Here is a 114125-nt window from a genome sequence, read left to right as displayed (position 1 = left end):
CGGAGCGTGCCGGACTGGCCGGGGTGCCATGCGTCGCCGGCCTCTCCCATGACTTGCAGGTTATCGACCGGCGCGCCCGAGGCCGCGAGAAGCGCCAGCGCTTCGGCCTTCGCGTCATACGCGTCGAAGGTCGCCGCTTTCCCATCGCGCCAGCCGCGGGGGCGGCGGTCGCCGGCGAGGACTACGCCTAGCGTCGCTCGCTCGGCTTCGGCCAAGTAGCGGCGGCCGATCTCGAACAGGCGGACGCTCTGCTGGCCGCGCTTGAGGTTGCGGCCGGTCGCTGCGAGCAGGCCGGGGAGCAGCGAGGGGCGCATGACTCTTAGGTCTTCGCTGATCGGGTTGGCGAGCGTCCACGCGCCGCCACCGAAAGGCGCGGCTTCGGCGTCGGAGAGGAAGCTCCAGGTTACCGCTTCGTCGAGCCCTCGTGCCGCCGCCGCGCGACGCGCCCTACGTTCGAGCTTCTGCTCGGGCGTGGCGGTCGGCTTGGCGACGCCGGGCATGCGCGGGAGCGGCGTCGAGGGGATATTGTCGATGCCCTCGATGCGGACGACCTCCTCGACGAGGTCGGCGGGGCCGTCGACGTCGCGGCGCCAGGTCGGGACCGTGACCGGCCATTTGCCCTCGATCGTCGAGAACAGCGCGTCGCTGAACGCGTCGGCGGACGTGATCGCGCCAATTGTGAAGCCAAGCGACAGCAAGGTCCGCGCCTGGCGTTCGGGGGCGACGTGGAGGCCACCGAGGTCTGCGCTCAAGCGCGGGTCGTAGTGGATCACGCGGGGCTCGAGCGGGGGCTCGCCGGAGCGGGTGACGTCGCTGGCCGTGCCGCCGCAGATGTGGAGGACGAGCGCGGTGGCGATCGCCAGGCCGTCTTCGAGGAACGCCGGGTCGACGCCGCGTTCGAAGCGGCTGCGCGCGTCGGAGGTAAGCGTCAGCTTCTGGCCGGTGCGCGCGATGTGGTCGGGATCGAAATACGCGCATTCGATCAGCACGTCGGTGGTGTCGGCCGAGACGCCCGAATGCTCGCCGCCCATGATGCCGCCGATGTCGTGCACAGCGGTGTCGTCGGCGATGACGGTCATGGTCGCGTCGAGCGTGTAGGTCTTGCCGTTGAGCGCAACGACCTGCTCGCCGTCCTTGGCCTTCCGCGCAACGAGTCCGCCGGAGAGCTTCGCGCGGTCGTAGACGTGCAGCGGGCGGCCGAGGTCGATCATCAGATAGTTGGTGATGTCGACGAGCGCGGAGATGGGCTTCTGGCCGATCGCGATGAGGCTGCGGCGCATCCACTCGGGGGATTCGCCGTTGGTTACGCCGGTGACGGTCTGGGCGAAGAAGGCGGGGCAGCCTTCCGGGTCCAGGGTCGCGACATCGGGTCCGGCCCCAGTCCTTGCTCCGTTATTGCCGCTACGGCGGGGATCGAGTTCGCCGTCTGCCCCTGCCGCACCTTGGGTCCCGGCGTCCGCCGGGATGACGGGGGCGGTGGGGATGGTCAGTGGGGTGAGCGTGCCGAGGCCGGCGGCGGCGAGGTCTCGGGCGATGCCGCGGACGCCCATGCAGTCCTGGCGGTTGGGGGTGATCGCGACGTCGATGACCGGATCGGTGAGGCCCGCATAGTCCGGGTAGGTGGTGCCGATCGGGGCGTCTTCGGGCAGTTCGATGATGCCGTCGTGGTCCTCGCCGAGTTCCAGCTCACGCGTCGAACACATCATGCCGTTCGATTCGACGCCGCGGATGCTCGCGAGCTTGAGCGTGACGTCGAGACCGGGGACGTACGCACCGGGTGCGCCGAACACGCCGACCAGGCCGGCGCGTGCGTTGGGGGCGCCGCAGACGACCTGGAGCGGGCCGTTACCGGCGTCGACCGACAGGATCTGGAGCTTGTCGGCTTGCGGATGGCGTTCTGCGCTGAGCACCTTGGCGATCTTGAACGCGGCCAGCTTCTCGCCGGGGTTCTCGACGCCTTCGACCTCGAGGCCGATGCGGGTCAGCGCCTCGACGATCTGGTCGAGCGTGGCGGTGGTTTCGAGGTGCTGCTTGAGCCAGCTGAGGGTGAACTTCATGCGCCGACTCCGCCGGACAAGGTGGGGACGTCGAGGCTCGAAAAGCCGTAGTGCTTGAGCCAGCGGATATCGCCGTCGAAGAACGGGCGGAGGTCGTCCATGCCGTATTTGAGCATGGCGAGGCGGTCGATCCCGCAGCCGAACGCGAAGCCCTGCCATTCGTCGGGGTCGAGCCCGCAGGCTTCGATCACCTTGCGGTGGACCATGCCCGAGCCGAGGATCTCGAGCCAGCCATCGGGCTCGGCGCCGCCGACGACGCGCTTGCCCTTCACCAGCGTGTAGCCGACGTCGATCTCCACCGACGGCTCGGTGAACGGGAAGTAGCTGGGGCGCAGGCGGAGCACGATGTCGTCGCGCTCGAAGAACGCCTTCACGAACGTCTCGAGCGTCCATTTGAGATGGCCGAGCGTGATGCCCTTGTCGATCACGAGGCCCTCGACCTGGTGGAACATCGGCGTGTGCGTCGCGTCGGAATCCGAACGGTAGGTGCGGCCGGGGGCGATGATGCGGATCGGGGGTTTCTGCGACAACATCGTGCGGATCTGGACCGGCGAGGTGTGCGTGCGGAGGAGCGAGAAGGTCGTCTTCTCGTCGGCGGCGCCGGCGGCCTTCGCGTCGATCCCCTGCTGGAGATAAAAGGTGTCGTGCATCGCGCGCGCGGGGTGCGTCTCGGGGATGTTGAGCGCAGTGAAATTATGCCAGTCGGTCTCGATCTCGGGACCGGTCGCGACCGCGAAGCCGAGGTCGGCGAAGATCTCGGCGAGTTCGTCCATGACCTGGCTGACCGGGTGGATCGTGCCGGCGGGCGTCGCGTCGGCGGGGAGCGTCATGTCGAGCGTTTCGCTGGCGAGGCGCGCGTCGAGTGCGGCGCGTTCGAGCGTCGCCTTGCGCTCGGCGATGCCGTTGGCCACGGCCTCACGCAGGCCCTGGATCAGCGGGCCTTGGACGAGGCGTTCTTCCGGAGTCATCTTGCCGAGCGTCTTCAGCAGCGCGGTGATCGTGCCCTGCTTGCCGAGCGCCTCGACCCGGCACGCGTCGAGCGCGTCGAGGCCGGATGCGGCGGCGATCGCCGTCAGCATGTGGTCGCGCATCTGGTTCAGGTCTTGCGTCACGTCATACTCCCAGGGCGGGTTCGGTCGGTAGTTCGGGCAGGCGGGGCAGCCCGAGGCCGATACCCAGATCGTCCCAATTTTCGTTGCGCGCTTCGATCAGATCGATCTTCCACGCTCTTCGCCACTCCTTCAGCCGCTTCTCGCGAACGATCGCGGCCTCCATCGTGTCGAACATCTCGTAATAGGCGAGACGCTTGATGCCGTACCGGCGAGTGAAGCCGGGGATCAACCCCTCTCGGTGCTGAACGAGGCGTGCGAGCAAGTTTGAGGTGACGCCGATGTAGAGCGTGCCGTGGCGGCGGGAGTGAAGGATGTAGACGCACGGCTGGAAGGTTTCGCGCATTTCGTGCTCCCCTGATCACCGCTCGATCGCTCTACAGCTCAGCGCTCTAGAGCTCCGTCATCAAAAGCCCCGTCATCCCGGCGGACGCCGGGACCCACGGTAGCGGGCGGGTGATGGTAGCACGTTATCGCCGGGTCCGCCGTAACCATGGGTCCCGGCGTTCGCCGGGATGACGGAGGAGGGGCGAGAGGTGATCATAGTTGGAGATCGGTATCGAAGCTTGAGCCTGAGAAACTACGCGTTCCTTCCAGCGCCCCCCGCCAGAACGCAGAAAGGGCGCCGGTGGTCTCCCACCGACGCCCTCCCGAAACTCACCTCAGTCGCGAATTACGCGGCCTGGGGAAGAGCCGCCTTCACCTGGGCGACGATGGCGCTGAATGCAGCGCCCTCGTGCATGGCGATGTCGGCCAGGACCTTCCGGTCGAGTTCGATCCCTGCCAGTTTCACGCCGTGCATGAACTGCGAATACGTCAGACCCTCGGCGCGGACGCCGGCGTTGATGCGCTGGATCCACAGACCACGGAACGTGCGCTTCTTAACCTTGCGGTCGCGATATGCGTACTGTCCGGCCTTCTCGACGGCCTGACGGGCGATGCGGATGGTGTTCTTGCGACGGCCATAATAGCCCTTCGCCTGAACCAAAATACGCTTGTGCTTGGCGCGGGTGGTAACACCCCGTTTTACGCGTGCCATTGTCTAATTCCTTCTCAGCTCAACGCAGGCCGTAAGGCGCCCAGGCCTTCACTGCTGCGGTATCGGCCTTCGACAGCAGCTTGGTGCCGCGGTTCTGACGGATGTACTTGCCGTTGTGATGCGCCAGACGGTGACGCTTGCCGGCGACGCCGTGCTTGAGCAGGCCGGTGGCGGTGAGCTTGAAGCGTTTCTTGACGCCGCTCTTGGTCTTCAGCTTGGGCATTTTTATCCTTTCGGTTACGAAGGAGGACGCTGAAATCGCCGCGGCAGCCCACACTGGCCGGGCGATTCGTCGAACGCGTTCCCTTCGAGGAAGCGGGCCGCATAGACGCATTGATCGGGCATATCAACCGTTGTGGAACTGGCGCGCGCGTCGTGCGATAGGCCAGGCATGGACGACAGCCCGACGCAGCCGATCGACGCCCCCTCCCCAACCCCGGAGGCAGCGTCCGCGCGGAAACGTCGCAAGCGGCGGATACTGCGCAACATCCTGCTCGGGATCGTCGCGGTCGTCGTCGCGATCTGGCTGGTGCTGTACATCACCAAGGGGCGCTTCCTGAAGCATCCGTTCGAGCGCGTCGTCGGCTCGTTGACGCACCGAACGCTGACCGTACGCGGCGATTTCCAGCTCTATTTCGCGCCGTTCCGCATCAAGCTGTACGCGGAGAATTTCACGCTCTCGAACCCCGATTGGGCGAGCAGGCCGAACCTGTTCCAGGCGGACAAGCTGGACACGCGGATCGCGCCGCTGTCGCTGCTGTTCGGCAAGCGGCGGCTGTACTGGCTCGATCTCGTCAACGGCGCGGTCGATCTCGAGTGGAACGCAGCGCACTCGGCGAACACCTGGACGTTCTCGAACAAGAAGGGTGGCAAGCCGCTCGAGTTCCCGCGGATCGACGTCGCCACGGTGACGGGCACGACGGTGCGCTATCTCGATCCGCGGATGCGGGTGCTGGCGGACCTCAAGGTCGCCGACATCCGCTCGGTCGACGCGACGATCGGCCGCGCGGTCGGGCTGACCGGCAAGGGGCGGTTGCGCGAGACGCCGTTCACCGTGACCGCGCAGTTGCTGTCGCCGGATGCGACCGCCAATCGCGGGCAGAACAAGCTGGTCGCGCGGGCGCGGGCGGCGGGGAACGTGATCGACGTCGCGGGCACGCTGCCGAGCATCGCCGATGTCGAGAACGTGCCGCTCGCCGTTACCGCGCGCGGCGCAAACCTGTCGACGCTACTGGGCGTGATCGACGTCGCGATCCCGAACACGCGGACCTACAAACTGCGTGCTCAGCTGATCAAGCAGGGCGACGAATACGCCTTCACGCACTTGCGCGGTTTCGCGGGCCGGACCGATCTCGCGGGCAAGCTGACGATCGTCAACGGCGAGCGCATCCATCTCGATTCGATGCTCACGACCAAAAGCCTCGACATCATCGATGCGGCACCGTTCATCGGCTTCAATCCCGACATCGTCGAATCGAAGGGCGCGGTGGCCGCCGCCGCCGCGACAGGCGCTGCACCGCAACGCCTGTTGCCCGACGGGAACCTGCCGGTCGCGACGATGCAGATCTTCGATGCCGACCTGAAATGGACGATCGGGGTGGTGAAGTCGCGCAACCTGCCGATCTCCAACGTCGACCTGACACTCGATCTTGAGCGCGGTCGGCTGGCACTGTCGCCGCTGACCTTCTCGATGGCGCGCGGCAACGTGGCCTCGGACGTGATCTTCGATACGCGCGCACGGCCGAGTGCGGTCTCGTACGATATCCGCCTCGCACCGACGCCGTTGGGGCGCCTGCTCAACGGGTATGGCCTGACCGAGGCGGGAACGACCGGCACGATCAAGGGGCGGATCAAACTCGACGGGCGCGGCGATTCGATCCACGACTCTCTCGCCTCGTCGCGGGGGCGAATCGCGTTCGTGCTGCCGTCGGGCGCGCTGTCGGTCCGCAACGTGCAGCTCGCCGAGCTCGACATCGGCACGTTTGCGCAGCGGATGTTCCAGGGCCAGCTGAACGAGCCGGTGCAGATGAATTGCGGACTGATCGGCTTCACCGTGCGCGGCGGCGTTGCGGCGGCGGACCCGATCCTGATCGACACGCGCAAGAACGTGATCGTCGGGCGGGGCGGGTTCAGCTTCCGCAACGAGGCGGTCGATCTCGCATTTCGTGCGGACTCGAAGAAGTTCAGCCTGTTCGCGGGGCAGTCGCCGATCGGGGTCGGCGGCATGTTCGCCGCGCCGAAGCTGAACGTGATCTCGAAGGACCTGCTCGCGCGGGTCGGCAGTGGGCTCGGGCTGGCGCTGGTGGCGACGCCGGTCGCGGGGATCCTGGCGTTCGTCGATGTCGGCGATGCGAAGTCGACGGCGTGCGGTCCTGTGCTGGCCGGGGCGACGGCGGCGGCGCAGCGGACGACGAAGGGCCAGCCGCGCGATGACGTGGGGCATGGGACGACGGCCAAGGCCGAGGACGGGAAGACGTCTGCTGCGGAGAAGAAGGGGCAGCGGAAGAAGTTTTTGGGGATTTTCTGAGGGGCGCGCGAAACTAGCGACCCTCTCCTACCTTGCTCGGCCCGGGATCAGGCGGACATCCGGGTCGATGGTTGGACCTGCTCCGATGGCTGGCGTTCCGTATCCATGGGTCCCGGCGTCCGCCGGGATGACGGATAGGGGAGCGAGTGTGGCCTGACGGGGTAAGCGTGAAGGCCGATTACAGGCCGCCCTTTTGAATAGCGCGCGGTGCTCGGGTTGGGTCGCGATCACCGCAAGACCATCGTCTTCTCACCACACCCGCCCCGTCACCCCGGCGGACGCCGGGGCCCATGGTAGGTCAGCTCAGACGGCTAACGTGCCGTGTCCGTGGGTCCCGGCGTCCGCCGGGATGACGGATGGGGGTGGTGATGTGGGGGCGTTGCGCTTTGCGATGCCGCCCCGCCCCAATCCCTCCCGCAGGCGGGAGAGGAATCCTTATCCGTGGTCGTGACCGGCGTGATCGTGCCCGTCATCGCGCACCCGGTGCATCGCTTCCAGCACGTCGTCCATCCGCGCCGGGTCGCCGATCGCCAGTACATGGCCTTCGCTCGCCGCGGTCAGGGGGTCGCCGTTCCAGTCGCACATCATGCCGCCTGCCCCTTCGACCACCGGCACCAGCGCGGCGAAGTCGTAGATCTTGAGCCCCGACTCGCACACGACATCGAGATGCCCGCTCGCGAGCAGGCCGTAATTGTAGCAGTCGCCGCCATAGACAGGCCCCTGCCGCGGGTTGCCGCCCGAGATCGCGGCGACGAGCGCGAGGTAATGCGGGACGTCGACCTCGTCGAACAGATGCGGGCTGGTGGTGGCGATCGTCGCGCCTGCCAGTTCGCGGCAGGTGCGCGTGCGGACCGGTACGCCGTTGAGCGTCGTTGGACGCCCCGCGACACCGACCCAGCGCTCGCGCTGGACCGGCTGGTCGATGATCCCGAGCACCGGCCAGCCATCCTCGACCAGCGCGATCAGCGTGCCGAAGATCGCGCGGCCGACGGTGAAGCTGCGCGTGCCGTCGATCGGGTCGAGCACCCATTTGCGATTGGTGACACCCGTCTTCTCGCCATACTCCTCGCCGACGATGCCGTCGCCCGAGCGCTCGGCGTCGAGCAACCGGCGCATCGCCGATTCGGCCTCGCGGTCGGCGCGCGTGACGGGGGATTGGTCGTCCTTGATCTCTACACCGTGCTCATGGCGGAAATAGGGTCGGATGACGTTGCCCGCCGCATCCGCGAGGCGGTGCGCGAGATCGATATCGGCTTGGGTGACTGGCATGGCCCCTGCCTATCGGCCGCAGCCGTCGCGAGCAATGGACGGATCATCCGCGTGCGCGTAGGTCGTTGCAATCCAACCGGAGTATCGTCCATGCGCCTCGTCTCGACTCTCGCCGCCGCCCTGCTCGTCGCAACGCCGGCGTTCGCCGCGCTCGTGCCAGGTGCCAAGGCGCCCGACTTCACGACTCGCGGGGCGATCGCGGGCAAGGTGTTCACCGTGCATCTCGCCGAGCAGCTGAAGAAGGGCCCGGTCGTGCTGTACTTCTTCCCCGCCGCCTACACCGGCGGCTGCAACGCCGAGGCGCACGCGTTCGCCGAAGCGATCCCCGCCTTCACCAAGGCCGGCGCGACCGTGATCGGCATGTCCGCCGACAACGTCGAGACGCTGAGCAAGTTCTCGGCCGAGAAGTGCGCGGGCAAGTTCGCGGTCGCGAGCGCAGGACCCAACGTGGTCAAGGGCTACGACGTCGCACTCGGCAAGCAGGTGCTGGGCCGCACCGTGACCAAGCGTACCAGCTACGTCATCGCCAAGGACGGTCGGGTCGCCTTCGTCCATGACGACATGAACCCTGCCGAGCACGTCGCGACGACGTTGGCGGCAGTGGAAAAGCTGACCGGCAAATAGCTGCCGTTCTGGTGACAATATGCTAACGCTTTCGGGTCTATGCCTTTGGTGGGGATGCGGAGGAAGTCATGGGGGACGCGCAAGCGGCCAAGCCGGTATCGGGGGCAGACCCAAGAAACTCGCTGTACGAGCGTATCGGCAGGTTCCTTGACGAGCATCGCCTGAGCCCCGATCCCGCGCATTACCACTTCGCGCATGCCGTTCTGTCGGCGCCCGACCAGCCGCTGGCGATCGCGGTCGCCCGCCTCACCGATGGCGGGGTTCGCCTGAGCTGCAACGATATCGAGCGACTCGGCGGTCAGGTCGTCGCCGGTGCCCCGGCGGCGCACCGTCCCGCCTCCGGCCAGGCGTCGGAAGTCGCCGCGGAAACCGGCGTCGACAGCGCGATTTCGCTGGTCGTCGAAACGCAGCACCACGTCGAAGACTTCACGCAGATCATGCGGACGATGCAGGACGAAACGCGGGGCTTCGGCCGCGATCTGGCCAAGAGCGCCGCCGCGATCAAGCAGATCGCCGAGATCGACGAGATCACGCAGATCACCACCATGATGATCGGTCGGATCCACGACAGCGAAGTGCGACTCGCCGCCGCCACCGCCGAAGCCGATATCCTGCGCACCAAGCTGGTCGAGGCGCACGACATCGCCCGGCGCGATATGCTGACCGGCCTGCCCAACCGCCGCGCGTTCGAGGAGGCGTTCGCCGAGCGCGACCTCGATGCGGGCCCCTATTGCCTGGCGGTGTGCGACATCGACCGGTTCAAGGGCGTCAACGATCTCCACGGGCACGGCGTCGGCGACCGCGTGCTCATCGCGATCGGACAGGCGTTGTCTAGCGAATGCGCACCGCATCTGGTGGTCCGCCACGGTGGCGAGGAGTTCGCGCTGCTGATCAAGGGCAAAACGCTGTCGGATGCGGCCAAGTTGCTCGATCGTGTTCGCGCGACGGTGGCGGCAAAGCGATACCGCAACCGTGAGACCGACGCCCCGCTGGGAAGCATCACCTTTTCGGCGGGCATCACCGCGATCCATATCGAAGAAACGTCGGGAATCGCGTTCTCGCGGGCCGACCGCCTGCTTTACACGGCGAAAGAACAGGGCCGCGATCGGATCTGCGCCGCCTGATCCCGTAAAATGGCGTGTTTTGCGCATGCGATCTGGTGCGATTTCCCAATGGCGCAGCGCGGTCGAAAGAAACCCTAGCCAGCGCAATGACTTAAGAAACTGGCATGGTGCGTGCAAAGCTTTCGGTATCGGAGGCCGGATGGTCCTGCTCCCCGAACAACCGAAGGAAATCCCCATGTCGCTCCGTTTCGAAACCGCTCAGCGTATCGCCATCTCGTTCGTCGGCGCACTGTTCTTCGCCGCCGTCGCCATCACCACCGCCGCACCGATCATCCCGATCGCCTGATCGCGATTACGTCTATTCCTCGACAGCGAGACGCGTGCGCAGAACGAGACGTCGTTCACGCCACCGCGCCCTCCCCGATCGGTCCGACCGGCGCCGCCTGATCGCGCGAATAGGTCCCGATCAACACCCCCGCCGCCAGTACATGGCCGGTGATGGCCTCGATCACCGCAGATCGTCCCGGAGTCGCTCCGGGATCACCCGCACCTGCCCCGACCGCGAAAAGCTGGAAGACGTAGCGATGCTCTCCGTGCCCGCTCGGCGGATCGGGCGGCAGCCAGCCTTCGCGGAGATAGGAATTGCGGCCCACATCGCGTCCCGCCGGGCCGCCCGCGCCATCGGCGACGATTGCGCCTTCCGCGAGACGGCCAGCATCCGCATCGAGACCCCACACGATAGCGTGGACCAAAGGTTGCGGTGCCGGCGCGTCGGGATCCTCGACGATCAGCACCATCGTTGCCGTTCCGACCGGCGGGTCGCTCCAGACGAGCGGTGGCGACACGCCCTCGCCGTCGAGCGTGAAGCGCGGCGGCAGGCGACTTTCATGCGCGAACGCCGGGCTGGAAAGGTCGATCGACGCCGGCGTGTCGCCGGGATCGCCGCAGACCTGCGAGACGGCCAGCTTATCCTCGCCGGCGCGCAGACCGCTCATCGCCTGACCCAGCCATGCAGGGATGTGTTCGAGCATCGGTTCAGCCCTCCGAAGGACAGGTGTCGTCGCGACGCTCGGGGGCGCCGCCTGCGTACCATTCGCTTTTCGCGCCCATCTTGTCGGCGTCGTGATAGCAGACCTGGGTCTTGCCGCCCTTGGGGTCTACCAGCACGGTCCAGTTGCGATCGCTGCAATTATGCTCCTCGCACCCCCAGGCGGCGATCCGTGTCCCGTCGCCGGTGGTGCCGGCGCGCTTGATCGTGAAGATCGGCGTCTCGGGACCCGTCCGGCCGCGGATCGTCTCGCGCAGCTTGGCATCGCCGACCGCTTCGACCAGCCCGGTCGCAACTTCAGTCCGGTCGAAGAACCCGACGCCGTTGACCGCGTCGTGCGGATACTTGCCGACATAGGCGGTGATCGGCGTGGTCTGCGCCTGCCCCGGAATCGGCGTCGGTGCGCGCGTCTCGGGTGGCGTGAAACCACTCGGCGCGGGCGCGTTCGCCGCTTCGTCGTTCTTGCCGCACGCCCCCAGCAGGAGCGGCGTCGCGAAAAGTGCGACCGCGATCACCGTCTTCATGGCCGCCGTCTTCATGACTACCGTCTTCATGGGCATCGTCGTCATCGGCATCGTCCTTGTTCGTTACGCATCCAACGCGCTTGCGGGCGTGCCGGTTGCAGCCGGGGTCGCAGCCGGGGTTGCAGCCGAAGCGACCGACGACCACCATGCTCCACATGGTACAGAATCTCGAACGGTTCGTCGTGGCGCAAGCCGGCATCTACCCACAGGCGCTCGCCGAACTGCGCGCAGGTGCGAAACGCAGCCACTGGATGTGGTTCGTCTTTCCCCAGATCGCCGGGCTCGGCCACAGCGCGATGGCGCGGACCTATGCGATCGCCTCGGCGGCCGAGGCACGCGGCTATCTTGCGCATCCCGTGCTCGGGCCTCGCCTGATCGAAGCGACCGAGACGGTGACGCTCGCGCATGGTTCGGCGGAGACGATCCTCGGCGGCATCGATGCCGTGAAGCTGCGCTCGTCGATGACCCTGTTCGCGCGCGTCGCCGACGATCCGGCGCCGTTTCGCGCCGCGCTCGACCGGTTCTTCGGCGGGGACGAGGATCCGGCGACGATTGCGCTGCTCGACCAGGACCAGGCGCGATAAGACGGGCGCGATAAGACGGGCGCATGACGAAGTAACCGTGTAACATGACGGCGGGGCTTTCCGCTCCCTGAGGTGTCGTCATGGCGAAAAGCCAGAAGAAGTCGAACAAGGAAGTCCGCAAGCCCAAGGCCGAAAAGGCGCCGAAAGCCAACGCGTCGAACCCGACGAGCAAGGGCAAGGCCGTGGAGATGACCACCCTCAACTAGATGATGGCGCTCACCTAAACGACGGTGCTCGACTACCCTGCGGCGTACGGCGCTAGTCCAGCGCCGCACGAATGGCGGCGGCGGCGATGAACGGCGAGCCTGCGACCAGCACGAGGCTGACCGCAGCGAGCAGTTTCATCGCGCCGGCCCCGCCCGCGGGATCGAGCGCGCCCGCCCCGAAGATCAACAGCGGGACGGCGAGCGGCAGCATCGCCAGCCCGACCACTGCGCCGCTGCCGCGCACCCCTGCGACCAGCGCGCTTGTCGCGACGGCGAGCGCTGCCAAGCCGGGCGTCCCGATCAGCAACCCGATCTCGACGCGGATCAGCGTATCGAGCGACAGGTCGAACAAACCCGTGGCGATCACCGCGGCGAGCATCAGCGGCGGACCGAAGCTCAGCCAGTGCGCGATCGTCTTGGCGGTCGCGACCGCGGCCATCGACAGCCCGCGCACGGCAAGCTGATCGAACACGCCCGCGTCGAGATCCGGCGCGATCAGCCGCTCGACCGGCAGCAACGCCGCCAGCAGCGCCGCGGTCCAGATCACGCCGCCACCGATCCGCGCCAGCAGCGCACCGTCCGGGCCGATCGCGAGCGGGAACAGGATCGCCACCAGCAGGAAGAACGCGACCACCAGGACGGCGCCACCACTCGCCACGCTGCGGCGCAGATCACGGCGGATCAGCGTGATCACAACGCCACCTCGGTCGCATGCGGCAGGTCGAGCGCGACGTGCGTGGCGATCAGCGCGATGCCGCCTTGCGCGCGGTGCTCGGCGAGCAAAGCCCGCAGCCGTGCGATCGACTCGGCATCGAGCCCGTTGGCGGGTTCGTCGAGCAACCACACCGGCGCGCCGCTGGCCGCGACGCGTGCCAGCGCGGCACGACGGCGCTGGCCCGTCGACAGGAGGCGTACCGGAATGTCCGACAGCGCAGTCAGGTCGAGCGCTTCGATCGCTCGCGCAACGCGGCCGGCGGGATCGGGCGTCTGGTCGAGAATCGCCCAGAACCGCAGCGCCGCGCTCAATGTCTGGTCGACGTCGAGCGCGCTTGCCTCGGTCAGCAGCGCGATCCCGGCGTCGCATGACACGCGTCCCTCGGACGGCGCGAGCAGGCCCGCGGCGATGCGGATCAGGCTAGACTTGCCGATCCCGTTGGGCCCGGTGACGACCGCCGCATCGCCCGGTGCGAGCGCGAACGACACGTCGGCGAACAGCGGCCGCCCGCCGCGCACGCACGCCACCGCGTCGAAGACGAGCGTCATGCCGCCCGCCCGGTCGCGCTCATGAACCGCTATCGTCGGGCACGGAGTCTTCCAGCGCGTGCATGTCGTCGTCGCTGAGACCGAAATGATGGCCGATCTCGTGAATCGTCACATGCGCCACGAGGTCATCGAGGCGAACGCCGGTCTCGATCCATTCCTCGAGGATCGCGCGGCGGTACAGGACGATGCGGTCGGGCATGGCGCCTGAGTCCATCGACGATTTCTCGCCGAGGGGGCGGCCGTGATAGAGCCCGGACAGGTCGAGCGGATGCTCGAGCCCGAGCTCGGCCAGCGTCTCGTCGTCGGCGAACTCCTCGACCACGAAGACGATATTGCCGAGATGCACGGCGAACTGCTCGGGCAGCCTGGCGATCGTCGCGCGGCCGATCGCCTCGATCGCGTCGGCACCCGGTGCCTGGCCGGAGAATGTCGCTTGCCCGCTCATGCGAGCAGCCATACGCGGTGGGCAACGATAGCGGCAAGGGATACGCGGATGGTCGAAGCGCTGAACGAAACAGAACGCGCGGAAGCGCTCGATGGGCTGGACGAGTGGGACTACGACGATGCGCGCGATGCGATCACGCGGACGATCGTGTTCGCCGATTTCGTCGAGGCGTTCGGGTTCATGACGCAGGTCGCGCTGATCGCCGAGCGCGCGAACCATCATCCGGAATGGAAGAACGTGTGGAACCGGGTGGAAATCCTGCTGACCACGCATGACGCGGGGGGCTTGAGCCCGCGGGATATCGAGATGGCCGAAGCGATCGACGCGATCGTCGGCGACGCCTGATCTTCTACATTGCCCCTTAGCGCACAAACCCGGGGCGGTTCCGGGGCGGTGCGACGATCGAGCTTCTTCTGCGCCCCTCCCTGGAAGGGAGGGGTTGGGGGTGGGTCGGCCGGTTGGTGGGCGTGACGTCTCGATAACGGGCCGACCCACCCCCTGCCCCTCCCTTCCAGGGAGGGGAGACCGTCGGCCTTGTTGCAACGGGCAGTCCGTTACCGCTCCAGCCGCCGGCCACCGCGCATCCGCTTGCGGAGTGCGCCCGGCATCCACCGTGCCGCGAACGCCATGCGGTGCGCGGTCTTGCCGACATAGGTGTGGACCTTGTCGCCGTGGACCGCCTCCCACGCGGCGTCGGCGACCTTGTCGACCCCGGTCAGTTCGAGCCCGGCGCCCGTCACCGTCTCGCGGATCGAGTGATTGCTGTTCCCCGCGGCCGAATCGAGCAACGGCGTGTCGATGAAGCTCGGCACGATCGACCGCACCTTGATGCCGTCCGCCGCCCATTCGCCGTCGAGCGCCTCGGTGATTGCGCGGATGCCGAACTTGGTCGCCGAGTACGGCGCGAGCCCCGACGAGCCGTAGATCGCCGACGCCGACGCGGTGTTGAGCAGGCATGAGCCCGGCGTCCGCTTGAGATACGCATAGCCGATCCGCGCGCCGTTCAACGCGCCGACCAGGTTGATCGCGATCACCCGGTCGATCTCGGCGAAATCGGTCTCCGCCAGCGGTCCGCCCGAGCCCACCCCGGCATTGTTGAACAGCACGTCGAGCCGGCCGCCGGTGGTCGCGACGAACGCGTCGAGCGAGGCGGTCCACGCATCACGGTCGCGCACGTCCATGCGGTAGGTGCTCACCATGCCGTCGGGCAGCGATGCCGCGGTCTCGGCAAGCCCCGCGACGTTGACGTCGGCGAGCCCGACCCGCCAGCCCTTCCGCGCGAACAGCATCGCGGTCGCACGGCCGATCCCCGATCCGCCGCCGGTGATGAAAATGCTCTGCTGCGTCATGACATCTCTCCCCTTATTGTTTTTGGTCATTTGATTTTACGGTATGTTTCCCGCATCCTGCGCGCAGATGCCAGACAATTTGCCAGCGCTCGCTTTCGAACACGTCACCAAGCGGTACGGGTCGACGGTCGCCGTCGATCATGTCTCGCTTGAGATCGCTCCCCGCGCCTTCGTCGCGCTGGTCGGGACGTCGGGATCGGGCAAGTCGACGTTGCTCAAGACGATCAACCGGCTGGTCGAGCCGAGCGAAGGCCGCGTCACGATCGACGGTGCCGACGTCGCGGGCGAGCCTGCGCCGGAGCTGCGCCGGCGGATCGGCTATGTGTTCCAGAATATCGGCCTGTTCCCGCACATGACGATCGCCGAGAATATCGCGATCGGGCTGCGGATTGCGGGACGACGCGACGAGGCCAAGGTCGGCGAGCTGCTCGATCTGGTCGACCTGCCGCGCGATATCGCCGGGCGGATGCCCGACGCGCTGTCGGGCGGGCAGCGCCAACGCGTCGGGATCGCCCGCGCGCTCGCGCCGGGGGCGAAGCTGCTGTTGCTCGACGAGGCGTTCGGCGCGCTCGATCCGGTGACGCGCGATGCGCTGGGGACGCGGATCCGCGAGTTGCATGATCGGCTCGGGCTGACGACGATCCTGGTGACTCACGACATGGCGGAGGCGCTGTTGCTCGCGGACCGCGTGTTGGTGATGAAGGCCGGGCGGATCGTCGCCGACGCGACCCCGCGCGACCTGGTGTCGGGCAAGGGTGGCGACGACGCGCAGGCGCTGGTGCAGGTGCCGCGCGCGCAGGCCGAACGCTTGCAGGCGCTGGTTTCGTGAGCGCGTTTCTCGACGCGCTCGGCCGCGTGCCGCCGCTGCTCGCCGCGCATGTCCTGCTGTCGGCGTCGGCGCTGCTGCTGGGGATCGCGATCAGCCTGCCGCTGGGGATCTGGTCGGCGCGCAACGCCAATGTCGCGCGCGTGTCGCTCGGGTTTGCGAGCCTCGTCCAGACCATCCCGAGCCTCGCCCTGCTCGCGCTGTTCTATCCGCTGTTGCTGAGCCTGTCCGCGCTCGTCGGCGGCGGCATTCCCGCGCTCGGCTTCCTGCCGTCGCTGATCGCGCTGACGCTGTATGCGTTGCTGCCGATCCTGCGTAACGCGGTGGCGGGGCTGCACGGGCTCGATCCGGCGGTGATCCAGGCGGCGGATGCGGTCGGGATGACGCCCGCGCAGAAACTGCGGCTGGTCGAGGCGCCGCTGGTCGCACCGGTGCTGATCGCCGGAATCCGCACTGCGGCGGTGTGGACGATCGGTGCCGCGACGCTGTCGACGACGGTCGGCCAGCCGAGCCTGGGCGACATGATCTTCGCGGGGTTGCAGACGCAGAACTGGGCGCTGGTGCTGGCCGGCTGCGTGTCGGCGGCGGCGCTGGCGCTGGCCGTCGATGCGCTGATCGGCGGGATCGAATACGGCATCCGCGCGCGGCGGCGCTGGCTGTGGATCGCGTGCACCGCGATGCTGGTGGCGGGGACCGCCGTGGCGACCGCGCCGCTATGGCCCAAGAGCGGCGGGGACCGGACGGTGGTGGTCGGGGCGAAGAACTTCTCCGAGCAATATATCCTCGCGCGACTGATCGGCGATCGGCTGGAGCATGCGGGATATACCGTGCAGTATCGCGACGGGCTGGGCTCGGCTGTGGTGTTCGGGGCGCTCTCGACCGGGGATATCGATGTGTATGTCGATTACGCCGGGACGATCTGGGCGAACGAGATGAAGCGGCACGACGTGCCCGAGCGCCAGCCGATGGTCGCGGCGATCGGGGCCTGGGCCAAGCGCGAGCATGGGGTCGGCCTGGTCGGCTCGCTCGGGTTCGAGAATGCCTATGCGTTCGCAATGAAGTCGGATGCGGCGAAGGCGAAGGGGATCGCCAGCCTCGACGATCTGGTCAGGGCGGCGCCGACGATGACACTGGGCAGCGACCTGGAGTTTCTCGAGCGGCCCGAATGGGCGGCGGTGAAGCGCGCCTATCCGCTGCGGTTCGCCAGGACGACGCCGTACAGCCCGACCTTCATGTACCGCGCGCTGGAAAGCGGGAATGTCGATGTGATCTCGGCGTTCTCGTCCGATGGGCGGATCGCGGCGGATCAGCTGACCGTGCTGAGCGATCCGCGGCATGCCATCCCCGGGTACGACGCGATCCTGATGGTGGCACCGAAGCGGGCGGGGGATGCGAAGTTCCTCGCCGCGCTGACGCCGCTGGTCGGGCGGATTCCGGTCGAAGCGATGCGGACGGCGAATTATCAGGTCGACCGCGATGCGGACAAGCAGACGCCCGAGGCCGCGGCGCGGTGGCTCGCGGCGAAGGTCGGGCTCTGATCTCCCTCGCCCCTCCGGGGAGAGGGAAGGAGGAGCGTTTGCGACGGGAGGGTGAGGGGCGGTTGGGACTCGCGTCCCGAGCCTCACGCCCCTCTCCCTCCCACGCGCAAACGCACGCGGGCCCCTCCCTCTCCCCGTAGGGGCGAGGGAAGCTTAGAAGAACAGCTTGCGGATGCTGAGCCTGACCGTGCGGCCTAGCGGATCGAGATAATCCGGCTGATAGCTGTTCGGCGTCGCGCCGGTCGCGTCGGTGACGCGCTGGCGGGTGTTGAGGATATTGGTGACCGCAAGGCTCACGCGCATGCCGCGCAGCCACGGATGCACCTTTACCCATTCGAGGCGCTGCCCGAGATCCGCGAAAAGCCGCGCGTTGGCGGTCGCGAGCCCGCCGAAGTTGAGCGTCTCGGGTGCGGCCAGCGTGCCGCCGTTGACGCGCGTGCCGCTCGCATATTGCGCCGACAGCCGGACGCCGACGCCGTTGTTGCTATAGCCGGCCTGCGCCTCGAGTTCGTGCCGCGACTGGCCGCCGCTGCTGCCGATCGCATCGCCGTTGAGCAGGTTCAGGCTCGGTCCGCCATCAGCGACCAGCACCCGGTCGGTGAAATGCCAGGTGTGGTAGAACGCGAATTGCAGCCGTCCGCCCGCCTGCCCGCGCCCGCCGCCGCCGAAACGGCCGCCACCACCACCAGGACCGCCACCGCCAGGCCCGCCACCACCGGGGCCGCCGCCACGGCCACCTTCGCGGGGTCCGGCGCCACGCGTGCCATCGCCGCCCGCGCCATCGGGTCGACGAAAGCCGCCGGGGGGTTGCAGACCCTCGAACGGATTGGGGCCGGTGCCGGCACGGTACGCCTCCAGCTCCCTCTGGATCTTCGATTTGAGCGGCGCGGAGAAATTGATCCCCCAGCGCAATTCGGAGCGTTCGCTGCGGGCGAAATTGATCGGGCGACTATCGACCTGGAGCAGATTGCCGCTCGCATCGCGGGTAAAGCGATCGGGGAACGCCGCCTCGATCGATGCGGTCGCGCTCGGGAACGCGGCGATCGGATTGTCGACTCGGCTCGAGACGTAGTTCGCGGTGAAGCTCAGATCCTTCTTGCTCCACGGCTTGAGCGTCAGGCCGAGCTTGCGGACGTGATTATTGTCCGAGACCAGCGCCGGATTGCCGCCGCTGATCGTCGTAACCGTCGCGGTGGTGCCGCGGACGTAATCGAAGATGCGGACGTTGGGCGTCGTGATCGACGGATTGCCGAGCTGCTGCGCGGTCGGTGCCTCGTCGGTATCGGTGACCGAGGCGATCAGCCGCACGCCATCGATCGGCGACCAGTTCGCGCCATAGCCGAGCGTCGTCAGCGTGCCGAGGTCCGACAGATGGTCCTCCGCCAGATTGAAGTTCGCCGACAACGTCCCGAGGAACGGCAGCACATCCTTGCCGCGGCTCGAGATCGGCACGTCGATATTGACCTGGCCGTCGACGGTATCGCGCGACACCTGCCCGCGCTGCGCCAGGCCGGCGCGGTAGGAGCGGCTGTCGAAGTCCGCGGTCTGGCCGCCGAGCTTGATCGTCGTCGAGACGGCCCCCGCGGGCAGGTTGAACACCGTGCCGTTGAGCACCGCGTCGATCTCGCCGGTGTTCTGCGTCGCATAGGCACGATTGCCGGGCGCGGCGCCGATATCGCTCGCCGACAGCCGCGCGAACGGGTTGGCGGTAGGATCGCCCGCGTTTAGTCGCGCCTGGAATGCGCTCGAATCGACGCCCGTATCGGTGAAGGTCTGCGTATCGCTGCGATCGTAATTGCCCGTGACGTTCCAGCGCCACGTACCGAGATCGCCGTTGAGCGTGGTGCCGAGATGCGCCGAGATCGACGAGACGCGTTGCGCGAGCGGTAGAAAACCCTCGTCGTCGAGCGCACGGTTGACGGTCGTGCCGTCGGCGAGCGTGAGCCTGGCGATGGGCAGCCCGTTGAGGCCGCGGCTGTCGGTCGATTCGAGCCGGGCGTTGATCGTCGCACCGACATTGCCGAAGATGTTGCGCGCATAGACGCTGTTCGCGGTGAAGGTGTTCGTCGCGGCTTGCAGCGTGCGATACGGGGTTGGGTCGACGACCGTGCCGTTGGCGCCGACCGCGGTGCTGCCGGTGCCGGTCGACGTCGGGACAATGTCGCGCTCGGCTTCGGTCAGTGCCGACGACGAGGTGTATTCGGCGTGCAGGTTGACCCGGCGATCGCGCGCGATGCTGAGCAGGTCGAGCTTGCCGTCGGGCGAATTGCTGCCTCCCTCGGTCGGCATCGTGTCGACGCCCTCGACGGTCACCGCGCGGAAGCGGCGGCGCAGGACGAAGTTCACGACCTTCTGATCGGCGCGATAGCCGTATTTGAGCGCGACTTCCTCGGGCAGGATCTCGACGCGCTGGATCGCCTCGGTCGGGATGTCGCGGATCTCGGAAAAGCTCGAGATGCGACGGCCGTTGAGCAGCACCACCGGCGCGCCGCCGCTGCCGCGTCCACTGGTCGTCTGTGGGCTGAGTTCGCTCAACAGGTCGGAGATCGAACTGACGCCGTAGGAGCGGATCTCGGACTGGCCGATCGTCTGGTCGGGCGGGATATCGCCGATCACCGACCCGCGTGGCTTGCGCGATCCGGTGACGACGATCTCTTCCGAATCGGCCGCCTCGTCCTGCTCGGCGGCCTGCGCCTCGGCAGCAGCATGCGCCGGCGCTGGCGCTGGCGCAACAGATTGGGGCGCAACAGATTGTGGCGGAGCAGACTGTGCGGCGGTCGGCGCCGCAGCCGTTGACGTCGATGCGGGCGCGTCAGGCGCAGGCACCTGTTGCGCCATCGCCAGCGTGGGCATGCTCGTCGCCAGCATCAGACCCAGAATACGCATACCCGTCACACCCCTTCGGCCACCAACTGGCCGCGTGTCGTGCCTAGCCGCCAATTGTCGCAGGATTGTGCCGGGTCAGCGCGCCATGTGCGCGTCCATGTCTTCGAGCGCTACGCCCTTGGTTTCGGGAAAATACAGCAGCACCGTGACGAACTGCACCGCCATCATCGCCGCGAACACCAGGAACGGTACGCCCGCCGACCACGCCGCGGCGATCGGGAAGGCCTGCGCGATCACCGCGTTCCAGCCCCAATGACTCGACGACCCGATGCTCGACCCGCGCGCACGGACGTTCTGCGGGAACACCTCGGAGATATACACCCAGATCACCGCGCCGGAGCCGGGCGCGAAGAACATGATGAACACGATCAGCGACGGCAACAGCAGCCAACTCGGCAGCACGCCGAGCAACGCCAGCCCGCCGACCGTCAACGCCGCGGTCATGCCGGCCGAGCCCCAGAGCAGCAGGGTTCGCCGGCCGATCCGGTCGATCAGCAGCATCCCGAGCAGCGTGAACACCATGTTGGCGACCCCGATCATCACCGCCTGGAGGTCGGGCGACAGGCTGCCACCCGACGCCTTGAAGATGTCGTTGAGGTAATAGAGGAACGCGTTGATGCCGCTGAACTGGTTGAACATCGCCACCAGGAAGGCGAGCGTGATCGGCTTGCGGTGGCGTGTCCACGACAGGCGCCCATCGCCCTTGGGTGCATCGAGTTCGGCCTTTGCGACATCCGGGCTCATGCCTATCGTCGCGAGCACGTCCCTCGCCTCCGCATCGCGCCCCTTGGTCAGCAGCCAGCGCGGCGAATTGGGGATGCGGAACAGCAACGCGAAGAACACCAGCGACGGCAGCGCGACAATCCCGAGCTTCCAGCGCCATTCGCTATCACCGAGATCGAGCGCGCCGATCACCGCGTTCGAGACATAGGCGAGCAGGATGCCGAGGATCACCGCGAACTGGAACCCGCCGACCATCTTTCCGCGCTGCGCAGGCGGTGCGAGTTCGGCGATATAGGCGGGCGCGAGCACCGACGAGCCGCCGATCGCGATGCCGATGATAAAGCGGAAGCCGATGAAGCTGTACCAGTCCCATGCCAGCGCACATCCGAGCGCGGTGATGATGTAGAGGAAAGCCAGCATCCGCAGCACGTTGCGACTGCCGTAGCGATCGCCGAGCGTGCCGACGAACATCGCGCCGATCAGCGTTCCCCACAGCGCCGACGACACGGTGAAGCCCAGCCACGCTTCGCTCAGCGCGAACTTGGCTTTCAGCGCGCCAGTGACGCCGGCGATGACCGCAGTGTCGAACCCGAACAACAGCCCGGCGAGCGCGGCGGTGGCGACGCTGGCGATCAGGACGGTATGCGGCGAGGATGGGGTGGCGGCGCTCGTGTGCGGCGGTCGGGTCGTTGGCGTCATGATCCCCGTGTCGAACACTTCGCCGATCGCGGCAAGGCCGATGCATGCCGTTTCGGCACGCGAAAACACCCGTTTCAGGTTCTTCAAAACGCATTAACGAATCTCGGCCTAGCCCGGTCGCGTAACTAGCGGAAAGGGCGCGACATTGAGGACCGGGTTCACCAGATTGCTGATCGCCACGGCGGCGTTCGCGATGCCGTCGTCGGCATGGGCAGCCTGCGCGGTCGCCGATCCCGCCTCGACCGCGCTCGGCACCTTTTCGCCCAATGCGCTGCTCGGCGGCGCGCCGCCCTATGTACCGGTGCTGGCGGGGTTCGACTGCCCCGCCACGACGATCTCGGTGCTGTCCGGCAATTTCCTGCGCGCGACCGTCACGAGCGCGGACGGCTTCAAGCTGACCTCGACCAACCCCCTGAATACGGTCACCGCGAAATACGTCATCGCCGCGGACGGCGCGGGGGCGAACCCGTTCGCCGCGGGAACCCCGTTCGTCTACATGAACGGTACGCTGGTCAATCTGCTCGGGCTGCTCGGCGGATCGGCGCGCAACGTGAAGGTCTATGTCCGCCCATCGTCCGCCGCCGCGGTCGCGCCGGGCACCTACAAGGGCAATTTCAAGATCGCCTGGGAATGGCGGTTCTGCGATCTGCTCGGCGCGCTGGGACTCTGTGTCGGCACTCTCGACGCCAATCCCACGACGATTCCCGTCGCCAACGTGGCGGTGACGATGATCGTCACCGCCAAGCCGTTCACCGTGTCGATCGTCACGCACACGACATGGGATCCCCAATCCACGACCGGCAACCCGCGCGCGATCCCAGGCAGCAAACAGCGTACGACGATCACGCTCACCAACCCCGACATCATCGCGATCGACGCCAATTCGCTCAATATCGTCCTGCCGACGCCGAACCGCGGCGCCGTGGCCCTCGACGGCGACGGCACCGCGTCGCCCACTTTCGTCAAGACGGCCGAGGGATCGCCCGCCTCGTCGCTCGCAGTCACCTATAGCACGCCTGCGAGCACCACCGACGATGTCGATTTCTCGGAGAACGGCGGCACCAGTTGGACCTACGATCCGACCACGACGCCGAAGGCGGTCACCAACGTCCGCGTTCGCCCGCGCGGGACGATGGCGGCGGGATCAAGCTTCAGCGTGTCGCTGCCCTACGTCCTGTTCTGATCCCCTGCCTGATCCGCCGTCTGATCGGGTTGCGGCGCCGCCGGATCCGTCCCGACGATCGACGGCAGCGATCCGACCAGTTCCATCTTGGTCGCGGTCGTCCCGACCTCGATCCCCGCTTCGCGGAACTGGCGGAGCAGCGTGAACAACAGCTCGCTACGGATCGGATAGGCATCGCGCGGGCTCGCCACATAGGCGAAGCAGTTGAACTTGGCGCGCCCTGCATCGATCGAATCGATGAAGACCTTGGCTTCGGGATCGTCGAGCACCTCGTGCTTCTCGGCGAAGGCCGCGAACAGCATTGCCCGTACCGCATCGAGATCCTCCTCGAGCGGTACCGAGAATTGCAGCTGGATCCGGCCGATCGGCGCGGCCAGCGTCATGTTCTGGATCGTCTTGGTGATCAGTTCCGAATTCGGCACGATCAGCGTCGAACGGTCGGCGACCTGGATCTCGGTCGAGCGCACGTTGATGCGCTTCACGTCGCCTTCCATGTTGCCGATCCGGACGAGATCGCCGATCTTCACCGGACGCTCGGCGAGCAGGATCAGCCCCGACACGAAGTTCTGCGTGATCGCCTGGAGGCCGAAGCCGATCCCGACCGACAGCGCGCCGAGCACGACGGCCAGCTTCTCCATGCCGATCCCGAGCGCGCCGAGCGACCACAGCACCGCGGCGATGATCCCGGCATAACGCGCGACCATCGTCACCGAATTCTGCGCGCCGGCGTCCATCGCGGTGGTCGGCAGATAGCTGTTGACCAGCCAGTGCTGGAGCCCGCGCATGATCGCCAGCGCGACGAACAGCACGACCAGCGAGCGGAGCACCGCGCCCGGCGAAATCGTGACTTGGCCGACAGTGATACCGTTCGCGACCGTCCCGAACAGCTCGAACGCCGAGCCGACGCCCGCCCCGAACGGCGCCATCACCGCGCCGACCGCAAGCAGGATCAGCAACAGCCGCAGCACCGCCGACAGCAGCACGCCGATCTGGTCGACGGTCTTGTTGTCGACCCCGAACCCGCTGTTCGCCGAGCGCCCGAGCCGGTTGCCGCTCGACAGCAATGTCCGGCACGCGTCGTCGGTGAAGGTCATCATCAGGTACAGCGTCGCACCGACGATCGCCCCCCACAGCAGCCACGTCGCGACCTTGAACGCGAAGTTCACATAGCCGATCAGGCCGGCGATCAGCGTCACGAGCAGGACCAGCCAGACCAGCGTCGCGACGATCGCGAGCAGCGTGTTGCGCGCGGGCTTGGTCGGATCGGGCAACGCCGCGGCGCGCAACCGGCCGAGCGTCACCAGGATCGCGCCGAGCACCATGATATGGAGCAGCGCAACGACCGCGTTGGCCGCGCTCGATGCGGGCGCGCTGATGCCGATCAGCAGGTTGGTCGCGATCAGCAACTGACCGAAGAAGATCAGCCCCGCCGCCATCCAGCTATACGGCCGAAGCGCCTGCGCCGCGCCGTCGCCGATCGGCAGCAACCGCCACGTCGACTGACCGCGCAACAGCAGCGCGCCGCCGAGCGACGACACGAACGCGCAGAACCACGCCAAACCGACGAAGATCGCGCCGAACCGGCTCCAGGCGGGCGACACCAGCCCGCCCCAGCGTAGCGACGCGACGATCGCCCAGGCGGCAAGACCGGGCAGCGCGGTGCCGATCACCACTAGCCACAGCGCATAGGCCGAGCGTCGCAGGCGACCGCCGGGCGCATGGTTGGTCGCGTAGCGGCGGCCGACACGGTGCAGCCAGCCCCGCAGCGGCACGACCAGCACCAAAGCGGTGAGGATCCCGATCAGCAGGCCGGTCCCGGCGTGCATGCCGAACCGCGAAGAGAACTGACGCGCCTCGGTATTGACGAACCGCATCAGCCGCGCGGAATCACGCGGCAGGTGATCGACGATCGCGGCCCATAAGGTCGGCGACAGCGGCGAGCCGGTGTTTTCGGACAATTGCTGGCCGAGTTCCTCCGCCTCGGCCGCACCGATATCGTCGATCTGCTGCTTGGCTTCGATCCCGATGAGGCGCGCGCGCTTGATCGCCGAGTCGATCGCCGACTGGCTCTGCGCGAGGAGCTTGCGTTGCTGGCGGATCTCGGGCGCCTCGACGACGCCGGGGGTAGCGGCACCGAGTTCGGTCACGCGCGCCTGGACCAGCGCCATCTCCGGGGTGAGCGTGCGGACCGCGTCGGCGGCGGTCGCCTGCACCGCCTGCGCGCGATCCCGCAACGCCTGCCGCGCCTTGTCGTCACGTGCCGCGGGCGTGGCGTCGTCGATCGCCTGGAGCTCGGCCGAGGCCTGAGTGAGGCTGGCAGCGACGGTCGCGACCTTGGGCTCGTCCTGCGCGATCGCGGGGAGCGCGGTTATCAGGAGGAGGAGCGCGGCGAGGTAACGAAGGAGGGTCATTCGGGGTGCTGTACAGCGATGGGGGCGGAAACGGGAGGGGTGCGGAGATCGGGTTGGGACGCAGCACGGCCGCCGCTATTTTCGGGAGTGACCCAGGATGAGCGCTAGCCCATCACACGCCCTACTCAACCAAGAGATATACCACCCCGGCGAAGGCCGGGGTCCAGTTGGAAAGGTCGCTGTAACGGAGCGTCGGCCTTGATCATCTGCCGCTCCCAACTGGGCCCCGGCCTTCGCCGGGGTGGAGTTAGTGAAACGCAAGCGCGCGCATACGATCGTCACCCGTACACCCTTGTTCTCCCGCGAAGGCGGGAGCCCAGACTGGGTCCCCGCCTTCGCGGGGAAACCACGGCGCCGTCCATGGCCACGTGGTCACGATCAGGAACGCGCCCTCCACCCTAGTCCGTCACCCCGGCGGAGGCCGGGGCCCACCGACCCGCATACTCAGTTTTATCGGTTACGCGGAACGGTGGATGCCGGAACGAGTCCGGCATGACGGGGTGGGAGGGGTACTAGCTGGAGCAGAACTGGACGGCGCCTCGCTCAGTCCAGCTCGAGAATCACCTGATCCACCGCGAGACTATCCCCCGTCTTCGCCGCAACCGACTTGACCGTCCCCGTCTTCTCGGCGCGAAGGATGTTCTCCATCTTCATCGCCTCGACCACCGCGAGCGCCTGCCCCGCCTCGACCTTGTCGCCCGCCGCGACGTCGAGCCGCACCAGCAGCCCCGGCATCGGGCAGATCAGGAACTTAGACAGATCGGGCGCCACCTTCTCGATCAGGTGCGCGGTGTAGGGCGCGACGCGAGCGGGGAGCACGCGGGCGACATGGCTCGCCCCTCGCGCGGTAAGCTTGAAGCCGGCGCGGGCCTTGGCGATGCGGATCGTGAGGTGTTCGTCGCCATCCGCCCCATGACCGTCGGCGACCACCATGCGATCGCCGGGCGTGTACTCGAGCGACAAATCGAGATCTTCGCCATCGACCGCAATGCCGTCGGTCGAGACCGTCACCGCATGGTCGATCTTGTCGATCGTCACCACCCAGTCAGCGGGCGGACGGAGGCGCTTGCCGAGTTGGCCGTCGATGCGGCGCGCACGATCAGCCTCGGCCGTGGCGGCGAAGGCGGCAACCGCGGCGAGCGTCTTCAGCAGTTCGGCGTCGGCGGGCGCGCCGTGGAAGCCGTCGGGATATTCCTCGGCGATGAAGCCCGTCGTCAGCGCGCCCGACTGGAAGCGAGGATGCTGCATGATCGCCGAGAGGAAATCGATATTGTTGCCCGGCCCCTCCAGCTCGAACGCGTCGAGCGCGGCGATCTGCGCGGCGATGGCGCCGTCGCGGGTAGGCGCCCAGGTGATGAGCTTGGCGATCATCGGGTCGTAGAACATGCTGACCTCGCCGCCCTCGCGGACGCCGTCGTCGACGCGGACTCGGGGTTCGTCGGACTCCGCCACCCCTTCCCCGTTCGTGCTGAGCGAAGTCGAAGCACCTTCGCTCGGGGCATGCACCTCGACTTCGCTCAGGGCGAACGGGAGGGGCGGATTATACCGCACCAGCCGACCAATGCTCGGAAGGAACCCGCGATACGGGTCCTCCGCATACACGCGGTTCTCAATCGACCAGCCGTTGAGCTTCACGTCATTTTGCGTGAACCCGAGCGGTTCCCCGGCAGCAACGCGGATCATCAGTTCGACCAGGTCCAGCCCGGTGATCTCCTCAGTCACGGGATGCTCGACCTGGAGCCGGGTGTTCATCTCGAGGAAGTAGAACCCCTCACCCGTCGTGTCCGCGCCCGACACGATCAGCTCGACCGTACCCGCCGAATAATACCCCACCGCCTGCGCCAACGCGACCGCCTGCTCCCCCATCGCCTTGCGCATGGCAGGCGTGACGAACGGCGATGGCGCCTCCTCGACAACCTTCTGATGCCGCCGCTGGATCGAGCATTCGCGCTCGTTGAGATAGACGATGTTGCCGTGCTGGTCGCCGATCAGCTGGATTTCGATATGGCGCGGCGATTCGATGAACTTCTCGATGAACACGCGGTCGTCGCCGAAGCTCGCCAGCCCCTCGCGCTTGGTCGCCTCGAAGCCTTCGCGGACGTCTTGTTCGCTGTAGGCGAGGCGCATGCCCTTGCCGCCGCCGCCGGCCGACGCCTTCATCATCACCGGATAGCCGATGCCGCCGGCGATCTCGACCGCGTGATCGGTGCTGTCGATCTCGCCGAGATAGCCCGGCACGACGTTGACGCCCGCGGCCTTGGCGAGCTTCTTCGATTCGATCTTGTCGCCCATCGCGGCGATCGCGTTCGGTGGCGGCCCGACGAAGGCGATCCCGGCCTCGGCGCACGCCAGCGCGAAGCTCTCACGTTCGGAGAGGAAGCCGTAGCCCGGATGGATGCAGTCCGCGCCGGTTTCCTTCGCCGCGAGCAGGATCAGCTCGGCCTTGAGATAGCTCTCCGCGGCGGGTGCCGGCCCGAGCCGGACGGACTCGTCGGCCATCAGCACATGCGGCGCGCGCGCGTCGGCGTCGGAATAGACCGCGACGGTCTTGATGCCCATCGCCTTGGCGGTCCGCATGACCCGACACGCGATCTCGCCCCGATTGGCGACCAGGATTTTCTTGAACATCACTCGCCCTAATCTGTGCCGTCTTGCCGGACGCGGTCCGGGTGCGGACTGGTTATTGGTACCAAATCATCGTCTTGAGCTGCTTCGTGCGGGCCTGCGTCAGGCCGGTCCGACATCCGGCAATCGTCCTGCCCTGCGCCGAACCGCCGGCATATTGCCCGCCTTCGATCACGCACTGCGTATCGCGGAACTTGAGCCATGCGCGCTGGCTCTCCAACAGCGCGGCCGCATAGCCAAACCCGCCGCCGCGCGACCCGTCCTGCGCGTCGCGCCGCTTCATATAGGCGTACGTCCGGTTCCACTGCGCGGTCATCGTGGCATCGGCCTGGGCATAACTCGTACCGGCGGAACGGTTCATCGTCGCCTGCGACTGCATCGGCGCGGCGGCCATCAAAAGTGCGATCAGCAGCATGTCTTGGCCTCTCTCATCGGCTCCGCGCCGACCATCGGTTTCATCCCGAGCTTCGCCAGCAGCGTCGCATCCGCGCTGTCGCCGGCGTTGCCGGTGGTCAGCAGCTTGTCGCCGGTGAAGATCGAGTTCGCGCCCGCCATGAAGCAGAGCGCCTGGGTAGCCTCGGACATGCTCTCGCGACCCGCAGACAATCGCACCATGCTCAGCGGCATCGTGATCCGCGCGACGGCGACCGTCCGGACGAACTCGATGTCGTCGATCTGCGCCATCGGCGTGCCGGCGAGCATGTCGCCGAGCGGCGTGCCCTTGACCGGGACCAGCGCGTTGACGGGGACGCTCTCGGGGTGGCGCGGCAGCGTGGCGAGCGCGTGGACGAAGCCGACGCGGTCGCTGCGCGTCTCGCCCATCCCGACGATCCCGCCGCAGCAGACCGAGATCCCTGCGTCACGCACGTTCGCCAGCGTCTCGAGCCGGTCACCGAAGGTGCGCGTGGTGATGACGTTGCCGTAATTCTCCGGCGAGGTGTCGATGTTGTGGTTGTAGTAATCGAGGCCGGCGTCGGCGAGCTGCTTCGCCTGGTCCGCGTCGAGCATGCCGAGCGTCATGCACGTCTCCAGCCCCATCGCGCGGACGCCTTCGACCATCGCGACGACCTTCGGCATGTCGCGCGGCTTGGGGTTGCGCCACGCGGCGCCCATGCAGAAACGCTGCGAGCCGGCGGCCTTGGCCTGCGCCGCATCGGCGAGGACCGCGTCGACGTCCATCAGCTTTTCCGCCTTCAGGCCGGAGTCGGACGACGCGGACTGCGAGCAATAGCCGCAATCCTCGGGGCAACCGCCGGTCTTGATCGACAACAACGTGCAGAGCTGCACCTCGCCGATCGCATGGTGCGCGCGGTGTACCGTCTGCGCGCGGAACATGAGTTCGTCGAACGGCAGGTCGAACAACGCGGAGATCTCGGGGCGGGTCCAGTCGATGCGGACGCTCGGCGCGGCAGTCGCAACGGCGGGGTCTGCGACGGGGGGACGGAGGAGGGTTTCGATCATCATGCGGCCTTTGGTCTCTGGTCGTTTCGCGTCGTCGCATAGCGCGTGCGCGCGGCAGCGTAACTGGCGGGTAGCGTCACTTTGCCGCCATCGCGCGCTTCACGCGCGCTTCGAGCTCGGGCCCGCCGCCGTCGCCGAAGCCGTAGGCGGTGTGGATTTGCCGCCCCTTGGCATCGAACAGATAGACGCGCGGAATGCCGACCTTGCCGTCGGGGATATCCTTGATGTCCTTGCCGATGACCTGGCGGTACGCATCGACGTCAGCGACGACGTAATCGATGTCGCTCATGCCGGCGCGTTGCAGGAACTGCGCGATCGCGGCGGGCGGTTGGGTGCGATCGGGACTGCCCTCGCTGCGGTTGATGTAAAGGAAGTTGTAGCCGCTGCCGAATTCCTTGCGCATCTTGTTCAGATACGGGGCTTCGGCGATGCACGGCGGGCACCAGCTCGCCCAGATCGATACGAGGGTGGGTTTACCTGGCTTGATGCGCGATCCGAGTGGGATCGGCTTGCCGTCGCGCGTCTTCACCATGACCTGCGCGATCATAGAGATCGAGCGGCCGGTGGTCGGCGCGGTTTCCTGCGCCACAGCTGGCGCGATACTGAAAGCGGTCAGCGCGATCGCCAACACCGTGGTGCGCATGTTCATACCCGTTCCTCTTGCGGGGCCATGTTGTGGCCGAGGAGTTTCAACACGTCCTCGGCGGCCTGGATCAGGTTGGTGCCGGGGCCGAAGATCGCCTGGACCCCCGCATCGCGCAGCGCCTGATAGTCCTGGGCGGGGATAACGCCACCCGCGATCACCTTGATATCCGCGCGGCCCGCCTCGCGGAGATAGCCAATCAGTTCGGGGATCAGCGTCTTGTGGCCGGCGGCGAGCGAAGAGGCGCCGACGATATCGACGTCGTTTTCGAGCGCGAGTGCGGCGGCTTCGGCGGGGGTCTGGAACAGCGGGCCGGGGACGATCTCGAAGCCCAGGTCGCCGAACATCGACGAGACGAGGTTGGCGCCGCGGTCGTGGCCGTCCTGGCCCATCTTCGCGACGAGCATGCGGGGTTTGCGCCCCATGCGGCGCTCGGTGGCCTCGACGCCGTCGGTGAGACGGGTCCAGCGCGCGTCGTCCTCGTACGCGCCACCGTAGATGCCGGAGACGGGTGTGGGCTGCGTGCCGTAGCGGCCGAACACGTCCTCCATCGCGGAGGAGATTTCGCCGAGTGTGGCCCTGGCTCGGGCGCATTCGACGGCAAGCGCGAGGAGGTTGTTCTCAAATCCTCCCCGTTCCGGGGAGGTGTCGGCCGCAGGCTGACGGAGGGGGGCTTCCTCAGGCGTACCCGCTTGTGGCACGCCCCCTCCACCAGCCGTTGGCTGGTCCCCCTCCCCGTTCCGGGGAGGAATGCGCGCGCCTTCCCGCAATGCGTCGAGCGCGGCTTGGCACGCAGCTTCGTCGCGCGTAGCCTTAACCCGCTCGATCCGTTCGATCTGGCCGGCGCGCACCGCGACATTGTCCACGTCGAGGATCTCGATCGCGTCCTGTTCGGCGAGCTTGTACTTGTTGACGCCGACGATGACGTCCTCGCCGCGATCGACGCGTGCCTGGCGGCCGGCGGCGGCTTCCTCGATCATCGCCTTGGGCCAGCCCGCCGCGACCGCCTTCGCCATGCCGCCCTCGGACTGGATCCGCTCGATCAGGCCCCACGCACCGTCGACCAGCGACTGTGTCAGGCTTTCGATATAATAACTGCCGCCGAGCGGATCGACGACCTTGGTCATCCCCGTCTCTTCCTGGATCACGATCTGTGTGTTGCGGGCGATCCGTGCGGAGAAGTCGGTCGGCAGCGCGATCGCCTCGTCGAGTGCGTTGGTGTGGAGCGACTGCGTGCCACCCAGCATCGCCGCCATCGCCTCGATCGTCGTGCGCATGACGTTGTTGTACGGGTCCTGCTCGGTGAGCGAGACGCCCGACGTCTGGCAGTGCGTACGCAGCATCTTCGAACGCTCGTCCTGTGCGCCGAGCTGCGTCATCGCACGGTGCCAGAGGACGCGGGCGGCGCGGAGCTTGGCGATCTCCATGAAGAAGTTCATGCCGATCGCGAAGAAGAACGACAGCCGCCCGGCGAATTTGTCGATGTCGAGGCCGCTCGCGACGCCGTATTTCACATATTCCATGCCGTCGGCGATCGTGAAGGCGAGCTCGTGGAGCTGCGTCGCCCCCGCCTCCTGCATGTGATAGCCGCTGATCGAGATGCTGTTGAACTTGGGCATCTCGCGACTCGTGTAGCCGAAGATGTCCGAGATGATCCGCATGCTCGGCTCGGGCGGGTAGATGTAGGTGTTGCGGACCATGAACTCCTTGAGGATGTCGTTCTGGATGGTCCCGTCGAGCAGTTTCCGGTCGACGCCCTGCTCCTCGCCCGCGACGATGAAGAAGGCGAGAATCGGGATCACCGCGCCGTTCATCGTCATCGAGACGGACATCTTGTCGAGCGGGATGCCGTCGAAGAGGATCTTCATGTCCTCGACCGAGTCGATCGCGACGCCTGCCTTGCCGACATCGCCGGTGACGCGGGGGTGGTCGCTATCGTAGCCGCGGTGCGTGGCAAGATCGAACGCTACCGAGAGGCCTTTCTGGCCGGCGGCGAGGTTGCGGCGGTAGAACGCATTCGAGGCTTCGGCGGTGGAGAAGCCGGCATATTGGCGGATCGTCCAGGGGCGGCCGGCGTACATCGACGCGCGGACGCCTCGGGTGAAGGGGGCGAAACCTGGGAGGCCGGGGTCCGTGGTGACGTCTTCCGCGGTGTAGAGCGGCTTGACGTCGATGCCTTCTGGGGTGGGCCAGATTAGGTCGGCGCCCTTTACTTCCTTGGTAGCGGCTGCCTGCCAGTCGGCGAGCGTGGGGTTCGGTTTGTCAGTCATAAGTTTGCACCACCCCGGCGGAGGCCGGGGCCCAGTTGGAAAGGTCGAAGTAACGCAGCGCAGCACCAGCCAATCGACCGTTGCCCGACTGGGCCCCGGCCTTCGCCGGGGTGGTGGTTATAAACGCCGGGGTGGTGTTGAAGGCGGAGGTCACTTGCCCGTGAACACCGGCTTGCGCTTGGTCAGGAACGCGAGACCGCCTTCCATCGAATCCGCAGACCCGCGCGCGTCGCGCTGGTTCGCCGCCTCGGCCTGCATTGCGGTCGCGTAATCCGTCTCGTACGCGGCGGTGATCGCCCGCCGCATCAACCCGAGCGCGACCGTTGGCATCGCCGCCAGCCGCTCGGCCAGCGCGAACGCCTCGGCATCGAGCGCCTCGTCAGCAACGACCTTGTGCACCATCCCCCAGTCGAGCGCCTTCGCCGCTGGCACACGCTCGCCAAGCATCATCATCTCGGTCGCCCGCGCCTTGCCGATCAGCCGCGGCAGCATCCACGACGCGCCACCGTCGGGCACCAGCCCGATATTCACGAACGCCTGAAGGAAATACGCGCTTTCGCTCGCGACACAAAAATCGGCGGCGAGCGCGAGGCTGCACCCGATCCCCGCCGCCGGCCCGCGCACTGCACTCACCACCGGCACCGACAGATCGGCGATCGCCGCCATCGTCGGGTTATAGCTGCCGGTCAGCGCCGCGAACGTCGTCTCGCCCGGATTGTCCGAACCAAGCGCGCCACCACCGACATCAGCGCCCGAGCAGAACGCGCGCCCTGCGCCCGCAATCAGCACCGCCCGCGCACCGTCCAGATCGCTCAGCGCCGCGCGCAACTCCTCGAACATCGCCGGCGGCGCGGCGTTCAGCCGGTCGGGTCGGTTGAGCGTCAGCACCAGCACGTCGCCGCGCCGTTCGCTCAGGATATGCTCGTACGCGGCCATCAGATCTCTCCTAGTGCGCGCCGGTATCGCCCGGCGTCTCCATCAACTCGACCAGCATGCCGCCGAAATCCTTCGGGTGCACGAACACGATCGGCGTACCATGCGCGCCGATCCGCGGCTCGCCCAGCACGGTCGCGCCTTTTGCCTTCAGGTCGGCGACAGCCTCGGCGATGTCGGCGACCTCGAAGCAGACATGATGCTGCCCGCCTGCCGGGTTCTTGCGCAGGAAGCCGGCGATCGGCGAACTCTCGTCATACGGTTCGATCAGTTCGATCTGCGTATTCGGCGCATCGATGAAGCACACCTTCACGCCCTGCGCGGGCAGGTCGAACGGCTCGCCGATCGCAGTCGCACCGAGCAACAACCGATACGTCTCGACCGACTTCGCGATCGACGGCGTCGCGACTCCGACGTGGTTGAGGCGGCCTAGCGTCATTGGGCATCCTTCGGTGGTGGCGGCGCAACCGGGACGACACCTAGGGTATAGCCGCAGACGCCGAGCACCTGCCGGATCATCGCATCGCCGGTCGGCGCGACGAAATTCGCCTGCACCGCGAAGTTCGCGCCGTTGGTGGTTTCAATGCGCACCGTCTTCGACTTGACGAGGAACGTCGTCAGCCTGGTAATAGCTTCGGGGTCGGCGGTGTACGTACCAGTCCCCGGAAACTGCCAGTTGTAGGTGAATGCCGGCCCGCCATCGAAGCGGACCGCGACGGGCTTGTCCGCACCCGATCCGAGCGATTGCGGCTGGATGAACTGAAGCGACACGATCGGCTCGGACGCGACGTCACACTTGACGACCAACCGTGAGAGTCCGTCATTACCGGTGACCGACGTGGAAATGCTGCGCACGCCTGCCGGGCTGGTGCGATCGGCGAGTTTCCAGGCGGGCGCAGGCGCGGCTGTGGCGACGGCCTGGAGCAGGAGCAGACCGAGCATCACGCGATCACCATCGGCGTACCGGCGAGCACCGTACGAAGATTGGCATCATCAGCCCGCTGAACGAGCACCTGCTGCTTCAATCCGAGCTCAATCTCCACGATGGCGGTCGTGTTAGCGACCGCTTCGACGACAAAAGGCTTGGACGACTTGTTCTGCACCCTGGTTTCGAGCGTATGAGTCCCCGGCCCCACCGTCAGCGCCGCGAAGCGCGGGCTCTTCAGCTGCGTCCGCACCTCGCCATCGACATAGACGTCGACACCGGCCAGCTTGCCGACGAAACCCCGACGAAAGACGATCAGTCGCGCGGTGCCGTCGACTACCGGGGCCAACGCCGCCTGCCGGGCATCGCTGCTCGCAAGCGCAACGCGCTTATTACCGGCGAGGAGAAGATAGATCGTCCCTGCGACAACGCCCATCGAAAGGCCGATGATCGGCGACGGCAGCGGTTGACCGCTTCGCCCGGCCGCGGCGGCTGCGAAGAAGGCCAGCACGAACGACGTGAGCATCGCCACGCCGAAGACGATGCCGACGAATATGAGCTGTTTCGACAGTGGCAGTTTTTTCAAGATCGCCTCCCGAGCGACTGGATCGTCACAGCGGGATGTTATCATGCTTCTTCCAGGGATTCTCCAGCGCCTTGCCGCGGAGTTTCCGTAGGCCGAGCGCGATGCGGCGGCGGGTCGAGTGAGGCTGGATCACTTCGTCGATGAAGCCCTTCGACGCGGCGACGAATGGGTTCGCGAACCGCGCCTCGTATTCCGCGGTGCGTTCGGCGATCTCTTCCGGCGTCTTGCCGCGGAAGATGATCTCGACCGCGCCCTTGGCTCCCATCACCGCGATCTCGGCGGTCGGCCACGCATAGTTCAGGTCGCCGCGCAGGTGCTTCGACGCCATCACGTCGTACGCGCCGCCATACGCCTTGCGCGTAATGACGGTGATCTTCGGCACGGTCGCCTCGGCATAGGCGAACAGCAATTTCGCGCCGTGCTTGATGATGCCGTTATGCTCCTGCGCGGTGCCGGGCAGGAAGCCGGGGACGTCGACGAAGGTCACGATCGGGATCTCGAACGCGTCGCAGAAGCGCACGAACCGCGCCGCCTTCTTCGAGCTGTTGATGTCGAGCACGCCCGCGAGCACCATCGGCTGGTTCGCGACGAAGCCGACCGTGCGGCCCTCGATGCGGCCGAAACCGGTGATGATGTTGGCGGCATGCGCCGGCTGCGTCTCGAAGAAATCGCCTTCGTCGACGGTCTTCCGGATCAGCTCGTGCATGTCGTAGGGTTGGTTCGCCGACGCCGGGATCAGCGTGTCGAGGCTCTCCTCGATCCGGTCCCACTCGTCCGCGGTCGGCCGCTCGGGCACGCCGTCCCGGTTCGACGCGGGCAGGAAATCGAAGAAATCGCGCGCCGCGAGCAACGCCTCGATGTCGTTCTCGAACGCGTTGTCGGCGACCGACGTCTTGGTGGTGTGCGTCACCGCGCCGCCAAGCGCCTCCTGCGTCACGACCTCGTTGGTCACCGTCTTGACCACGTCGGGGCCGGTGACGAACATGTAGCTCGAATCCTTCACCATGAAGATGAAGTCGGTCATCGCGGGGGAGTAGACCGCGCCGCCGGCACAGGGCCCCATGATCAGCGAGAGCTGCGGCACGACGCCCGAGGCGAGCGCGTTGCGCTGGAACACCTCGGCATAGCCGCCGAGCGAGGCTACGCCCTCCTGGATGCGCGCACCGCCGCTGTCATTGAGGCCGATGATCGGCGCGCCGACCTTCATCGCGCTGTCCATCACCTTGCAGATCTTTTGCGCATGGCGTTCGCTCAAGGAGCCGCCGAACACGGTGAAATCCTGGCTGAAGACGAAGACGAGGCGGCCGTTGATCGTGCCCGAGCCAGTGACCACGCCGTCGCCGGGGATCACTTGGTCCTGCATGCCGAAATCGACGCAATTGTGCTCGACATACATGTCGAGCTCCTCGAACGATCCCTCGTCTAGCAGCACGTCAAGGCGCTCCCTCGCGGTGAACTTACCCTTGGCGTGCTGCGCTGCGATCCGCTTGAGGCCCCCGCCGACTCTGGCGGCTTCGCGGCGGCGTTCAAGCTCTTCGATCGTCGATGACATCGTCTCTCCGTCCTGCTGATTGCCTTCACAGAGCGGGATGCGATGCGCAAATGCAATGTTGCAAACTTGCCGACGTGATGTTTGCAAACTAGGCGGAGGGATGACTCTCCCCGCACGTCGCCTCTTCGTCGGACACCGCTTGCGCGACCTGCGCCGTGTCCTCGGGATCAGCCAGGCGGCGATGGCGGCGCGGATCGGGCTGTCGGTGAGCTACCTCTCGCAGATCGAGAATGGTGACCGGCCGGTGACCGAAGGCGTGCTGATCACGCTCGCGCGTGAGTTTCCGGCGGACTGGGGCAGCATCGATGCGGCGGACGATACCGCGCTGCTGATCGCGACGCTGGAGGCAGTGTCGGATACCAGCGTCGAGGCGCCCGCGCTCGACGAGACCGCAGTGCGGCGAGCGGTGAAGCACCAGCCGCTGTTGGCGCAACGCCTCGTCGCGATGCACGACGCATATCGCCGCGCGCAGGAGCAGTTGCGGGCGCTCGACGACCGGCTCGTGGCGGGATCGGGGGCGCCAGGGCTGCTGCCGTGGGAGGACGTGCGCGACTGGTTTCATGCGGCGGGCAATTACGTCGATGCGCTCGATCGCCGCGCGGAGGAGATCGGCGAGACTTTGGGGGCGGACCGGATCGCGGCTCTTGAGACTCGGCTGGCGGCAAGAGGCGTGTCGGTCGCGATCTCGGGCGCGCTTGCTGCACCTTTGCGCGACTATGACGGCGCAACGTTGCGGCTCGACGGATCGCAGCCAGGCGAGACGACCCTGTTCTCGCTCGCGCACCAGGTTGCGCGGCACGAGTTCGGCGACGTCATCGGCGGGATCGTCGCGGCGTCGGAGATGGCGTCCGAAACGGCGCGCGCGCTGCTGACCGCGGGGCTGACCAATTACGCCGCGGGGGCGATCGTCATGCCCTACACTCGCTTCCGGACGGAGGCTCGGAGTGTCCGCCATGACATCGACCGGTTGCGGCGGATCTTCGGGACGAGTTTCGAGCAGACGTGCCACCGGCTCTCGACGTTGCAGCGGCCGGGCGCGCTCGGCATCCCGTTCTTCTTCTGCCGCGTCGACATGGCCGGCAACATTACCAAGCGGCACTCGGCCACCCGCCTCCAATTCGCGCGGTTCGGGGGGGCGTGTCCGCTGTGGATCGTCCATGAGGCGGTGGCGATTCCGGACCGCATTCTGACGCAATTGATCGAGACGACCGACGGCATCCGCTACGTCTCGATGGCAAAGGGGCTGGTGAAGCCCTCCGAAACGTACACGAGGCCGGCGCGGCGCTATGCGGTGGCGCTAGGGTGTGAAGAGGCGAACGCGTCGGAGTTCATCTACGCGGATGCGCTCGGGACGGGCGGGATTGCGACGCCGATCGGGTCTTCGTGTCGCGTCTGTTTGCGGACGGATTGCGACCAACGCGCGTTTCCACCCGCGGCGAGCGGGATCAGGGTGGATCCGGACCGGCGCGGGGCGGTGCCGTACGAGGTGGTGTGACGCACTAGATCCAACGCACCACCGCGGCGAAGGCCGGGGCCCAATTGGGAGACGGCAATAACGAAGGGCTGTGCGCGCTTACTTCCACCTTACCAATTGGGCCCCGGCCTCCGCCGGGGTGGTGGTCTAAATCAGGCTGCCGCAGGATCTTTCGGAAAGAAATGCTCGACGACGCTGTTCGCCAAGCGGGACGGCCGCAGCGTCTCGGCATCAAGACAGCACCAGCTCGACTTCACCTCGGCGAGCACGTCCTCGCCACGCTTGATGATCGTCTCGTAGAACGCGCGCGCACCCTGGACCTTCTCGAGCAGCACCGTCGCGATGACGTCGTCGTCGAGGAACGCCGGCTTGCGGTAGGTAATCTCGTGCTTCAGCGCGACCCAGAGATGCCCGGCCACCGCCTCGGCGGGCGCGAGGCGCTGCCAGTGGTCGATCACCGCGGCCTGTACCCACTTCAGATAGTTCGCGTTGTTGACGTGACCCATGAAGTCGATGTCGGCCGGCTCGATGCCGATGGCGTAAGTATGGGGAATCGCTGTTGTCACGTGCCATATATAGCATGCGAACCTGAACATAGCGATGACGGCGGCGCTTCGATACCGACAATAAACGCTATTCCGGATGCCTCGCGCGGGCCCTAGCATCCTACCTGCGCCCGCCTCTTGTGTTGCCCAAATACAACACCATCTTTCGGCCAACACCGAAACACTCCCTCAGGAATTCGTCATGAACATCGACAAATTCACCGATCGCGCGAAGGGCTTCCTGCAATCCGCGCAGACCGTCGCGATCCGCATGAACCATCAGCGGATCGCCCCCGAACATCTGTTGAAGGCGCTGCTGGAAGACGAGCAGGGCATGGCTGCCGGGCTCATCACGGCGGCGGGCGGCGACGCCAAGCGTGCGACCTCGGAGACCGACCTGGCGCTGGCCAGGATACCCGTCGTATCGGGCTCGGGCGCGCAGACCACACCGGGGATCGACAACGACGCCGTCCGCGTGCTCGACCAGGCCGAGCAGATCGCGGCCAAGGCGGGCGACAGCTTCGTCACCGTCGAGCGGTTGCTGGTCGCGCTCGCGCTGTCGCTCAACACCGCGGCGGGCAAGGCCTTGAAGGCTGGCGGCGTGACGCCCGAGGGGCTGAACACCGCGATCAACTCCTTACGCCAAGGCCGCTCCGCCGACACCGCGGGCGCCGAGGACCGGTATGATGCGCTGAAGAAATTCGCGCGCGATCTCACCCAGGCGGCACGCGACGGCAAGCTCGATCCCGTCATCGGTCGCGACGAGGAAATTCGTCGCACGATCCAGATCCTCGCGCGCCGCACCAAGAACAACCCCGCGCTGATCGGCGAACCCGGCGTCGGCAAGACCGCGATCGCCGAGGGCCTCGCCCTGCGCATCGCCAATGGCGACGTGCCCGACACGCTCAAGGATCGCCGGCTGATGTCGCTCGACCTCGGCTCACTGATCGCAGGGGCGAAATATCGCGGCGAGTTCGAGGAGCGGCTGAAGGGCGTGCTCGACGAGGTGAAGGCCGCCGAGGGCGACATCATCCTGTTCATCGACGAGATGCACCAGCTGATCGGCGCGGGCAAATCCGAGGGCGCGATGGACGCCGGCAACCTGCTCAAGCCAGCCCTCGCACGCGGCGAATTGCACTGCGTCGGCGCGACCACGCTCGACGAATACCGCAAATACGTCGAGAAGGACCCCGCGTTGCAGCGGCGGTTCCAGCCGGTGATGGTCGGCGAACCGACCGTCGAGGACACGATCTCGATCCTGCGCGGGCTAAAGGAGAAGTACGAGCTCCACCACGGCGTGCGGATCACCGACGGCGCGATCGTCGCCGCCTCGACGCTGTCGAACCGCTACATCACCGACCGCTTCCTCCCCGACAAGGCGATCGACCTGATGGACGAGGCCGCGTCGCGGATCCGCATGGAAGTCGAATCGAAGCCCGAGGCGATCGAAAATCTCGACCGGCGGATCATCCAGCTGAAGATCGAGCGCGAGGCGTTGAAGCGCGAGACCGACGATGCGTCGGTCGACCGGCTCGACACGCTGGAGGGCGAACTCGTCAACCTGGAGGAGCAATCCGCCGAACTGACGACGCGGTGGAAGGGCGAGAAGGACAAGATCAACGCCGAGGCGCGGGTCAAGGAACAGCTCGATGCCGCGCGGCTGGAGCTGGAGCAGGCGCAGCGGTCTGGTGATCTCGCCAAGGCGGGCGAGCTTTCCTACGGGACGATTCCGGGGTTGCAGCGCCAGCTCGACGAGGCGGCGGGGGCGACCAAGGGCGCGATGCTGCGCGAGGAAGTGACCGCGGATGATATCGCCGGGGTAGTCAGCCGCTGGACCGGCATCCCTGTCGAGCGGATGTTGCAAGGCGAGCGCGACAAGCTGCTGGCGATGGAAGCGACGATCGGCAAGCGCGTGATCGGCCAAGCGCATGCTGTGAAGGCGGTCTCGACCGCAGTGCGGCGGGCGCGTGCGGGGTTGCAGGATCCGAACCGGCCGCTGGGGTCGTTCCTGTTCCTCGGGCCGACCGGCGTCGGCAAGACCGAGCTGACCAAGGCGCTCGCCGAATTCCTGTTCGACGATCCGTCGGCGATGGTCCGCATCGACATGAGCGAGTTCATGGAGAAGCACGCGGTCGCGCGGCTGATCGGCGCGCCTCCGGGCTATGTCGGTTACGAGGAGGGCGGCGTGCTGACCGAGGCGGTGCGCAGGCGTCCGTACCAGGTGATCCTGTTCGACGAGGTCGAGAAGGCACACGGCGACGTGTTCAACGTGCTGTTGCAGGTGCTCGATGACGGGCGGCTGACCGATGGCCAGGGCCGCACGGTGGATTTCAGCAACACGCTGATCATTCTGACGTCGAACCTCGGCAGCCAGTATCTCGCGAACATGGCGGAGGGCGACGACGTGTCGTCGGTCGAGCCGCAGGTGATGGAGATCGTCCGGTCGCACTTCCGGCCGGAATTCCTCAACCGGCTCGACGAGGTGATCCTGTTCCACCGCCTCGGTCAGGCGCACATGGCGCCGATCGTCGACATCCAGGTGTCGCGCGTCGACAAGCTGCTCGCTGACCGCAAGATCGTGCTCGACCTGACCGATGCGGCGCGCGCGTGGCTCGGCCGCGTCGGCTATGATCCGGTCTACGGCGCACGGCCGCTGAAGCGCGCGGTCCAGCGGTATCTGCAGGACCCGCTCGCCGACATGATCCTACGCGGCGAGGTGAAGGACGGCGCGACCGTGAAGATTGACGAAGGCGATGGCAAGCTCGTGCTCCAGGTCGCCTGAGCCGTCTTCGCCCGACAAAAAAAGGGGCGGCAGATCGATGATCTGCCGCCCCTTTTTCCTGGTCCCGAAGGATCGCTTACATGTCGATGGTCAGACCAACGAACAGGTAGCGACCGACAGCGTCGTAGATGCCGGGATAGGTGTTGCCGTTACCGAACGAACCGATCGGCGATGCCGTCGCGCTGAGGATCGGCGGCGTCTTGTCGAACACGTTGTTGGCACCCATGCGGAAGGTGAACTTGTCCTCGACACGCACCGTTGCGGCGAGATCGAAGTAGCTCTGGGCCTTCACGCGGGCATCACGGACGAAGAACGGACCGCTGAGATCGGAATCGCTGCTGGTGCGCTCGAACTTCGTCGCCGACAGGTAACGCCAGTTACCCGAGAAGCCGATGCCGTTCGGGGTGTTCAGCGAGATGCGCGCCTGGTGACGCCACTTGGACATCGGATAGCCGCACTGAGCGCCGAACAGACCTGCGCAATCGAACTTCGCCCCAGCCTTGTCGGAGGTGAACTTGTCGACATACGTGCCGTTGAACGAGAGCCCGATCGTGCCGATGCTGTCCGAACGGAAGGTGTAGCCAGCCGACGTCTCGATGCCCTGCGTCAACAGCGAACCGGCATTGACGTTGGTATCGACGATGAACCCGTTCGTGCCCTGGAACAGCGTGCCGTTGGCGTCGCGGTTGATCGCCCCGCAGAAGCTCTGCTGACCCGTCGCGATGCACTGTGCGATGATCGTGTCGGCACCGATGGTACCGATGCGATCGTTCAGTTTGATCCGGAAGCCATCGACCGACAGGTTGAAGCCCGGCAGGAACGACGGACGCAGGATGGCGCCGATGGTGACCGTGTCGGCCTTTTCGGGCTTCAGGTTCGGGTTGCCGCCGACCAGGCCGTTATACTGCTCCGAGGGGTTGTCCTGGACCAGACCGAAGCGGTTTGCAGGGACACCTGCGCGGGCGCACTGTGCCGCCGTGTTGCCGTTGACCAGACCGTTGACGGCCAGACCTGCGCAAGGATCGGTCGCACCGTCGATCTGCACCGACTGCTGCGCAAACAATTCCTGCGTGTTCGGCGCACGAACCGCACGGTTGTAGCCGCCACGGAAGCGGATGTCCGAGATCGGCGCCCAGACCAGTTCACCCTTGTACGAGCTTGCCGACCCTGCGGTGCTGTAGCTCGCATAGCGGTAACCGCCGCTGACGGTCAGTTCGTTGAAGAACGGGCGACCGCTGACGAGCGGGACGATGAGTTCGCTGAACGCTTCCTTGACGTCGTAGCTGCCACGGATCGGCAACGTCGCGCCGCCCTGGCCGGCGAGATCGCCGCTCAGGAAGCCGTTGTCGACTTCGAGGCTCAGCGACTCCTTGCGGTACTCGCCACCGACGTTCAGCGCGATGCCTTCGCTCGCGTACGGCGACTGGACGCCGTACTCACCGCCCCTGAAGGTCATCGACGCGTTGACGACCTTTTCCTTGTTCTCGCCCGACTGGAAACCAGGGGTCTGGACGTAGCCCAGTGCCGCCGGCGTGATGCCTGCCGCGCCGAAGATGTTCAGCGGGACGCAGCTCGGATCGGTACCGTCGACGACCGAGCGGCAGACCGCCTGACCGAGCGTCGCCGAGCCGGGACGAGTGTCGGTGATCGCATCGAGCGCACGCGTGGTCCGCGCGATCGAGAATTCGTTGCGGTACACCTGGTTGAACACGGTGCTGCCGAACTGGCCGTACGCCTCGTACGAGATGCCCTTGTCGATGTCGCCGCGGGCGCCGAGGACGTAACGGTACTGCGTGTGACGGAGATCCGCCTGGCGACCGCCGCCTTCGACGTTGCGACGACCGATCGTGACGTTCGCCTGCTGATACTGCGTGCCGTCGGGGTTGGTCAGGTTGATGACGTTGCCGTTGGCATCCCGCTTGAGGTTCGTGTTGCGGAAGAAGGTCGCCTGCTGCGCCGCCGACAGGAACGGGTTATTGCTGTTCAGGGTGTCAGTGTTGCTGAAGTCACCCGACGGGGCGATCTGCGCAACAGAGCGATCGTCCATGAACATGAACTCGGCGTACGGCTTGAACGCGCTGCTGACTTCGTAGTTGGCCAGGAAGCCCGCGGTGTAACGCGTATCGGGACGCTGGTAATAGTTCAGCGGGTTGGCGTTGTAGAGCGTACGACCGGGGGTCAGCGCACCTGCGCCGTTCAGCGTGTACTGCTGCTGCAGGCCGCTTGCTGCGCCGTTGACGACCGAATCGCCGAGCGAGAAGTTCGCTGGCGCTGCCGTGGTCGAACCGCCGCAGACATAGTCGTTGCCACCGGCGCCCGGGGTATTGAAACCGCACGAGCTGTAGTCGCGCGAACCCTGCAGGATCGCACCGATCTTGCGGTAGCCGCCGTAGCCGACGACATGGCCGCGACCGTCGCTGGTACCCGCACCGACCTTGAAGTTGATGTCGAACTGCGTGCCGTCGAACGACTGACCGGTCGGCGCCGGATAGCCGCGTGCGGTGTTCAGCGCCTTGAAGCGCGCGCTGTCGTTATTGTGGTTGTAGATGCCGCCCGAGGTATCGATGCTGAAACCCTCGTAATCGGTATCGAGCACGAAGTTGACGACGCCGGCGATTGCGTCCGAACCATAGACCGTACCAGCGCCGCCGGTCAGCACGTCGACGCGCTTGAGCAGCGACGTCGGGATCATGTTGACGTCGGCGGCCGCGCTGGCCGTGCTGCTCGACGACGGGTTGCCCGGCATCAGACGGCGACCGTTGACCAGCACCAGCGTGCGCGATTCACCGAGGTTACGAAGGTTGATCGTCGCGGTCCCGGTCGAACCGTTCGACACCGACGAGGTCTGCGACGCGAAGGCCGACGGCAGGCTGTTCAGCACGTCTTCGATACGCGTCGCGCCGCGCAGCTTGATGTCTGCTGCGTTGACGACGGTGATCGGGCTCGCCGAAGTCAGGTTCGGGTTGGAGATGCGCGAACCGGTCACGACGATGTCGCCACCCTGGGCCGTACCCGCAGCGGCGGGGTCCTGGCTCGGCGTGTTCGAGACTGCCGGGGTCGTTGCAGCGGCACCGTCGTCGCTGCTGGTGCCCTGCGGCGCGGGAGCCGGTGCCGGCGTGGTCTGCGCGAAGGCTGGCAGAGCGACGATCGCGCCTGCGATCATCGTCGACGCCATCAGGCAGTCGCGGAACATGTGGTTGCGCATGGTTATCTTGATCCCTTTTGAATCGGCGAATGTTTCCGCCCGATACGATCCATTGTGCGACCGCGTGGTCGCCGCTGCGCGCGATGTCGCAAGACCGGACCCCGTTGTCCAAAAGAAAGTTACAAATGGGCCTCGATGCGTCGCATTGCGCGGCGGATGTCACCAAATAGCAACAACCCGCCCCGATGCTGCATTTGCGTACGACAGCGGGAGCGTCGGCGCGTCCTTGCCGCCCTCCCCGCGCCGGCCTATTCCGGGGCAGGCAAGGGGAATGAGTAGATATGCGGATCGCGGCGATTGTGGTGGCAACGGGACTGTTGGTCACGTCGGCTGGACCGGCAACGGCGGGAGCAAAGTCGCGCAAGACCGAGCGCGCGCCGCTGTTGGTGGCGGTAACGCAGTGTCGCGCGATTGCAGAATCGGCCGCGCGGCTGAAATGCTTCGACGCATCGGTCGCCGCGCTGGACGTCGCCGAGCGCAGCCAGGCAGTCGTCGTGGTCGACCAGCAACAGGTCCGCGAGACGAAACGAAACCTGTTCGGGATCAGCCTGCCGAACCTCGGCCTGTTCGGCAGCGACGATTTGCCGCAGATCGAAACGACGCTGGCGAGCGCTGCGGACGATGGCGCGGGGCATTGGAGCTTCGTCATGGCGGACGGCGCGCGCTGGACGCAGACCGACGACAATATCATCGCCCGCCGCCCACGCGCGAACGACAAGGTGATCATCAAGCGCGCCGCGCTCGGCAGCTTCCGCTTGAGCGTCGGCGGGCAACCCGGCGTGAAGGCCAAGCGCCAGAACTAAGGGCGCATCGGACCTGTCACCAGCATCGGCCCCGTTACCAGCATCGGGTCGAGCTTGGCGTCGTTCCAGCGTAGCGCCCAATGGAGGTGCGGGCCGGTGGCGCGGCCGGTCATGCCGGAGGCGCCGATCGGCTGGCCCTGCCGGACATGGTCGCCGGGCTTCACGTCGATCCGCGAGAGATGCAGGAACGCGCTGTTCAGGCCCATGCCATGGTCGAGCATCAGCAGATTGCCCTCCAGCGTGAACGGGTGATCGGCCGCGAGGATCACGACGCCGTCGGCGGGTGCGGTGACGATCGTGCCGGTCGGGATCGCGACGTCGGTGCCGGAATGATAGCTGCCGGGTTCGCCCTTGTAGACGCGCTGCGATCCGAACAGGCCCGAGATGCGGCCGGTTGCTGGCCATGCGAACGCCTGGCGCCAGCCCTGCGCGTCAGTGGTGCGGGCACGGGCGGCGACGATCTGGGCGAGTTCCGGCGGACGCAGTTTGGCGAAGACCGGGTCAGGCGCGGGGAATTTGGGGAGCGTGTCGAGGCGCTCGATCCGCCAGGCGCGCGGCGCGATCGTTAGACTTTGCGTAACATTGTGGCCGTCGGCGAGTGTCGCCATCAGTGTGGCTTGCGGGCCAGCGTCGCGGTCGAAACCGGCGATGAAGCGGCCGTCGGGGGAGAGCGCGATCGGCTTACCGTTCAGCGTGAGCGTGCGCGTACCGGCAGGGGCGGTGCCGAGGATCAGCCCGCCCTGGCTGAGCGTGCCGGTCCAGCGGAAGGCGGACTGGTTCGCGGTATTCGAGGGCGGTGCTTGCTGGGCGGCGGCACCGGATGCAGCTAGCAGGACGAGCACCGCCGCGCGGATCATCGTGGCGCCATCGCTTCGCTGGCGGCGGCGGCGGTGGAATAGGCTTCCTGGCGCGCGACGCTCCAGTAGCGCAGGTCTTCGAGCGCGATGCGGTGGCCGGTGGCGGCGCAGGCGACGTGGTCGCCGGGGCTGAGCACGCGGAAACCGTTAGCCATATAATGCAAGCGCGCGGCGCGGTCGGAGTTGGACATCAGCATTGCGGATCTTCTTTTACAGCAGGGTCGGCTGGCGCGGCGCCGCTTCGGGCGCGGGCTTTGCCTTGGGGGCAGCATAGGTTTTGGCGGCGGGGCGCTCAAGGCCGGTGTCCGTCACCGCGTCAACCACGCCGTCGCGGAAGTGGAGCGTCAGGGCCCCCGCGTCGCGCGCCGACGTGGCCGAGGCGAGCGTCTCGCCGCCGGGCCGGGCGGTGACACGCGCATAGCCGCGGTCGAGGATCGCGTCGGGGTTGAGCGATTGGACGAGCCGCCACGTCGCGTCGAGCTGCGCGCGTTTCGCTTCGAGCTTGCGTTCGAGCGTGGCCGGACGAAGCGCTGCGCCCGAGCGATCGAGACTGCCGCGTGCGAGCGTCAGGCGACGTTCGAGGCCGCGATCCAACCGCTGGCCAAAGTCGTCCGCGCGCTGGCGCTGCGGCCCGAGCAACTGGTCGCGCTTCGGCAGCAACCGCGCCAATGCATCGAGGCGCTCGCGGCCACGCTCGACATGACGCCGCGCACACCGCTCGGTGCGGTTGCGGTGGCTGTCGATCGTCAGCCGCAGGTCGGCGAGCACCGGCACCGCGATCTCGGCCGCGGCGGTCGGCGTCGGCGCGCGCAGGTCGGCGGCGAAATCGCACAAGGTGGTGTCGGTCTCGTGCCCGACCGCGGAGATGATCGGGATCGTGCAGGCGGCGACCGCGCGGACCACGACCTCCTCGTTGAACGACCACAGATCCTCGACCGAACCACCGCCGCGCGCGACGATCACGAGGTCGGGGCGTGGCACCGGGCCGCCGGGGACGATCGCGTCGAACCCGCGGACGGCTGCGGCGATCTCGGCGGCGGAACCCTCGCCCTGCACCTTCACAGGCCACACGATGACGTGCGTCGGGCAGCGATCCTCGAGCCGGTGGAGAATGTCGCGGATCACCGCGCCGGTGCCCGAGGTGACGACGCCGATCACCTTTGGCATGAACGGCAGGCGTTTTTTCCGCGTGCCGTCGAACAGCCCCTCGCCCGCGAGTTTCGCCTTCAGCTTCTCGAGCAGCGCCATCAGCGCGCCGGCACCCGCCAGCTCCATGCGCTCGATCACGATCTGGTATTTCGAGCGGCCGGGATAGGTGGTGAGCTTGCCGGTCGCGATCACCTCGATGCCGTCCTGCGGCACGAAGGCGAGGCTCGACGCATTGCCCTTCCAGATCACGCCGTCGATCACCGCCTGGTCGTCTTTCAGCGACATGTAGCAATGCCCGGAGGCGACGCGCTTCCAGCCCGAGATCTCGCCGCGCAGGCGGACATGGCCGAATTCGCCCTCGACCATCCGCTTCAGCTTGAACGCGAGTTCGCCGACCGACATGGCGAGTGCGTTGTCGCCGGGGACTTGCTCGGCTACCAGCCGCCCCATGTTTGCCACCATGTCGCTGGACAATTCATCGGAAAAGGGATCGGGCATGAACGTCCTGCTGCTGGGCTCGGGGGGGCGCGAACATGCGCTCGCGTGGAAGCTGGTGCAATCTCGCGGCCTCGATACGCTGTATGCCGCGCCGGGCAACCCCGGGATCGCGCGCGTTGCGACGCTCGTGCCGCTCGATGCGACGGATCATAGCGCGGTCGTCGCGTTCGTACGCGAGCATGAGGTCGGGTTGGTCGTGATCGGGCCGGAAGCGCCGCTGGTCGACGGGCTCGCGGACTCGTTGCGCGCGGCGGACGTTCCGGTGTTCGGGCCCTCGAAGGCGGCGGCGCAGCTGGAGGGGTCGAAGGGCTTCACCAAGGATCTGTGTTTCCGCGCGAACATCCCGACCGCGGGCTATGTCCGTGTGAAGAGCCGCGAAGAGGCGGATATCGCGCTCGCCCGTACCTTCTCGCTGCCGGTGGTCATCAAGGCGGACGGCCTCGCCGCGGGCAAGGGCGTCGTCATCGCGTTCAGCGCCGCCGAAGCCGATGCCGCGCTCGACGCGCTGTTCGCCGACGGTGAAGCCGAGGCGGTGATCGAGGAATTCCTCGAAGGCGAGGAGGCGAGCCTCTTCGTGCTGACCGACGGCGTGTCGCTGATGCCGTTCGGGTCCGCGCAGGATCACAAGCGCGTCGGCGAAGGCGATACGGGCCCGAACACCGGCGGGATGGGCGCGTACAGCCCTGCCCTCGTGCTGACACCCGCGCTGGAGAAGCGCGCGATCGAAGAGATCGTCGCGCCGACCGTCGCTACGATGGCGGCGGAAGGCATGCCGTTCTCGGGCGTGCTGTACGCGGGACTGATGCTGACGCCGCAGGGACCGAAGCTGATCGAATATAACGCGCGGTTCGGCGATCCCGAGACGCAGGTACTGATGATGCGCTTCCAGGGTGACCTGCTCGCGACGATGCTGGCGGTGGCGGAGGGGCGGCTCGGCGAGATGCCGCCGGCGCAATTCAGCGACGAGACCGCGCTGACGGTGGTGATGGCGGCGGAGGGGTATCCGGGCACACCCAAGTCCGGTGGCACGATCGTCGGGCTCGATTCCGCGCGGGCTGCTGGCGGCACGGTGTTCCACGCAGGCACGCGGCTTGAAGACGGTGGGCTGGTCGCATCGGGCGGGCGCGTACTGGCCGTGACGGCAACCGGCGACGACGTCGCGACGGCGCAGGCCAACGCCTACCGCGCGGTCGAGGCGATCGATTTCCCGGAGGGCTTCTACCGCCGCGACATCGGCTGGCGCGAAATCGCGCGCGGGTGATGCACTATCCTCCCCCGCCAGGGGGAGGTGGCTGGCGCTTGCCAGACGGAGGGGGCGGCAGGCGAAACCGCTGTGCCGTATCCGCCCCCTCCGTCACCTACGGCGACACCTCCCCCTGGCGGGGGAGGATCAGACAAGTCCACCTAGCCAATTACCTCTCGCCGCCCTTCGCTCGCATCGCTACGGTATGGGAATGAACGAAACTTCCGCGACCTCCGCCTCGGGCCTGAGCCTGTTGCCCGATGGCATCGCCACGCTGACCGCGATCCACTTCACGATCCTCGCCGTGGTGGCGATCCTCGTGGTGATCGGGCTGATCTGGGGCATCCGCGCCAAGCGCAGCCGCACCAAGGCCGCACACGACGTGATCGCCAACGCCGAGGAGGCGGGCGTTCCCCCCGAGCCCGTCCCGGCGAAACCTGCGGTCGAAGGGCGCGACGCCGAACCCTCCCAAACGCAGACGCAGAAGCAGGCGCAGCCGGTCGCGCCCGTTCGCGTTGCCCCGCCCCCCGCCCCGCCCGAACCGGCGTCGCCAGCACGTCGCGCCCCCGAGCCGCCCCCTGTCGCGCGCGCCGACGACCTGCCGAAGACGCCCGACCGTCCGGCGGCCGACCCCATATCCGCCTCGCCGCCGTTGGACGCGAGCCCGGCTGCGGAACCCGCGCCGGCAGCGGTGCTGCCGGTCGAAGACGCTTCGGTGGAAACGCGCGCATCGGCGCCAGCGCCCGTACAGTCCTATGGCGGCGATCCGGTGACGCAGCTGAAGGGCCTCGGCCCCAAGGTCGCGGCGCGGCTCGGCGAACTCGGCGTGTCCACGATCGACCAGATGGCGGCGTTGACTGAGAGCGAGGCTCAGTCGATCGACGCCCAGCTCGGCAACTTCACCGGCCGCATGCACCGCGATCGGTGGATCGAGCAGGCGCGCCTGCTCGCCGCGGGCGAAAAGGCCGGGTTCGAGGCGAAGTTCGGCAAGCTCTGATCGCGCCGCCACACCAAGCGCGCGCACCTCAGTCGAAACGTAGGCGGTATCCGGGCGTCGACGGCGTGCGACGCCGATAGACCGCGACCCGCTTGCGCCCGAGCGGCATCTGCGCGGCCAATCGATAGTCGCGCGCTAGCCGGGCAACCGCGGCGGCGCGGATATCGGGTCGTTCGCCATCATAAGTCGGCCCCATCACGACGATCTCGGGCGCGCGGGTGAAGATACGGGCGAGTTCCGCCCCCTGATCCACGCCGATCGCGCCGGTTTCGCGCGTGCGCGTCAGGTGGCTGGGGAAGACGTAACGCGAGACCGCGCATCGCCCCGTCGCGGGATACACCATGCTCGACGACGAATAGACGTAGAGGCAGCCGGGCCCGCGCCCGACCGCGCCGACGAGCGCGGCGAACTGGGCGGGCGTGCCGCGACGCTGGCGATCGATCACCAAGGACGCCTGCCCCGCCACCGCGGCAATCAGGATGAGCACGATCCCGACGACGCGCCCGCGCGGGTGGGCGAGCAGCCCCGCCGCGATCACCGACGCGGGCAGCATCACCGGCAACGTATAATGATCGGTCCACGGCGGCAGCAGCGCGAACGTCAGCAGCGCGGCGAGCAGCCATCCGGTCAGGAAACCGCGCGATCCGGCGATGCGCTCGGCAGGCGATGTCGGGGATTTCGCCGTCGCCAGCCCCGCCGCCGCCATTGCCAGCAACGGAAGCAGGATCGCGGCGGCTTTGGCGAGATTGGCCAGTTCGGCCGCGATCGGATCCGCCTTGCGGGCGAAGATCGATGCGAAGTTCGCGAAGGTGAAGGCCGCCAGCGCGTCGAGATGCACGTAGGCGGCGACGGCGACGATCGTCGGCAACACCGCTAGTCCCGCGAGCACTGCGCCGCGACCGAGAACGGCACCGATCTTTCGTGCCCCAATCTTCGGCACGGGGGTCTCTCGCGTACGCCGCCAATCGTCGAACATCAGCCAGAGCCCGAGATACATCCCCTCGAGCGCCACGGTGTATTTGATCTGAATCGCCAGTCCGACGAGCAGCATGGCAACCGCCCCGCGCCAGAACATGGCGCCGCGCCGATCCACGATCAGCCAGACGGCAAGCGCCATCGCCAGATTGTAGAAGACCGGCGTCTGCCCGCCCTGCCCCCCGGCGATCGTGATCCAGACGAGATAGGCGATCCCCGCGAGCGTCCCGCCGCGAGTCCAGCCCGCGACGTCGGCAAGCCGCGCGACGATCAGCGCGGTGGTGGCGGCGCAGGCGAGCGCCATCGCCTGATACAGCCAGATTCCCGCGGCAAAGGGCAGCGCGCCTGGTACCGCGTAGAGCAGGAACACGCCGATCGGCTTGCGATCCCAGATGTCGACGAACGGCAGCGCGCCGTCGATCATCGCGCGCCCCGCGGCGAAGTAGAATTCCTCGTCGGTATACAGGATCGGATTGCCGAGCGTGATCAGCCGCGTCGCGATCGCCACGGCGACGAGGATGGCGAGACGGTACGCCGTCGCTGGCGCCCGCTTGGTTGCCGACAGCTCTGCCATGCCGGTGCTCAAGGTTCGATCGCGCAGACGCCGCGGCGCGCCGACGGCGTTCGGGCGCGCCAACAGGTCAGGTCTGACTCACCAGCAACTTGTCGATGCGGCGGCCGTCGAGGTCGACAATCTCGAACTTCCAGCCCTGTTCGACGAAGCTTTCGCCCTCGCCCGGCAGATGGCGGAACACCGACAGCGCGAGCCCGGCGACGGTCGCGTAGTCGCGGTCCTCGGGCAGGTCGATGCCGAGGCGGTCGGCGAGCGAATCCGCCGCCATCGTTCCCGCCACCAGCAACGAGCCGTCGTCGCGCACCACGACCGATGGCGCATCGTCCGGATCGGAGTCCGACTTGAACTCGCCGGCGATCGCTGCGAGCAGGTCGGCCGGCGTGACGATGCCTTCGAAATGGCCGTATTCGTCGTGGATCAGCGCCATCGGCACCTCGGCCTCACGGAGCGCCAGCAGCGCATCCATCGCGTCGATCTGGTCGATCACCACCGGCGCTTTGCGCATCAGCGCGCGCAGGTCGATCGGCTCGCCGCGGAAGAGTGCTGCGGCGATATCGCGCGCCTGGACGACGCCCTTGACCGCGTCGATCGAGCCTTCGCCGACCGGCAGGCGCGTGTGCTGCGACGCGAGCAGCGTCTCGCGGATCTCGTCGGGGCCCCAGTCGCAGTCGAGCCAGTCGATCTCGGTGCGCGGCGTCATCACTTCGCGCACCGGGCGATCCGCGAGGCGGACGACACCCGAGATGATCGAGCGCTCATGCTCCTCGATGATCCCCGACTTCGACGCCTCGGCGACGATCATGTGGAGTTCTTCTGCGGTGACGTGCTCTTCCGATTCGCGGTTGAGGCGGAGCGCGCGGAAGATCAGCGCGCTGGTCGAATCGAGCACCAGCACGATCGGTGCGGTGCCGATCGCGAGCCAGCGCATGACGGGCGCCATGAACGACGCGATCGCCTCGGGTGCTCGCAACGCGAACTGTTTCGGCACGAGCTCGCCGATAATCAGCGACGCGTATGTCGTGAAGCCGATGACGATCGCGAACCCGGCGGTCTCCGCGGTCGAGGCGGACAGACCCCACGCCTGCAACCGCGCGGCGGTCGGCATGCCGAGGCTGGAGCCCGAATAGGCACCCGCGAGGATGCCAATCAGCGTGATGCCGATCTGGACGGTCGACAGGAACTTGCCGGGGTCGGCGGCGAGCACGAGGGCGGCGCGTGCGCCCTTCTTGCCCGAGCGCGCCATCGCCTCGAGCCGCGCTTTCCGCGCGGAGACGATCGCGAGTTCGCTCATCGCGAACACGCCGTTCAACGCGACGAGCGCGAGGATGATCGCGACGTCGATCCAGGGGAAGGGGGGAAGCGGTGCCATTGGCTCACGCGCTCTTTGCAGGACAACGGTCCGTCGCACAACCGTCCTTACGCATGCTCGACATTACGCGCCGAAGATGATCAGGCTCGGTTCGGTGCGCAGGCGGAACAATCGTCGCGACACTGGGTTATCGGGCGTATCGGGCATTAGGCCGTCATTCGTCATGTCTCAGGGAGTTTATCGATGAAAACCAAGATGTTCGCAGGCGCTGCACTCGCCGCGCTGATCGCCACCAGCGGCTGCACCACCGATCCGGAGACCGGTCGCCAAACCATCTCGAAGACGGCCTTGGGCGGCATCGGCGGCGCGCTCGGCGGCTATCTGCTCGGCGACGTGGTCGGTGGGCGGCATGACCGGACCGAGAAGCTCCTCGGCGCGGGCATCGGCGGTCTCGCGGGTGCAGGCATCGGCGCGTACATGGACAAGCAGGAGCGCGATCTGCGCGCGCGCACCGCGGGCACCGACGTGCAGGTGATCCGCCAGGGCGACGATCTGGTGCTCAACATCCCGTCGGGCATCACCTTCGCGTATGACAGCGCCAACGTGCAGCCGCAGTTCCAGCGGACGCTCGACCAGGTCGCGGACACGCTGTCGCAATATAACCAGACCTATGTCGACGTGTACGGGCACACCGATTCGACGGGCAGCGATGCCTATAACCAGACGCTGTCGGAGCGTCGTGCGCGTTCGGTCGCGGATTATCTGTCGGGTCACGGCGTACAGAGCGCACGGATCGGCACGCGTGGGTATGGCAAGACGCAGCCGATCGCGTCCAACGACACCGACGCGGGTCGGGCGGCTAACCGTCGCGTCGAGGTGAAGATCGTGCCGATCACGCAGAACGACCTGCGCCAGTAAGCGGCGGGCCACGGTTGATCCTCCCCTGCAAGGGGGAGGTGTCGCCGAAGGTGACGGAGGGGGAGGACGCGGAACAGCCGTTTCGCTTTCCTCCCCCTCCGACTGGCAAGCGCCAGCCACCTCGCCCTGGCGGGGGAGGATTATTGTTCAGAACAGTCGCCCGCCGTTCCGGACCGGTCCGGTCGGCGAGATCAGCACGACCTTCCCGTCCGCATCGGGGAAGCCGAGCGTCAGGACTTCGGACATCATCGGGCCGATCTGGCGCGGCGGGAAATTGACGACCGCGGCGACTTGCCGCCCGACCAAAGTCTCAGGCGTGTAATGCTCGGTGATCTGCGCGGACGAGCGCTTCACGCCGATCTCCGCACCAAAATCGATCCGCAGCTTGATCGCGGGCTTGCGTGCTTCGGGAAAGGGCTCAGCCTCGACGATCGTGCCGACGCGGATGTCGACCTTCTCGAAGTCCGCGAACGTGATCACCTCAGAAATCGACATTGTCGTAATGCGCCGGGGGTGAGATCAGCTCCATCCGCTCGGACAGCAGCGGGCGGAAGCTCGGGCGGCTCTTGAAGCCGCGATACCAGCGCGCGGTCTGGTCGTGGCCCTTCCAATCGATCCCGCCGAGATAATCGGTGACCGAGATCTGCGCAGCGGCGGCGAGATCGGCGAGGCTCATCGTCGCGCCGCCGAGCCAGTTCCGGTGATCGAGCAGGTAATCCATATAATCGAGATGCCCGACCGCGGCCTTCATCGCCTCGCGCAGGCCCTTCGCGTCGGGCGCGGTGCGGTGCGCGAGACGCTTGACCATGCGTTCGTGGAGCAGCGGTCCGGTCACGTCGCGGTAGAAATGCGTGTCGAACCACGTGACCAGACGGCGGATCTCGGCGCGGTTGGTCGCGGTGCCGTTGATCATCGCCGCCTTCTCGACGGTTTCCTCGAAGAATTCGCAGATCGCCATCGAATCGATCAGCGGCGCGACGCCGCGCGACGCGTCGACCATGACCGGGGTCTGGCCGGCGGGGTTCATGTCCATGAACTCGTCGCGGCGATCCCACGGCGATTCGCGCACCAGCTCGTAGCCGACCCCCTTCTCGCCCAGCAGCAGGCGCACCTTTCGCGAGAAGGGACACAGGGGGAATTGATAAAGCTGCCACATGCCATCCGTTTAGGCGGTGGGGGGCGGCTGTGTCACTAGCGCGGGTTGGCGTCGCGTAAGAAGATTTGGTTCACGCGGAGGCGCGGAGACGCGGAGACGCGGAGGTGTTGCATTCGCGGCGAGCGAAGCTCCTTCATCACGGATCGTATTAGGAGAGATGCAGAGGGACTTTAGCTCCGCGTCTTCGCGTCTCCGCGTGAAACCCTCTAACTTGCACCACCCCGGGCGGGCGCCGGGGTGGTGTGAGGGCTTGGGCTTATTCCGCCGCGACCAGTTCCGCGCTGTCGTCCAACGGGTGCGACAAGCGCGTCAGCATTTCTTTCGGGACGATCTGCCAGAAATGGGGCGCCACGCGGTCCCAATCCTCGAGCAGGCCCTTCGACCATTTGCTGTCGGTGTGGTCCGCATGATCGCGCACCAGGTCGAGCAACACGTCGGCCCAGTGCAGCGACTTCACGCGGTCCCAGGTGATGTTCTCCGGGTTGGCGCGCTTCGCGAAGACGCCATCGGGGTCGTAGACGAACGCCATCCCGCCGGTCATGCCAGCCCCGAAGTTCGCGCCGACCGCGCCGAGCACCACGGCGATGCCGTTGGTCATGTACTCGCATCCGTTCGCGCCGCAGCCTTCGACGACGACGATCGCGCCCGAGTTACGAACCGCGAAACGCTCGCCCGCCTGCCCCGCCGCGAACAGCCGGCCCGACGTCGCACCGTAAAGCACGGTATTGCCGATGATCGTGTTGTCTTGCGACGCCAAAGGCGAACTCACCGCCGGGCGGACGATGATCGTGCCGCCCGAAAGCCCCTTGCCGACATAATCATTCGAATCGCCGAACACTTCCAAAGTGATGCCCTTGCACAGGAACGCGCCGAGCGACTGCCCCGCCGACCCGCGCAGACGGATCGTCACGTGGTTGTCCGCCAGCGTCGACATCCCGAACTTCCGCGTGATCTCACTCGACAGCCGCGTGCCGACCGCGCGGTGCGTGTTGCGCACCGAATAGGTCAGCTGCATCTTCTCGCCGCGCGAGAACACCGCGGACGCGTCCTTGATGATCTGCGCGTCGAGGCTGTCGGGCACTTCGTTGCGGAAGGTCGAGAGCGAGAACCGGCGCTGCGAATCGTCGGCATCGACCTTCGCCAGGATCGGGTTGAGATCGAGATCGTCGAGATGCTCGGCACCGCGGCTGACCTGCCGCAGCAGTTCGGTGCGGCCGATCACGTCGTCGAGGCTCTTCACGCCGAGCCGCGCGAGGATGTCGCGGACTTCTTCGGCGATGAAGGTCATCAGGTTGATCACCTTCTCGGGCGTACCGACGAACTTCTGGCGGAGCGCGTCGTTCTGCGTGCAGATGCCGACCGGGCATGTGTTCGAATGGCACTGGCGCACCATGATGCAGCCCATCGCCACCAGCGACAGCGTGCCGATCCCGAACTCCTCCGCTCCGAGAATCGCGGCGATGACGATGTCGCGGCCGGTCTTCAGCCCGCCATCGGTGCGCAACCGCACGCGACCGCGCAGACCGTTGAGCGTCAGCACCTGGTTGACCTCCGACAGGCCCATTTCCCACGGCGTGCCGGCGTACTTGATCGAGGTCTGGGGCGACGCGCCGGTGCCGCCGACATGGCCGGCGATCAGGATCACGTCGGCATGCGCCTTCGCAACACCCGCCGCGACCGTGCCGATGCCCGCCGACGAGACGAGTTTGACGCACACACGGGCGCGCGGATTGATCTGCTTCAGGTCGTAGATGAGCTGCGCGAGGTCCTCGATCGAGTAGATGTCGTGGTGTGGCGGCGGCGAGATCAGCGTCACGCCGGGCGTCGCATGGCGCAGCTTGGCGATGAATTCGGTGACCTTGAAGCCGGGTAGCTGGCCGCCTTCGCCGGGCTTGGCGCCCTGTGCGACCTTGACCTCGATCTCCTCGCACGCGTTCAGATATTCCGCCGTAACGCCGAACCGACCGCTCGCGACCTGCTTGATCGACGAGTTGGCGTTGTCGCCGTTCGCGTACGGCACGAAGCGCGACTTGTCCTCGCCGCCCTCGCCCGAGACGGCCTTCGCGCCGATCCGGTTCATCGCGATCGCCAGCGTCTCGTGCGCTTCCGGCGATAGCGCACCGAGCGACATGCCGGGGGTGACGAAGCGCTTGCGGATCTCGGTGATCGCCTCGACCTGATCGACCGGCACGCCTTCCGCGGGGAAGTTGAACTGGAGCAGATCGCGCAGATACACCGGCGGCAGATCGGACACGCCGCGCGAGAATTGCAGATAGCTCGTATAGCTGTCGGTGGCGACCGCGGTCTGGAGCAGATGCATCAGCTGCGCGGAATAGGCGTGCGTCTCGCCGGTGTGGCGCTGGCGATAAAAGCCGCCGATCGGCAGCGTCGCCACCGCCGGATCGAACGCCGCTTCGTGACGGTCGGTCGCGTTGACGTGGAGCGAAGCATAGCCCTCGCCGCTGATCTTGGCGGGCATGCCGGGGAACAGGTCGTTGACCAGGCTGCGCGACAGGCCGACTGCCTCGAAATTATAGCCGCCGCGGTACGACGAGATGACCGCGATGCCCATCTTCGACATGATCTTGAGCAGCCCCTCCTCGACCGCGACGCGGTGGCGGCGGAGGCATTCGGCGAGGTCGAGATCACCGAACAGCCCGCGCGACTGACGATCGACGATCGCGGCTTCGGCAAGATAGGCGTTCACGGTGGTCGCGCCGACGCCGATCAGCACCGCATAGTAATGCGTGTCGAGGCACTCGGCTGAACGGACGTTGATCGATGCGTAGGAGCGCAGGCCCCGGCGGACGAGATGCGTGTGGACGGCGGCGACCGCGAGCACGCCGGCGATGCCGACGCGGTCTTCGCTGATTGCCTCGTCGGTGAGGAAGATCTCGCTCTTGCCCTGCCGGACGGCCTGCTCCGCCTCGTTGCGGATCCGCTGGATCGCCGCGCGAAGCTTCTCGGGGCCACCGCCGACGTCGAACGTGCAATCGATCTCGGCAACCGCATTACCGAAATGCGCCTTCAACCGCGACCAATGTTCGCCCGTCAGCACCGGCGAATCGAGCACCAGCACGCGCTCGCGCTGATCGCGCACGTCGAGGATGTTGGCGAGATTGCCGAAGCGCGTCTTGAGCGACATCACGTGGCGCTCGCGCAAGGGGTCGATCGGCGGGTTGGTCACCTGGCTGAAGTTCTGGCGGAAGAACTGGCTGATCAGCCGCGGCTTGTCGGAGATGACCGCGAGCGGCGTATCGTCGCCCATCGACCCGATCGCTTCTTTCGCGGATTCGACCATCGGCGACAGGATCAGCTCCATGTCCTCCATCGTCTGCCCCGCCGCGACTTGGCGGCGCGCGAGTTCGGCGCGGTCGTAGCGGACGATCGCGTCCTCGACCGCAGGCAGGTCGGCGAGCGTGTGGAATTCGCCGATCATCGCGGCGTAGTCCGCCTCACCCGAGATGCGATCCTTCACTTCGCGATCCTGGAGCAGGCGACCTTCGTCGAGGTCGACCGCGATCATCTCGCCCGGCCCCAGGCGGCCCTTGGCGACGATCGTCGATTCGGGAACGACGACCATGCCGCTCTCCGACCCGACGATCAGCAGGCCGTCGGAGGTGAGCGTGTAGCGGAGCGGACGCAGCGCGTTGCGATCCATGCCGGCGACTGCCCAGCGGCCATCGGTCATCGCCAGCGCGGCGGGGCCGTCCCACGGCTCCATGACGGACGCGAGATACTGGTACATCGCGGTATGCTCGGGCGGCATATCCGGGCTGGCGGCTTCAGGGACCAGCATAAGCTTGGCGGTCGGTGCATCGCGGCCCGAGCGGCAGATCGCCTCGAACACGGCGTCCAATGCGGCGGTGTCGGATGCGCCGGCGGGGATCACCGGCTTGATGTCCTCCGAATTATCGCCGAACGCGAGGCTCGCCATGCGAATCTCGTGGCTGAGCATCCAATTCTTGTTGCCGCGGATCGTGTTGATCTCGCCGTTGTGCGCGAGGCAGCGGAACGGTTGTGCCAGCCACCATTGCGGGAAGGTGTTGGTCGAATAGCGCTGATGGAAGATCGCGACGCGGCTCTCGAAGCGCTGGTCGCACAGGTCGGGGTAGAAGACGGAGAGCGATTCGGCGAGGAACAGCCCCTTGTAGATGATCGACCTGCACGACAGCGAACAGATGTAGAAACCCTGGATCTGCGCCGCGATCACACGCTTCTCGATCCGCCGACGGACGAGGTACAGCGTCTTCTCGAACTCGGCCGCGTCCTGCTCCTCGGGCAAGGGCCCGGCGATCATGATCTGCTCGATCTCGGGACGCGTAGCCTGCGCCTTCTGCCCGATCACCGACACGTCGACCGGCACCTGCCGCCAACCGTAAATGGTGTACCCGGCCTCGATGATCGCGCTCTCGACGATCGTACGGCAATCCTCCTGCGCGCCGAGATCGGTGCGCGGGAGGAAGATCATGCCGACCGCGAGACGGTTCGGGCGGACCTTGTGCCCCGAGGCTGCGACCGCATCGTCGAAGAAGCGCAGCGGCAGGTCGATGTGCAGGCCTGCACCATCGCCGGTCTTGCCGTCCGCATCGACCGCACCACGGTGCCACACCGCTTTCAACGCATCGACCGCCGACTGCACAACGCGGCGCGACGCGCGCCCGTCGGTGGCAGCTACGAGGCCCACGCCGCACGCGTCGCCCTCGAACTCGGGGCGGTACATGCCGTGCTCGGCGAGATGTTGGCGCTGGTCGATCATAATTTGCCCTTGGGGTCCTGGAGCTTGCTCTCATCGATGCCCATCGCCTTGGCGAGCCGGGCTCGCTCGGCGGGGTTCAGATCTTCAAGCCGACGCGGTGGCGGCAGTGCCGCGGCCGCCTTCTTCGCCGCATCCATGAAATGCGGCATCTGCTGCATCATCTTCGGCATCATGTCTTTCATCGTCGTCATGACTGCTGGATCGGTCATGATCGTCGTGGCGCTTGCGGCATATTTGGCGCCGGTGGGCGTCGCGAAATACCGATCGAGATCGGTCAATTCGGCGAGCGAGAAGCGGCTAGCATAAGCATGCGCCAATCCCTCGCGAAGCTCGGGCTCCATCGTTGTGAAGAACTCGCCCATCGCACCGAACAGCCCATGCATGGTGAGTTGCTGGCGCTCCTCCCAACGCGGGTCGTAGATCGCCATGATCTGCGTAAGATCGATCGCATCGAGCTTTTTCGCATCCTCGACCGTCATGCCGCCCATCTGTGCGATCGAGCCCAGCGGCATGGCTTTCAGCGCGCTGCCCATGTTCCCCATGACCGCGTCCATGGAGCTCGACATGATCTGCTTGTAGATACCGGGGGGCAGGAGCCGGGCTGCAACACGACGCGCCGCGGCGAGCCGAGCGGGATCGGTGGGGACGGCTGCTTGTGCGGTCGGCGCGGGCACGCCTTGCGCGCAGATCGCCACAGGCGCGACCAGGGCGAGTGCAGCCGCGGCGACATACCCAGGTTTCATGCCGCGACCTTCGCGTTGGCCGCCTTGGTCTTCAGCCATTTGTGCATCGTCGCCGCGACGTCACGACCGTCGCGGATCGCCCAGACGACGAGGCTTGCGCCGCGAACAATGTCGCCTGCTGCGAACACGCCGTCGAGCGAGGTCATCAGCGTCTTGCCGTCGACCAGCACCGTGCCCCAGCGACTTACGCCCAGTTCCGGCGTTGCGAACAGCGTCGGCAGGTCCTCGGCGTCGAAGCCCAGTGCCTTGATCACGAGATCGGCGTTCACCGAATAGTCGCCCGCTGGATCGGGTTCGGGTGCACGGCGGCCGCTCGCGTCGGGGGCACCGAGACGCATTTTCCGGACCTTGACGCTCGACACGGTATCGCCGCCGTCGAAGCTCTGCGGGCCCGACAGCCAGACGAACTCGACGCCCTCCTCCTCGGCATTGGCGACTTCGCGCTGCGAGCCGGGCATGTTGGCGCGGTCGCGGCGGTAGAGGCACTTCACCGACTTCGCGCCTTGGCGGATCGCGGTGCGGACGCAGTCCATCGCGGTGTCGCCGCCGCCGATCACGACGACGTCCTTGCCCTCGGCATTGAGGCTGCCGTCGTCGAACGCCGGGACCGCGTCGCCGAAGCCCTTGCGGTTCGATGCGACGAGGAAGTCGAGCGCTGGGACCACGCCGTTCGATCCGCCGCCGGGCAGGTCCATCGCACGTGCCTTGTAGACGCCGGTCGCGATCAGGATCGCGTCGTGGCGCTGGCGGAGATCGTCGAGGCTCGCATCGTCGCCGACCGCGAAGCCTTCGTGGAAGACGATGCCGGCAGCCTTGAGGCGCTCGACGCGGCGCATGACGATCGGCTTTTCGAGCTTGAAGCCTGGGATGCCATAGGTGAGCAACCCGCCCGCCCGGTCGTAGCGATCATAGACGTGGACGTCGTAGCCGTGGCCGCGCAGATATTCCGCCGCGGTGAGCCCTGCCGGTCCCGCACCGATCACGCCGACCGACTGGCCGCGCGATTTGCCGGGGACCAGCGGTTCGACCCAGCCATTCTCCCAGGCGGTGTCGGTGATGAACTTCTCGACCGAGCCGATCGTGACCGCGCCGTGCCCGGTGAATTCGATGACGCAATTGCCTTCGCACAGCCGGTCCTGCGGGCAGATCCGGCCGCAGATCTCGGGCATGGTCGAGGTCGCGTTGCTGAGCTCGTACGCCTCGCGCAGACGCCCCTCCGCGGTCAGCCGGAGCCAGTCGGGGATATGGTTGTGCAGCGGGCAATGGACCGAGCAATAGGGCACGCCGCACTGCGAGCAGCGTCCGGCCTGTTCCTCGGCGGGCTCAACCGCATAGCGTTGCGCGATCTCGCGGAAATCGTCGGCCCGCTCGTCGGCGGTGCGCTTGTCGGGATAGGATTGCTCCCGGCCGACAAATTTGAGCATCGAATCGTTCGCCATGATAGCCTCCGACAGCCGCGTTATTGCGCGATCGGAGGCTTGTCACGACTAAAACAGCATATCGGTAAGCTGTGCTGCCTGATAAATTCGAACAATCACCGGATTTTTATGAGAGGCGTTCTCAGCAAGGGTTATTATTACCGTATCGGACCTATTTGCTCAACAGCCAGATCAGCGCAGCCGACCCCGCGACGACGCGATACAAGGCGAACGGCACGAATCCGTGTTTGGTGACGATCCCGACGAACCACTTCACCACCAGCAAGGCGACGACGAACGACACCGCGGCGCCGATCGCAATCGCACCCAGCCCGACACCGCCGCCGCTCGCGATCGCATCGCGGTTCTTCAGCAGTTCGAGCGCGCTTGCCCCCAGCATCGTCGGAATAGCGAGAAAGAAGCTGAACTCCGCCGCGGTACGCCGTTCGACGCCCAGCGCGAGCGCGCCGAGGATCGTCGCGCCCGACCGGCTAACGCCCGGGATCATCGCCAAACACTGCAAGAAACCGATGCCGATCACCGTCTTCAGAGGGATATCCGCGACGCCGCTGATGTCGCTGCGCGGTGCGAACCGCTCCACCGCGAGGATCGCGAAGCCGCCGACGATGAGGGCGATCGCAACGACCTCCGCATTCCCGAGCAGCGCCTCGATATACTTATGCAGCGCGAGGCCGATCACCGCCGCCGGGATGAACGCGACCACCAGGTTGCGCAGGAACAGCCATGATTTCGGCTCGCGGCGGATCAGCCCCATGCCGACCGCCCAGAACGTCCGCCAGTACAGCACGACGATCGCGAGGATCGCGCCGAGCTGGATGACGACGTTGAACACCTCCCAGCGCCCCGCATCATAGCCGAGCAACCGCGTGGCGAGGATCAGGTGCCCGGTCGACGACACGGGCAGGAATTCGGTGATCCCCTCGACGATGCCGAGCAGGATGACGGTGAGAAGTTCGGTCAAGCAGGCGCTCCGGCGTCGCGGGTTTCAGAAAGAGGCGCGGGTTTCAGGGCACGCTTAGCACGTGCAGCATTAGTCTGCGTGAACTTCCGCACGCGTTTCGGCGCGGCGACCGAACCGTCCGGCTTTGCGAAACCGCACCAGCCAGCCGGGCGCGACCGTCGACAGCGGGGTCGCTTCGATCCCGAACGCGGCGAGGCCATCGGTGCCGGTAACGATATTGTCGCTCTGCAGCATCGTCCACTGGTCCTTGGTGATCGGCGCGCCCGGCAGGAAACCGCCCTTGGCGATCAGCGCGCCGGCAAAGTCCGGCAGCTCGACGATCGAGGGATTGCGGCCGATCGTCTTCGCGATCCAGCGGATCAGGTTGCCCATGGTTATGATGTCGGGCCCGCCAAGCTCGAAGGTCTTGCCGCCGAACGTCTCGGGATCGGACGCCGCTGCCACCACCGCGTCCGCCACGTTGCCGACGAACACTGGCTGGAACTTCGCGGACGCGCGCAGCACCGGCACGACGGGCGCCTTGGCGATCATCCCGGCAAAGCGGTTCACGAACTGGTCTTCCTGGCCGAACACGATCGACGGTCGCAGGATCGTCGCGTTCGGGAACGCCTCGAGCACGGCGGCCTCGCCCTGCCCCTTCGACTTGCCGTACGCCGACGCGGACTCCGGATCCGCGCCGATCGCCGAGACGTGCACGAGCGCGCCCACGCCGGCCGTCGCCGCAGCCTGTGCCACCGTCTGTGCGCCGAGAGCCTGGACGCGCTGGAAATCGCCCGCGAGCACGCCGACCAGGTTCACCACCACGTCCGAGCCGTGAACCGCATGCGCGATCGTCTCGGGCTTGGTGACGTCGGCACCGACGAACTGCGTCTGGCCGAGCCCGCCGAGCGGTTTCAGGAAGAACGCCTGCCGCGGATCGCGCTGTGCGATGCGGACGCGTGCGCCCGTCGCCAGCAGCGCCTGTGCGACATAGCGGCCGACGAAACCGCCACCCCCGATCAGCGTCACCAGTTTGTCGTTCATCACGCGTCCGTCCACTTTGTTTTGCCTGCCAATCACGAATAACCCCTTGCCCCAGCAAGAGGCGTGTTGACAAGCATCGCGACCCTCCCCTAGAGGCGCCCTCCTACCCCGTGCCCGGATGGCGGAATTGGTAGACGCACCAGCTTCAGGTGCTGGCGATCGCAAGGTCGTGGAGGTTCGAGTCCTCTTCCGGGCACCACACTACATAGAAGCGCGTTCGGGCGAGGCGGATCTCAAGATCCGCTCGCGTTGCGCTTGACTTGTAGGACAATGTTGCTCAGATGTTCTCACCGCAATGACAGGCGGGGGATGGCATGGTCCAGACATCGGGCAGCGGCGAGCGGAACGCGTTTTCACGGTGGCTGCGAACGGGTAAGGTGCCATCGGCGCGGGGTCCTGACGGTCTCGAACTCAAATTCAATCCATGGCATGATCCGGCGGACGGCCGGTTTACCTTTGCAGGCGCGGGACGCCGTGAGGGATCGAGCGAGGCCCATGCCCCTAGCGCCAGGAACGATCGCGCTCCAAGCGCCGGGAATCGTGATACGTCGCGGACCTCGACACCGCCGAAAGCGGAAGTGCCGCGTGCCCAACCGCTCGCGGGCGACGACCGAAAGTCGGTAGAGCGCAGGTCGGCCAAGGCGCAATCCGCGCACATTCCGGGATCGCGGCGCGGCGACCAGCCGAACCCCGTCGCCGAGTTTGTCGGTGGCGTAAGGTCAGGGATTGTACGACGTTCGGGAAGAAACGGTGGCGGGGGTCCATGCTGCGCTGACGACAAATCCGGTCACCACCGTTCGCGACGCCGGCCGCGGGATAGCGGGGATGATCGACACGGCGATCGCTGCCGAGGATACGCCCGCTCGCGTACAGATTTCGCGTGCGGCAGACGCGGTCACCAACGCTTCGGCGCGGGATATCGGTCGAGCCACGGGATCGGTCGCCGGGAATGTTGCGCTGGCGGTCGCGCCTGGGGCCGCGCTCTCCAAGGTTTCGGCGCTGCGTAGCCTACGTATTGCGAGGCCACGCACAACTTATGATCCGCCGCAGATCGGCTGGGTGAAGGAAACTCTCAAACCCGACGAACCTTGGACAGCGTATAATGACTCGGCGACTGGCGCGCGCCCTGGGCAGGCGCCGACGCTAATGCGAACAATGCCGGACGGCTCGAGGCGACCGGTCAAGTTCGATGGCATACAAGGCGAATACGTTATCGATCGAAAGTGGGGCGTAAGGGATGCGCCGCATGCACGAGCCCAGCTATTACGACAATCGCAGGTGTTGGCGCAGCATCGGCTCATCGGAACATGGGAGGTTCCTACCCCTGTCCAGAAAGCCAAAGCAGTAAAGCTGCTGAAGAAGATGGAGGTCACCAACATCAAAGTCAGGGTGGTCAAGCCATGATCGCCATACCGGTCGCCCGCATCATCGCGCGCTTTGTAGTGTTTGCAGATTTGACAGGCGAAGACCTGCTGGATCCCGATGTCTCTGTCGAGATGATGGAAGTTCTGGGTGCCCAGCTTGAAGCTTTGGAAAAAGGGTTTCTTCGCGAACTGGTCGACGCCTTCGCGGTCATCGCCGCCGAATATAGTGGTGAAGCGCAGGAGGTGGTGCGCAATATCGCGCATAGCTTCTATCTCGAAGAAGCGCTTGCCGCCGACGATCCGGCGAGACTGGCCGAGTTGGAGGCGTTGCGCGACTCGAGGGATTGAAACCGGGAATGCCCGCGCACGAGCGACGTGAGTGTCACGAATCGCGGTATCGAAACCGTCCCGTCAGCGGATGATTTCTCCAACGGCCTGATTACCTCGCCATAGGCCTTTGTAGGGCACCATGGGCGGAACCCAGGGAAATGCCGAGTTTCCGGCGATCCTCCAGACGCCTCTTGCTGGCGTGGGATCCGCCGGTCGGTACTGCGATATCGACGGCCGCCGCGCCACGACCAGGCACCCGGTCGATACTTCGACCGCATGAACCGCCTGGGCACCGATCGGGGTAGTTCGGATTCGCCCATCGAGCGCGCCCCCAAACACCTGCTCCCGACCGGAGCCGGCGCGGCGCCCTGTATTCGCGGCCAGTCGTGGCGTTTGCGCGGCGTCATTCTATCGACATGTGAGGTCGGTATCCGGCACGGTTCGAGCGTTTCACGCGTTCGCGATCGGAGAGCGATGTGCTGCCACCCTTACGAACAATGACCATCGCGACCAACGGTGATGTGTCCGCCCGGCTCGACCGGCTGCCGGCCACGCGGACGGTATGGACGATCGTCGCGCTGCTCGGCCTGGCGTTCTTCTTCGAACTCTACGACATGCTGCTGTCGGGCTATATCGCACCCGGCCTGGTGAGCGGCGGCCTCTTCACGACGACGACCGCGGGCCTTTTCGGCACCCAGGGTATCGCGTCGTTCATCGCGGCGCTGTTCGCCGGACTGACGGTCGGTACGATGATCGCGGGCGCCTTCAACGATCGCTTCGGGCGACGTGCGGTCTTCACCTGGGCGCTGCTGGGCTATTCGGCCGCATCGGTGGCGATGGCGTTCCAGTCGAGTGCGATGGCGATCAACGCGCTGCGGTTCTGCGCAGGGATCGGGCTCGGCGTCGAGATGATCACGATCGACACCTTCATCTGCGAGCTCGTCCCCGGGCATGTCCGGGGGCGGGCGATCGCGCTCAGCCAGACGATCGGCTTCGTCGCCGTACCGGTCGTCGCGCTGCTGTCGTGGATACTGGTGCCACTGACGCCGTTCGGACTGGAGGGCTGGCGCTGGGTCGTGCTGATCGGCGCGACCAGCGCGGTCGCGGTGTGGTATATCCGCCGGCGCCTGCCCGAGAGCCCGCGCTGGTTGGTGCAGCAAGGGCGGCTGGTCGAAGCCGAGGCGATCGTCGCCGCGCTCGAACGGCGCGTCGAGCAGGAGAGCGGCGCAGCGCTTCCCCTGCCCTCCGCAGAGCGCCCGGTGGTGCGGGACGGACGGTTCGGCGAGATGTTTCGTGCGCCCTATCGCCGCCGGACGATCATGATGATCGTCTTCAACGTCTTCCAGACGATCGGCTATTTCGGATTCACCAACTGGGTTCCGACCTTGCTGATCGAGCACGGCATCCCGGTCACCAAGAGCATGGCGTATACCGCGATCATCGCGCTCGCCGCCCCGGTCGGGCCGATGCTCGGCCTCGCGATCGGCGATCGGTTCGAACGCAAGTGGATCATCGTTGCCGGCGCGGCGACGGTCGTGTCGGCGGGCGGGCTGTTCGCCGCCTCCGCCAGCCCGGCGCTGCTGATCCTGCTCGGTATCGTGCTGACCGTGGCGGGCAACACGATCTCGTTCGCGTATCACGCCTACCAGGCCGAGATCTTTCCGACGCGGATCCGTGCCAAGGCGATCGGCTTCGTCTATGCGTTCAGCCGGATCTCGGCGATGCTCAACGCGTTCCTGATCGCCTTCGTTCTGCGACAGGGCGGCGTCGCCGGCGTGTTCGGCTTCATCGCCGCCGCGTACATCGTCGTGATCGGCGCGATCGGCGTGTTCGGGCCCGCCACGGCCAATCGTGCCCTGGAAGACATTGCTGCCTGAAGACGTCTCGCCTCTCGCCGAGCCGATCGGACGCCCCGGCCTACCCGACACATCGTATTTTTCGTGGAGGATTGCATGATCGCCCCCGTATTCGCCTCAGTGTTTGCCCCGACGCTCGCGTCGGTTGTTTCGACCGCCGGGAGTCCGTCAGAACAACCCCGCTCGCACATCTGGCCGGGGGACATCATCGGTCGGGCGGAAAGTCTCGCCGCGCTCCAGTCGCTCGAGATCCTGCTGCTCACGCGCAACAGTGCGACGCTGGTGCTCGACGACTGGTGTGCCGACCATCACCTCGCCGCACCGGGCAGCAAGATCGTCGCCGACCGCGATCCGACGATCACGAAGACGCCGACCGCCGAGCAACGCCGCCGCCTGGGCGTCAGCGACGACGAGCCGATCCGCTATCGGCGGGTGCGGCTGCGGTGCGGGTCGCATGTCCTGTCGGAAGCGGACAACTGGTACGTCCCGTCGCGGCTGACCCCGCAGATGAATGCCGCGCTCGACGGCAGCGACACGCCGTTCGGTCGCGTGGTGCAGCCTCTCCATTTCCGTCGCCAGACGGTGTCGGCGCGGCTGCTGTGGTCGCCGCTGCCGGCCGGCTGGGATACCGGCGCGCCGATCCCTCGCGGGGCGCCGGCGTTGGACATTCCCCCGCATGTCATCGAGAACCGCGCGCTACTGGTCACCGCCGCGGGAACCCCGATCAGCGAAGTGGTCGAAACCTACACGCGCGAGGTGCTCGCGTTCGCGCCGCCCGCCCGCCAGGACTGAACACGGAGACACGCTGACCTGAACGCGGGTGCGGGCGATCAGCCCGCCGGCGCGCCTTGGATGCGCTCTCTGGCGACATGAAGGGTCCGACCGGTCGTCGCTCGGGCGCGTCCAGATCGCGCCGATATTGCCGGAAGCCGAAATGCGCCAAGCTGAACATCATGCCCTCATGCGCTACGATAGGCCAATCGGCGCAACGCCAGCCTGATCTAAAGCAATCAAAATGGACTTATCTCGCCGTGCAGCGACTTCCTATTTAGACTATCTTAGATTAAACGGCCCAATTACGTCCCATGTGGTTGAATACGTTGTCGAAGCTCGTTACGGGGGCAATAGACAATGGAGTGTAGCATGGCCGAAGATACCACCGACCTGAATGCTGTAGAGCTCGCGACCGAACTGACGATCGCGTGGCTGGGCAACCCGAACACGCGCAGCTCGGCCGAAGACGTTCCGGCATTTCTGGGAAAGATGCACGAGACCGTCTCTACGCTGCTTGGTGGTACGACCGATACGACTCCGGTCGAAACCGCGACCGAATACACGCCGGCAGTAACCGCGCGCAAATCGCTCGCGTCGAAGGATCACATCATCTCGATGATCGACGGCAAGTCTTACAAGACGCTGCGTCGCCATCTCGCCACCCACGGCATGACCCCCGCCGAATATCGCGAGCGCTACGGCCTCAAGCCCGACTATCCGATGGTCGCCGAGAATTATTCGGAGAGCCGTCGCGCGATGGCCAAGAAGATCGGTCTGGGTCGCAAGCCCGGCGCCCGCAAGCCCGAAGCCGCGCCGGCCGCCCCGCGCAAGCGCAAATCGGACACCGCTGGCGCCGAGTAATCGCCACGATCATCGGCGCTGTCATGCAGCCTCGACCAATATGAAAAAGGCCCGGCATCACGCGATGCCGGGCCTTTTTCATGTTACTCAGTGCCCGTCCGCGATTACTTGCCGAACACGCCGCGCCGGTAGAGCAACGTGATCGCAACGCGGCGGTTGCGCGGGTCGCTCGGATCCTTGACGATCAGCGGTTCGCGGTCGGCAACGCCTTCGATCCGCTCGAACCGCGCCTCGGGCGTGCCGCCGATCAGCAGCCGGCGACGCGTCGCCTCGGCGCGGCCCGACGACAGCATCCAGTTGTTCATCGCGCGCGGGTCGCCATACGGCACGCTGTCGGTATGGCCGCGGATCATGATCGGGTTCTTCATCCCCTCGATCGTCTTCGCGATCATCCCGATCAGGTCGCCCGCCTGCGGATCGAGTGCGGTCGTGCCGAGCGCGAACATCGAATAATCCGCATCGTCGACCAGATCGATCCGCATGCCGTCCTGCGTCGGGACGAAGCGGACATGGCTCGCGAGCCGCGACAGCTTGGGCGAAGCGGCGATCTGGCTCAGCACGCGCTTGCGCATCGCTTCGAAGTTCTTGCGATCTTCGCTCGCGAGCGCCTGGCGGTTCTTGATCGTGCCCTGCTCGCCGGTACCGGTCGAGGCGCCACCCTTGCCCGCATCGGGCACCGCGATCTGCGGCATGCTGGTCTGGCCCGCCTTGGGTCCGATCTTGTTCTTGTCGAGGATCGATTCACCGCCGAACAGCGCGCCGCCACCGATCCCGAGCGAGCGCGTATCGAGCAGCGTCGGCGCGAAGTAATCGGCGATTCCCTTGCGCTGCTTCTCGGTGGTCGCGCCGAGAATCCACAGCAGCAGGAAAAACGCCATCATCGCGGTCACGAAATCGGCATAGGCGACCTTCCAGGCACCACCGTGATGCCCGCCATGACCTTCGATATAGATCTTCTTGACGATGATTTTCGGCGGCTGGATGTTGCCGTGAGGGGCGCGGGCCATGTGTCTGTCGCTCTACTTGCCGCGAAGCCCGTCGAAGACTTCGGCGAAGCCCGGCTGGTTCTTGTGCGCGATCCCCGAGCGTGCGGCCTCGATCACCAGCGGCTGCGGATGGCCGTGCAGCGAGGCGATGATGATCTGCTTGACCACGCCGTAGATCGCGGCGTCGGCGTCGAGCACCTGGCGCAACCGGTTGGCGAGCGGCGCGACCATGCCGTACGCCAGCAACACGCCCATGAACGTGCCGACCAGCGCCGAGCCGATCATCGAGCCGAGGATCGACGGCGGCTTGTCGATCGACCCCATCGTCTTCACCACGCCGAGCACGGCGGCGACGATGCCGAGCGCGGGCAGCGCGTCGGCAAGGCTGGTCAGCGTACCATGCGCGCTTTCCTCCTCGTGATGATGCGTCTTGATCGACTGGTCCATCACCTCCTCAACCGCATGCACGTCGAGCGTGCCCGACGACACGACGACGAGGCGCAGCGTATCGGCGATCAGGTTGACGAGCGCGTGGTTCTTCAGGAGTTTGGGATATTCGGCGAATACGGCGGACGACTGCGGATCCTCGACATGCGGCTCGAGCGCGATCGGCCCGTCCATCCGCAGCATCTTCATCAGCTTGCTGACGAGGAAGATGACGTCGAGATAATCCTGCTTCTTGTATTTCGGGCCCTTGAAGACCTTGCCCAGCCCGGCGCCGAGCGCTTTGAGTTCCTTGCCGGAATTGCCGATGATCAGCGCGCCGGCGGCGGCGCCGCCGATGATCAGCATCTCATGCGGGATCGCCTCCAGGACGGGGCCGAGCGCGCCGCCCGTAAAGGCGAATCCGCCAAACACCATGACGAGCAGGACGACGATGCCGATTACCGGAAACATGGTGCTGGAAATTCCCTCTGGGCCGACAATGGCAAGTGCGTAGCCAGGGAATTAACCGGATTTCGTAGCCATCCGGTTACCGAACGCAGCCGTCAGCGAAGATAATCGAACAATGACAACGCCGACAGCTTCGTAAAGCTCGCCTGCGTCGCCGACAGGATCGTCATTGTCTTTTGCAGCTCGATGAACGTGGTCGTGGCATCGGTGTCCTCGAGACCCGAGCGGGTCTCCTCGCGGTCCGCGGCGACATCGGTCAGCCGCGAACTCTCCAGATCGACTCGCGCCGCGCGTGCGCCGAGCGAGGCCTGCACGGTCGACACCTGATCGGAGGCGGCGCTGATATCGGCCAGCGAGGTATCGAGCGAACTCGCCTTGAAATCATCCGATTGCAGCGCGGTCGCGATCGCCGACAGCATCGCCAGCGTGTTGGTGCCCCCGCCGACGCCGCCATCCGCGTTGGTCTTTCCGCCGACGGTGAAGATCCGTGCGGCGGTTTCGTTGGCTTGCACGCTCTGACCGTCGCCGATCGGGATTCCGGTGACCGGCTTCGACGCCAGCGCGTAGCTGCCATCGGTCGCGACCGCCGCGGCCCCGTCCGACCCGCCGAACAGCGGCTGGCCGCGCGCGTCCTTCGCGTTGGCGATATTCGTCAGCGAGGCGACGATCCCGGCGATCTGCTCGCCGATCGCCTTGCGGTCCAGCGCACTCAGCGTGCCGTTCTTCGCCTGCGTCACCAGCACCGTCGCGTTCTGCAACTGATCGGACATCGCGCTGAGACTGGTATCGCCCTGCTTCAATACCGATTCGGCGGTGCCGAGGTTGGCGGCATAGGCCTTGTCGTTGGCGGTATCGCGCGCGAGCCCGGCCAGCCGCTGATATGCGACGCTGTCCTGCGACGGCGCGGTGAACCGCTTGCCGGTCGAGATCTGCGCATTGAGTGCATCCGCCTTGCTGGACAGCGACGTCATGGCCGCCGACGACCGGTCGTAGAAAAGGCTCGTCGGGATCTGCATGGGCGTTACCGAATCTCGAGGATGGACTGGAACGTGTCGCGCGCGGTCTGGATCACCCGGCTCGACGCCTGATAGGCCTGCTGGAAGCGCAGCAGATCGACCGCTTCGCTATCGAGATCGACCCCCGACGCCGACGCGAGCGCGCTGACCGCGCCGTCGCGGATCGCGCTCTGCGCATCGGCCACGGTCGTGCGCTGCTGGAGTGCGGCGGCATTGCCGGCAATCAGGTTGACCGTGCGCGTCTCGAACCCGCCGCTCGACCGGACGGTCTGCAACGCGGCCAGGTTCGACGCATCGCGCATGCTGCCGTTCGCACCCGCGGCGGCGATCCCGCGCGGGTCGGTCAGTGCCACCGAGATGTCGGTCGGCGTCTCACCGGTCGCGAACAGCGCGGTACCGGCCTTGCCGTCGAGATCGCGGCCCTGTGCCTGGACCGCATTGACCTGCGCGGTGAAATCCTTGGCGATCACGTTCAGCCCGTCGCGGGCGGCGACGAGCCGCTGCGCTCCGTCGGCGAACCCTGCGAGCGCGCCGCCCGAAGGCGACAGCGTCGAGGTGGCGCCGCCTTGCGTGACCGTGAACTGCACCGCGCCTTCGTCGTTGCGGGCGTACGCCGCCTGGCCACTGTCGGAACCGACGACGAACGCCGGTCCGGCCGCACCGCCGAGCCGCACCGTCGCGCGGCCGAGACCGTCGAACGACGTGCTCACGTCGGTCAGCGTGCTCATCTGGTCGAGCACCTGATCGCGCTGGTCGGCAAGCTGCGCCGCGCTCGACGAACCCGGCTGCGACCGCGCGATACCGTCGTTGATCTTGGCGAGCGCGGTGCCGAGCGAATTGAGCGAATCGACCGCCTGCGAGGTCGTCGCATCGAGTTCGGCGGTCGCGGTATCGAGCGCCTTGCCGGTGGTCGCGAAGGCGGCGGCGGCACTGCCCGCCGATTCGAGCATCGCCGCGCGGGCCGGAATCGAGGTCGGATCGGCCGACAGCGTCTGCGCCGCGCCGAAGAAGCTGGTTAGCCGGTCGCCGAGCTTGTTGTCGCCCAGCGACGTCTCGATCCGGCTCATCCAGGCAATGCTGGTTTCGGTCTTCGCCAGATCGGTGCCGGCGCTGCGCACCGCCTGCGAGCGATAGGCATTGGCGCTGCGGCCGATGCCGACGACGACCACCCCGCTGCCGTTCGACGACGTCCGCGCGGCGATCCCGCCGCCGATCGACGCGACTTCGCCAAGCGTCGTCGTCCGCCGGGTATAGCCCGCGGTGCCGGTGTTCGCGATGTTCTCGGACACCGTGGACAACGCGGTCTGGTACGCGCGGACGCCCGACGCGCCGATCGAAAGGAGATCGCTCATGGCGGTGAGTCTGTCGGCGCCGGGTTAATATCCGATTGAGATTTGCTGAGAAAATCGGTCATCGCCTTGCCGATGCCGAGCGGCGTGTGCTCGGCCATCGACTTCGCGATCAGCCCGTCCTGCATGTCGGTGAAGGTGTCGATCGCCTTCGAATCGAAGATCGGATCGGCCAGTTTCGCCTGCCGCATGCTCTTCAACATCATGCCGGTGAAGACCGCCTCGAACTTCTGGCCGGCCTTGTCGAGATTGTCCTTCGACTTGAGCCGGCTCGTGTCGGTCGAGATCCCGGTGGTCGCGGTCGTCGCGAGCGTGGGGGTGGTGATCGCGCTCACAGGACGATCAACTCGGCCTTGAGCGCGCCGGCTTCCTTCAGCGCTTCGAGGATCGCGACCAGATCGGCGGGAGATGCGCCGATCGCGTTGACCGCCTTGACGATGTCGGCGAGCTTGGGGCCGGGTGCGAGCAGGAACATCGGCCGACGCTCCTCCTCGACCGCGACGCGGCTGTTCGGGGTGATCGCGGTCTGGCCCTGGCTGAACGGCGCGGGCTGGCTGACCTGCGGCTTCTCGTCGATCCGCACCGTCATCTTGCCGTGCGTGATCGCCGCCGGGCCGACCCGGACCGCCGAGTTGATGACGACGGTGCCGGTGCGCGCGTTGACGATCACCTTGGCCGACGGTTCGGCGGACACGACGTCGAGATTCTCGATCGTCGACATCAGCGTGGCCCGGACATCCGCGCCGATCGGCGCGCGCACCGACACCGAGACCGCATCGATCGCCTGCGCGCTGCCGAAGCCGAGCTTGGAATTGATCGCGCCCGCGACGTTCTGCGCGGTGGTGAAATCGGCGCGCGCGAGGTTGAAGGTGAGCATCGGCGCGCTGTCGAACCCGGTCGCGACCGCACGTTCGACCGTCGCCCCCTCGGGGATGCGCCCAGTCGAGGGCACGTTGACGACGATCTTCGACCCGTCCGCGCCCTCTGCACCCAATCCGCCGACCGCGAGGTTGCCCTGCGCCATCGCGTAGATCTGGTTATCGGCACCGAGCAGCGGCGTCATGATCAGGCTGCCACCACGCAAGGACTTCGCCTTGCCCATCGATGCGACGGTGATGTCGAGGCGCTGGCCAGGCTTGGCGAACGGCGGCAGTTCGGCGGTGATCATCACCACCGCCGCGTTCTTCATGCCCGGGTTCGCGGTCGGCGGCAGCTGCAGGCCGAAGCGCGATGCGACCGCCTTCAGCGATTGCACGGTGTATTCGAGATTGTCGTCACCGGTGCCGGGGAGCCCCACGACGATGCCGTAGCCGGTCAGCTGGTTCGATCGGATCCCCTGGAACCCGCCCAGGTCCTTGATCCGGTCGGCCGAGGCCGGGCCTGCGATCAGGAGCGATGCGAAAAGGGCGAGCAGGAAGCGCATGGTCACGGCCTTAGAACGGGCTGACGACGGAGAAGAAGCGGCCGAGCCACCCCTGGCGGCCGGCGCGGGCGACGTCGCCCTTGCCGGTGTACGAGATCTGCGCGTCGGCCACGCGGGTCGACAGCACGCGGTTGTTGGCGTCGACATCGGCGGTACGGACCAGGCCCTTGATCTTGAGGAACTCGTCGCCGCGGTTGAGCGTCACGCGCTTCTGGCCCTGCACCAGCATCGTCCCGTTCGGATAGACCTGCGCGACCGTCACGCTGACTTCGCCCGACAGCGAGTTCGTCTGGTCGGCGGCGCCGGCGCCGTTGAAATTGCGCCCGCCGCTGATCGCCGCATCGCTCTTGTTGAACAGGTTGAGCGCGCCGGTGGTCGGCGGCGTGATGCTCGCGCCGCCATTGCTGTCGAGCTTCGACCCCGACGTCTTCGACGCGGCGGTCCGCTCGACCAGCACGATCGTCAGCGGATCGCCGACCTTCCGCGCGCGCCAGCCTTCGTACAGCGCTGCGTAACCGTCCTGCGCCTGGAAGATCGAGCCCGTCGCGACGACCGGCACCGGGACCACCGGAAGAGGCCGCGCGACCGAGAAATCCTCGGGCGGCAGCTTCTTGCCGAAGATGCCGGCATCGGCCGCGGACGAAGCGAACCCGGCGAGCGCGATCGCGGTCATCAGGACGACGGAATGGGAAGCGGTGCGGGTCATGATCAGATGTTCTGGTTGACGTATTTGAGCATGTCGTCGGTCGCCGAGATCATCTTGGAATTCACCTCGTAGGCGCGCTGCGTCTCGATCATGTCGACGAGTTCCTCGACGACGTTGACGTTCGACGCCTCCAGCATGCCCTGCTTGATGTTGCCGCGACCGTCCTGGCCCGCGACGCCGACATTGGCCGCGCCGCTCGCCGCGGTCTCGACGAGATAATTGTCGCCGGTCGCCTGGAGCCCGGCGCCGTTCGGAAAGTTCGCCACCTGGATCTGGCCGAGCTGGGTCGCTTCGGTCTGGCCGGGAACGGTCGCCGACACGGTGCCGTCCGACCCGATCGTGATCGCGGTCGTGCCCTGCGGCACGGTGATGCCGGGTTGCACCTGATAGCCCTCGCTGGTGACCAGCAAACCTTCGGCCGAGCGCGAGAAATTGCCCGAGCGCGTATAGCCGAGCGTACCGCCGGGCATCTGCACCTGGAAATAGCCATCGCCGTCGAGCGCGAGATCGAGGCTGTTGCCGGTGGTCTGCATCGCGCCCTGCGTATCGACACGCGCGGTGCCCTGGATCTTGACGCCGGTGCCGAGATTGAGGCCGGTGGCGTATTTGGTCTCGGACGTGCTTTGCGCGCCCGGCGTCGTCACGACCTGGTAGGCGAGCGTCTCGAACGCGGCGCGGTCCTTCTTGAAGCCCGTCGTGTTCACGTTGGCGAGATTGTTCGAGATGACGCGCATGCGCATGTCCTGGGCGTCGAGCCCGGTACGCGCGATATGCATGGCTGCGGATGACATTCGTCGGTTCCTTCTAGCTCGGCAGGCGCATCACGGATGCACCGCTTTCATCCATGTCCTTGGCGGACTTCAACATATTGGCCTGGACTTCGTAGCTGCGCTGGTTCTCGATCATGTCGACCAGCGCCTGCGTCATGTTGACGTTCGATCCCTCGATCGCCCCGCCCTGCACCTTCGCATCGAGATCTTCGGGCAGCGTCCCCCCGCCCTTGACGCGCAGCAGGTTGTCGAGGCCCTTGACCGTCTCCGACCCCTTGGTGTCGGCGAGCTTGAGCTTGTCGATGACCTGCGGGTTCTTCGCGTCGCCACCCTGCGGCACGATCGAGATCGTCCCGTCGCCAGCGATCGACAGCGACTGGTAAGGCGGCAGCGTGATCGGCCCCCCCGAGCCGATCACCGGATGCCCGTCGCCGGTCTGCAGCACGCCCGATGGCGCGACCTCCAGATCGCCACGGCGGGTATACGCCTCTGAGCCGTCCGACGCCTGCACCGCCAGCCACGCGGTGGTGCCGGTGATCGCGACGTCGAGCGGCCGCCCGGTCTGCTGGATGGCGCCCGGCGACCGGTCCGCGTCGGTGACCTCTTCCGAGGTCGGCGCGCGCGCTTCCAGCGTGGTGCCGTCGCCCTTCAGGTTCATCCGGTCGAACACCACGCGATCGGCGCGGAATCCGGTCGTCGACGCGTTCGCCATGTTGTTGGCGATCGCCGCCTGCGCCGCCATGTGCGCACGCAGGCCCGACGCCGCGGTGTAGACCAGCTTGTCCATTCAGGGTCCCCTGCGCGCTTTTTCGGTCAGCTGCGGATGTTGAAGATGGTCTGCGAAATCTGGCTGGCGGTATCCAGCGCCTTCGAATTCGCCTGGAAATTGCGCTGTGCCGCGATCAAATTGACCAGCTCCTCGGTGATGTCGACGTTCGATCGTTCGATCGTCCCCGACATCAGGTTGCCGAGGCCACGCTGACCAGCCGTGCCGGCGATCGGGCTGCCCGAGACGCCGGTCGATGCCCAGCCGCTGTCACCGAGCTGGCGCAGACCCGACGGGTTCGAGAAGTTGACGAGTGCCACCTGGCCCAGAGCCTTGACGTCGCCGTTCGAGAAGCTCGCCTTGACGATCCCGGCATCGTCGACGGTCACGCCCTGCAACTGGCCGACCGCAAGGCCGTCCTGCGTCTGCGTGGCAACCTTGAACGACGCCGCGCTCTGCGTGCTCGCGGTCAGGTCGAGGCTGATCGCCTGCGCCGACCCGCTGGCCGGGGTGAACGCGTCGAACGTGGTCTTGGCCGCCGGAGCTATCAGCTGCCCGGTGCTGCCGAACTGCAATTTCACGCTGTCGCTGCCGCCTGCCGTCATCGGCTTGTCGCCGACGAAGCTGTAGACCGACCAGGTCGACGACAGGTCGGCGGTGCCGCCCTGGGGCGTTGCGATCGGCGCCGTATCGCGGACGTAATAGCTCGTCATCGCCATCGGATTGCCCTGCGAGTCATAGACCGAGGTGGTCGTCGCCTGGTTGTACGACGACACGTCGAGGCGGTTGAACGTCGCGTTCGCCGGCTGCGCGGTGTTGGCGTTCAGGTTGACGCCCAGCTTGACGTCCTGCGTCGCCTTCAGCGCGCCGCTGGTCGCGGGCAGCGTCAGGTTCTGCAGCGTGTTCATGCTCGCCTGGATGACGTTGCCCGAACCGTCGACCGGATAGACCTGGAGGAAGTTGCCGTTCGCGTCGGTGACGTTGTTGTTGGCGTCGACCAGGAACGAGCCGTTGCGCGTGTAGTTGACCGTCGCCGAGCTCGGATCGGGCTTGACCGCGAAGAAGCCGTCACCCGACACGGCGAGGTCGAGCGCGCTCGCCGACTGGAGCAGATTGCCCTGTCCGAACTGCTGGCGGTTGCCCTTGACCATGACGCCCGAGCCGACCTGCTGCGACGGCGCGACCGACACGCTCGAAGCGATCACGTCGGCGAAATCGGTGCGGCTCTTCTTGAAGCCGTTGGTCGAGACGTTCGCCAGATTGTGCGAGATCGTCGCCATTTCGGCCTGCGAAGCCTGGAGACCGGAAAGCGAGGTATAGAAAGACATGCGGTGAACTCCTTGAAATTAGGGGGTGCGATCAGCCGATCTGGCGGATGGCGCTGGCCGGCACTTCGCCGATGCCGGGGAGGGTGAGGACGGCAGAACCGGTGGTGGTCGAGACCGACTGGACCGGTGCCCAGACCAGGTTGGTCGCGCCGACCGCGGCGCCGCCGCTCTGCGCCGCGACGCTGATCGTGAAGGGGCCATTGCCGGCATCGACCCCGGCGGCATTCTTGCCGTCCCAGTCGTAGCCGACCGTGCCCTTGGCCTGCGGCCCGAGCGCCATCGTCTTGAGCGCGGCGCCGCTCGCGTCGCTGATCGTCACGTTGACGCCCGACGCCGCGGCGGCCAGCTCGACCGACCCGGCGATCCCGCCGCCGGTCCGGCCGTACGCGGTCGTGCCGGCGGTCAGCACGGTCTTGCCGACATAGCCCATTGCTTCGCTGGTGCTGGTGACGCCGAGCTTGTCGGCGATCGCCTTCATCGTCGAATTCATCTCGGAGATCCCCGAGGTGGTCGAGATCTGCGCCATCTGCGCGACCATCTGGGTGTTGTCGACCGGGTTGAACGGGTCCTGGTTCTGCATCTGCGCGGTCATCAGCTTCAGGAAATCGGACTGGCCGAGATTCGACGAGCCCGAGGGGGTCGCCGTTTTGGCCGCCGCCGTCGAGGTGCGCGCGATACCGAGACTGTTCAGCGTGGAATCGAAAGATGTCGCCATGATCAGCGGCCTAGCTTGAGGGTATCGATGATGAGCGACTTGGCCGTGTTCATCACTTCGACGTTGTTCTGATAGCTGCGTGCGGTCTCCATCATGTCGACCATCTCGCGGGTTTCATCGACCGATGCCTCGAAGATGTTGCCATCCTTGTCGGCCATCGGATTGTCGGGGTCGTAGCGCTTGGTCGGCGCTTCGCCGGCGCTGACGACGCGCTCGACGTCGACCGTCGACATGCCGCTCGCCGCGTCGAAGCTGGTGCGGAACACCGGCCGCATCGACTTGTACGCGGTCTCCGCCGATCCGGTCGTGCCGCCAGCGTTGGCAAGGTTGGACGCGGTGGTGTTCATCCGGACGAGCTGCGCGGACATCGCGCGGCCGGCCACCTGGAAGATCGTCATGGGCTGGTTGGACACGTCTTATTCCCCCTTCAGCGCGCGGGTGATCGTGCTGATCCGCCCGTTCAGGAACGACAGCGTCGTCTGATACTGGACGGCGTTCTCGGCGAACGCGGTCTGCTCGTGGCTCAGCTCGACGGTGTTGCCATCGAGCGAGGTCTGCGTCGCGACGCGGTATTTGGTCGCGGCACTCGTGCCGCCATCGTTCTCGACCGACGCAAGCGCCGCGTTGAAATCGATGTCGCGCGCCTTGAAGCCCGGCGTCGACGCGTTGGCGATGTTCGACGCCAGCACGCCCATGCGCTGCGAGCGCACCTCGAGTGCCGCCCCATGAACTCCGAAAAGCGTGTCGCCTGACACAGACCTGTCTCCCGGCGCAACCGTTGCGCAACCAGACATAAGCAATGCCCGTGCCAGTTTTCGCGATGTGGGTGGAGGATGTTGCTTTGCCGGTCGACGGCAGGTGGCCGGCAAGCCGTCCGGCAACCGTTTGCCGGTGCGGCAGCACCAACCGGCAGCCGCTTTGCCGGTTCGCGGCTCACCTAGCTTATGAAGGGGTTAGAGAATGTTCGGTGGGCGCCGCAGCCAGCCAAACAGCCCACCCACCCCCAGCCCCTCCCTTCACGAGGGAGGGGAGCAAGAAATTTCAGCGCGCATCCCGCTCTACTCCATGTTTCCCCGCGAAGGCGGGGACCCAGACTGGACTCCCGCCTTCGCGGGAGAACAACGAGGAGCCACCCCGCCCCCCCCCCTCATAGACGGCCAACAAACAAACAAACGCACCACCCCGGCGAAGGCCGGGGCCCAATTGGCAAGGTAGCAGTAACGAAGCGCGCCCTGCGTTAGCGACGTTACCCAATTGGACCCCGGCCTTCGCCGAGGTGGTGGCTTAGGGAAAGGATCGGGCCCCACCCAACAACCCACACCTTACTTCCCCCCTCCCTCGTGAAGGGAGGGGCCGGGGGTGGGTGGGCCTCTTGGCGAGCACAGCAGCTCGCGACCAACGCGCCCAGCCTCCCTTCCAAAGAGCGCAGCCACCACCCCCGCCCACAACGCCCCCAAAACTGGCCCACACCTTGCAGAGATCGCGCGTATGATCACTTCCGACCTCCTGTTCGATCCCGTCGCGCTCGCCATCGTCGGTGGCGGCACCGCGCTCGCCGTCGTCCTGCGCACGCCCGCCCGCGACCTCGGCCGCGCGCTGGCCGCGGTGACCATCCTCGGTCGCGCCCGGTTCGACGCCGATCCGTTGCTGCAACAGATCACCGCGCTGTCGCGGATCGCCAAGCGCCACGGCGTGATGGCGCTGGATCGCTCGGTTATCACCGACAATGACGTCGCCGCCGGGATCGCCGCGATCGTCGACGGCGGGACGGCAAACAGCGTCGCGACTCTCGTCCAGCATCGTCGTCGCGCGCGGATCGAGCGCCACGTCGCCGCCGCCGATGTCTGGGCGGGCGCAGCCGAGGCCGCCCCGGCGATGGGCATGGTCGGCACGCTGATCGGCCTCGCGCAGATGTTCGCGACGATGAACAATCCCGACGCGATCGGCGGCGCGATGGCGGTCGCACTGCTCGCGACGCTGTATGGTGCGCTGCTCGCCAATCTGGTGTTCATGCCGATCGCCAACCGCCTCCGCGCGCAAGGCCGCACCGAAGCGTTCGAACGCGCACGGATCGAAGCGCCGCTGGTGGCACTCGCCGAACGCGAGACGCCACGCGGCTATGTCGCACCGACCCCGCTGCCAACCTTGGTCCCGGCAGTCTCGGCAGCATGACGACCAGCGACTATCCCGAGACGGCGCCCGGCAAACCGCTGTGGCTGATGACGCTCGCCGATCTCGCGCTCCTGCTCGTCGGCTTTCTCGTGCTCGTCCAGGCGAGCCAGCATCTCGGCGCGCGCGATCTGGCGAAGGGCATCCGCAAGGGATTCGGCGCGAACGTCGCCGAGCCGACGCCGATGCCGGTCGCCGCCGCGGGCATGCTCGATTTCGCGCCCGGCTCGGCGATCATGCCGACCAGCCCGGGCGCGCTCGTCGCCTGGGCGCGCGAGGCCGGGCGCGATCCGCGCATGATGCTGACCGTCACCGGCTCGACCGACGGCACCCCCGCCGACGTCGACCCCACCACCGGTAGCGCCGCGATCCTCGCTGCCGACCGCGCCCGCGCCGTCGCCGCTGCGCTGTCGGCGGTCGCGCCGTCGCGCGTGACGATCGTCACCACGACCAAACCCGGCCGCCGTGCCGCCATCGTCTCGCTCGCCTTCGTCGGCGAGCCGCAGAAGACCGCTCCCATGCAGAAGATTGCCCCCATGAGGACCATGTCATGATTCTTCCCCTCCTGCTGGTCGCCGCGAGCTTCCAGGACACCACCACGCTAGACGCCTCGGTCGCGGCCTTCACGGGCCGCCCGACAGGCGCCGAGGGTGGCGCGCGCACGCCGGTCGACGCGCGATTGCGGCTCGCGACCTGCCCGACGGTGTCGCTGTCGTGGCGCTCCGAACAGCATGACGCAGTCGTCGTCTCGTGCGCCGGACCGGCATGGCGGATCTTCGTCCCCGTCATCCGCCCGGCAAGCGCCCCCGCAGCCATCGCCGCGTCGTTCGTCCCCGTCGCCAAGCTCCCGCCGGTGATCAAGCGCGGCGATCCGATCGTGATCGAGGCGGGCACCGAAGGCTTTTCGATCAGCCGCGAGGGCGTCGCGATGGGCGATGCCGCGCCCGGCGGTCGGTTCATGGTCAAGGTCGACGACACCCGCACGCCGGTCCAGGCGATCGCGATCGAGGCTGGCCACGCCACGCTGCCCGGCTGGTCGAACTGAGCCCGGCCGACCCGAATTTTCGAACGGTTTAATTTTGCTAAAGCTTTCGAGCGTGCGGTCGTATCTCCTGATGTCAGCGCAAACCAAAGGATGCGGACATGGTGGATTCGATCGGCGCGAAGCCGTCAGTAGCAGGAGATCGCTCCGTCGCGCGCGTCGCCGCCGCGACGCCGACGACGGCCGTTCAGACGCCGGTACAGCAGGCATCGTCGCCGGCATCGGCCCAGCCCTCGGTCCTCTCGGACTCGTTGGCCCTGGCGAAGACGATGGCCTCGTCGCCCCCGGTCAACGCGACGCGCGTCGCCGAGATCAAGAAGGCGATCGCCAGCGGCACCTTCCCCATCCTTCCCGCGACCATCGCCGATCGGCTGATGGCGCTCAGCCTCGCCTGGAATTCCAATGAAGCGGCGTGAAGCCCTGATCCGCGTGATCGACTCGCTGCATGCCGAGATCGCCGCGCTGAAGTCGAACGACGTCGCCAGCCTCGAGCGCGCGACCGCCGACAAGCTTGCCGGGATCGAACAGGTCGCGCTGCTCGGCACCGGCCCCGCCGGCACCGAGATCCGCGAGCTGGCCGACGAAGCGAACCGGCTCAACGAGACGTGCCGGATCTACACCAATCTGATGGCGGCAAATGTCCGCCGCCGCCTGCAAACCCTGACCGGTGACGGTGCCATTGCCGGGTATCGGCCGGGTCTGCGCGCCGCGTACGCTTAACCTCCCGTCATGCCGGGCTTGTTCCGGCATCCACCGGTCCGCATACCCCATACCCTGAGAGCGCGCGGCACCGTGGACCCCGGAACCAGTCCGGGGTGACGAAGAAAGAGAAACTGGCACGCCCCTTGCTTAGCATCCCCTGAACCAGGGGCACCGCACACGGGCATGACCGTCAATCCTATCACTACCGGCCGGATCCAGTCCGCGATCGCGCTTGCGAGCAGCAAGACGGGCGTGGATTTCGACTATCTGCTGGGCCAGGCGAAGCTCGAGAGCGGGCTGAACGCCAATGCCAAGGCCGGCACGTCGAGCGCATCGGGCCTCTATCAGTTCATCGAACAGAGCTGGCTCTCCGTCGTCAAGAAGCACGGCGCCGAGCACGGCATGGCCTGGGCCGCGAACAGCATCGGCCAGTCGTCGAGCGGCCGCCTCTCGGTCGGCGATGCCGGCACCAAGGCGGCGATCCTCGCGCTGCGCAACGATCCCAATGCCGCCTCGCTGATGGCCGCCGAATACGCCTCGGACAACAAGGCGTCGCTCGAAGGCACGCTGAACCGCCCGGCCTCGGGCACCGACCTGTATATGGCGCACTTCATGGGTCTCGGCGGCGCGACCAAGTTCCTCAAGACGATGCAGGCCAACCCGCAGGCGAGCGGCGCGGCGCTCTTCCCCGCCGCCGCGCGCGCGAACCACAACGTCTTCTACGATTCGAACAACCAACCACGCACGCTGTCGGCGATCTACGACCGGTTCGCCGACAAGCTCGGCGGTGCCGCCGCCGGGGCCAGCGCGACCGCGACGCCCGCCAACTACGCCGCGCAGGCGCTCGACATGAACGGCTCCACGGTCATCACCGGCAGCAACGAAAGCGCCGACGACGCACTCGCCTGGGCGACCACGGCGATGGGCAGGTTCACCGGCAAGACGACGCAGGCCGCCGCCAGCATCCTGCGCCCGACGCCCGATACCGCGCGGCTCGCCTACATGATGCTCGCACGGTTGGGCGGCTAAGCCATGAACCGCATTCTCTCCAACGCCCGCGCGTCGGTCCTGCCGCTCGCGATCCTGCTGCTCGTGCTCGTCATGGTCGTGCCGATCCCGGCGTTCATGCTCGACATCTTCTTCGTGGCGAACATCGCGATCAGCCTCGCGGTGTTGATGGTCGCCCTGAACGCGCAGAAGCCGCTCGATTTCTCCGCCTTCCCGACCGTGCTGCTGTTCGCCACCCTGTTCCGTCTCGGCCTCAACGTCGCCTCGACCCGCATCGTGCTGGTCCATGGCCATGAGGGCGAGAGCGCGGCGGGTCACGTCATCGAGGCGTTCGGCACGTTCCTGATCGGCGGCGATTACGTCGTCGGCATCTTCGTCTTCGCGATCCTGATGATCATCAACATGATCGTCGTCACCAAGGGCGCGGGCCGCGTGTCGGAAGTCAGCGCGCGCTTCACGCTCGATGCACTCCCCGGCAAGCAGATGGCGATCGACGCCGACCTCAACGCGGGCCTCATCACCCCCGACGAAGCCAAGGCGCGCCGCGTCGAAGTCTCGACCGAAGCCGATTTCTACGGCTCGATGGACGGCTCGTCGAAGTTCGTGAAGGGCGATGCGGTCGCGGCGATGCTGATCCTCGCCGCCAACATCATCGGCGGCCTGATCCTCGGCCCCGTCAGCCACGGCATGACGATCGCCGACGCCGCGCACAATTACATCCTGCTCGCGATCGGCGACGCACTCGTCGCGCAGCTGCCGTCGCTGATGCTCTCGATCGCCGCCGCTTCGATCGTGACCCGCGTCACCTCCGACAAGGATCTCGCCGGCCAGATCGGCGGCCAGTTCGGTTCGCCACGCACCTGGACGCCGGTCGCGGTCATCCTCGCGCTGCTCGGCATCCTGCCCGGTATGCCGCACATGGTGATCCTGCCCGCCGCGGCGATCGCCGGGTTCGCCGCGTGGAAGCTGCGCCAGATCGAGCGCCGCCCCGCCCCCGTCGTGGTCGTCCCGGTCGAGACGATCGACCAGTCGAAGATCGGCTGGGAGGAAGTCACCGACGGCATGCAGGTCAATCTCGACATCGGTTACGGCCTGGTGCCGCTTGCCGACGAGCGGCGCGGGTCGCCGCTGATGGGGCGGATCACCGGCGTCCGTCGCCAGCTGTCGAAGGAACTCGGCTTCGTCGTGCCGCAGGTCCGCGTCCGCGACGACATCAACCTCGCCCCGTACGTCTACCGCATCCTCGTCAACGGCGTCGTCGTCGGCGAGGACACCGTGTCGCCCGACGAGATGCTCGCGCTCGACACCGGCCAGGCGTTCGGCGACCTGTTCGGCAAGAAGGTCAAGGATCCGACCTTCGGGCTCGACGCGACCTGGGTCGATGCGGGCGACGCCGATGCCGCGACCGGTGCGGGCTATCTCGTGGTCGATCCCGGCACCGTCATGGCGACGCATCTGAACCACCTGCTTGGCCAGAACGCGTCCGAGCTGCTCGGCCAGGACGAAGTGCAGGCGCTGCTCGACGGCCTCAAGGAGCGCGCCGCACAGCTGGTGGCGGCACTCGCGCCGCTGCCGATCACGACGCTGACGCAGGTCCTGAAAGGACTGCTCGCGGAGAACGTGCCGCTCAAGGAATTCCGCCGCATCGCCGGCGCGATCGCGGTCGCGGCGCAGCGCACGCAGGATGCCGAGGAGATCATCGAGACGATCCGTCCCGAACTCGGCGCGCTCATCATCCAGAAACTGTGCGGCGTGCGCGAACCGCTGCGCGTCATGACGTTGGAGGGTCAATTGGAAGGTCTGCTCGGCCAGGCGATGCGCGCCGATCAGTCGCGCCGCCACGTCATCGAACCCGATCTCGGCCGCCGCATCGTCGAGGCGTTGCAACGCGCCGCCGAACCGCTGATCGCCGAGGCGAAACCGTTCGCGCTGGTGGTCCAGCCGACCATCCGCATCGCCATCCGCAAGCTGGTGCGGACGTGCCTGCCCGATACGCCGGTCATGTCGTTCTTCGAAGTGCCCGAGGAGAAGGCGGTCGAAGTCGTCGCCGTCATCGGTGCCTCGCAGCAGGCGCTGGCGGCATGAGCGCGCTCCCGATGCGCGGCGCCTTCGCCGACGCCCAACCTTTCACGGGCCAGCCCCTCACCTACCGCCCGCATCAACGCCCCGGCGGCGACGCCGACCAGCTCGTCAAACAGCATCTGCCGCTGGTCCGCCGGATCGCCTGGCACGTCCACGGCAGCATGAGCAGCAGCGTCGAGGTCGAGGATCTGATCCAGGTCGGCCTGGTCGCGCTGGTCGAAGCCGCCGCGAATTTCGACGAGCGCGGCATGCCGTTCAAGACCTACCTCATCACCCGCCTGCGCGGCAGCATGATCGACGAACTCCGCCGCCAAGCCACGAGCACGCGCGGCGCGATGCGTCGCCGCCGCCAATATGCCGAGGCGATCTCGACGCTAACCGCCCGCACGGGCAAGGCTCCCGGAGAAGACATGATCGCAGAGCATATCGGCGTGACGATCGAGAAACTCCGCACCGACTACGTCACCGCCGACTCGATCCGCTTCGACTCGATCGACGAGATGTATGCGGACGACCTGCCCTGGTTCGCCGACGACACGCCGGATGCATTCGAGCAGCTCGCCGACAGCGACATGCGCGAGGCCCTGATCAAGGCGATCACCGCGCTGCCCGAACGCGAGGCGCAGGTGATCCAGCTTTATTATGTCGAGGAACTCAACCTCGAGGAGATCGGCGAAGTCTTCGGCGTCGGCTCCGCGCGCGTCTGCCAGATCAAGGCGTCCGCGCATGCGAAGTTGAAGAAGGCGCTCGCCCGCCAGATCGCCTGAGCTCTGTTTCTTCAGCGCGCGGAAGAGTAATCGGCGCGGATGACGTTGGACGAACTCGGATCGCGCATCTGCATCATAGGGCCGTCCAACAGCGGCAAGTCCACGCTGGCGGACGCCCTATCGCAGGCGCGGGGGCTTACCGCGATTCACCTCGATCAGCTTCACCATCTGCCGCATACCGACTGGGTCCCGCGGCCCGCAGACGAATTCGCCGTGTTGCACGACGCTGCGATTCTGGGCGCATGCTGGGTGATCGACGGCAATTATTCGCGGCTTCTCCCGCATCGGCTGGAGCGCGCCACCGGGCTTATCCTGCTCGACGTTCCCACTGCGGTCAGCCTCTACCGCTATCTGAAACGCTGCTGGTTCGATCATGATCGTCGCGGCGCGCTCAAGGGCGGTCGTGATACGGTGAAATGGGTGATGATCCGCCACATCACCACCGCGACCAGGGCGAACCGAGCCCGCTATGCCCGGATGTTCGAGGACATCCACCTGCCGAAAGTGGCGCTCGAGTCGACCGGTGCGCTTGCCGCCTTCTACCGGTCGAACGATTTGCGCCGCTGAACGTCGATCCGGACCCCGTATCCTGCGGGGTCCGGACCAATTTCGGTCAGCTATGCAGCGACCGGCGGAACGTCTCGGGCAGGAACACCAACCCGACCAGCGCCGTCACCGCGCAGGCGAGGATCGGGTACCAGAGCCCGTAGTAGATATCCCCGGTCGCCGCGACCATCGCGAACGCCGCGGTCGGCAGGAACCCGCCGAACCAGCCATTGCCGATATGATAGGGCAGCGACATCGACGTGTAGCGGATCCGCGTCGGGAACAGCTCGACGAGCAGCGCCGCGATCGGGCCGTAGACCATCGTCACGTACAGCACGAGCAGGACGAGGATCGCGACGACCATCGGCTTGTTGATCTGCGCCGGGTCCGCCTTTTCAGGATAACCCACCGCGGTCAGGGCGGTCTTCACTTCGGTACCGAACGCCTTGATCGCAGCGGCTTTCTCGGGCCCCGAAACGACCGCCGGATTGACGACCGGGATGGTCGTGCCGCCGATCTTGATCTGCGCGACGGTGCCAGCAGGTGCGATCACGTTGGCATAGGAAATGCCGGCCTTCGCCAGATACGCCTTGGCGATGTCACACGAGCTGCTGTCGAACTTGTTCTTGCCGACCGGATCGAACTGCACCGAGCACTCGTCCGGATTGGCCACCACCGTCACCGGCGAATTGGCCTGCGCCGCATAGAGCGCCGGGTTAGCGGCCTTCGACAGCGCATGGAACAGCGGCATGTATGTCAGTGCGGCGAGCGCACAGCCGGTCAGGATGATGTATTTCCGCCCAATCTTGTCCGACAGCCAGCCGAAGAAGATGAACGCCGGCGTGGCGATCAACAGCGCGATCGCGATCAGGATGTTGGTGGTCGGCCCGTCGACGCGCAAATTCTTCTCGAGGAAGAACAACGCGTAGAACTGGCTGGTGTAGAACACGACACCCTGCCCGACGACCGCACCGAACAGCGCGATCAGCACGACCTTGAGATTGCTCCACTGCCCGAACGCCTCGGTCAACGGCGCCTTCGACGTCTTGCCCTCGTCCTTCATCTTCTGGAACACCGGGCTCTCTTCGAGCTGCATCCGGATCCAGAGCGACACTGCGAGCAGCGCGATCGAGACGATGAACGGGATACGCCAGCCCCATGCCGCGAACGCCTCTTCGCCGACCAGGGTCCGCACGCCGATGACGATCAACAGCGCCGCGAACAGCCCAAGCGAGGCAGTGGTCTGGATGAAGCTGGTGAACAGCCCGCGCTTCTTGTCGGGTGCGTGCTCCGCGACATAGGTCGCAGCACCACCATATTCGCCGCCGAGCGCGAGGCCCTGCAACAGGCGCAACACGACAAGCGCGATCGGCGCGGCGACGCCGACCGACGCGTAGCTGGGGAGCAAGCCGACCAGGAAGGTCGACAGGCCCATGATCGCCATCGTCACGAGGAACGTGTTCTTGCGGCCGACGACGTCGCCGATCCGCCCGAACACCAACGCGCCGAACGGCCGCACCGCGAACCCCGCCGCGAACGCCGCGAGCGCGAAGATGAACCCGGTCGTTTCGTTGACGCCCGAGAAGAACTGCGCGGTGATGATCGTCGCGAGCAGGCCGTAAAGATAGAAATCATACCATTCGAACACCGCGCCCAGCGAGGACGCGATGATGATCAGCGGCTGGCTCTGTTTCACGTGCCCAAGGGGCGATGCGTCCCCTGTTGTCGTCGCCATGGCGGTATCCTCTCAGATAGGTTGGGTGGGGATTCTGCTGCGTTGGGCAGTCAGAACCCGTATTTGAATGCGAATTCGAGGCGGTCGAGCGCGCCGGTGTCACCCGAGACGAGCTCGCGGACGGCGTGGCGATATTCCACGCCGATGTCGAAGCCCTTGCCCGGCGACCAGAACAGGTTGCCTGCGCCGCCATAGGACTTGGCGTTGGCCAGCCCCGTGACGATCACGCCGGCCGGATAATTGGCCGACTGGTAGCTGCCCATGAGCGTCGAATGGATCGCATCGGTCCAGCCGATCCGCAGCGCCGCGAAGCCCGCGAAATTGTCGATCCGCTCGAGCTGCGTCGCGGTGCCGCCATAGATCGCGTCGGGCACGTATCCCAATCCCAGGTACCGGCCGATGCCTTGCCCGTAGGTCGCCATGAAGCGCAGGTCGTGACGCTTGCCGATCGGAATCTTGCCGGACCCGGAAACGCCCCAGCCAAAGGCGGTATCGCCGCTGCCCAGCGTATCGGTGCGCAACTCGCGCGCGAGGCCGGCAAGCGCGAAATCGCCGAATTTCGGCTTCCAGTTCACCCGTGCCACCACGTCGGGCAGGCGATCGTCATCCGTGTCGACCAGCGCGGCGTTGGCCGGCAATGCCGTTTCCGTTTCGGGGTTCTCGGCCGCGATCTGCAACGTCAGGCCGGATCGCAACGGGATGGTGTAGCGGACCTGGGCCTGGCGGTTGAACACCGTGCCGTCCAGCGGCCCGACGAAATCCGTCGTCTCCGGCAGTACGGCGATGTTCTGGAAGGTCGACCATTCCTGCCCGACCAGCAAATTGCCATATTCGATGAAGCCGCGACGGAAGGTGGGCGTGTAGGGATTGGTCGCGCGTTGCGCACCGACCGGCGCCGTCGCGAGCGCGAAATCGAACTCCACCAACGTCTTGATGTCGGTGCCGTTCATCGGCGTCGACGTGCTGAACTGCAGGCGGGTCTGGCGCGCGGAGAGCAGTAGGTCCTGTGTGGAGAACCCGCCGCCGACCGGAATCTGCTGCGGCAGGAAGAACTCCTTGCCCAGCCCCCCGACCGCGGCCTCGCCATCGCTGTAGCGGCTGGCAATGACGTTGAGGCGAACGAAGCCGCCCAGCTTGACCGTCGTGTTGCCGACGCGAAAACCGTCGGTCGGTGCCGAATTTGTCGCGACAGGCTTGGCCTGGGCCACGTTGGTCGCGCCGGGCGATCGGCCTGGCGACTCGGATGCCACGCTCATGGGGGGCGTGCTCGTGGAAGTCGCGCTCATGGTAGTCGGGGCGATCGGCGCCGCAGCCGTCGCCCGCGCCGCGGTCAGCTCGCCGCGCAGATCCTGCACCGCGGCTTCGAGCGCCTTCAACCGCGTCTCGAGCTCGACTTCGCGCGCAGTCTGCGCCTGCGCCGCGGTCGGCACCAGCCCCGCCAACGCACTACTCACCAGCAGCGTTCTGAAAGCCAATCGCTTCATGCCCGTTTCCATCCCCACCCGTCTCCGTCCCAGTTCGTCTATTCGACGTTCTACTATAGGATCGTTGCCACCATGACGGATTGCGACGACGCACACATCCCTTACTTTGGTGAGGGATGATCGTGCCGACACGACCGCGTACAGCGCGGCAAAAGGAGAGCCAGATGACCGAGGCAAGCTATCCCGTCCCCGCGGACTGGGCGAAGGACGCCCTGATCGACGCCGCCGCCTATGACCGGATGTATGCCGAGGCCGCGACCGATCCCGACGCGTTCTGGGCGAAGGAGGCCAAGCGCCTCGACTGGATCGTGCCGCCAACCAAGATCAAGGATACCTCGTTCGACGAGAGCGACTTCCACATCCGCTGGTTCGAGGACGGTCAGCTCAACGTCGCCGCCAACTGCGTCGATCGCCACGCCGACACGCGGCCCGACGCGACCGCGATCCTGTGGGAAGGCGACGACCCCGCCGACGACCGCAAGATCAGCTACGCCGAACTCCGCGACGAGGTGTCGAAGCTCGGCAACGCGCTGAAGGCCAAGGGCGTCAAGAAGGGCGACCGCGTCACGATCTACCTGCCGATGATCCCCGAGGCGGCGTTCGCGATGCTCGCCTGCGCTCGGATCGGCGCGATCCATTCGGTGGTGTTCGGCGGCTTCTCGCCCGAGAGCCTGTGCAACCGCATCCACGATTGCGACAGCCGCATCGTCATCACCGCCGACGAAGGGCTGCGTGGTGGCAAGACCGTGCCGTTGAAGGCCAATGTCGACGCCGCGCTCGACCACGGCGATCTCGCGGTCGAGACCGTCATCGTCGTCCGTCGTACCGGCGGCAAGGTGACGATGACCGAAGGCCGCGATTGCTGGTATGCGGACTGCGTCGAGGGCCAGTCGACCGACTGCGCACCCGAGCCGATGAACGCCGAGGACCCGCTGTTCATCCTCTACACCAGCGGCTCGACCGGCCAGCCCAAGGGCGTGCTCCATTCGACCGGCGGGTATCTGGTGTGGGCATCGATGACACACGAGTACGTCTTCAACTACCGCCCCGGCGAGATCTTCTGGTGCGCGGCCGATGTCGGCTGGGTGACCGGCCACACCTATTCGCTGTACGGCGCGCTCGCAAACGGCGCGACCACGGTGATGTTCGAGGGCGTGCCCAACTACCCCGATCACAGCCGGTTCTGGCAGATCGTCGACAAATACCAGGTCAACATCCTCTACACCGCACCGACCGCGCTGCGCTCGCTGATGCGCGAGGGCGACGACTGGGTCACGCGCACCAGTCGCAAGTCGCTGCGCCTGCTCGGTTCGGTCGGCGAACCGATCAATCCCGAGGCGTGGAACTGGTACCACAATGTCGTCGGCGACGGCCGCTGCCCGATCGTCGATACCTGGTGGCAGACGGAAACCGGCGGCCACATGATCTCGCCTTTGCCGGGCGCAACCGCATTGAAACCCGGCAGCGCGACCAAGCCCCTGTTCGGCGTGATGCCCGAACTGGTCGATGCGGACGGCAAGGTGCTGGAGGGCGCGGTCGAGGGCAATCTCGTCATCGCCGACAGCTGGCCGGGCCAGATGCGGACCGTGTGGAACGATCACGAGCGCTTCTTCCAGACGTATTTCTCGACCTATCCCGGCAAGTATTTCACCGGCGACGGCTGCCGCCGCGACGAGGACGGCTATTACTGGATCACCGGCCGCGTCGACGACGTCATCAACGTCAGCGGCCATCGGATGGGCACCGCCGAAGTCGAGAGCGCCCTCGTCGCGCATTCGAAGGTCGCCGAAGCCGCGGTGGTCGGCATGCCGCACGACGTGAAGGGCCAGGGCATCTACGCCTACGTCACGCTCAACGCGAACGCCGAGCCGAGCGAGGAGCTGCGCAAGGAACTCGTCCAGTGGGTCCGCCGCGAGATCGGGCCGATCGCCACGCCCGACATCCTCCAGTTCGCGCCCGCGCTCCCCAAGACGCGCTCGGGGAAAATCATGCGCCGCATCCTGCGGAAGATCGCGGAGAACCAGCTCGACCAGCTTGGCGATACCTCGACGCTCGCCGATCCCGCGGTGCTCGACGCGCTGATCGCCGGCCGCGAGGAGGCTATCCCCGTACCGGCATGACGCGCACGATCCTCATCGCCGACGATCACCCGCTGTTCCGCCAGGCGCTCAAACTGGCGGTCAGCCGCGCCGCGCCCGACGCGGTGGTGATCGAGGCGGGGCAACTCTGCGAAGCCGTCGACGCGGTGCGGGGGGCGGAACGGCTCGACCTGATCCTGCTCGACCTGCGGATGCCGGGGTCGGAAGGGTTCGCGGGCGTCGCGCTGCTCCACGCCGAGCGCCCCGACACGCCGATCATGGTGATCTCCTCGGCGGACGAAGCCGAAGCGGCGCCGCGTGCGAGGGCGTATGGCGCAATCGGTTTCGTCTCCAAGACCGCCGACCTAACCACGCTCGAAACCGCCGTAGCCCGCGCGCTCGCCGGCGAACGCGACGCGCCGAGTGAGAGTGCCTCCGTCGATGACATGGCGACGCGGGTTGCGAGCCTCACCCCGACCGAACTCAAAGTCCTGCTCGGCGTGCTGGCCGGTCGCCTCAACAAGCAAGTCGCCTTCGACCTCGGCATCTCCGAAGGCACGGTCAAGGGCCACATGACCGCCATCCTCCGCAAACTCGGCGTCCAGAACCGCACGCAAGCCGTCCTCGCGGCACGGGCAATGGACATCCACTTCGCCGATTAGCCGCGCGCCGGCTCCCCCTCCCCCAACCGTCATCCTGACGAAAGTCAGGACCCAGGATACCACCCACCCCGATCGTGGCTCTGGATCATGACTTTCGTCAGGATGACGAAGTGTGCCCGTGCCCCCAATCCTCCCCCGCAAGGGGAGGTGGCGCCGGAGGCGACGGAGGGGGAGGAACACGCAACAGCAGTTCCTCCTTTCCTCCCCCTCCGTCAGGCAAGCGCCTGCCCCCCCTGGCGGGGGAGGATCAAGCAGGCTCAACTTCCCAGCGCCGCCGCCGCGGACGCATCCTCGATAAACCGCCACAAATCCGCCGGCACCACCGGCTTCGTCAGCACGACAAGCCCAACACACCGCACATCATCCACAACCGTACGATCCGCCGTCACCAGCGCAATCGCCGGCGCCGGCACCATCGCCCGCAGCCGTGCCACGACATCCAGCCCATCCTCCGCCTCGTCCAGATGAAAGTCGACCAGCGCAACATCCGGCTCCTCGTCCGCCGCCAGCTCCATCGCCTCGGCGATCGTCGCGGCTAGCAACGGCACGCACCGCCGAGCGCGCAACGCCGCATCGAGCGCCGCCAGGATCGTCGCATCGTTATCGAGACACAGCACCCGCAACCCCGGCACCAGGGCACGCGTCGCGGAGGGCGTCGGCAACGCCACGTCCAGCCCGGCCGGCGCAAGCGGCACCCTCACTGCAAACGTCGTCCCCCGGCCCAGTTCCGACCGCAACTCCACCGCCGACCCGAGCAATCGCGCGATCCGGCGGACGATCGCCAGCCCCAACCCGACGCCACCGCCCGCGCTCCCCTTGCTCTCCAGTCGCTCGAACTCCTCGAATATCCGCTCGCGGTCACCGGCAGCAATCCCCGGCCCGTTGTCCCGCACCTCGATCAGCACGTCGTCGCCCCTGCGCCGCGCTCCGATCCAGATCCGCCCATCCGCCGAGTAACGCACCGCATTCGACAGAAAATTCTGCAGGATCGACCGCAGCAGCGAGCGATCCGTCGCCACGCTGAACGCGCCGGGATGTGCCGCCAGCACCAGCCCGCGCTCGCCCGCCAACGGCCGAAACTGCACCGCCAGCTCCTCGATCAACGCCCCCAGCGCAAACCGCTCGACCTTCGGCACCACGCCCCCCGCATCGAGCCGCGACACGTCGAGCAGCGCGCGCAGCAACGTGTCCGCCGATCCGATCGCACCATCGATCGCGCGCACCAGTTCCGCCTGATGCGGCGCTCTGTCCTCGGCAAGCGCCGCGCAGAACAGCCGTGCCGCGTGCAACGGCTGTAACAAATCGTGGCTCGCCGCCGCCAGGAACCGCGTCTTGTCGCGGGTCGCGGTCTCGGCGATCGCGCGCGCCTCACCCAGCATGTGGTTCGACCGTGCGAGGTCCTGCGTCCGCGCCGCCACCCGCGCCTCGAGATCGGCCTGCGCCTCCTTTTCCGCGGTGATGTCGGTGAAACTCTGAACGTACCCGCCCCCCGGCATCGGTCGCCCGACCATCTTGATCCAGCGCCCCGATGGCCGTTGGCGCTCGAAACTATGTGGCGTGCCCCGCGCAAGGTGCGCCACCCGCCGACCGACATGCGCCGCGATATCGCCGGCGATGCCTTCGCGCTCGGCATTGTACCGGATCAGATCGGCGATCGAGCGCCCGACCACGACATAGCCCTCGGGATAGTCGAACATCTCGACATAGCGCGGATTCCACGCGACCAGCCGCAGGTCCGCATCGATCACGCTGACACCCGGATCGATCGTCTCCAGCGTCGCGGACAACAGCGTCCGCGAGAACCGCAGCGAGCGCCCGCGCTGGTCGAGCAGCCGGACCACGTCGCTGACGTCGATCGCCGAGCCGGCGATGCTCGACGCGACGATCTTCCGCGCCGACGGAGCGCCGATCACGCCTGCGATCAACCGCTCGGCAGTGCGCGCGGCGGGACCGTCGATCGGCGCGCGCGGATCAACGGACACCAGATCCAACGCCAGCGCCTCGGTATCGCCGACGAACCTCGCCACGAGCGACTTCAACTCGCCGAGCGTCGTGACGTGATCGAGCGCGCTGTTGCCGCGCTGGCGTTCGCGGACGTGCAAACCCGCCATCAGCGCGACGTTGATGCCGAGGCTCCACACCGTCCCGTTGACCAGCGGCGAGCCGATCCGCCAGCCGAGCAGCGCATCGGGATCGAGCCACCCCCGCGTGAACTGCGCCAGCGCCGGCCCAACACCCTCGCCGATCGACGGCAGCAACAGGCAGTAGATCCAGACGATCACGCCCCCGACCAGTCCCGCGCGCGCGGCGGTGTGGTTGGCGAAGTTCCAGCCGACCGTCGCGATCAGCGCAGGTGCGAACTGCGCGACGCCCGCGAACGCGATCAACCCGATCGACGCGAGCGGCAGGTCCGCGCCGAGGCTGCGTCCATACACCAGCGCGACCGCGACGATCGCCGCGATGATGAGGCGCCGCACGCGCAGCATCCGCCGCCCCAGCTCGCCCTCGCCCGCGTCGCCGTGGCGCCGGAGCAGCAGCGGCGCGAGCAGGTCGTTGGTCGCCATCGTCGACAGCGCGATCGTCTCGACCACCACCATCGCCGTCGCCGCCGAGAACCCGCCCAGGAATGCGAGCAACGCAACGACGTGCTGACCCTGCTGCAACGGCACCGCGAGCACGTAGAGATCGGGCTCGGCGTCGCCCGGCAACAGCGTCATGCCCGCCAGCGCCAGCGGCAGCACGAGCAGCGAGATCACCACCATGTACGCGATGAACGGGCCGCGCGCCCGGGCGACCGCGTCGGGTCCGCGCGCCTCGATCACCCCGACATAGAATTGTCGCGGCAGACACAGGATCGCGAGCGCCGACAGCAATGTCCGCACCCAGAAATCCGACGACAGCGCGCCCCAGGTAAAGCCCGCCCGGAGCCGCGCCAGGGACGGCGCCAGCGTCGCCGCCGGTACGTCGACGAGCAACGCCATCGTCACCCCCCCGAGCACGACGAAACACAGCAGCTTGATCAGCGATTCCGCCGCGATCGCCGCGATCACGCCGGGATTGCGCCCCGCCACCTCATACCGCCGCGCGCCGAACACGATCGCGAACACCGCCAGCAGCAGCGCGACGAACGTGCCGACCTCCGCCGAACTGCCGACCCCCGCGATCGCCCCGAAACTCAGCGTCACCGACCGCAACTGGAGCGCGATATACGGCACCGACGCGAGCAAGGCCGTGCCCGCGACGATCGCCGCGGTGCTGCGACTGCGCCCGTACCGCGCCGAGATGAAGTCCGCGATCGAACTCGATCCCTCGTCGCGCGCGAGCTTCACCAGCCGCGCGAGAAACTTCGGCGCGAGCAGGAACACCAACGCCGGCCCGAGATAGATGGCGAGGTAATCCCAGCCGCGTGTCGCCGCGGTGCCGACGCCGCCGAAGAACGTCCAGCTGCTGCAATAGACCGCGAGCGACAGCGGATAGGCGATCCGTCCGAGCCGCTGCGACAGGCCTCGCCGATCGACCACCCAGGCGATGCCGAACAACACCGCGCAATAGGCGATGATCGCAAAGATCACATTCGGCCCGCTGATGGCCCCGCTCCCGGTCTGCTCGATTTCGTCGTGGAAGAGTCAGCCTACGCGTTCACCCTGCAGTTGCAATGCAACGTGACGGCAGACGCACGCCGGCCGGCGGTCTTACGGCCGCACGATCGTCGCCGTCGAATAGGCCGAGAGCGTCCGCCATCCCAGGCGTTCGTACAGCGCGCGCCCCGCTTCGGTCGCGACCAGCAGTTCGGGCGTACCGGGATAATGCCGCGCACCCTGAAGCGCCGCCATCACCGCGCGGCCCAATCCCTGCCGACGATGCGTGGGCGCGGTAACGATCCGGTCGTAGACGAAGGCGTCGGGTGTTTCCCCCGCGTAGCCGCTCGCCGCCAGACTACCGTCCTCCGCCACTATCCGCACCGCGATCACCGCATCGTTGCGGACGACGTCGATCGAGCCCTCGACCGGGGCGGCCTCAAAGAGCGCGCCGCTGCTCTGCATGAAGAAATTGCCGCCTTCGACCTGCCAGCCGCCGGGGAGGATCGAACGTAGTTCGTCGGTCTCTCCACACAGCTTCAGCAAGTAGCGGGAATCCTGAAGACCGCGGGCAAGCGCCACCAATCCAGGCCCGATCGTCGGGAACACCCAGCGGCTGATCTCCGTTTCGGTGCCGGTATCGACCCGGAAACCGCCCTGGTCGGCAACCGGCTGCGGTACCCCGCGCGCCAGCGACCGGCCGCAAAGCCACGCATACACACTGTCGGGATCGACGCCTTTGGTGTTCATCGTCACTCGCGTTGCAACAGCTGCACGCCGGTATCGAAGGCGGACGGCGGCCTGACAAGACGTCACACTCTATACAGGCGCCGACCGCGAACGCCGCAAAACCCCGGCGGCCGAAGCCACCGGGGTTCTGTCCGTCCGCATCGGCGGACGGGTCCGATCGGCACCGACACCCTTTTGGGGGGGCGGTGCCGGTGCCGTTTCGGATTACTGAAGCAGCTTCAGGACGCTCTGCTGGCTCTGGTTGGCCTGGCTCAGCATCGCGGTCGATGCCTGGCTCAGGATCTGTGCCTTGGCGAGGGCGGTCGTCTCCGACGAGAAGTCGGTGTCTTCGATCCGGCTCTTGGCGTCGGACAGGTTGGTCGAGTTCGAGGTCAGGTTGTTGACCGCCGACTGCAGCTGGTTCTGCGCCGCACCAAGGTTTGCACGACGGTTCGAGACGTTCGAGATCGCGGTGTCGTAGTCGGACAGCGTGCCTGCCGAACCGGTTGCCGTCACGACCGTGCCGAGGCCCGTGCCCGCAGCCTTGAGGTCGCCGCCGAGAGCGAGATCGATCGCGTCGGTCGAATTCGCGCCGGCCTGGATCTTCACCGTGCCGCCGGTACCGGCCGAGCCGTCGAACAGCGCCACGCCGTTGAACTTGGTGTTCGTCAGGACGTTGGTGATCTGGGTCGACAGCGCGTCCTGCTCGGCCTTGATGTTCAGGATGTCGCTGGCGGAATACGTGCCGTTGCCCTTCTGGACTTCGAGTTCGCGCATACGCTGCAGGTTGTTGGTGACCTCGTCGAGCGCGCCTTCAGCGGTCTGCGCCATCGAGATGCCGTCATTGGCGTTGCGGATGCCCTGGTTCATGCCCTTGATCTGCGACGTCATCGACGTCTTGATCGCCATGCCGGCTGCGTTGTCCTTGGCCGAGTTGATGCTCTTGCCGGTCGACAGGCGCTCCATCGAGGTCGACAGCGCCATGCTGGCTGCGTTCGAAGCGTTCGCGGCGCGCATGGCCGAGATGTTGGTACCGATGACAGTCATTGCGAAATCTCCGTAAATTTTCAGACGATCCGCGCCGCCCCCGTGGCGAAGTGCCGATCTATCGAAATGAGTAACGGCCGGGTCCGCGCGGGCTTTAGAAAAAAAATCGCGCCAGAAATTACAGCGAGATCGCATCGGCAAATCACGCCGTCCCGACCGTCATCCGCCAAAGTCTTCTACGCGGGCGCACGCGCGCGAACGCGATCGCACGTGTCCGCGCAGCCACGCCCGGAAATATTCTGCCGGCAGGCGGCAGCGTTTAACCAGTAGTTTACCAGCAATGCGGCATTCCCCGACTCGTCCAAGGGGAACACCATGCGATCGATTTTTCCATCAGCCGCAGTCACTTCGCGAAAATACGCGCTCGTTTCGTCGCTGCGCGCGCAGGGCTTCGGCGTGGGCTCGTTCGAAACCGGCCAGCCCGGCGCGAACGACCTGTTCCTGGTGGCGGATGGCGAGGGCATCACAGCCCCTGCCCGTACCGTGGTGATCGGCTGCGAGGGGCGCCAGGTGACCCCGTCGCGCGACGGCACGCCGGCCCGGATCAGCTTCACCGCCGAGGACGCCGCAGTCGGCAACGGCTTCGCGCGCGCGCTGATCGGTGGGCCCGAGATGCCGACCGCCGCCGACCCCGAATCGCTTGCGCTGCTCGCCCTGGCCGAGCGCGTCGCCGCCGCCGACATCACCGTGCTGATCAACGGCCCGACCGGCACCGGCAAGGAAGTGCTCGCCCGCGCGATCCACAACGGCTCCGCCCGCAAGGACAAGCCGTTCATCGCGATCAACTGCGCCGCGCTCCCCGAATCGATGCTCGAGGCGTTGCTGTTCGGTCACCAGAAGGGCGCGTTCACCGGCGCATCGAGCGGTGGCGACGGGTTCTTCCGCGCCGCCAATGGCGGCACGATCCTGCTGGACGAGATCGCCGAGATGCCGCTCCAGCTGCAGGCGAAGCTGCTCCGCGTGTTGCAGGAGCGCGAAGTCGTGCCGTTAGGCGCATCGGTGCCGCAGCCGATCGACGTTCGCGTCATCGCCTGCGCCAACCGCGACCTCCATGCCGAAGTCGCCGCCGGCCGGTTCCGCGCCGATCTTTATTACCGCCTCGCGGTGTTCCCGCTCGCGACCAAGCCGCTCGCCGACCGCCCGCACGATATTCCCGCGCTCGCCGCCACGCTGATCCTGCGCCACGCGGGCAACCGCACGCTCATTCCCTGGCCGAGCCACGCCGCGATCGAACAGCTGATGCACCATGACTGGCCCGGCAACGTCCGCGAGCTCGAGAACGTGATCCAGCGCGCGTTGCTGTTCTGCGGCGGCGACACGATCGAGGCGAACCACATCGTGTTCGATCGTCCGGTGTCGCTGACCTTCCAGCGCAGCGTGCCGATGGCGTCGATCATCCCGGCCACGGTCGTCGCGCCGGCCGAGCCCGAAACCCGGGGCAGCCCCGACACCCTGGGCAACATCGTCCAGATGAGCGAGTTCGCGGCGATCCGCGAAACGCTCAAGGCGTGCAACGGCAGCCGGATCGAGACCGCCAAGCGCCTCGGCATCTCCGAACGCACGCTGCGCTACCGCCTGGCCAAGGCGCGCGAGCAGGGCGACGATATCGGCAGCGTCCATAACTGGGCGGCCTCGGCATGAGCGGCGTCTCGGGCATCGGTGGCGGCGCGATGAGCGTCGACCGCGTGATGGCGCTGCGCTCGCAGATCCTCGAACGCAACCAGGCGCTGTCGCGTGCCGGCGCCACCGGCAACGCCGCGCCGACCGAAGCGGTCAAGCCGGTCAGCTTCGTCGACACGATGGAATCGGCGTTGAAAAGCGTCAACGAAGGCCAGACCCAGGCCGCCAAGGTCAGCGAAAGCTATGAGCGCGGCGAAACGGTCGACATCGCGAAAGTGATGCTCGCCCGCCAACAGGCGTCGGTCGGTTTCGAGGCGACGTTGCAGGTCCGCAACAAGCTGCTGTCCGCCTACAAGGATATCATGAGCATGCCGGTCTGACATGAGCACCGCACTCATCCCATCGCCCGGCGGCACAGAACGGTTCGCCAACCCCCTCCAGCAGATCAAGAGCGCGTTCGCGCAGCCCGCGGTTCGCCGTTCGCTGCCGATGGCGCTGATGGTCGGACTCATCGCGGCCGCCGCGCTTGCGTGGATGAGCCTGTCGACGCCGACGCAGAAGACGCTGTTCAGCGGGCTGCCCGATTCGGACAAGGCCGCGGTCACCTCCGCGCTGACCACCGCGAACATCAAGAGCCATATCGACGACGGTACCGGCGCGCTGACGGTGTCGGAGGAGGACTATAGCCGCGCGAAGATGCTGCTCGCCGGCCAAGGCCTGCCCAAGGCTGCGCCCGGCGGCTACGCGATCCTCGACCAGCTGCCGATGGGCGTGAGCCGCGCAGTCGAAGGCGAACGCCTCCGCCAGGCACGCGAGTCCGAGCTCGCCAAATCGATCGAGGAGATCGATGCGGTCGCCGAGGCGCGCGTGCATCTCGCGATGCCGGAAGCATCGGTGTTCGTCCGCGACAATGCCGCACCATCGGCGTCGGTGATCCTGAAATTGCAGGGCGGCCGCTCGCTGAGCGATGCGCAGGTCAGCTCGATCATCAACCTCGTTGCCTCGTCGGTGCCGGGGATGAAGCCCGAGGCGGTGACGATCGTCGACCAGATGGGCGCGTTGCTGACCAAGAGCGGTGGCGGCGATGGTGCCGGTGCCGCGAGCGACGCACGGATCGATATCCAGCGCCGGATCGAGGACAAGTATCGCACCCAGCTGATCGCGCTGCTCACGCCGCTGGTCGGCGCGGGCAACTTCACCGCCGAAGTCCAGGCTGACGTCAATCTCGACGAGAGCCAGGCGACGCGTGAAAGCTACGAGAAGCAGGGCGTTCTCCGCGCCGAGACGGGCAACTGGACGGGCAACCAGAAGGAAGGCGCCGCCGCCGGCCCCGGCGGTATTCCCGGCGCACTCAGCAACACCCCGCCCTCGGCGAGCACCTTGTCGACCCCGCAGGCGCAGAACGGCAACCCCGGCCCTCCGGTCGCGGGCGGTCCGGCCCCGGATCCGATGAAGCAGTCCGACCAGTATCAGCGCGCCTACGATCTCGGCCGCGAAGTCTCGGTCACGCGCGCGACGCCGGGCGGGGTCAAGCGCCTGTCGGTCGCCGTCCTGCTCCGCGATCCCGACAAGACCCGCCGCACCGCGATGGAGATCACCCAGATCAGCGATCTCGTGAAGAGCGCGGTCGGCTTCGATGCGGCGCGCAACGACAACGTCACGGTGATCAGCCGCAAGTTCGCCGGCGCCGATGCGTCCGCGACGAGCGGCCCCGCTTGGTACGACAACGCCTGGCTGCCGGTGCTCGCACGCAACGGCACCGCGATCGTCATCGCGCTGCTGGTGCTGCTGCTCGGCGTCCGCCCGATCGCCAAGGCACTGATGAAGAAGCGCGAGGATGCCACGACGCGTCCCGCCTTCGGCCAGCCGATCGGCGAGGTCGATGGCGACGGCGCGCCTGCCGGGATCGGTGTGGCCGCCCCGGTCAGCCTCGACCAGCTCGAGAACACGCGCGGCTATGACGACCGGATCGGTGCGGTGCGTGGTTTCACCCGCGACAATCCGACCCGCGCCGCGCTGGCGGTACGCGACATGATCAAGGCGGACGCGAAGTGAGCGAGGTCGCCATCCGAACCTACACGGGCGTCGAACGCGCCGCGGTGCTGATGATGCTGGTCGGCGAAGAGGAGGCCGCCGCCATCCTCCAGAAGCTCGAACCCGAGGAAGTGCGTCAGCTCGGCGCGGCGATGTTCAAGGTCGCCGATGTCTCCGAGCAGGAGGTCGAGGACGTGCTCGACGATTTCGTCGGGCATGCCCGCGAACGCACCGCGATCGGCTTCGACCCGCGACCCAAGATCGAGGCGGTGATGAACCGTGCGCTCGGTCGCGAAAAGGCCGAGAGCGTGCTGGCGCGGATTACTCCCGCCGAGGCGGCATGCGAACTCGAACTGCTCGACTGGCTCGACGCCCCCGAGATCGCCGCGATGATCGAGAAGGAGCATCCGCAGATCGCCGCGGTGCTGATCGCCAATCTCGACGCGTCGATCGGTGGCCAGGTGCTCGAACTGCTGCCCGACGCGGTCCAGCCCGACATCCTCCACCGCATCGCCAGGCTCGGGCCGATCACGCCCGAGGCGGTCGATACGCTGCGCACGCTGCTCGCCAACCGCACCAGCACGTCGTCGGCAGGCGCCGGCGTCACGCTCGGCGGCACGCGCGAAGCCGCCAAGATCCTGTCCGGCGCGCGCAAAGCGACCGAACAGCGCGTCATGCCGAAGCTGTTCAAGATCGACCGCGACGTCGCCAAGGCGATCGAGGAGGCGATGTTCATCTTCGACAATCTGCTCGACCTCGACGACAAGAATCTGGGTACGCTGATCCGCAACGTCGACAGCGAGATCCTGACCAAGTCGTTGAAGGGCGTCGACGAGACGATCCGCAACCGCTTCCTCGGCTGCATGTCGGCGCGCGCCGCCGACGGCATCCGCGACGAGATGGAGGCCCGCGGGCCGATGAAGCTCGCCGAAGTGCTCGAAGCGCAAAAGGCGATGATCGCGATCGCGCGCGGGCTCGCCAAGGACGGCACGATCCAGATGGGCGGGGGGGAAGACGATTATGTCTAACGGCTTCACCGCGGGCTTCGCGTCGCGCCACACCACCGCTGCCAACGTCCTCGCCAGCGCGTTCGCCCCGCCGTCCGGTTTTGCCGCCGCGGATATCCGGGCGCGCGCGACGATCCGGCCTGCCAATGATTTCGGGCACGCGTTCACCGCCGAATCCGTTCGCGACACCGCGGGGGATGCCGGTACACCGCGTCACTTCAGCCCGGCCGACAAGGACGTGAACCCGACCGCCGGCTGGGATCCGCTCGATCCGGTCAGCGAGTCGTCGTTCATCGATCCGCTCGCGGCCGCGCATGCCGCAGGCTACGAGGAAGGGCTCGCCGCCGCTGCGGCTGCCGCGCGCGATGCCGGCGCGCGTGACGCGACGTTGCTCGGCGATCTCGCCACCGCGCTGGGCGCCGATCGGATCGACCGCGAGCGGATCGCGGGACAGCTCCGCCAGACCGTCCTGTTCCTCGTGTCGAAGGTCGTCGGCGAAGTCGGGATCGCACCCGACGTGCTCGCGGGCCGGATCGAAAACGCCGCCGAGCTGCTCGCCGACGGTGCCGAATCGGCGTTGCTCCGCGTCCATCCCGACGATGTCGCGCTGCTCGAAGGCCGCCTGCCGAAATCGATCTTCGCGGCGGGCGACCCCGGCGTCGCGCGCGGCAGCTTCGTCCTCGAAAGCGCTTCGACGATCGTCGAGGACGGTCCGGAATTGTGGCTCGATCAGCTGGCGCTGGCGATCGACCGCGTGCCGGTGCCCAAATGTTGAACCGCTTCACCGCCGATTATCTCGAAACCCTCTCCAACGCCGATTTCGTCGCCAAGCCCAAGGTCTCCGGCCGCCTCGCCTCGTTCGACGGCCTGCTGATGGAAGCGGTCGGGCTGACGTTGCCGGTCGGCACGGTCTGCCAGGTCGGCGAAGGTGCTGCGAGCGTCGAGGCCGAGGTCATCGGCTTCCGCAACGGCCGTACGTTGATGATGAACCTCGGTGGTGCCGCAGCGCTGCTGCCGCGCGCGCCGGTCAGGCCGATCGGTGCACCTGGTGAGGCCGAGGTCGGCCCCGCGCTGCTCGGTCGTGTCGTCGACGGTGCCGGCAAGCCGATCGACGGTCTCGGCCCGATCCGCGGCGCCGGACGCTGGCCGCTCGCGGGGAAACTCCAGTCGCCGCTCGATCGCGGTCGCGTACGCGAACCGCTCGACGTCGGCGTCCGCGCGATCAACGGCCTGCTCACCATCGGCCAGGGCCAGCGCGTCGGCATCATGGCCGGCTCGGGCGTCGGCAAGTCGGTGCTGCTCGGCATGATCGTTCGCGCCGCGCAGGCCGACGTGATCGTGATCGGCCTGATCGGCGAGCGTTCCCGCGAAGTCGCCGACTTCCTCGAGACCAAGGTCGCTGGCGCGGCTCGCGCACGCTCGGTCGTCGTCGCCGTCCCCGCCAACCATTCGCCCGTCCTCCGCATCCGCGGTGCACTCCGCGCGCACGCGATCGCCGAAGCGTTTCGCGACGAGGGCAAGAAGGTCCTCCTCATCATGGATTCGCTAACCCGCGTCGCGCATGCCGGTCGCGAAATCGGCCTCGCGCTCGGCGAACCCGCGTCCGCACGCGGCTATCCGCCCTCCGCCATCGCGATGCTGCCGAACCTGATCGAGCGCGCGGGCGTCGACGTCCACACCGGCGGCTCGATCACCGCGATCTACACGGTGCTCGCGGACGGCGACGACGGAAACGATCCGGTGGTCGATTCCGCCCGCTCGATCCTCGACGGGCATATCGTCCTGAACCGCCAGCTCGCCGAGCGCGGCGTGTACCCGGCGATCGATATCGGCCCGTCGGTCAGCCGCGTGATGACCGACATCGTCGACGCCCCCCATGCCGCGGCCGCGCGGACGTTGCGCCGCCACCTCGCCACTTACGAAGAGAACCGCGATCTCGTGCTGATGGGCGCGTATCGTCACGGTGCCGATCCGGCGATCGACGCAGCGATCGCGTGCCACCCCGCGGTCATGGAATATATCCGCCAGGACGCCGACGAGAACGTCTCGCTCGATGATGCCGTCGCCGAACTGACCGGCGTGTTCGGCGGCTGACATGGCGGATGCTCGCGGCAAGACCCTGGCGCGCATCCACCGCGTCCGGACGCTCCAGCTAGGCCTGACCCGCGCCGACGAAGCGCGCGCACACGACAAGTTCGCCAGCGAACAGATCCTGTCCGGGCGTATCGCGCTGCTCGTCGAGGCGGTCGCGCCGGTCCACGAGACACAGGTAGCGGTGTCGCTGGGCGCCGCCGCGCATTACCGCGAGCGCCTGCAGAAATCCGCCGACGCCGCGGTCGAGCGGATGCAGGCGGCCGAACACCATGTCGGCCGCGCCGCCGAGGCGACCCGCGCCGCCAAGCGCGACCAGAGTGCTGTCGAAAAGCTGCTCGCGCGTGCCGACGCCGACGCGGTGCTGAAGGCGATCCGCGCGATGGAGGAATCGCCCGCGTTCCGGAAGGTTCGGCACGATCCTTGCTGAGCGCTAGCGGACCGGCGCCGTGCCGCCGCCCGAACGAGTATCCTGCATGATCCCGACCGCGACCCTTTCTCCCACGCTGCCGACCCCGGCGCGGTCGACGACCGTGCAGAACGGGCGGACGCCGGGCGATTTCGCGGGCTCCTTCGCGCAGGCGAACGACGATGCCGCCGTGGACGGTGCGCCGACGACGCCGGCTCCGATCGTCGCGATCCCGGCGCTGTCGCCCGGCACGATCGTCCGGCAGGACGCCGCCGCGACCGGCAACACCTTGCCGACCCCGATCGTGACGGAGGGTGCACAGCCGATCGTCCCGGCAATCGTCACTCTCCTCGCCGTACCGCTTGCGGCAGGCCCGCGCCTGACATCGCCAACGCTCGTACAGCCAATAATCCCGGCAACTCCGGAGCCCGCAACGCCCGATGTCGCCAAACGCACCATTGCCCCGCGTCCGAGCCCTAGTGCAGCGCGTCCCGCGGCGTTCGCGATCGCGCCCCGCGGCGGCAAGGCCAAGAACGACACTCTGACGACCCCGTCGGACGACACCGCCGACGCGACGCCCGCCGATCAACCGGCGCTGCCCGATCAGCCCATGATCGCGCAGCCCCCGCTCGTTCCGCCCCTTGCGCAGGCAAACCCGGACATCCCGCTCGTCCCGTCCCCCGCCCCCTCGCCACCCCCCGAAGCCACCAAGGTGATCGTGGCCGAGAACGCCGTCGTCTCCGCCGGATCGGCAATCGGTGCCGCAAAGCCCGTCGCTACAGGTGCGGCAGACGCAAAGCCTCTCGTGGCGGCCGAACAGGACCTCACGACCTCGATTACTCCCGCCCCACGGCAATCCCGCAACGCGACGAAGCTCGCACAGGGCGAACCGACTGTGCCAACAGCGATCCCCGTCGCGCCACCCACAGTTCTGCGAATCCCGATCGCGCTGCGCCCGGTCGCGCAGCCCAGCGTACTACCCGTCGCCACAGCCTCGCCGCGACCTGCGGTGGGAGTGGTCGATCGTAGCCAGATCTCACTGCGGGAAGTCGCGCCGGTAGCCCCGACGCCCAGCATCCCGATCACTACCGCGCCCGTCGCGACTCCTCCGTTGCAGATCGTGGCGCTAGCGGCGACCGTGCCCGTTGCACCACAAATCTCGACCGTGAGTCCCCCACTCGGTGTTGCAAGCGAACCCGGTGCGCCTCCGCAATCGTCGGTGCCAGCGCCGACCGCCGACGCCTCGCCGCCCGCCACGCCACGCTGGACAGCAACCGAGGCGACCACCCCCGTCGCGCTCGCGCTCGCGCAGCCCGCCGCGATCCAGCCGCAACCCGGCACCGTCGCGTCGGCCAGCCAGGTGTTCGGCGCCGCGATCCAGGCCGCCAAGACGCGCGACGAGCGCGATGCGACCGATCCGACCGCGCCGTCGATCGCCGCTAACGCGCCGGTATCGCCGCTGACGATCAAGACTGCGGAAGCGCAGCAGGCCCCGCTCGACATGCGGCAGGATCGCTGGCCGCACGCGATGATCGAGCGGATCGAAATCCTGCGCGACGCCGCCGATGCGACCGATACGCGGATCCGCCTGGTCCCCGACGCGCTCGGCGCGATCGACGTTTCGATGCGCAAGGACGGCGATACCGTCCACGTCCATTTCAACGCCGACCAAGCCGCGACGCGGACGCTGTTGCAGGACGCGCAGCCGCGGCTCGTCGAACTTGCCGAAGCACGCGGGCTGAAGCTCGGCCAGGGCATGCTCGGTGACAGTGCCGCCAGCTCCAGCCAGCAGCGCACACCCACCGCGCCGCACACGCCGAATCGCCCGACGACCGCGCCAGCCGCGGTGATCGACGACGCGCACGAAGACACCCGAATCGCTTGACCCAAAGGACCACGAAATGGCCGACAAAAAAGAAACTGCCGACGCCGCCCCGAAGAAGAAGGGCAAGATGAAGACGATCCTGATCGGCGGCGTTGCGCTGCTGGTACTGGTCGGCGGCGGCGTCGGCGCGGGCGTGTATGCGTCGAACGCCGGCCTGCTCGGCGGCGGTCACGCTGCGGCGGCCGACGACGGCAAGCCCAAGCTCGTCCCCAAAAGCGAGCAGAAGCATCCCACCGAAGGCGGCGAAGGCGGCGGTCATGGCGGCGACGAAGCCGCGCCCGAAAACCACGGGATGAAGCCCCCCGCAGGAGAGGGCGGCGACAAATACGCCTCGACCTATTACCCGATGGAGAAGGAATTCACGTCGAATCTCCAGGACTCGTCGCACTTCGTCCAGGTCGGGATCGCGGTCGCGACGCCGTACGACGACACCGTCATCACCAACCTCAAGACCAACGACATCGCGGTCCGCTCGGCGATCCTGATGGCGCTCGGCGACACCACCGAGGAGCAGGTCATGAGCAGCGACGGCAAGCGCCAGTTGCAGGTCAGATTGGCAAAAGCGATCAACGATACGCTCAAGCAGAAGGAAGGCTTCGGCGGCATCGGTAACGTTTACTTTACCAGTTTCGTTGTTCAGTGAGGCATGGTTAACGAGGCCTCAGCAAAGACACGCGAGCGACGCGACCGGGATCGCTCCGGCGCGCCCAAGGACGGCGTGCTGCATCAGGGCGTGCTCGGCGGGGCCAAGCTCAATCCGTTCGGCGACCTGCATTCGCTGCAGCATCTCTCGGCACGGTTCGCACGCGGTTTGCGCGGCGTGTTCGAGCCGTTGCTGCGCCAGGAAGTCCGCTGCTGGGCCGAGCCTTTGGTGGTCCAGCGCTTCACCGACTACCGCGCGGAACGCAGCGATGCGCTGACCGCGTGGTTGCCGCTGATCATGACGCCGGGGATGGCGCAGGCGCTGTGCATCATGGACGGCAAGTTCGTGCTCGAGATGCTCGACATGTTCTTCGGCGGCACCGGCGCCGCGCCGCACACGTTGCCGACCGAATTCTCGCCCGCCGCAGAAGCGATGGTCGCGCGGATCGGCCAGATGATCGCCGCGCCGCTGAAGACCGCGTGGGAGCCGATGGCGCGGTTCGACTTTCTGCCGACGCGCGTCGAGGTGAACCCGGCGATGATCGCCGATCTCGACGGCGAGGACGCGATGATCGTCACGCGCTTCGGCATCGCCGCGGGCAGCGCCAAGCCGGTGTTCCTCGATCTGGTCTATCCCGTTTCCGCGCTGAAGCCGCATGCGCCGTCGCTGACCGCGAAGGTCGTCGGCAAGTCGGCCGAGCCCGATCCGGCCTGGCGCACCGAGCTGACGCGCGCGGCGATGAACGTGCGCTTCCCGATCCGCTCGGTACTCGCCGAGCCGGTCGTCAAGCTGACGATGCTGATGGACCTGAAGCCCGGCGACGTGATCCCGATCACCATCTCGGGCGACGTGCCGGTGATGGTCGGCAACAACCGGCTCGGCTGCGGTACGGTCGGCACATCGAACGGCTTCGCCGCCATCCAGCTCACCTCGATTACCAGTTTCGACGAAGGATTTGCAGCATGAACGACATGACCGGAGGCTTCCCCGTAGATGCTGCCGTCGCCGCCAATTTCCGGCTGCTCCAGGATGTCGACGTCAAGCTGACCGTCGAGATCGGCTCGACCAGCCTGACGCTGCGCGAGCTGCTCGCGCTCGGCGAATCCAGCGTGATCGAGCTTGATCGCCAGGCCAATGAGTTGCTCGACGTGTTCGTCAACGGCACGCTGATAGGGCGCGGCGAAGTCGTCACGGTCGGTGAACGCTTCGGCGTGCGGATGACCGAGCTCGTTAGCCCCGACAAGCGCGGCTGAGCCCGATGCTCTGGACCTATATCCTCAAGCTCGTCATCCTGCTGCCACTCGTGTGCGGCCTGATGTTCGGCTGCCTGTACCTGTGGCGCAAGTTCGAGAGCCGGATCCCGGGCAAGCCCTCGACGCGGCTGATCGGCGTCAAGGAAACGATGATGATCTCGCCGGGCCTGCGCCTCGCGGTGATCGATTTCGAGGGCCGCCGGCTGCTGGTTTCGGTCGGCCGTGGCGGCGTGCACCTGATCGACAAGGTCGACGCATGAACCTCCGCGCCACAGTGACGCGTCAGGGTTCCGGTCCGGCCTTGTTTGCCGCGTCGAAGGCCAAGCCGTTTTCCCGCGAACGTGGGACTCCAGGAGCCACGAACGGCACACCGCGCAACGCTGCGCCGCGGTCGCGCGCCAACGCGTGGGTGTGGATAGGCCTCGCCGTCCTCCTCGCCCTGTTCCTCGCGATGCCGGCGTTCGCACAGGGCGTCCCCGCCCCGACCAACCCCGCCGTCGGCGACGCGGTCGATCGCGCGCTCGGTCAGCTCGGCGGCCAGGCCGCGGGCAATACCGGCCAGAGCGGCTCGCTGTCGCTCTCGCTGCAAGTCCTCATCATCATGGGGCTGCTGACGATCCTGCCGGGCATCCTGCTGATGATGACCAGCTTCACGCGGATCATCATCGTGCTCGCGATCCTGCGCCAGGCGCTCGGGCTGCAGCAGACCCCGCCGAACCAGGTGCTGCTCGGGCTTTCGCTGTTCCTCAGCTTCTTCATCATGGCGCCGACGATCAACCAGATCAACACGACCGCGATCCAGCCCTATGCCGCGGGGAAGCTCGCCGGCACGCAGATGATCACCACCGCAGGCGTCCCGCTACACGCGTTCATGGTCAAGCAGACACGCGTCAAGGACGTCACGATGTTCGCGCAGATGGCCAAGTCCGGCCCCTACGCGTCGTCGCTCGACATTCCCTTCTCGGTGCTGCTCCCCGCGTTCGTCACGTCCGAACTGAAGACCGCGTTCCAGATCGGCTTCCTGATCTTCCTCCCCTTTATCGTCATCGATCTGGTCGTCGCGACCGTGCTGATGTCGCTCGGCATGGCGATGCTGTCGCCGACGATCATCTCGATGCCGTTCAAGCTGCTGCTGTTCGTGCTGGTCGATGGCTGGGCGCTGACGATGGGCAGCCTCGCCAACTCGTTCGCGACGTAGAGCCGATGAACCGTCCTGCACTCCTGGTCGCCCCACACCTACCGTTCGCCCTGAGCGAAGTCGAAGGGCCTGAGACTCCTGTGCTTCGACTTCGCTCAGCACGAACGGCAGTTTTGTAAGCCATGGACGCGCAATATTTCCTGACCGTCGCCAACCAGACGATGTGGGTGCTGGCGCTCGCCAGTGCACCGATCCTGATCCCGGCGCTGCTGGCGGGGCTGATCCTCGGCATGATCCAGGCGGCGACGTCGATCAACGAGCAGACATTGTCGTTCGTGCCCAAGCTAGTCGTGGTCGCGGTGTCGATCCTGATCTTCGGGAGCCTGATCCTGGGGCTGCTGAGCGATTTCACGATCGGGATCTTCGAGCGTATCCCGGATTTGGTTAAATGAGCGCACTTGCTGCTCCCCTCCCGCTTGCGGGAGGGGTCGGGGGAGGGGCGTGCCCCACCGACCGGACGCCAGTACGTACGTCGCGCCCTTCCCTAGCCCCTCCCGCAAGCGGGAGGGGGATTTTACAGTGCTAGGCTTCGAGCTCAGCATCGAGCCCCAACTCTGGGCGCTCTTCTTCGTGATGATCCGGATCGGCGCGACGTTCATCGCCGCGCCCGTGTTCGGCAACGTCTCGGTGCCCGTCACCGTACGCGTCACGCTGTCGGGCGCGATCGGGTTCCTCGTCCTTGCGGCGCACCCGATCGTGCCCCCGGAAAACATCTTCAGCGTCACGACGATGCTGTCCGCCGCCGCCGAAGCGCTGGTCGGGCTCGCGCTCGGCTTCGTTCTCCAGATCGCCTTCGCCGCGCCGATGATCGCGGCCGAAGTGATCGGTGGCGCGATGGGACTCGGCTTCGCCTCCTCGATCGATCCGCAGAACGGCAAGTCGTCCCCTGCCCTCGGCCAGTTCTTCTCGATCATGCTCACCCTGCTCTTCCTGTCGGTCGACGGCCACCTGATCCTGATCGACTTGATCGTCAGGAGCTACGACGTGCTGCCGCCCGGGGCCGCGTGGATCGGCGTCGAGCGGCTGAAGGCGATCGCGTTCTTCGGTGGCTATGCGTTTCTCGCCGGCCTGCTGCTCGCGCTCCCGGTCGGCTTCCTGTTGCTCTGCCTCAACATCGTCGTCGGCATGCTGAGCCGCGCCGCGCCCGCGCTCAACCTGTTCGCGGTCGGCCTGCCCGCCAGCCTCGCGGTCGGCGTCATCACGCTCGCGATCGCGTTCCCGACGATGGGCGACTACATGCTCGTCATCGTCCGCGAAGGCTTGTCCGCCACCGAAAACCTGGTGCTCGGCTGATGGCGGAGGCGGCTCATGTCTGAGGACAGCGGTGAAAAGACCGAATCCCCAACCGCCAAGCGCAAGAAGGACGCCGTCGAGAAGGGCGACATCCTCCGCTCGCGCGATTTCGCCACCGCGCTCAGCATGGTCGCTGGTGTCGGCTGGCTGATCTACGCCGGCCCGACGCTGATCACCGCCTGCAAGCAGGTGATGGCATCGAGCTTCCAGTTCACCCACGCCGATGTCGAGGATTTCTCGCCGTGGCGGCCGCTGATGGACGCCGGCGGCAAGCTCGCGCCATCGCTGATCAGCCTGTTCGTCGTCACCATCGCCGCCGCGATCCTGAGCCAGGCCGGGCTCGGCTCGCTCGGCTTCAACGGCAAGCTGATGGCGCCCAAATACAGCCGGGTCGATCCCGCCGCAGGGCTCAAGCGGATCTTCGGATCGAACGGCTGGATCGAGCTCGGCAAGTCGCTGTTGAAGGTGATCCTGCTCGGCACGATCGGCGGCTGGATGCTGTGGAAGGCCGCGCATACGACGATGGGGCTCGCCTCGTCCGCCGATCTCAACCAGGCGCTGTCGTCGCTCGGCGGCACGTTCAAGGCGATCCTGATCGCGATGGCGTTCGGGCTGTGCGCGATCGCCGGCATCGACCTGCCGATCCAGATCATCCGCCGCCTCGGCAAGATGCGGATGTCGAAGCAGGAGGTGAAGGACGAGCACAAGTCGACCGAGGGCAATGGCGAAGCGAAGGGCCAGATGCGGGCCAAGATGCGCGCGATGGCGAGCGGGGGCTTACGCAAGTCGGTCGCGGAGGCGCATGTCGTGCTGACCAACCCGACGCATTTCGCGGTGGCGCTGCGCTATGATCGCGGCAAGGATCAGGTGCCGGTGGTGGTCGCCAAGGGGCGCGGCGCGACTGCGCTGGCGATCCGCGAACTCGCCGCGGAGGGCCGCGTGCCGGTACTCGAATATCCAATGCTCGCGCGTGCGATCTACTACACCAGCAAGGAAAACCAGGAGGTCCGCGACGACCTGTACATGGCGATCGCGACGGTGCTCGCGTTCGTGTTCGGGCTCAACGTCGCAGCCGGCGGTACGGGGGGCGGGGCGGCCGCTCCGGTCCAGCCGTTCGTCACCGTGCCGAAGGACGCGCGATTCGACGAAAACGGGATGAAACAGGCCTAAAGATCGCGGTGGCACGGCCGTTACTGATCGTAAGCGTGCGCAGTGCAGGGATTTCGCCATGGTAACTTCGACCACCAGCACGACGGCCACGCCGACGCCAACTGCGACCCCAACGCCGACCGCGACGAGCGTCATCCAGTCGGCGACCCAGGCGCTGCTGACGTCGCTCAACACCGGCTCCGGGATCGATACTTCCACGCTGGTCCCTGCGCTGGTCAACGCGCAATTCGCGACCAAGACCGCGACGTTGAAGGCCAAGGCCGACACGCTGACCGCGCAGATCTCGGGAATCGGCACGATCAAGAGCGCGATCACCGGCTTCTCCACCGCGCTCGCCAATCTGGTGAAGAGCGGCAGCCTCCAGACGCAGCCGAGCAGCTCCAACACCACAATCCTGTCCGCGACTGCACTGCCCGGCGCGAAACTGTCGACCCTGTCCGCAAGCGTCACCGTCACGCGCCTCGCCACCGCGCAGGTCGCGCGGACCACGACCGCGGTCGCGGATCGCACCGCCGACCTCGGCACCGGTGCGCTCACGCTGACGATCGGCGGCGGCACCCCGGTATCGATCGCCGTCGGCAACGGCAGCATCGATTCGATCGCATCGGCAATCAACGCCGCGAAGACCGGCGTCACCGCATCGGTCGTCACCGATGCGAACGGCGGCGCCTATCTGTCGGTCAAGGGCGGCACCGGCGACGCGCAGGCGTTCACGCTGAAGGGCGCGACCGGCGATGCGGTCGATATCGGCGGCGGCGCGACGAAGACCAGCCTCGTCTCGACCGCGCAGAACGCCCAGCTGACGGTCGACGGCATCGCCGTGGAGCGGCCGAGCAATACCGTCAGCGATCTGGTCGACGGCGTGAAGCTGCAGCTCAACGCCGTCTCGACGGTCCCGGTCACGCTGGGCAGCACCCCGCCGACCGACGCGCTGACTCAGGCGGTCAACGATGTCGTCGACACCTACAATCAGGTG

Annotated in this window: 105 protein-coding genes and 1 tRNA gene (2 of these 106 only partly in view); 49 read left to right on the top strand and 57 right to left on the bottom strand. The window is 66.9% G+C overall.

Features of this window, described 5'->3' with window-relative positions; all coding sequences use genetic code 11:
- The 5 genes from pheT to rpmI all read right to left on the bottom strand — a co-directional run.
- Positions 1 to 2057: the 5' portion of a phenylalanine--tRNA ligase subunit beta gene (gene pheT / locus ASG20_RS14935; protein WP_056054383.1), read on the bottom strand. Its footprint begins 442 nt before the window's first position; the window shows 2057 of its 2499 coding nt (coding positions 1-2057); the start codon lies at positions 2055 to 2057; its stop codon lies beyond the left edge, outside the window.
- On the bottom strand, positions 2054 to 3148 hold the full coding sequence (gene pheS, locus ASG20_RS14930; protein ID WP_201780733.1) for a phenylalanine--tRNA ligase subunit alpha: 1095 nt from the start codon (positions 3146 to 3148) through the stop codon (positions 2054 to 2056). Before pheS ends, pheT begins: the two co-directional genes overlap by 4 nt.
- A 22-nt stretch (positions 3149 to 3170) precedes the next feature.
- Complete coding sequence (locus tag ASG20_RS14925) at positions 3171 to 3512, bottom strand: GIY-YIG nuclease family protein (protein WP_056054377.1); 342 nt, start codon at positions 3510 to 3512, stop codon at positions 3171 to 3173.
- Between the two features lie 327 nt (positions 3513 to 3839).
- Entirely contained in the window at positions 3840 to 4205 is a 366-nt protein-coding gene (rplT, locus tag ASG20_RS14920; protein WP_056054375.1) for a 50S ribosomal protein L20, read from the bottom strand.
- Between the two features lie 19 nt (positions 4206 to 4224).
- On the bottom strand, positions 4225 to 4428 hold the full coding sequence (gene rpmI / locus ASG20_RS14915; protein WP_031395289.1) for a 50S ribosomal protein L35: 204 nt from the start codon (positions 4426 to 4428) through the stop codon (positions 4225 to 4227).
- Between the two features lie 168 nt (positions 4429 to 4596).
- Here rpmI and ASG20_RS14910 point away from each other — a divergent pair, with 168 nt between their 5' ends.
- Positions 4597 to 6732, top strand: a complete 2136-nt coding sequence (locus ASG20_RS14910; protein ID WP_056054372.1) for an AsmA family protein — start codon at positions 4597 to 4599, stop codon at positions 6730 to 6732.
- Between the two features lie 435 nt (positions 6733 to 7167).
- Here the strand turns inward: ASG20_RS14910 and ASG20_RS14905 are convergent, their stop codons facing one another.
- Positions 7168 to 8001, bottom strand: a complete 834-nt coding sequence (locus ASG20_RS14905) for an inositol monophosphatase family protein (RefSeq protein ID WP_056054369.1) — start codon at positions 7999 to 8001, stop codon at positions 7168 to 7170.
- Positions 8002 to 8091: 90 nt separating this feature from the next.
- Here ASG20_RS14905 and ASG20_RS14900 point away from each other — a divergent pair, with 90 nt between their 5' ends.
- Both ASG20_RS14900 and ASG20_RS14895 read left to right on the top strand, forming a co-directional pair.
- Positions 8092 to 8625, top strand: coding sequence for a peroxiredoxin (locus ASG20_RS14900; protein WP_056054367.1), 534 nt, complete (start codon positions 8092 to 8094; stop codon positions 8623 to 8625).
- A 68-nt stretch (positions 8626 to 8693) separates the two neighbouring features.
- Positions 8694 to 9749: a GGDEF domain-containing protein gene (locus ASG20_RS14895; RefSeq protein WP_056054364.1), complete on the top strand. Its 1056-nt coding sequence runs from the start codon at positions 8694 to 8696 to the stop codon at positions 9747 to 9749.
- 341 nt (positions 9750 to 10090) lie between these two features.
- Here the strand turns inward: ASG20_RS14895 and ASG20_RS14890 are convergent, their stop codons facing one another.
- Together ASG20_RS14890 and ASG20_RS14885 are read right to left on the bottom strand one after the other, a co-directional pair.
- Entirely contained in the window at positions 10091 to 10720 is a 630-nt protein-coding gene (locus ASG20_RS14890) for a YbhB/YbcL family Raf kinase inhibitor-like protein (protein WP_056054361.1), read from the bottom strand.
- A gap of 4 nt (positions 10721 to 10724) precedes the next feature.
- A complete protein-coding gene (locus ASG20_RS14885) occupies positions 10725 to 11306 on the bottom strand; it encodes a hypothetical protein (protein WP_231420567.1) in 582 nt (193 codons plus the stop codon).
- A gap of 101 nt (positions 11307 to 11407) precedes the next feature.
- Between ASG20_RS14885 and ASG20_RS14880 the strand changes: the two genes are divergently transcribed.
- Together ASG20_RS14880 and ASG20_RS20035 are read left to right on the top strand one after the other, a co-directional pair.
- Positions 11408 to 11845 carry a DUF1810 domain-containing protein gene (locus tag ASG20_RS14880; RefSeq protein ID WP_082470993.1) on the top strand — a complete coding sequence of 146 codons (438 nt, stop codon included), beginning with the start codon at positions 11408 to 11410 and terminating at the stop codon, positions 11843 to 11845.
- A gap of 80 nt (positions 11846 to 11925) precedes the next feature.
- Positions 11926 to 12051, top strand: coding sequence for a hypothetical protein (locus ASG20_RS20035; RefSeq protein ID WP_259466878.1), 126 nt, complete (start codon positions 11926 to 11928; stop codon positions 12049 to 12051).
- Positions 12052 to 12103: 52 nt separating this feature from the next.
- Here ASG20_RS20035 and ASG20_RS14875 read toward each other — a convergent pair whose 3' ends face one another.
- The 3 genes from ASG20_RS14875 to ASG20_RS14865 are packed head-to-tail and all read right to left on the bottom strand — an operon-like array spanning position 12104 to position 13759.
- Positions 12104 to 12745 carry a heme exporter protein CcmB gene (locus tag ASG20_RS14875; RefSeq protein WP_056054358.1) on the bottom strand — a complete coding sequence of 214 codons (642 nt, stop codon included), beginning with the start codon at positions 12743 to 12745 and terminating at the stop codon, positions 12104 to 12106.
- On the bottom strand, positions 12742 to 13314 hold the full coding sequence (gene ccmA / locus ASG20_RS14870; protein WP_056054355.1) for a heme ABC exporter ATP-binding protein CcmA: 573 nt from the start codon (positions 13312 to 13314) through the stop codon (positions 12742 to 12744). Before ccmA ends, ASG20_RS14875 begins: the two co-directional genes overlap by 4 nt.
- Before the next feature lie 19 nt (positions 13315 to 13333).
- Positions 13334 to 13759 (bottom strand): metallopeptidase family protein, encoded by a 426-nt coding sequence (locus ASG20_RS14865; RefSeq protein ID WP_443025952.1) that lies wholly within the window; start codon positions 13757 to 13759, stop codon positions 13334 to 13336.
- Positions 13760 to 13807: 48 nt separating this feature from the next.
- Here ASG20_RS14865 and ASG20_RS14860 point away from each other — a divergent pair, with 48 nt between their 5' ends.
- Complete coding sequence (locus ASG20_RS14860; RefSeq protein ID WP_056054351.1) at positions 13808 to 14104, top strand: 4a-hydroxytetrahydrobiopterin dehydratase; 297 nt, start codon at positions 13808 to 13810, stop codon at positions 14102 to 14104.
- A gap of 209 nt (positions 14105 to 14313) precedes the next feature.
- Here ASG20_RS14860 and ASG20_RS14855 read toward each other — a convergent pair whose 3' ends face one another.
- Complete coding sequence (locus tag ASG20_RS14855) at positions 14314 to 15108, bottom strand: SDR family oxidoreductase (RefSeq protein WP_056054348.1); 795 nt, start codon at positions 15106 to 15108, stop codon at positions 14314 to 14316.
- Between the two features lie 67 nt (positions 15109 to 15175).
- Between ASG20_RS14855 and ASG20_RS14850 the strand changes: the two genes are divergently transcribed.
- Together ASG20_RS14850 and ASG20_RS14845 are read left to right on the top strand one after the other, a co-directional pair.
- Positions 15176 to 15937: an ATP-binding cassette domain-containing protein gene (locus ASG20_RS14850; RefSeq protein ID WP_082471013.1), complete on the top strand. Its 762-nt coding sequence runs from the start codon at positions 15176 to 15178 to the stop codon at positions 15935 to 15937.
- Positions 15934 to 17472, top strand: a complete 1539-nt coding sequence (locus tag ASG20_RS14845) for an ABC transporter permease/substrate-binding protein (protein ID WP_056054343.1) — start codon at positions 15934 to 15936, stop codon at positions 17470 to 17472. The genes ASG20_RS14850 and ASG20_RS14845 overlap by 4 nt, the downstream gene beginning before the upstream one ends.
- A gap of 153 nt (positions 17473 to 17625) precedes the next feature.
- Here ASG20_RS14845 and ASG20_RS14840 read toward each other — a convergent pair whose 3' ends face one another.
- A complete protein-coding gene (locus ASG20_RS14840) occupies positions 17626 to 20358 on the bottom strand; it encodes a TonB-dependent receptor plug domain-containing protein (RefSeq protein ID WP_056054340.1) in 2733 nt (910 codons plus the stop codon).
- Between the two features lie 75 nt (positions 20359 to 20433).
- Positions 20434 to 21849 (bottom strand): sugar porter family MFS transporter, encoded by a 1416-nt coding sequence (locus tag ASG20_RS14835; protein WP_236698778.1) that lies wholly within the window; start codon positions 21847 to 21849, stop codon positions 20434 to 20436.
- Positions 21850 to 21925: 76 nt separating this feature from the next.
- Between ASG20_RS14835 and ASG20_RS14830 the strand changes: the two genes are divergently transcribed.
- Positions 21926 to 22963 carry a protein CsuE gene (locus tag ASG20_RS14830; protein WP_156364354.1) on the top strand — a complete coding sequence of 346 codons (1038 nt, stop codon included), beginning with the start codon at positions 21926 to 21928 and terminating at the stop codon, positions 22961 to 22963.
- On the opposite strand, the gene ASG20_RS14825 is transcribed toward ASG20_RS14830, so the two are convergent.
- From ASG20_RS14825 to ASG20_RS14775, 11 genes are all read right to left on the bottom strand, one after another.
- On the bottom strand, positions 22948 to 25374 hold the full coding sequence (locus ASG20_RS14825) for a DUF3772 domain-containing protein (protein ID WP_056054335.1): 2427 nt from the start codon (positions 25372 to 25374) through the stop codon (positions 22948 to 22950). The genes ASG20_RS14830 and ASG20_RS14825 overlap by 16 nt on opposite strands.
- A 543-nt stretch (positions 25375 to 25917) precedes the next feature.
- Positions 25918 to 28002 carry an acetyl-CoA carboxylase biotin carboxylase subunit gene (locus ASG20_RS14820; RefSeq protein WP_056054332.1) on the bottom strand — a complete coding sequence of 695 codons (2085 nt, stop codon included), beginning with the start codon at positions 28000 to 28002 and terminating at the stop codon, positions 25918 to 25920.
- 52 nt (positions 28003 to 28054) lie between these two features.
- Positions 28055 to 28414, bottom strand: coding sequence for a lysozyme inhibitor LprI family protein (locus ASG20_RS14815; protein WP_056054328.1), 360 nt, complete (start codon positions 28412 to 28414; stop codon positions 28055 to 28057).
- Positions 28405 to 29460, bottom strand: coding sequence for a biotin synthase BioB (gene bioB, locus ASG20_RS14810; protein WP_443025951.1), 1056 nt, complete (start codon positions 29458 to 29460; stop codon positions 28405 to 28407). The genes ASG20_RS14815 and bioB overlap by 10 nt, the downstream gene beginning before the upstream one ends.
- 76 nt (positions 29461 to 29536) lie before the next feature.
- Positions 29537 to 30109: a TlpA family protein disulfide reductase gene (locus ASG20_RS14805; RefSeq protein ID WP_231420569.1), complete on the bottom strand. Its 573-nt coding sequence runs from the start codon at positions 30107 to 30109 to the stop codon at positions 29537 to 29539.
- Entirely contained in the window at positions 30106 to 32373 is a 2268-nt protein-coding gene (gene scpA, locus ASG20_RS14800) for a methylmalonyl-CoA mutase (protein WP_056054322.1), read from the bottom strand. The genes ASG20_RS14805 and scpA overlap by 4 nt, the downstream gene beginning before the upstream one ends.
- 150 nt (positions 32374 to 32523) lie before the next feature.
- Positions 32524 to 33309 (bottom strand): enoyl-CoA hydratase-related protein, encoded by a 786-nt coding sequence (locus tag ASG20_RS14795; protein ID WP_056054317.1) that lies wholly within the window; start codon positions 33307 to 33309, stop codon positions 32524 to 32526.
- Between the two features lie 10 nt (positions 33310 to 33319).
- Complete coding sequence (gene mce / locus ASG20_RS14790; RefSeq protein ID WP_056054314.1) at positions 33320 to 33745, bottom strand: methylmalonyl-CoA epimerase; 426 nt, start codon at positions 33743 to 33745, stop codon at positions 33320 to 33322.
- Complete coding sequence (locus ASG20_RS14785; RefSeq protein WP_056054311.1) at positions 33742 to 34248, bottom strand: hypothetical protein; 507 nt, start codon at positions 34246 to 34248, stop codon at positions 33742 to 33744. The genes mce and ASG20_RS14785 overlap by 4 nt, the downstream gene beginning before the upstream one ends.
- Entirely contained in the window at positions 34248 to 34817 is a 570-nt protein-coding gene (locus tag ASG20_RS14780; RefSeq protein ID WP_056054308.1) for a hypothetical protein, read from the bottom strand. Before ASG20_RS14780 ends, ASG20_RS14785 begins: the two co-directional genes overlap by 1 nt.
- A 25-nt stretch (positions 34818 to 34842) precedes the next feature.
- Positions 34843 to 36369, bottom strand: coding sequence for an acyl-CoA carboxylase subunit beta (locus ASG20_RS14775; RefSeq protein WP_056054305.1), 1527 nt, complete (start codon positions 36367 to 36369; stop codon positions 34843 to 34845).
- Positions 36370 to 36469: 100 nt separating this feature from the next.
- Between ASG20_RS14775 and ASG20_RS14770 the strand changes: the two genes are divergently transcribed.
- Positions 36470 to 37864, top strand: a complete 1395-nt coding sequence (locus tag ASG20_RS14770; RefSeq protein ID WP_056054302.1) for a helix-turn-helix domain-containing protein — start codon at positions 36470 to 36472, stop codon at positions 37862 to 37864.
- A 131-nt stretch (positions 37865 to 37995) separates the two neighbouring features.
- Here the strand turns inward: ASG20_RS14770 and ASG20_RS14765 are convergent, their stop codons facing one another.
- Complete coding sequence (locus ASG20_RS14765) at positions 37996 to 38409, bottom strand: acyl-CoA thioesterase (RefSeq protein WP_056054832.1); 414 nt, start codon at positions 38407 to 38409, stop codon at positions 37996 to 37998.
- Positions 38410 to 38590: 181 nt separating this feature from the next.
- On the opposite strand from ASG20_RS14765, the gene clpB reads away from it, so the two are divergent.
- On the top strand, positions 38591 to 41170 hold the full coding sequence (clpB, locus tag ASG20_RS14760; protein ID WP_056054299.1) for an ATP-dependent chaperone ClpB: 2580 nt from the start codon (positions 38591 to 38593) through the stop codon (positions 41168 to 41170).
- 76 nt (positions 41171 to 41246) lie between these two features.
- Here clpB and ASG20_RS14755 read toward each other — a convergent pair whose 3' ends face one another.
- The gene (locus ASG20_RS14755; protein WP_056054295.1) at positions 41247 to 44375 is read right to left on the bottom strand and encodes a TonB-dependent receptor domain-containing protein; all 3129 of its coding nucleotides are present in this window, start codon (positions 44373 to 44375) and stop codon (positions 41247 to 41249) included.
- Between the two features lie 281 nt (positions 44376 to 44656).
- Here ASG20_RS14755 and ASG20_RS14750 point away from each other — a divergent pair, with 281 nt between their 5' ends.
- The gene (locus ASG20_RS14750) at positions 44657 to 45178 is read left to right on the top strand and encodes a hypothetical protein (RefSeq protein ID WP_056054292.1); all 522 of its coding nucleotides are present in this window, start codon (positions 44657 to 44659) and stop codon (positions 45176 to 45178) included.
- On the opposite strand, the gene ASG20_RS14745 is transcribed toward ASG20_RS14750, so the two are convergent.
- Genes ASG20_RS14745 through xseA form a run of 3 tightly spaced genes read right to left on the bottom strand, consistent with a single transcriptional unit; the run spans position 45175 to position 47682 of the window.
- A complete protein-coding gene (locus tag ASG20_RS14745; protein ID WP_056054289.1) occupies positions 45175 to 46035 on the bottom strand; it encodes a M23 family metallopeptidase in 861 nt (286 codons plus the stop codon). The two genes, ASG20_RS14750 and ASG20_RS14745, sit on opposite strands and share 4 nt — an antisense overlap.
- Positions 46032 to 46232, bottom strand: a complete 201-nt coding sequence (locus tag ASG20_RS14740) for a DUF2093 domain-containing protein (RefSeq protein ID WP_056054286.1) — start codon at positions 46230 to 46232, stop codon at positions 46032 to 46034. Before ASG20_RS14740 ends, ASG20_RS14745 begins: the two co-directional genes overlap by 4 nt.
- A 13-nt stretch (positions 46233 to 46245) precedes the next feature.
- Positions 46246 to 47682 carry an exodeoxyribonuclease VII large subunit gene (xseA, locus tag ASG20_RS14735; protein WP_056054284.1) on the bottom strand — a complete coding sequence of 479 codons (1437 nt, stop codon included), beginning with the start codon at positions 47680 to 47682 and terminating at the stop codon, positions 46246 to 46248.
- Between xseA and purD the strand changes: the two genes are divergently transcribed.
- Positions 47681 to 48943, top strand: a complete 1263-nt coding sequence (gene purD / locus ASG20_RS14730; protein ID WP_056054281.1) for a phosphoribosylamine--glycine ligase — start codon at positions 47681 to 47683, stop codon at positions 48941 to 48943. The genes xseA and purD overlap by 2 nt on opposite strands.
- A 193-nt stretch (positions 48944 to 49136) precedes the next feature.
- Positions 49137 to 49922: a hypothetical protein gene (locus ASG20_RS14725; RefSeq protein ID WP_056054278.1), complete on the top strand. Its 786-nt coding sequence runs from the start codon at positions 49137 to 49139 to the stop codon at positions 49920 to 49922.
- A gap of 28 nt (positions 49923 to 49950) precedes the next feature.
- Here the strand turns inward: ASG20_RS14725 and ASG20_RS14720 are convergent, their stop codons facing one another.
- Together ASG20_RS14720 and ASG20_RS14715 are read right to left on the bottom strand one after the other, a co-directional pair.
- On the bottom strand, positions 49951 to 51471 hold the full coding sequence (locus ASG20_RS14720) for a hypothetical protein (RefSeq protein ID WP_056054828.1): 1521 nt from the start codon (positions 51469 to 51471) through the stop codon (positions 49951 to 49953).
- A gap of 67 nt (positions 51472 to 51538) precedes the next feature.
- Positions 51539 to 52840, bottom strand: a complete 1302-nt coding sequence (locus ASG20_RS14715) for a hemolysin family protein (RefSeq protein WP_056054274.1) — start codon at positions 52838 to 52840, stop codon at positions 51539 to 51541.
- Positions 52841 to 53023: 183 nt separating this feature from the next.
- Between ASG20_RS14715 and ASG20_RS14710 the strand changes: the two genes are divergently transcribed.
- Complete coding sequence (locus ASG20_RS14710) at positions 53024 to 53698, top strand: OmpA family protein (RefSeq protein ID WP_056054270.1); 675 nt, start codon at positions 53024 to 53026, stop codon at positions 53696 to 53698.
- Between the two features lie 147 nt (positions 53699 to 53845).
- Here ASG20_RS14710 and ASG20_RS14705 read toward each other — a convergent pair whose 3' ends face one another.
- From ASG20_RS14705 to ASG20_RS14675, 7 genes are all read right to left on the bottom strand, one after another.
- Positions 53846 to 54193, bottom strand: a complete 348-nt coding sequence (locus tag ASG20_RS14705) for a tRNA-binding protein (RefSeq protein ID WP_056054267.1) — start codon at positions 54191 to 54193, stop codon at positions 53846 to 53848.
- Positions 54180 to 54854, bottom strand: coding sequence for a glutathione S-transferase family protein (locus ASG20_RS14700; protein WP_056054264.1), 675 nt, complete (start codon positions 54852 to 54854; stop codon positions 54180 to 54182). The genes ASG20_RS14705 and ASG20_RS14700 overlap by 14 nt, the downstream gene beginning before the upstream one ends.
- Positions 54855 to 55110: 256 nt before the next feature.
- The gene (gene gltB / locus ASG20_RS14695; RefSeq protein WP_056054261.1) at positions 55111 to 59613 is read right to left on the bottom strand and encodes a glutamate synthase large subunit; all 4503 of its coding nucleotides are present in this window, start codon (positions 59611 to 59613) and stop codon (positions 55111 to 55113) included.
- Positions 59610 to 60395 carry a hypothetical protein gene (locus tag ASG20_RS14690; RefSeq protein ID WP_056054258.1) on the bottom strand — a complete coding sequence of 262 codons (786 nt, stop codon included), beginning with the start codon at positions 60393 to 60395 and terminating at the stop codon, positions 59610 to 59612. Before ASG20_RS14690 ends, gltB begins: the two co-directional genes overlap by 4 nt.
- Positions 60353 to 61795, bottom strand: a complete 1443-nt coding sequence (locus ASG20_RS14685; RefSeq protein ID WP_056054255.1) for an NAD(P)-dependent oxidoreductase — start codon at positions 61793 to 61795, stop codon at positions 60353 to 60355. Before ASG20_RS14685 ends, ASG20_RS14690 begins: the two co-directional genes overlap by 43 nt.
- Before the next feature lie 151 nt (positions 61796 to 61946).
- Positions 61947 to 62756 carry an undecaprenyl-diphosphate phosphatase gene (locus ASG20_RS14680; RefSeq protein WP_056054252.1) on the bottom strand — a complete coding sequence of 270 codons (810 nt, stop codon included), beginning with the start codon at positions 62754 to 62756 and terminating at the stop codon, positions 61947 to 61949.
- Positions 62757 to 62825: 69 nt separating this feature from the next.
- Entirely contained in the window at positions 62826 to 63779 is a 954-nt protein-coding gene (locus tag ASG20_RS14675) for a complex I NDUFA9 subunit family protein (RefSeq protein ID WP_056054250.1), read from the bottom strand.
- A 112-nt stretch (positions 63780 to 63891) separates the two neighbouring features.
- Between ASG20_RS14675 and ASG20_RS14670 the strand changes: the two genes are divergently transcribed.
- The 6 genes from ASG20_RS14670 (at position 63892) to ASG20_RS14645 (ending at position 68964) form a co-directional block, all read left to right on the top strand.
- Positions 63892 to 63978: transfer RNA gene (locus tag ASG20_RS14670), tRNA-Leu, on the top strand.
- Between the two features lie 626 nt (positions 63979 to 64604).
- Positions 64605 to 65183 (top strand): hypothetical protein, encoded by a 579-nt coding sequence (locus ASG20_RS14665; RefSeq protein ID WP_056054247.1) that lies wholly within the window; start codon positions 64605 to 64607, stop codon positions 65181 to 65183.
- Positions 65180 to 65491: a hypothetical protein gene (locus ASG20_RS14660; RefSeq protein WP_056054245.1), complete on the top strand. Its 312-nt coding sequence runs from the start codon at positions 65180 to 65182 to the stop codon at positions 65489 to 65491. Before ASG20_RS14665 ends, ASG20_RS14660 begins: the two co-directional genes overlap by 4 nt.
- 479 nt (positions 65492 to 65970) lie before the next feature.
- Positions 65971 to 67350, top strand: coding sequence for an MFS transporter (locus tag ASG20_RS14655; RefSeq protein ID WP_056054242.1), 1380 nt, complete (start codon positions 65971 to 65973; stop codon positions 67348 to 67350).
- Positions 67351 to 67425: 75 nt separating this feature from the next.
- Positions 67426 to 68121: a hypothetical protein gene (locus tag ASG20_RS14650; protein WP_056054237.1), complete on the top strand. Its 696-nt coding sequence runs from the start codon at positions 67426 to 67428 to the stop codon at positions 68119 to 68121.
- Between the two features lie 351 nt (positions 68122 to 68472).
- Positions 68473 to 68964 (top strand): MucR family transcriptional regulator, encoded by a 492-nt coding sequence (locus ASG20_RS14645; protein WP_056054236.1) that lies wholly within the window; start codon positions 68473 to 68475, stop codon positions 68962 to 68964.
- A 104-nt stretch (positions 68965 to 69068) separates the two neighbouring features.
- On the opposite strand, the gene ASG20_RS14640 is transcribed toward ASG20_RS14645, so the two are convergent.
- The 13 genes from ASG20_RS14640 to ASG20_RS14580 form a co-directional block, all read right to left on the bottom strand.
- Positions 69069 to 69971 (bottom strand): flagellar motor protein MotB, encoded by a 903-nt coding sequence (locus ASG20_RS14640; protein WP_056054233.1) that lies wholly within the window; start codon positions 69969 to 69971, stop codon positions 69069 to 69071.
- A gap of 12 nt (positions 69972 to 69983) precedes the next feature.
- Positions 69984 to 70847 (bottom strand): flagellar motor stator protein MotA, encoded by an 864-nt coding sequence (gene motA / locus ASG20_RS14635; RefSeq protein ID WP_056054231.1) that lies wholly within the window; start codon positions 70845 to 70847, stop codon positions 69984 to 69986.
- 92 nt (positions 70848 to 70939) lie between these two features.
- Entirely contained in the window at positions 70940 to 71860 is a 921-nt protein-coding gene (locus tag ASG20_RS14630; RefSeq protein ID WP_056054228.1) for a flagellin N-terminal helical domain-containing protein, read from the bottom strand.
- 5 nt (positions 71861 to 71865) lie between these two features.
- Entirely contained in the window at positions 71866 to 73212 is a 1347-nt protein-coding gene (flgK, locus tag ASG20_RS14625) for a flagellar hook-associated protein FlgK (protein ID WP_056054225.1), read from the bottom strand.
- A complete protein-coding gene (locus tag ASG20_RS14620; RefSeq protein WP_231420571.1) occupies positions 73209 to 73544 on the bottom strand; it encodes a rod-binding protein in 336 nt (111 codons plus the stop codon). Before ASG20_RS14620 ends, flgK begins: the two co-directional genes overlap by 4 nt.
- Entirely contained in the window at positions 73541 to 74632 is a 1092-nt protein-coding gene (locus ASG20_RS14615; protein WP_056054822.1) for a flagellar basal body P-ring protein FlgI, read from the bottom strand. Before ASG20_RS14615 ends, ASG20_RS14620 begins: the two co-directional genes overlap by 4 nt.
- 10 nt (positions 74633 to 74642) lie before the next feature.
- Positions 74643 to 75338 carry a flagellar basal body L-ring protein FlgH gene (locus ASG20_RS14610; RefSeq protein ID WP_056054222.1) on the bottom strand — a complete coding sequence of 232 codons (696 nt, stop codon included), beginning with the start codon at positions 75336 to 75338 and terminating at the stop codon, positions 74643 to 74645.
- Between the two features lie 2 nt (positions 75339 to 75340).
- Complete coding sequence (gene flgG, locus ASG20_RS14605) at positions 75341 to 76129, bottom strand: flagellar basal-body rod protein FlgG (RefSeq protein ID WP_056054219.1); 789 nt, start codon at positions 76127 to 76129, stop codon at positions 75341 to 75343.
- Between the two features lie 13 nt (positions 76130 to 76142).
- The gene (gene flgF, locus ASG20_RS14600; protein ID WP_056054217.1) at positions 76143 to 76895 is read right to left on the bottom strand and encodes a flagellar basal-body rod protein FlgF; all 753 of its coding nucleotides are present in this window, start codon (positions 76893 to 76895) and stop codon (positions 76143 to 76145) included.
- 26 nt (positions 76896 to 76921) lie between these two features.
- Positions 76922 to 78202 carry a flagellar hook protein FlgE gene (locus tag ASG20_RS14595; protein ID WP_056054214.1) on the bottom strand — a complete coding sequence of 427 codons (1281 nt, stop codon included), beginning with the start codon at positions 78200 to 78202 and terminating at the stop codon, positions 76922 to 76924.
- 31 nt (positions 78203 to 78233) lie between these two features.
- Positions 78234 to 78917, bottom strand: coding sequence for a flagellar hook assembly protein FlgD (locus ASG20_RS14590; protein ID WP_056054212.1), 684 nt, complete (start codon positions 78915 to 78917; stop codon positions 78234 to 78236).
- Positions 78918 to 78919: 2 nt separating this feature from the next.
- Positions 78920 to 79315, bottom strand: a complete 396-nt coding sequence (gene flgC, locus ASG20_RS14585) for a flagellar basal body rod protein FlgC (protein ID WP_056054208.1) — start codon at positions 79313 to 79315, stop codon at positions 78920 to 78922.
- Between the two features lie 18 nt (positions 79316 to 79333).
- Positions 79334 to 79711: a flagellar basal body protein gene (locus ASG20_RS14580; RefSeq protein ID WP_082470992.1), complete on the bottom strand. Its 378-nt coding sequence runs from the start codon at positions 79709 to 79711 to the stop codon at positions 79334 to 79336.
- 694 nt (positions 79712 to 80405) lie between these two features.
- Between ASG20_RS14580 and ASG20_RS14575 the strand changes: the two genes are divergently transcribed.
- The 9 genes from ASG20_RS14575 to ASG20_RS14535 all read left to right on the top strand — a co-directional run bounded on the left by ASG20_RS14575 (position 80406) and on the right by ASG20_RS14535 (position 87254).
- On the top strand, positions 80406 to 81089 hold the full coding sequence (locus tag ASG20_RS14575) for a motility protein A (protein WP_056054203.1): 684 nt from the start codon (positions 80406 to 80408) through the stop codon (positions 81087 to 81089).
- Positions 81086 to 81640: a hypothetical protein gene (locus ASG20_RS14570; RefSeq protein WP_231420573.1), complete on the top strand. Its 555-nt coding sequence runs from the start codon at positions 81086 to 81088 to the stop codon at positions 81638 to 81640. Before ASG20_RS14575 ends, ASG20_RS14570 begins: the two co-directional genes overlap by 4 nt.
- Entirely contained in the window at positions 81637 to 82131 is a 495-nt protein-coding gene (locus ASG20_RS14565; RefSeq protein ID WP_056054201.1) for a flagella basal body P-ring formation protein FlgA, read from the top strand. The genes ASG20_RS14570 and ASG20_RS14565 overlap by 4 nt, the downstream gene beginning before the upstream one ends.
- Before the next feature lie 98 nt (positions 82132 to 82229).
- A complete protein-coding gene (gene flgM, locus ASG20_RS14560; protein WP_056054198.1) occupies positions 82230 to 82544 on the top strand; it encodes a flagellar biosynthesis anti-sigma factor FlgM in 315 nt (104 codons plus the stop codon).
- A complete protein-coding gene (locus ASG20_RS14555) occupies positions 82531 to 82848 on the top strand; it encodes a hypothetical protein (protein ID WP_056054194.1) in 318 nt (105 codons plus the stop codon). Before flgM ends, ASG20_RS14555 begins: the two co-directional genes overlap by 14 nt.
- 165 nt (positions 82849 to 83013) lie before the next feature.
- The gene (locus ASG20_RS14550) at positions 83014 to 83859 is read left to right on the top strand and encodes a hypothetical protein (RefSeq protein ID WP_056054192.1); all 846 of its coding nucleotides are present in this window, start codon (positions 83014 to 83016) and stop codon (positions 83857 to 83859) included.
- A gap of 3 nt (positions 83860 to 83862) precedes the next feature.
- Positions 83863 to 85923 (top strand): flagellar biosynthesis protein FlhA, encoded by a 2061-nt coding sequence (gene flhA, locus ASG20_RS14545; RefSeq protein ID WP_056054189.1) that lies wholly within the window; start codon positions 83863 to 83865, stop codon positions 85921 to 85923.
- Complete coding sequence (locus ASG20_RS14540) at positions 85920 to 86687, top strand: FliA/WhiG family RNA polymerase sigma factor (protein ID WP_056054186.1); 768 nt, start codon at positions 85920 to 85922, stop codon at positions 86685 to 86687. Before flhA ends, ASG20_RS14540 begins: the two co-directional genes overlap by 4 nt.
- Before the next feature lie 39 nt (positions 86688 to 86726).
- Positions 86727 to 87254, top strand: a complete 528-nt coding sequence (locus tag ASG20_RS14535) for an AAA family ATPase (protein WP_056054183.1) — start codon at positions 86727 to 86729, stop codon at positions 87252 to 87254.
- A gap of 46 nt (positions 87255 to 87300) precedes the next feature.
- On the opposite strand, the gene ASG20_RS14530 is transcribed toward ASG20_RS14535, so the two are convergent.
- Complete coding sequence (locus ASG20_RS14530) at positions 87301 to 88968, bottom strand: MFS transporter (RefSeq protein ID WP_056054180.1); 1668 nt, start codon at positions 88966 to 88968, stop codon at positions 87301 to 87303.
- 50 nt (positions 88969 to 89018) lie between these two features.
- Positions 89019 to 90452 carry a DcaP family trimeric outer membrane transporter gene (locus ASG20_RS14525; protein ID WP_056054177.1) on the bottom strand — a complete coding sequence of 478 codons (1434 nt, stop codon included), beginning with the start codon at positions 90450 to 90452 and terminating at the stop codon, positions 89019 to 89021.
- A 164-nt stretch (positions 90453 to 90616) separates the two neighbouring features.
- On the opposite strand from ASG20_RS14525, the gene acs reads away from it, so the two are divergent.
- Both acs and ASG20_RS14515 read left to right on the top strand, forming a co-directional pair.
- Positions 90617 to 92572, top strand: coding sequence for an acetate--CoA ligase (acs, locus tag ASG20_RS14520; RefSeq protein ID WP_056054174.1), 1956 nt, complete (start codon positions 90617 to 90619; stop codon positions 92570 to 92572).
- Positions 92569 to 93192, top strand: a complete 624-nt coding sequence (locus tag ASG20_RS14515; RefSeq protein WP_056054171.1) for a response regulator transcription factor — start codon at positions 92569 to 92571, stop codon at positions 93190 to 93192. The genes acs and ASG20_RS14515 overlap by 4 nt, the downstream gene beginning before the upstream one ends.
- Before the next feature lie 257 nt (positions 93193 to 93449).
- On the opposite strand, the gene ASG20_RS14510 is transcribed toward ASG20_RS14515, so the two are convergent.
- The 3 genes from ASG20_RS14510 to ASG20_RS14500 form a co-directional block, all read right to left on the bottom strand.
- Positions 93450 to 96764 carry a PAS-domain containing protein gene (locus ASG20_RS14510; RefSeq protein ID WP_231420574.1) on the bottom strand — a complete coding sequence of 1105 codons (3315 nt, stop codon included), beginning with the start codon at positions 96762 to 96764 and terminating at the stop codon, positions 93450 to 93452.
- Positions 96765 to 96884: 120 nt separating this feature from the next.
- Entirely contained in the window at positions 96885 to 97520 is a 636-nt protein-coding gene (locus ASG20_RS14505; RefSeq protein ID WP_056054811.1) for a GNAT family N-acetyltransferase, read from the bottom strand.
- 204 nt (positions 97521 to 97724) lie between these two features.
- Positions 97725 to 98546 (bottom strand): flagellin N-terminal helical domain-containing protein, encoded by an 822-nt coding sequence (locus ASG20_RS14500; protein WP_056054167.1) that lies wholly within the window; start codon positions 98544 to 98546, stop codon positions 97725 to 97727.
- 315 nt (positions 98547 to 98861) lie between these two features.
- Between ASG20_RS14500 and ASG20_RS14495 the strand changes: the two genes are divergently transcribed.
- The 17 genes from ASG20_RS14495 to fliD all read left to right on the top strand — a co-directional run.
- Positions 98862 to 100187 carry a sigma-54 interaction domain-containing protein gene (locus tag ASG20_RS14495; protein ID WP_056054165.1) on the top strand — a complete coding sequence of 442 codons (1326 nt, stop codon included), beginning with the start codon at positions 98862 to 98864 and terminating at the stop codon, positions 100185 to 100187.
- Complete coding sequence (gene fliE / locus ASG20_RS14490) at positions 100184 to 100546, top strand: flagellar hook-basal body complex protein FliE (protein WP_056054162.1); 363 nt, start codon at positions 100184 to 100186, stop codon at positions 100544 to 100546. Before ASG20_RS14495 ends, fliE begins: the two co-directional genes overlap by 4 nt.
- 1 nt (position 100547) lies before the next feature.
- Positions 100548 to 102221: a flagellar basal-body MS-ring/collar protein FliF gene (gene fliF / locus ASG20_RS14485; protein WP_056054159.1), complete on the top strand. Its 1674-nt coding sequence runs from the start codon at positions 100548 to 100550 to the stop codon at positions 102219 to 102221.
- Entirely contained in the window at positions 102218 to 103228 is a 1011-nt protein-coding gene (gene fliG / locus ASG20_RS14480) for a flagellar motor switch protein FliG (protein ID WP_056054156.1), read from the top strand. Before fliF ends, fliG begins: the two co-directional genes overlap by 4 nt.
- Complete coding sequence (locus tag ASG20_RS14475) at positions 103221 to 103982, top strand: FliH/SctL family protein (protein WP_056054153.1); 762 nt, start codon at positions 103221 to 103223, stop codon at positions 103980 to 103982. Before fliG ends, ASG20_RS14475 begins: the two co-directional genes overlap by 8 nt.
- Positions 103976 to 105301 (top strand): FliI/YscN family ATPase, encoded by a 1326-nt coding sequence (locus ASG20_RS14470; protein ID WP_056054148.1) that lies wholly within the window; start codon positions 103976 to 103978, stop codon positions 105299 to 105301. Before ASG20_RS14475 ends, ASG20_RS14470 begins: the two co-directional genes overlap by 7 nt.
- A gap of 1 nt (position 105302) precedes the next feature.
- Positions 105303 to 105728: a hypothetical protein gene (locus ASG20_RS14465; RefSeq protein WP_056054145.1), complete on the top strand. Its 426-nt coding sequence runs from the start codon at positions 105303 to 105305 to the stop codon at positions 105726 to 105728.
- 46 nt (positions 105729 to 105774) lie between these two features.
- Complete coding sequence (locus ASG20_RS14460) at positions 105775 to 107592, top strand: flagellar hook-length control protein FliK (protein WP_056054142.1); 1818 nt, start codon at positions 105775 to 105777, stop codon at positions 107590 to 107592.
- A 16-nt stretch (positions 107593 to 107608) separates the two neighbouring features.
- Positions 107609 to 108235, top strand: a complete 627-nt coding sequence (locus tag ASG20_RS14455) for a flagellar basal body-associated FliL family protein (protein ID WP_056054139.1) — start codon at positions 107609 to 107611, stop codon at positions 108233 to 108235.
- Positions 108236 to 108238: 3 nt separating this feature from the next.
- Positions 108239 to 109201: a flagellar motor switch protein FliM gene (locus tag ASG20_RS14450; RefSeq protein WP_056054136.1), complete on the top strand. Its 963-nt coding sequence runs from the start codon at positions 108239 to 108241 to the stop codon at positions 109199 to 109201.
- Complete coding sequence (gene fliN / locus ASG20_RS14445; RefSeq protein WP_056054132.1) at positions 109198 to 109488, top strand: flagellar motor switch protein FliN; 291 nt, start codon at positions 109198 to 109200, stop codon at positions 109486 to 109488. Before ASG20_RS14450 ends, fliN begins: the two co-directional genes overlap by 4 nt.
- Before the next feature lie 5 nt (positions 109489 to 109493).
- Entirely contained in the window at positions 109494 to 109748 is a 255-nt protein-coding gene (locus tag ASG20_RS14440) for a flagellar biosynthetic protein FliO (protein ID WP_056054129.1), read from the top strand.
- Positions 109745 to 110686: a flagellar type III secretion system pore protein FliP gene (gene fliP, locus ASG20_RS14435; protein WP_082470989.1), complete on the top strand. Its 942-nt coding sequence runs from the start codon at positions 109745 to 109747 to the stop codon at positions 110684 to 110686. Before ASG20_RS14440 ends, fliP begins: the two co-directional genes overlap by 4 nt.
- A gap of 122 nt (positions 110687 to 110808) precedes the next feature.
- Positions 110809 to 111078, top strand: a complete 270-nt coding sequence (gene fliQ, locus ASG20_RS14430) for a flagellar biosynthesis protein FliQ (RefSeq protein WP_055874447.1) — start codon at positions 110809 to 110811, stop codon at positions 111076 to 111078.
- A gap of 127 nt (positions 111079 to 111205) precedes the next feature.
- A complete protein-coding gene (gene fliR / locus ASG20_RS14425) occupies positions 111206 to 111979 on the top strand; it encodes a flagellar biosynthetic protein FliR (protein ID WP_082470988.1) in 774 nt (257 codons plus the stop codon).
- A 15-nt stretch (positions 111980 to 111994) separates the two neighbouring features.
- A complete protein-coding gene (flhB, locus tag ASG20_RS14420) occupies positions 111995 to 113149 on the top strand; it encodes a flagellar type III secretion system protein FlhB (protein ID WP_056054124.1) in 1155 nt (384 codons plus the stop codon).
- A gap of 58 nt (positions 113150 to 113207) precedes the next feature.
- Positions 113208 to 114125 carry the 5' portion of a flagellar filament capping protein FliD gene (gene fliD, locus ASG20_RS14415; RefSeq protein WP_056054121.1) on the top strand. It continues 531 nt past the right edge of the window, so the window shows 918 of its 1449 coding nt (coding positions 1-918); the start codon lies at positions 113208 to 113210; its stop codon lies beyond the right edge, outside the window.

This window comes from Sphingomonas sp. Leaf198 (assembly GCF_001424005.1).
Classification (GTDB): domain Bacteria; phylum Pseudomonadota; class Alphaproteobacteria; order Sphingomonadales; family Sphingomonadaceae; genus Sphingomonas.
This window is presented reverse-complemented; position numbering and strand designations above follow the sequence as displayed.

Excerpts from the sequence above, each read along its gene's own strand:
- flhB (WP_056054124.1), top strand. The coding sequence starts at position 111,995 with ATGTCTGAGGACAGCGGTGAAAAGACCGAATCCCCAACCGCCAAGCGC.
- ASG20_RS14540 (WP_056054186.1), top strand. The coding sequence starts at position 85,920 with ATGAGCGCGCTCCCGATGCGCGGCGCCTTCGCCGACGCCCAACCTTTC.
- rplT (WP_056054375.1), bottom strand. The coding sequence starts at position 4,205 with ATGGCACGCGTAAAACGGGGTGTTACCACCCGCGCCAAGCACAAGCGT.
- ASG20_RS14925 (WP_056054377.1), bottom strand. The coding sequence starts at position 3,512 with ATGCGCGAAACCTTCCAGCCGTGCGTCTACATCCTTCACTCCCGCCGC.
- ASG20_RS14815 (WP_056054328.1), bottom strand. The coding sequence starts at position 28,414 with ATGCTGCTGATCGCACTTTTGATGGCCGCCGCGCCGATGCAGTCGCAG.
- flgC (WP_056054208.1), bottom strand. The coding sequence starts at position 79,315 with ATGACGATCTTCCAGGTGGCCGGCCGCGCGATGTCCGCGCAGCTCGTC.
- ASG20_RS14515 (WP_056054171.1), top strand. The coding sequence starts at position 92,569 with ATGACGCGCACGATCCTCATCGCCGACGATCACCCGCTGTTCCGCCAG.
- ASG20_RS14450 (WP_056054136.1), top strand. The coding sequence starts at position 108,239 with ATGGTTAACGAGGCCTCAGCAAAGACACGCGAGCGACGCGACCGGGAT.
- flhA (WP_056054189.1), top strand. The coding sequence starts at position 83,863 with ATGAACCGCATTCTCTCCAACGCCCGCGCGTCGGTCCTGCCGCTCGCG.
- ASG20_RS14785 (WP_056054311.1), bottom strand. The coding sequence starts at position 34,248 with ATGCTCGGTCTGCTCCTGCTCCAGGCCGTCGCCACAGCCGCGCCTGCG.
- rpmI (WP_031395289.1), bottom strand. The coding sequence starts at position 4,428 with ATGCCCAAGCTGAAGACCAAGAGCGGCGTCAAGAAACGCTTCAAGCTC.
- gltB (WP_056054261.1), bottom strand. The coding sequence starts at position 59,613 with ATGATCGACCAGCGCCAACATCTCGCCGAGCACGGCATGTACCGCCCC.
- ASG20_RS14895 (WP_056054364.1), top strand. The coding sequence starts at position 8,694 with ATGGGGGACGCGCAAGCGGCCAAGCCGGTATCGGGGGCAGACCCAAGA.
- ASG20_RS14905 (WP_056054369.1), bottom strand. The coding sequence starts at position 8,001 with ATGCCAGTCACCCAAGCCGATATCGATCTCGCGCACCGCCTCGCGGAT.
- ASG20_RS14575 (WP_056054203.1), top strand. The coding sequence starts at position 80,406 with ATGATCACTTCCGACCTCCTGTTCGATCCCGTCGCGCTCGCCATCGTC.
- fliP (WP_082470989.1), top strand. The coding sequence starts at position 109,745 with ATGAACCTCCGCGCCACAGTGACGCGTCAGGGTTCCGGTCCGGCCTTG.
- ASG20_RS14580 (WP_082470992.1), bottom strand. The coding sequence starts at position 79,711 with ATGTCTGGTTGCGCAACGGTTGCGCCGGGAGACAGGTCTGTGTCAGGC.
- ASG20_RS14530 (WP_056054180.1), bottom strand. The coding sequence starts at position 88,968 with ATGGCGACGACAACAGGGGACGCATCGCCCCTTGGGCACGTGAAACAG.
- ASG20_RS14495 (WP_056054165.1), top strand. The coding sequence starts at position 98,862 with ATGCGATCGATTTTTCCATCAGCCGCAGTCACTTCGCGAAAATACGCG.
- fliQ (WP_055874447.1), top strand. The coding sequence starts at position 110,809 with ATGGACGCGCAATATTTCCTGACCGTCGCCAACCAGACGATGTGGGTG.
- xseA (WP_056054284.1), bottom strand. The coding sequence starts at position 47,682 with ATGCCCGATCCCTTTTCCGATGAATTGTCCAGCGACATGGTGGCAAAC.
- ASG20_RS14655 (WP_056054242.1), top strand. The coding sequence starts at position 65,971 with ATGACCATCGCGACCAACGGTGATGTGTCCGCCCGGCTCGACCGGCTG.
- ASG20_RS14825 (WP_056054335.1), bottom strand. The coding sequence starts at position 25,374 with ATGACCCTCCTTCGTTACCTCGCCGCGCTCCTCCTCCTGATAACCGCG.
- ASG20_RS14675 (WP_056054250.1), bottom strand. The coding sequence starts at position 63,779 with ATGAACGACAAACTGGTGACGCTGATCGGGGGTGGCGGTTTCGTCGGC.
- ASG20_RS14700 (WP_056054264.1), bottom strand. The coding sequence starts at position 54,854 with ATGTGGCAGCTTTATCAATTCCCCCTGTGTCCCTTCTCGCGAAAGGTG.
- ASG20_RS14890 (WP_056054361.1), bottom strand. The coding sequence starts at position 10,720 with ATGCTCGAACACATCCCTGCATGGCTGGGTCAGGCGATGAGCGGTCTG.
- purD (WP_056054281.1), top strand. The coding sequence starts at position 47,681 with ATGAACGTCCTGCTGCTGGGCTCGGGGGGGCGCGAACATGCGCTCGCG.
- ASG20_RS14535 (WP_056054183.1), top strand. The coding sequence starts at position 86,727 with ATGACGTTGGACGAACTCGGATCGCGCATCTGCATCATAGGGCCGTCC.
- ASG20_RS14775 (WP_056054305.1), bottom strand. The coding sequence starts at position 36,369 with ATGTCATCGACGATCGAAGAGCTTGAACGCCGCCGCGAAGCCGCCAGA.
- ASG20_RS14880 (WP_082470993.1), top strand. The coding sequence starts at position 11,408 with ATGCTCCACATGGTACAGAATCTCGAACGGTTCGTCGTGGCGCAAGCC.
- ASG20_RS14470 (WP_056054148.1), top strand. The coding sequence starts at position 103,976 with ATGTTGAACCGCTTCACCGCCGATTATCTCGAAACCCTCTCCAACGCC.
- flgF (WP_056054217.1), bottom strand. The coding sequence starts at position 76,895 with ATGGACAAGCTGGTCTACACCGCGGCGTCGGGCCTGCGTGCGCACATG.
- ASG20_RS14710 (WP_056054270.1), top strand. The coding sequence starts at position 53,024 with ATGAAAACCAAGATGTTCGCAGGCGCTGCACTCGCCGCGCTGATCGCC.
- ASG20_RS14850 (WP_082471013.1), top strand. The coding sequence starts at position 15,176 with ATGCCAGACAATTTGCCAGCGCTCGCTTTCGAACACGTCACCAAGCGG.
- ASG20_RS14900 (WP_056054367.1), top strand. The coding sequence starts at position 8,092 with ATGCGCCTCGTCTCGACTCTCGCCGCCGCCCTGCTCGTCGCAACGCCG.
- ASG20_RS14550 (WP_056054192.1), top strand. The coding sequence starts at position 83,014 with ATGACCGTCAATCCTATCACTACCGGCCGGATCCAGTCCGCGATCGCG.
- ASG20_RS14725 (WP_056054278.1), top strand. The coding sequence starts at position 49,137 with ATGAACGAAACTTCCGCGACCTCCGCCTCGGGCCTGAGCCTGTTGCCC.
- ASG20_RS14755 (WP_056054295.1), bottom strand. The coding sequence starts at position 44,375 with ATGCGCAACCACATGTTCCGCGACTGCCTGATGGCGTCGACGATGATC.
- fliN (WP_056054132.1), top strand. The coding sequence starts at position 109,198 with ATGAACGACATGACCGGAGGCTTCCCCGTAGATGCTGCCGTCGCCGCC.
- ASG20_RS14745 (WP_056054289.1), bottom strand. The coding sequence starts at position 46,035 with ATGATCCGCGCGGCGGTGCTCGTCCTGCTAGCTGCATCCGGTGCCGCC.
- ASG20_RS14475 (WP_056054153.1), top strand. The coding sequence starts at position 103,221 with ATGTCTAACGGCTTCACCGCGGGCTTCGCGTCGCGCCACACCACCGCT.
- ASG20_RS14685 (WP_056054255.1), bottom strand. The coding sequence starts at position 61,795 with ATGGCGAACGATTCGATGCTCAAATTTGTCGGCCGGGAGCAATCCTAT.
- flgK (WP_056054225.1), bottom strand. The coding sequence starts at position 73,212 with ATGAGCGATCTCCTTTCGATCGGCGCGTCGGGCGTCCGCGCGTACCAG.
- motA (WP_056054231.1), bottom strand. The coding sequence starts at position 70,847 with ATGTTTCCGGTAATCGGCATCGTCGTCCTGCTCGTCATGGTGTTTGGC.
- flgG (WP_056054219.1), bottom strand. The coding sequence starts at position 76,129 with ATGTCATCCGCAGCCATGCATATCGCGCGTACCGGGCTCGACGCCCAG.
- ASG20_RS14555 (WP_056054194.1), top strand. The coding sequence starts at position 82,531 with ATGAAGCGGCGTGAAGCCCTGATCCGCGTGATCGACTCGCTGCATGCC.
- ASG20_RS14500 (WP_056054167.1), bottom strand. The coding sequence starts at position 98,546 with ATGACTGTCATCGGTACCAACATCTCGGCCATGCGCGCCGCGAACGCT.
- acs (WP_056054174.1), top strand. The coding sequence starts at position 90,617 with ATGACCGAGGCAAGCTATCCCGTCCCCGCGGACTGGGCGAAGGACGCC.
- ASG20_RS14750 (WP_056054292.1), top strand. The coding sequence starts at position 44,657 with ATGCGGATCGCGGCGATTGTGGTGGCAACGGGACTGTTGGTCACGTCG.
- ASG20_RS14720 (WP_056054828.1), bottom strand. The coding sequence starts at position 51,471 with ATGGCAGAGCTGTCGGCAACCAAGCGGGCGCCAGCGACGGCGTACCGT.
- ASG20_RS14590 (WP_056054212.1), bottom strand. The coding sequence starts at position 78,917 with ATGGCGACATCTTTCGATTCCACGCTGAACAGTCTCGGTATCGCGCGC.
- ASG20_RS14565 (WP_056054201.1), top strand. The coding sequence starts at position 81,637 with ATGATTCTTCCCCTCCTGCTGGTCGCCGCGAGCTTCCAGGACACCACC.
- ASG20_RS14615 (WP_056054822.1), bottom strand. The coding sequence starts at position 74,632 with ATGCGCTTCCTGCTCGCCCTTTTCGCATCGCTCCTGATCGCAGGCCCG.
- bioB (WP_443025951.1), bottom strand. The coding sequence starts at position 29,460 with ATGATCGAAACCCTCCTCCGTCCCCCCGTCGCAGACCCCGCCGTTGCG.
- scpA (WP_056054322.1), bottom strand. The coding sequence starts at position 32,373 with ATGACTGACAAACCGAACCCCACGCTCGCCGACTGGCAGGCAGCCGCT.
- ASG20_RS14865 (WP_443025952.1), bottom strand. The coding sequence starts at position 13,759 with ATGAGCGGGCAAGCGACATTCTCCGGCCAGGCACCGGGTGCCGACGCG.
- mce (WP_056054314.1), bottom strand. The coding sequence starts at position 33,745 with ATGACGCTAGGCCGCCTCAACCACGTCGGAGTCGCGACGCCGTCGATC.
- ASG20_RS14505 (WP_056054811.1), bottom strand. The coding sequence starts at position 97,520 with ATGAACACCAAAGGCGTCGATCCCGACAGTGTGTATGCGTGGCTTTGC.
- ASG20_RS14860 (WP_056054351.1), top strand. The coding sequence starts at position 13,808 with ATGGTCGAAGCGCTGAACGAAACAGAACGCGCGGAAGCGCTCGATGGG.
- ASG20_RS14740 (WP_056054286.1), bottom strand. The coding sequence starts at position 46,232 with ATGCTGATGTCCAACTCCGACCGCGCCGCGCGCTTGCATTATATGGCT.
- fliE (WP_056054162.1), top strand. The coding sequence starts at position 100,184 with ATGAGCGGCGTCTCGGGCATCGGTGGCGGCGCGATGAGCGTCGACCGC.
- ASG20_RS14440 (WP_056054129.1), top strand. The coding sequence starts at position 109,494 with ATGCTCTGGACCTATATCCTCAAGCTCGTCATCCTGCTGCCACTCGTG.
- ASG20_RS14595 (WP_056054214.1), bottom strand. The coding sequence starts at position 78,202 with ATGTCTTTCTATACCTCGCTTTCCGGTCTCCAGGCTTCGCAGGCCGAA.
- ASG20_RS14650 (WP_056054237.1), top strand. The coding sequence starts at position 67,426 with ATGATCGCCCCCGTATTCGCCTCAGTGTTTGCCCCGACGCTCGCGTCG.
- ASG20_RS14660 (WP_056054245.1), top strand. The coding sequence starts at position 65,180 with ATGATCGCCATACCGGTCGCCCGCATCATCGCGCGCTTTGTAGTGTTT.
- ASG20_RS14570 (WP_231420573.1), top strand. The coding sequence starts at position 81,086 with ATGACGACCAGCGACTATCCCGAGACGGCGCCCGGCAAACCGCTGTGG.
- ASG20_RS14630 (WP_056054228.1), bottom strand. The coding sequence starts at position 71,860 with ATGCAGATCCCGACGAGCCTTTTCTACGACCGGTCGTCGGCGGCCATG.
- fliF (WP_056054159.1), top strand. The coding sequence starts at position 100,548 with ATGAGCACCGCACTCATCCCATCGCCCGGCGGCACAGAACGGTTCGCC.
- clpB (WP_056054299.1), top strand. The coding sequence starts at position 38,591 with ATGAACATCGACAAATTCACCGATCGCGCGAAGGGCTTCCTGCAATCC.
- ASG20_RS14705 (WP_056054267.1), bottom strand. The coding sequence starts at position 54,193 with ATGTCGATTTCTGAGGTGATCACGTTCGCGGACTTCGAGAAGGTCGAC.
- ASG20_RS14460 (WP_056054142.1), top strand. The coding sequence starts at position 105,775 with ATGATCCCGACCGCGACCCTTTCTCCCACGCTGCCGACCCCGGCGCGG.
- ASG20_RS14525 (WP_056054177.1), bottom strand. The coding sequence starts at position 90,452 with ATGAAGCGATTGGCTTTCAGAACGCTGCTGGTGAGTAGTGCGTTGGCG.
- ASG20_RS14465 (WP_056054145.1), top strand. The coding sequence starts at position 105,303 with ATGGCGGATGCTCGCGGCAAGACCCTGGCGCGCATCCACCGCGTCCGG.
- ASG20_RS14645 (WP_056054236.1), top strand. The coding sequence starts at position 68,473 with ATGGCCGAAGATACCACCGACCTGAATGCTGTAGAGCTCGCGACCGAA.
- ASG20_RS14885 (WP_231420567.1), bottom strand. The coding sequence starts at position 11,306 with ATGACGACGATGCCCATGAAGACGGTAGTCATGAAGACGGCGGCCATG.
- ASG20_RS14840 (WP_056054340.1), bottom strand. The coding sequence starts at position 20,358 with ATGCGTATTCTGGGTCTGATGCTGGCGACGAGCATGCCCACGCTGGCG.
- ASG20_RS14610 (WP_056054222.1), bottom strand. The coding sequence starts at position 75,338 with ATGACCCGCACCGCTTCCCATTCCGTCGTCCTGATGACCGCGATCGCG.
- ASG20_RS14690 (WP_056054258.1), bottom strand. The coding sequence starts at position 60,395 with ATGGCTGAAGACCAAGGCGGCCAACGCGAAGGTCGCGGCATGAAACCT.
- flgM (WP_056054198.1), top strand. The coding sequence starts at position 82,230 with ATGGTGGATTCGATCGGCGCGAAGCCGTCAGTAGCAGGAGATCGCTCC.
- ASG20_RS14770 (WP_056054302.1), top strand. The coding sequence starts at position 36,470 with ATGACTCTCCCCGCACGTCGCCTCTTCGTCGGACACCGCTTGCGCGAC.
- ASG20_RS14805 (WP_231420569.1), bottom strand. The coding sequence starts at position 30,109 with ATGAACATGCGCACCACGGTGTTGGCGATCGCGCTGACCGCTTTCAGT.
- ASG20_RS14910 (WP_056054372.1), top strand. The coding sequence starts at position 4,597 with ATGGACGACAGCCCGACGCAGCCGATCGACGCCCCCTCCCCAACCCCG.
- ASG20_RS14855 (WP_056054348.1), bottom strand. The coding sequence starts at position 15,108 with ATGACGCAGCAGAGCATTTTCATCACCGGCGGCGGATCGGGGATCGGC.
- ASG20_RS14795 (WP_056054317.1), bottom strand. The coding sequence starts at position 33,309 with ATGGCCGCGTACGAGCATATCCTGAGCGAACGGCGCGGCGACGTGCTG.
- ASG20_RS14455 (WP_056054139.1), top strand. The coding sequence starts at position 107,609 with ATGGCCGACAAAAAAGAAACTGCCGACGCCGCCCCGAAGAAGAAGGGC.
- pheS (WP_201780733.1), bottom strand. The coding sequence starts at position 3,148 with ATGCGCGACCACATGCTGACGGCGATCGCCGCCGCATCCGGCCTCGAC.
- ASG20_RS20035 (WP_259466878.1), top strand. The coding sequence starts at position 11,926 with ATGGCGAAAAGCCAGAAGAAGTCGAACAAGGAAGTCCGCAAGCCCAAG.
- ccmA (WP_056054355.1), bottom strand. The coding sequence starts at position 13,314 with ATGACGCTCGTCTTCGACGCGGTGGCGTGCGTGCGCGGCGGGCGGCCG.
- ASG20_RS14640 (WP_056054233.1), bottom strand. The coding sequence starts at position 69,971 with ATGGCCCGCGCCCCTCACGGCAACATCCAGCCGCCGAAAATCATCGTC.
- ASG20_RS14715 (WP_056054274.1), bottom strand. The coding sequence starts at position 52,840 with ATGGCACCGCTTCCCCCCTTCCCCTGGATCGACGTCGCGATCATCCTC.
- ASG20_RS14665 (WP_056054247.1), top strand. The coding sequence starts at position 64,605 with ATGATCGACACGGCGATCGCTGCCGAGGATACGCCCGCTCGCGTACAG.
- ASG20_RS14820 (WP_056054332.1), bottom strand. The coding sequence starts at position 28,002 with ATGTTCAAGAAAATCCTGGTCGCCAATCGGGGCGAGATCGCGTGTCGG.